This window comes from Shewanella sp. W3-18-1, from assembly GCF_000015185.1.
In the GTDB taxonomy this organism is placed as follows: Bacteria; Pseudomonadota; Gammaproteobacteria; order Enterobacterales; family Shewanellaceae; genus Shewanella; species Shewanella putrefaciens.
In genome coordinates this window covers 4,204,222-4,319,564 of record NC_008750.1, presented here as the reverse complement: position 1 = coordinate 4,319,564, position 115,343 = coordinate 4,204,222, and the positions used below count along the sequence as shown (strand labels likewise).

The following is a 115,343-nucleotide window of genomic DNA, read 5'->3' as shown; positions in this document are numbered from 1 at the left end:
TGACCTGAAATTAATGGCTGACTGAGCGGGTAAGCTTGGCGATTCACGCGGGCTCCTACGCAAGTATTACCGACATCAGTGTGCACTTCGTAGGCAAAATCGACCGCGGTGGCATTGACGGGTAATTCCAAAATGCGACCTTCGGGGGTGAACACATAAATCTCTTCGGGGAAGAGTTCTGTTTTCACGTTCTCAACGAATTCGAATGAGGTACTGGCACTTTGTTGTAATTCCAACAAACTTTGCATCCACTTGCGGGCGCGTACTTGGGTGGTTGTACCTTGACCTGCTTCAGCACCGCCTTTGTAGGCCCAGTGTGCAGCGACCCCTTTGTCGGCCATTTGATCCATATCTTCGGTACGAATTTGGATCTCAACGGGGACGCCGTGTGGGCCAAACAAGGAGGTATGGAGTGACTGATAACCGTTGGCTTTAGGGATAGCGATATAATCTTTGAAACGACCGGGACGAGGCTTGTAAAGGCCATGCATAGCGCCGAGTACGCGGTAGCAAGTATCGATGGAATCGACTATCACCCTGAAGGCGTAGATATCCATGACTTCTTGGAATTGCAGCTCTTTACTCTGCATCTTGTTATAGATGGAATAAAGATTTTTTTCTCGACCTTTCACTTTGCCCGGAATACCTGCATCGTTTAAGCGGGTATATACAGCGGCTTCAATGCCTTGAATTAATTCTTTGCGATTGCCACGGGCGGCTTTAACCACTTCTTTAAGCACCCGATATCGCATTGGATAATAAGCTTGAAAACCTAAGTCTTCTAACTCGGTTTTGATATTGTGGATACCAAGACGATTGGCGATGGGCGCGTAGATTTCTAAGGTTTCGCGGGCGATACGGCGACGTTTGTCTGGACGTAGTGCGCCTAAGGTACGCATATTGTGGGTGCGATCGGCAAGCTTGATGAGGATAACGCGGATATCCTGCGTCATCGCCATCATCATTTTACGAAAGTTTTCGGCTTGCGCTTCTTTCTTATCGCGAAATTTAAGCTTATCGAGTTTTGACACACCTTCGACCAGCTCTGCCACAGACTCACCAAAGCGCTCTGCCAAGTCTTCTTTGGTGACATGCGTATCTTCGATAGTGTCGTGGAGCAGAGCCGCCATCAGCGTCTCGTGGTCGAGACGCATTTCGGCAAGGATGCGAGCAACCGCAACCGGGTGAGTAATATAAGGTTCGCCGCTAGTGCGCATTTGCCCTTCATGGGCATCACGCGCAATCTGGTACGCCTGCTTGAGTAATTCTACCTGTTCAGGTTCTAAGTAACCGGAAGCAGACTCCTTTAGACCTTCAAACAGATACAAGTGGCAGCTCTCCTTTTACCTACACAGGTGTTTACGCAATAATGCTTATAATGAACGGCCTTCAGCAATGGCTGCAACCGCTGCAATTTCAGCAGCTTCACGTTCACGCACCGTTTGACGCTCATCAGCATCTAGGGTGTGAGCGTTAACTAAGCCTAATTCGATTTCACGCAGGGCGATAACCGTTGGCTTATCGTTCATCTCTTCAACCATAGGGTCTTTACCCTGCACGGCGATTTGGCGAGCACGACGCGCCGCAACCAGGATCATATCAAAACGGTTGCCGATTTGTTCTACGGCGTCTTCTACAGTTACGCGAGCCATGTGTTGAAACTCCAGTTTATCTAGGGAAAAAATGACGCAAAATTGTACACTATGACAGCTATCCTGCCAACAGATCGTGAAGCATATCATTTTGTGCGTGGATCTGACTAGCACCTGTTAAGCGTTGGCTGCGAATGATGGCACGCAGATCGGCCAGTGCTGTATCAAAATCATCATTGATGATAATAAAATCATATTCTTTATAGTGGGACATTTCCGATACGGCTTGTGCCATTCGGCTGGCAATCACTTCCTGACTGTCTTGTCCTCGACCAGTCAGGCGTCGCTCTAGTTCAGCTTTCGAGGGCGGTAAAATAAATACCCCTACGGCTTCAGGCATAACCGCTTTAACCTGCTCGGCACCTTGCCAGTCGATATCGAGGAACACATCGATACCTTGGGTGAGCGTATGTTCGATCACATGGCGTGATGTACCATAGTAATTACCGAATACTTCAGCCCATTCGAAAAAGGCATTTTCAGCTATTAATGTTTTAAATTGTTCAACATTAACGAAGTGGTAGTGTTGGCCATCAACTTCACCTGGGCGCGGCGCGCGGGTAGTATGTGATACTGAAACCTGCATATCGGCAGGTTTGTCTTTTAACAATGCCGAAATTAGCGAGGATTTACCCGCACCACTTGGCGCTGACACAATAAATAAATTTCCGCGTGCGGTCATGAGCTAAATATCCAGTTGGTAAACGCAAGAAGGGCCCAGAAAGCCGTGCATTATACCGATTTTGACCACATAAAGGCTAGGGGCTGTTTGCCTTGAATTTAAGCCTATTTTAGTTTTATAAGGATATTATGGGCATTTTTATCCGACTAGAGTCTTAAGCACTGACAACAGCAACTAAATTCGGTACGCTCATGTTCAGATAATAGTGATAGTCGTGTTTGCGCTTGAATTATTCAACAATAAAGGAAGGGCCGTGCTGTTAAAATCTCTTTTTTGCCTTCGCGGGCGTGATTCTCGTCCCCGTTTTGTCGCTATTAGTGTATGCGTGTATACGTGTATTTCACTTGCTGCCGCAGTGTTTGGGCCTCACTTTTTAATGTATTTATTTGCGCTGGTAGGCTTACCTTTACTCGCGTTTGCGAGTTTGCGCCGTGTAGCCGATGCGAATAAACCTAAAGTATTGGCAGGCTTGTTGCTCTTACCATTACCCGTTTATCTCGCGTTATTGATTGTGGGTGCTCCGCCTTTTATTGCCATATTGGGTTTAGTGCTGGCGGGGGGCGCGACCTTTTGGGGTGGAAACTTAGCGTCCCCAACAATAGTGGATTATCGATTTGGCTACTATGGCCCAGCAATGGATGCGCCTATATCACAGGCTATGCCACGTCGTCGTGTTGAGCCTATGTTAACGCCTAAACCAGATATTGCACCGCCCGTTTTCGCGAGTACAAACCCACTCGACACCGATGTGCCTCACCATTCGCCCAATGCCGCTTCAACTCTGCAAGCAAGTCGGGGCAATGTACATTCAGAGCCTGTTATTACACCAAAAATTCCCGATATCGATTTAGATGTGCTTCGTCAAGATGAACTGCGTTTTGATGCATTAACTCGGATGACGCAAAATCCTGCTGATTTTGTCATGCAGGATGTGATGATGGATAAAAAATCAGATTTTCGGTCTGCCGATTCTAGCCGTGTCGAACAGGCCAATATCGCGTTTTCCGAGGTCGATATTGAGCGGGGTGATCTACAGCATACGAATTCTAATGCGGCATCTGTCTATACAAGGGATCAGAATGATGAGCCTGTATGGCGTTTTGACGCGGAAGATGAACACGAGGGTTTTAACAGTATTGAATATGCTGAAGAGGTGCGTCGCCGCCGTGCTGAGGATAAAGAATCAGGCTCTATGACGGAATTATTCCGTGGCGTGCTCGAGTTTATTTCACCTTATCGTCGCTACTTGGTGTTGCCTAAAATTCCGATGCCAGACCGTCGTTATTGGCGTCCTATGGGTATTGGTTGTGGGGCGATTTTATTCGTTGTACTGGTTTGGGGCTTGTGGCCCACTGGCGGCGATGAGCTAGATAGTGATACGCCGGTTGCCAATAATAATGGTAGCGCAGCCTTGGCTGCTGAGCGGATTATGCTTGATTTACCCGATGGTTTTTCAGTCGCTTTAGAAGCTGATGTGTTGATATTGCGCTGGTTAGGTGAAAAAGGTGCTGCTCAAAATATCTGGTCATTAGCAACGGCTAAGGGAGATAGAAGCTGCGGTGCTTTAGTTTTTAATAATGGAACAGAATATCGGCCAGTGACTGTTGATTTGAAAGCAGACTCAGCGACAGAGGCACGTTTTTCGCCCTTGGATACGGCGGCTATTATTGTTGATCTCGCTCGTCGCGGTAATATTGGTCTATGTGGATATAAGTTTAGCCTAAAGGGCAGCCAAGCTGTCTTGGAACAAAACCGCACATTTGGGCAGTATTTAGCCCGTTAATGACATCGTAGGGCATGTTGACGTGTTGAAGTTATGTTTTTGTTCGCTGCAAAAATAACCCTGAAACCTCAACATGCCCTAGCCACAATCAGAGGGGTAGATTACACTTTTGCTCTTCTTTTTCTCTAACGCCATTTTAAGTCTATTAGCGTATTGCGCCGTGGTTTAGAGAGATCCCTTTAATACGAATAGAAATCCAACATGAATACAGCATTGACCTTAGTCATTATGGCGGCTGGGTTAGGTAGTCGTTTCGGCGGAGACAAACAATTGGCAGCCCTAGGGCCAGCAGGTGAGCCGATGTTGGTTCTGTCGATTATGTCTGCCATTCGAAGTGGATTTAATCGCGCGGTCTTAGTGATCCGTCCTGAGTTAGCGCTTGAATTAACTGAGATATTGACGCGGTTTTTACCTGCCAATTTCGAGTATCATTTTTGCTATCAAGCTTTAACAGACCTGCCAGAAGAGGCGCTGCTAACGGATACAAGTCATCGGCTTAAACCTTGGGGGACAGCGCATGCGCTTTGGTGCGCCCGTCATTTAGTTAAAGGGCCAATGGCGGTCATCAATGCCGATGATTTTTATGGCGACAGCGCATTTGCTGCATTAGCGAAAGGCCTAAGCGTAAAACCTACGCAATGGATGATGGTGGCTTACCCCATAGCACTCACGTTGTCGGAACATGGCGGTGTTAACCGTGGTCTATGTCAAGTTGAGCGTGGGCAGCTTAAGTCCGTTGTCGAATGGCTGAATATCAAGGCTTGTGAAGGGGTATTGATGGGGGATGGGCCACAGGGATTGACGGTATTACCTGACCAGCCCTTAGTTTCAATGACATGTTGGGGCTTTTCTCCCAGCATTTTTGATGTTATTAAGCATGAATTAAGTCAATTTATTACGCTGGAAGGCCAGCAACCTAAGTCTGAATGTTATCTACCAGCCGTGGTACAAGCTGGGATTGAGCAAGGTGTTGCTGTTTGTGTTGATATTGCCTCAGAGCCTTGGCTCGGTGTCACCTATCCGCAGGATACTGTCTGGGTAAAGCAAAAATTAGTGGAGTTACTGAGTGATTAAACTCATCAGGCAGTTTGTATTGCCTCATTTTGGCATTGATGCAACGGAAGCAAAAATCTCAGCTTTGGGTAATGGGCATATTAACGAAACCCTATTAGTGCGTTGGCCGACAGGTGAGCTAGTGCTGCAGCGCATTAATACACAAGTATTTAAAACGCCACAGGCTTTAGTGAGTAATGCGGATAAAATCAGCCATCATTTATGCGCTAAGGCATTGCAACAACAGTATGGCTTAAAAGTCGTGAGTCCTTGCTTGACCAAAGAAGGTGAATTAGCACTCGATTTAGGTGAGCAAGGATTCTGGCGTGCAATTAGTTATTTGCCCCATAGCCATAGCATTGAAGTTGTTAAATCGGAAAAAGAAGCGGAAATGGCCGCCAAGGCCTTTGGACATTTTGCCTCGGCGTTAAGTGATTTTGATGCGACTCAGCTTGAAGATGTAATCCCTCAATTTCACCATTTGCCAGGACGTATGGCCTTGCTAAAACAAGCGGTTGAACTCGATAGCCAACATCGCCTAGCATTCTGCCGCCATTGGGTCGATTATGCTTTGTCCCAACAGGCCTTATTGGATGAATTAGCTGAAATATCCCCAAAACTACCGCTACGAATTTGCCATAACGACACAAAAATCAACAATATGCTATTTGATAAACGCGATATGTCCAGTATGGCAATTATCGACTTAGACACCTGCATGAAGGGTCATCTAATGTATGACTTTGGCGATATGGTGCGCACCTTCTGCTCGCCAGAGGCAGAGGATTCCACCGCCCTTGAAAATGTTAAAGTGCGCCAGTCGATCTTCGCCGCGATTTGTCGTGGGTATTTAAGTGAACTTGGCAATGTGTTGACCGAAGTTGAAAAACGCAGTCTATGGTTGGGTGCCAGAGTGATTTGTTTGATGATAGGTGTTCGTTTTTTAACGGATTATCTTAACGGTGATGTGTATTTCCATATCCATCGTGAAGGCCATAATCTCGATCGCGCTGCCAACCAGTTTACCTTATATCAAAGTCTACTCGACCAAGATGTGGCACTTAAAGCGTGTTTTGAGCTTAATCCCTTATCTGCAGTTGAGCATTCCTAGACTCTAGCTGCAAAAATCTAGACCTTGTAATCAAAGTATTTACGCTTTTCAGGCCCCGCTGTATTAGCACTGATCTTATTGGGATGTTTATATTCATCCCAACTGGCCACATTGCGGCCGACATTGAGCTTAGGAAAACTCAGATTGTGATTTTCGGCGTTGGTTAATTCCATAAACCCTAATAACTGGCCGAGGGCACCTTGCTGGCTGACATCGATACTTAGCAAGTCCTGTCTGCTCGCAAAGTAGTTAAACACCTCTGTTTTATGGTGTTGATAACAATCGATAAGATGTTGTTCATCCTGCGGGTTTTCGACTACACCTACGCCAAAGGTATGGCGAAAACTGCGCTTCATTATTGGGTGGAAACGTCCGATTTTTGCATCCAAATGTGGCAGCATTCGACTGAGTAACATCTGCATTGACGGCACCCAAGAATCTAACTCGCGGTCAAGATAGACAAACTTGGCTTTGGGGAATAACTCATCTAACTGCTTGAAATCACTAAAACAAGGTGCATCGGAAATCGCATCTGCCTGCATAAAGGCTTCTTTGGTAAAAGCCATATGCGCCACTTTAAGCCCTTGCTCCAATAGCGCCACGCTTACGCTCGTTGTCCCAGTTCTAGGCAAGCCGATAAAAATAACCTTCTGTTTTTGCTTGGCAATTACCGACTCATGCTTAATTGCATTCGGCTCGATTCTACTTTGCCTGATTTCATTTGGTTTAGTTGAATCGCACTGTGGCTGAGTAGGCTTGTCATCATAGCTACTGCCATGCGCCTGAGTATGAGAGGCGGCTATGTTTGCGTTATCAGGCATGTAATGGGCTCAGCATATTCTAGTTAGCGTGGTTGTCGCGATTAATGTGCAAAATTGGTTTTAATATGAGTGTTTATCAACGCCAGCAGTATATCGCAGCCCACAGGTTTTAGCAGTGCAAAGCTGTTGTCTGTGTGTCTGCATTGACCTGTAGGAGCATATCAACAGCACAAATTCTTTTACTCTATAAGCATTTGGGCTAGGTGAGGCGATTACTTTCATTATTTGCCTCATCATGTGAGGCGAATAGGTTTGTTAATCGACTCATTTTGTGAGTAGAATGGACTTATTATTCGACTCATGGGGTAAGATATGTGGATTTGGCAGCAAGCCGATTGGCCTAAATTTCATTGGAAGACCAGCAGCATTGATGCCTTGCTGCGTCAGGTTTATTTCAATCAGGGCCAACTGCTTGGCAAGCAAATGCTAAGTCACGACGACAGCCTGTTAACTTCAGATGCTGCACTCGACACCTTACTCGCTAACATTATCCATTCCAGTGCCATCGAAGGTGAAAAGCTCAATGCGGCCTCGGTGCGCTCATCCTTGGCTAAAAAACTCGGCGTGTCCGAAGACAAACCGTATCCGACCACGGCACAAACCGATGGTTTGGCAGACATTATGCTCGATGCCTTAAAAAATTTAGATACAGAGTTAACCCTTGAGCGGATATTAGATTGGCATAAACAGTTATTTCCCCAGGGTTATACGCTGTTTAACCCCGTTATTGGTGGAGCGCTACGTGGCGATACGCCTATGCAAGTTGTCTCAGGCCGGATTGATAAACCAAGGGTGCATTTTGAGGCCCCCTCTCGATCCACTTTGGACGCTGAACTATCGCAGTTTATTGAATGGTTTAATGCTTCACGGCAAGAGCCGGGCTTAGATCCGCTTATCCGTGCGGCGATAACTCACCTTTGGTTTGTGACTCTGCATCCGCTTGATGACGGTAATGGGCGCATTACGCGTTTATTGACCGATTTGGCTTTGGCGCAAGCGGAAAAACGCTCAATTCGTTTTTACGCTATGTCGGTCAGTATTCTTGCTCGTCGCCAAGCTTACTATGACATTTTAGAGTCTACCCAAAGGGGCCGTGTCGATATTACTCCTTGGTTAGTATGGTTTTTTGAAACCCTCAATGATTGCTTACTCAATGCGATGGCAGATGTGAACAAGACTCTGCGGAAAACGCAGTATTGGCAAAATGTCGATCAATCCTTATTGAGTCAGGAGCAAGCCAAAATACTCAATCGGATGTTAGACGGCGATTTTGAACTAGGGATTAATAGTAGCCAATATCAAAAGGTCGCTAAGGTGAGTCGCGCCACCGCCACCCGTCATTTTGCGCAAATGGTCGAGCAAGGCTTTTTAGTAAAAGCCGACGCCGGCGGCCGAAGTACGAGGTACTTATTGCCGAGTGGGAAGTAGATGGATTCAACGGCAATAATCATTTTACATTTGTGAGTGATTACCGTGTGCAATGTTATGTCCAAACCTTTAAGTGCTAAGTATTGAGTGTGACTCATAGTCCGTAGACGTATTGTCGACAAGTAAAGATCATCATGAAAACTCTTCAAAGGATTATTCATGGAAGATCATTTGCTTACCTCATTTGGTGTTCATCTTAAACGCTTGCGACTCGAGAGGTCTTTTTCGCAGGAGCAGCTCGCATTAAAAGCTGACATGGATAGAACCTATGTGAGTGGCATTGAGCGTGGGCAACGCAACGTCAGTTTGATCAATATCTTTAAGCTCGCCAAGGCCTTAGATATCCCTGCGAAACAACTTTTAGATTTTACCGTTGAGGGTTCATGATGACTCAACGAGCATTTTATTCGGCGAGTTTTACAGATTTTTTATCGGCGGAGACCGATGCGATTACCGGGCAGATATTAGGTTCCCATACTCAGCATTTACTGCATTCACAAACCCGTGCTTGGTTGATTGAAATTGAAGCTCTCAAGCGTTCCTTGGCCGAGAGTGTTGATCGTGAAGGATATATTTTCATTGAGTTTATGATCCCTCGAATGGGACGACGTGCCGATGTTGTGATGATATTTAAAGGGATTATTTTTGTTGTAGAGTTTAAAGTGGGCGCAAAAGTATTTACCGCTGCAGATATGAGACAAACTCATGGATATGCCTTAGATTTAAAGAATTTTCATCGTGGTAGTCATGATAAATATCTGGTTCCGCTACTTGTTGCTACAAAAGCTACTAGCCAACTGAAAGATCCGGTATTCGCAGGGGATAATGTTGCTTCGACCTTGTGTATTTCACCCCGTGAATTATTTTCAAGCATGCGTCAAATCGCTGAACAGTTGAATCAAGCTCCTTTTGATCCAATGTTGTGGGCTGATTCTGGTTATTTGCCGACGCCCACCATTATCGAAGCGGCACAAGCTCTGTATGCGTCGCACAATGTCGAAGATATTGCTCGTAGTGAAGCGGACACTCAAAATCTTGGGCAAACGAGTAGACAACTTATTTACCTCATTCATGAAGCTCGCGAGAAGCACAAAAAAGTCATTTGTTTTGTTACTGGTGTACCTGGTGCAGGTAAGACGTTAATCGGGCTAAATATTGCAAGTACTCACGCAAATAAGGAAGAGAACGAGTATTCGGTTTTCCTCAGTGGTAATGGCCCCTTGGTGGCGGTATTACAGGAAGCCTTAGCTAGGGATAGATCTTCTCGGTCTGGAGAGTCTATCAGTGCAACAAGGAAGGAGACAGAGTCCTTTATTCAAAATATTCATCGCTTTAGGGATGAATATCTGCATGGTGGCGTGCCGCCTGAAAAAGTGGCCATATTTGATGAGGCTCAACGAGCGTGGGATAAAGAGCAGGCAAGTGATTTTATGCGTCGTAAGCGAGGTGTTGTCAACTTCAATAAATCAGAGCCTGAGTTTCTCATCGAGGTGATGGATCGTCATGAAGACTGGGCGTTTATTATTGCGCTAGTCGGTGGTGGACAGGAGATTAATAAAGGTGAGGCAGGGCTAGCTGGTTGGTTGGATGCGCTTAAGGCCAAGTTCTTAGATTGGGATGTCTATTTTTCCACAGCTTTATTGTCAGGTGAGTATGTCTCGTTAGGGGTAGATCTGAATGCGGTTTCAAGGGCGAATGTCTTACCTAACTTACATCTTGCCACATCCATGCGATCTTTCCGTGCTGAAAAGTTGTCCAGTTTTATTCATTACTTGGTTGCTGGGCAATGCGGGCTTGCAGTTAGCATTTATAAAGATCTAGAGCATGCCTACCCAATCAAAGTCACTCGCGATTTAGCTAAGGCTAAAGCTTGGGTTAAGCAGCACAGAAGAGCCAATGAGTCGATGGGGCTGCTTGCTTCTTCTAACGGCATTAGGCTTAAAGCTGAAGGGATTTTCGTTAAGAATGAGATAGATCCTGCTAAGTGGTTTTTAAGTGGAGTTGAAGATATTCGTTCTGCCGAGTTTTTAGAGGATGTAGCCACTGAGTTTGATGTACAAGGACTAGAGCTAGACTGGTGTGTTGTGGCTTGGGATGCAGATTATCGTTTTAATGCTCAAGCATTTGAACATTGGCAGTTTGTTGGAACCAAATGGCAAAAGCGAAGTCAGTTAGTTCGGCAAAAATACCTTGAAAATGCGTATCGCGTATTGTTGACAAGGGCTCGTCAGGGCATGGTGATATTCGTGCCTATAGGCGATAAATCAGATGAGACTCGAGATCCCAAGTTTTATGATCACACTTATAAGTACTTGATAGATTGTGGGGTTGAGGTGATTTAGCAAAAGCAAGGGTCGGAATTGTTCGACCCTTTTGGTTATTTTGAAACGAAAAAACTAATAAACTCATCAAGGTCGCCAAAGACCTTGATTTGTTTGTCTTGAATATTACTCGCAGCCGTTTTTACCCAGTCAAAAGCTTTCTGTTTATAGCCTTTTCCTCCGAGTAAAATGATTAAATTTTTTTCTGGTGCGAGGCGAAGAGACTCCAGAAAAAAAGGAAATTTTTGATCGACAGAGCCGCTTTGCTCTTGCTTGTGAGCTTCAATTCGGACTGCGCCGAGTGCCTGATGTTGCACTAAGAAGGCTGCCTTTCGAATTCCACCATACATATCTGTATAAGGTGCACCTTTAAGGAACTCGTTTTGAGACGGAACACCTTGTGATTCACGAAAGCCTAGAGCCACAAGAGATTGTTCTACTTGATCACAGAACTTCTGATTGGATAACATGCTCGCTTCATATTTACTTGAGTCGACTTCAGGTAGTTCTTCAAAAAGTGATTCTTGGTTCATTCTCCATCCTTGGTTATTAAATAGTCCTTTAATGTAGCATTGAGAGTGGCTGATTTTCAATCAGTTAGAGCCACTACACAAAATTGTTCTATTACGTTAAAATTTACCCTAACTTGCTACTCGTCAAGTTCTCCATCAAAAACGCTATCAATACGCTCACCTTTGTCGGCAAATATTTCCGCTGCGGATAAACCGCATAAATACCGTGTTCTGGTAGCGGATAGTCAGTGAGTAATGCCTGTAAACGTCCGGTTTGTAGATCTGGCTCTACAATAAATCGCGGTAGGTTGGCGATACCTAAGCCATCGAGACAGGCTTGATGGATGGCGTCACTATTGTTGACCTGATAGTTGCCTTTGGGCTGAACGCGTTGCACGCCATTGGGACTTTGGAAGCTCCATTCCACACCATCTTGAAAATAAGAGTAAAACAAGCAGTTGTGCTGTGTTAATGCCGCAGGTGTGCTGGGTAAGCCATGTTGTGCGAGGTAATCTTTGGCGGCGCAAATGACGCTTAAACAAGGTGCGAGTTTACGGGCGATAAGGCTTGAGTCTGGTAATTCGCCGATACGAATGGCTAAATCAAAGCCGCCAGTAATTAAGTCAGTGGTCTTGTCATCCATGTGCATTTGTAGCTGGATATCAGGGTATCGTCTTAAAAATTCAGCTATTAATGGCGCAATATACACGCGACCAAACACCATAGGCACCGAAATTCGTAGATGACCTTGGGGTGCTTGTTGCAATTCGGATATCGCATCCAATCCTTCTTGGGCGAGCTGAACGGCGGGGCAAACATAGTTGTAATAGCGAGCGCCCGCTTCGGTAAGACTTAAGCTGCGAGTAGTACGGTGTAGGAGTTGAAGACCCAGACTTTGTTCTAATAGGGTAATACGTTTACTCACTGCCGATTTACTCAACCCAAGCTTTTGCCCTGCAGCGGAAAAACTACCGCATTCCACTACAGTGACAAAAATAGGTAATGCCGAAAAGTGCTCCATGGTGTCCTTAGATTATCTCGCCCCCAGCCATTATTGTTGATAATACCTCAACAGTCAGTTTTTATTATCGTGGTTATCATTGCCCTTGATGCAAGGTAGACTAATGCACTTGCTGATTGCGGGTGTTGACTGTGAAGCCTCGTTATTTTTGGATTCATCACTCATTGTTTATCACTTATCTTGATTACTGTTCGGCAACTCGCCGCAGCAGTGCCGCAATTGCCGATGTACCATTCTCTGATGCCTCTGAACGGCATAGGAATGGATCTTAGCTATTTTGTTAGAAAGAGAGTTCCTATGTCATTGCCATACCAATGGATTCTGTTCGATGCCGACGAAACCCTATTTTATTTCGATGCCTTAAAAGGGCTTAAGTTGATGTTTGGTGAGTTTGGGGTCGATTTTACTCAAGCGGATTTTGATGAGTATCAGTTAGTTAATAAACCGCTATGGGTTGACTATCAAGACGGTAAAATCACTGCTGCCGAATTGCAAACCACACGTTTCGAGCCTTGGGCTGTCAAACTTGCGGTAGCGCCGCAAGCGCTCAATAGTGCCTTTTTATCTGCTATGGCTGAAATTTGTGCGCCGCTACCTGGTGCGCGCGAGTTGTTAGCCGCGCTGCAAGGTAAGGCTAAATTAGGCATCATCACCAACGGTTTTACTGAGCTACAAACCGTGCGGTTAGAGCGCACAGGCTTACAGCATCATTTTGATATTTTAGTGATTTCAGAAAAAGTCGGCATGGCAAAACCCGATGTGGGTATCTTCGAACATGCCTTTGAATTGATGGGGCATCCTGAGCGTGAAACTGTGCTTATGGTCGGCGATAACCCGCATTCCGATATTCAAGGCGGTATCAATGCAGGGATTCATACTTGCTGGTATAACGTCCACGGCCACGATGTGCCCGCAGGGATTACTCCGCACTATCAAGTGCGCTCCCATCAAGAACTGCATAGTCTGTTGCTCGGGGTGTAAACGGCATAATTTTCAAATAGCTGCTTAATCAACCCGTTAGTGCTTCACGGATCTTTCTGGCTTTTTCCTTACCTATGCCTTCGACTCGGATTAATGCCTCTTCCGGAGCGGTAAAAATGGCCTCGATATTTTTGAAGTGGTACAGCAGTCGGCTAGCAAGCTTGGGGTCTACTTCTGGTAGGCTTTGCAAGATAAACAATTGCTGATTCTTCTTGCGTTTGGGCTTACGTCCCGTAAGGGTTAATTCATTTTCTCTACGGTTTAACTGAGAGGCGCAAAAATACAGTATTTTGGCCGTTTCCGTTTGCGATAAACTGCGGAGTATTGGGATATGGAAATTGATTGAAATGGAGCACAGCGTGCCGATAAGTGCCTCTCTGCGGATCTGGTAACCTGCGATATCTTGAGTGCAGCCTTCGAGGAGTTGGGCTGTGTGGCTTGGGCTCGCGGCTAGTCTGGCAATTTGAGAAAATAGTCGGCCATCGCATAAGGATTGCACTAGATCGGGCAAGGTTTTACGTTCAATCAGCCAATCATTGAGTTGATAATCACCCAATTTAGGCGTTTTTTGATGAGCGAAAGATCTTCGTGCAGTGACAATTCATAGAGGATTGTTTCTGCATGTTCTCTATCGTCATAAAAAAGGGGGATTATATCTGCAGCCAATGTTAGTGAGCTCTGCCGAGTGACACATTCAGGATTGCTTATGAGTGTAGTCAGGCCGAGTCACAGGTACCAAAGTTGCCTTCAGCTTTGTTAATCATCAACTTAAAATGAAGTGAGATGTATATGGCGTTTTTGCCTGCTATAATGCCCGCCCTTTATTTCCAACCTTTAGGTATTCAAGGTGTCAAAACGTGGCAAAAGCATAGTAAGCGCCGTTTCGATTTTTAATATCGATGATTTGTCCACGTGGCAAAAATATCGTAAAGGTCTGTGCGATACTTGCCATGCCACTTGTTGTACTCTGCCAGTAGAAGTTAGGGTGAGCGATTTAGTGCGGATGGCGCTAGTGGATGAATTTGAGGCCGAAGGCGATCTCAAAAGCATTGCTAAGCGTCTGCAAAAAGCCCGTTTAATCGATCATTTTAACCATAAGACTGCAATTTTTACCTTGGCGCGTATGGCGAATGATGATTGCCTATATTTAGATAGTCACACGCGTCGTTGCACTATTTATCATCAGCGGCCAGAGACTTGCCGCAATCATCCTCAAATTGGTCCTAAGCCTAATTTTTGCCCCTATTGCCCTCGCTAGTCCTTCGTCTACTTGCTCTCAGTTGTAGTCTTTTATGGCGGCAATCTTGTTGGGAATTGGCCTCGCTATCCATAGATTTTTATTTTCAAAAACGCTGACAACATATTGATATAAAAAGCATGAAATGCACTATCTGTTTGTGCTGACTAATAAAAATAGCTTGGGATGAGATCATAATAAGCAGCAAATAGGATATAATCTGTTACCCGTTGTAATTTAACGTAGCACTCATCGCTGTATCTGTGGTGCCATTCTGGGCTTCTTTCAAACAATATAGCTAAGTCGAAGCTTGCATATAATTGGCTCTCTGCGAGAGCAGAGTCACGCCCCGTTGGACGATAAGTCGATATAATCTTGGCTTGTATCTAGCGCAATTTAGATACCCATTTAAATGAGTCTTGCCATGTGTTTACAACGAGTTAGTCCAGTGAGTGGTTACATTTGTATGGTATAGCAGTGCCAATAATTTAACTGACACGCGAGCAATAAAGGTGCGGGTCAGTCCTAGTGAGTCCAGTGTTAAAAGAAAGGTGTTACATGAGTATCTTTGATAACGTGATGATTATATTGTGCTTAATTGGAGCAAGTTGCTTTTTCTCTATGTCAGAGATTGCACTCGCCGCATCGCGAAAAATCCGTTTACGCCAGTTAGCCGATGAAGGTGATGGGCGTGCTGAAAAAGTACTGCAATTGCAAGCTCATCCAGGAAGCTTTTTTACCGTAGTGCAGATAGGCCTAAATGGTGTTGCCATCATGGGAGGGATCGTGGGCGAGTCGGCATTTCGTCCTTATTTCTATGAATTACTCAGCCCTTGGTTAACAGGAACTTGGCTCAGCCAAGTGAGCTTTGTGCTTTCCTTCGTTTTAGTGACCAGTGCATTTATTTTAGTGGCAGATCTTATGCCTAAGCGTATTGCGATGGCGATGCCTGAGCCTGTTGCTTTGGCAGTTGTGGGGCCAATGAGCTTCTGTATTGCGCTTCTTCGTCCGCTGGTGTGGTTTTTTAATGGTCTGGCAACGGCGATTTTTAAGTTGTTGCAAATTCCGACTGTACGCAATGATGAAATCACATCCGATGATATTTACGCAGTTATGAATGCGGGTGCCGAAGCTGGCGTATTGGATCGTGGTGATCAACAGATGATGGAGAATGTGTTTGAAATGCAAACCGTTTCCGTTACTTCAGCTATGACTGCCCGCGAAAGTTTAGTGTACTTTTTACTGCAAGATAGCGAAGAGGATATTAAACGTAAGATCTCCGAAGATCCTCATACTAAGTTCCTCGTCTGTGATGGGCAGTTGGATATGGTGAAAGGCTTTGTGGATGCTAAAGAGCTACTGATACGAGTCATTAATGGTGAAGATATTACATTAAAAGACAGTAGCTTAGTGCATACCTCCCTAATTATTCCCGATACCTTGAGCCTGTCTGAGGCGATGGAATATTTTAAAAATAGTCGCGCCGATTTTGCCGTGGTGATGAACGAATATGCCTTAGTGGTGGGGATTGTGACTACCAACGATTTACAACGCGCGGTAATGGGGGCTTGGTCTTTGCACGAAAGCGAGGAGCAGATTATCGCCCGCGATGGTAACTCTTGGCTAGTCGATGGGGTCACGCCTATCACAGATGTGATGCGCGCCTTTGATATTGAGGAGTTCCCGCATAATCAAAACTACGAAACCATCGCCGGTTTTATGATGTATATGCTACGTAAAATCCCTAAGCGTACTGACTTTGTGAATTATGCGGGTTACAAGTTTGAGGTTGTGGATATCGATGCCTACAAGGTTGATCAATTGTTGGTGACGCGAATTGATTCTAGCGATAAACAGATATCACCCGATACCTAAATCACTTCTAAGAAAGCGCTCAGTATCGGGTCATCCAGCCGTTTTACCTTGCAGCAGCAACCGAGTTCAAATGGCGGTATTGTAACGGGTGAGGTGAGTAACTGGATGCGATCTCGCACAGGACTGTTATTGATCACCACTTCTGGGCTGATGCTCACGCCGCAGCCTAACGCTACCATAGAGGCGATCGCTTCTTGACCCGACACTTGAGCGTAAATATTAGGGCTGATGCCCATTTGTTTGAACCAGTTATCGGCGCGGCGCCGTCCTGGGCCGTGATCTGGGATGATAAAGGGCACGCTCGACCAATCGATGGGCGTTTGACTCACTTGTTGCTGTACTGCACAGCGGATCGTCGGTGCGATAATCGACAGTGGCACATCGTCGATTTTGGCAAAGTGTAAGCTGCTGGGGAAGGGATCGGGCAGGGCGGCGATGGCAATATCGGCTCGATTCTGTTGCACTTCTGCCAGCGCATTGGCCGCATCTCCCGTTGTCAAGGCGATTTCCACAAAGGGATGCTCTTGGCGGAATAAATCCAATAAATGCGGTAAATGGCTGTAGGCGGCAGTGACCGAGCAATACAGATTCAACCGACCGCGCAGCACATCTTGCTTAAGGTCGATACTGTGCCTGAGCGTGCTCCAATGGTGCAAGGTCTGCTCGGCGAACAGCTTAAATTCGCGCCCTGCATGGGTTAAGGTCACGCTGCGATTATCCCGCTCTAACAGCTTAGCGTTCACTTCTTCTTCTAATCTTTGCAGTGCTCGGCTTAAGGTCGATGGACTCACATGCATCTGCTCCGCCGTCTTGGCGAAGTGCAAACTGTCACATAAGTGCAGGTACAATTTGAGGGTACGAATATCCATGTGCTTATCCTGTTTAGCCTGAGCTTGAGTCTGCATATTGCCGCCGATGTAGCTGCCAATGTTACTGAGCGTTATTGCAGCTGACGTTGCGAATAATGCAATATGAAGTTTCGAATATATCATTTTAAGCAACGATAAGCATGGGGTATAGTGATTTCAATCACAACCATTCCTTAACATAGCGTTTAGTTTGGTTGAGTCCCCCATTCCTGACTTAAAGGTGGTATCTCAGATGGCTAACTATTTTAACTCTCTGAATTTACGTCAACAATTAGCACAGCTTGGCCAATGTCGTTTTATGGATCGCTCTGAATTTACCGACGGCTGCAATTACATTAAAGATTGGAATATTGTTATTTTAGGTTGTGGCGCCCAGGGTCTTAACCAAGGTTTGAATATGCGTGACTCAGGGCTGAATATTTCCTATGCCCTGCGCCATGAAGCGATTGAACAAAAACGAGCTTCGTGGCAGAAGGCGACCGATAACGGTTTCCGTGTTGGTACCTTTGAAGAATTAATTCCCACGGCGGATCTAGTGCTTAACTTGACGCCAGACAAACAGCATTCCAACGTGGTTAACGCGGTTATGCCACTGATGAAGCAAGGTGCAACCTTGTCTTATTCCCACGGCTTCAACATCGTTGAAGAGGGCATGCAAGTCCGTCCTGATATTACGGTTATTATGGTTGCGCCTAAGTGCCCAGGTACTGAAGTACGTGAAGAATACAAACGTGGTTTTGGTGTCCCTACTCTGATTGCAGTACATCCTGAAAACGATCCAAAGGGTGACGGCTTAGAGATTGCTAAAGCCTATGCTAGCGCAACCGGTGGTGACAGAGCGGGTGTGTTACTGTCCTCCTTTATCGCCGAAGTGAAGTCGGATCTGATGGGCGAGCAGACTATCCTCTGCGGTATGTTGCAGACGGGCGCCATCCTAGGTTATGAGAAAATGGTTGCCGATGGCGTTGAGCCAGGTTACGCGGCCAAGCTTATCCAGCAAGGTTGGGAAACGGTCACTGAAGCGCTGAAACACGGCGGCATCACTAACATGATGGACCGTTTGTCTAATCCAGCCAAGATTAAAGCCTTTGAAATTGCAGAAGATTTAAAAGAAATCCTCCAGCCATTATTTGAAAAACACATGGATGACATCATCAGCGGCGAATTCTCACGCACTATGATGGAAGATTGGGCGAACGATGATGCGAACTTACTGCGTTGGAGAGCGGAAACTGGCGAAACCGGTTTCGAAAATGCGCCCGTATCGAGCGAGCATATCGACGAACAAACCTATTTCGACAAAGGTATTTTCCTTGTTGCTATGATCAAAGCGGGTGTGGAACTGGCGTTCGATACCATGGTGTCTGCGGGTATCGTGGAAGAGTCGGCCTATTATGAGTCACTGCACGAAACCCCACTGATCGCCAACACTATTGCTCGTAAACGTTTGTACGAAATGAACGTGGTAATTTCAGACACCGCCGAATACGGTTGCTACCTGTTCAATCACGCCGCAGTACCTATGCTGCGCGACTATGTGAATGCCATGTCGCCAGAGTATTTAGGTGCGGGCCTGAAAGACAGTTCTAACAGCGTTGATAACCTGCAATTAATCGCGATTAACGATGCGATTCGTCACACCGCTGTGGAATATGTTGGTGCTGAACTTCGTGGTTATATGACTGATATGAAAAGTATTGTTGGGGCGTAACGATTAAGTAATCTCTTCAAATTACGGGCTAAGACTCGACGGATGCGAGTCTTAGCATAATACAAAATATTTACCTGCTTCGTGGGTTGTCGAGCGGGCAAAAACGACATGGGTTAGTAAGCGGTGCCGCTAGCTAACACTCGTTTATTAACGTTTTATGTTGTTGTTTTGCATTGTCTCGGCAGGGAAGCTGAATTTTTTTTGACAAAAGATATTTTTTATTGTGTTTGGCCGTCGCTTTATGGTAAAGCTAATAGCTCGCGCTAGGGCAAAGCCCAAAGCGAAACTAACTTTCAAGTCATTCTCGTTATTAAGAGAACAATTTTAGAAGCACCGATTAGGGATCCATATTGATGTTTAACCAAGCTGCCAAGCTCATTCTCGTGATTATTACCGTCGTGATTATTAAATCACAGCGGGGGCGGCGCATGGCGAACTGATAGACCTAAAAGGTTAAAAGTTTCGAAAGAACCCCCCGCTCCGAAAGGACCGGGGGGTTCTTCGTTTCAGGGCCTAGAGCAAGGTTCTAAGTTTCGAAAGAGTAACAGTTTCGAAAGCGTAAAAATCGAGTCGATTTTCGGCAATTCAGGACTAACGTAGCGAGAGAGAATATGGAACCAGGGCAGATGATCAGAGGCGCAGACGCGGTAATCAAAGTGTTAGCAGCACATGGAGTGACCACAGTGTTTGGTTATCCCGGTGGTGCCATTATGCCAATATACGATGCCCTCTATGGAAGCCCTGTTGAACATCTCTTAAGCCGTCACGAACAAGGCGCGGCCTTTGCTGCCGTAGGATACGCAAGAGCCAGCGGTAAAACCGGCGTGTGCTTTGCGACATCAGGCCCTGGCGCGACTAACCTTATCACCTCACTTGCCGATGCGTTGTTAGATTCAGTGCCTATCGTGGCTATCACAGGCCAAGTCTCTACCGCCGTTATTGGCACTGATGCGTTTCAAGAAATTGATGTGCTGGGCATGTCACTGAGCTGCACTAAGCACAGCTTTATGGTGACAGACGTCAACGACCTGATCCCAACCTTGTATCAAGCTTTTGAGATCGCCGCATCCGGCCGCCCTGGCCCTGTGTTGGTCGATATCCCGAAGGATATCCAACTTGCTCACCTCGAATACCGTACACCTTTGCTGGCCGTTATGAACGAACCACAAGCCGAGATGAGTGATATCGAGGCCGCCCGTGCGCTGTTGGCAGAAGCGAAACAACCTATGTTGTATGTCGGCGGCGGTGTGGGCATGGCGGGCGCGGTCGATCAACTGCGTGAGTTTATCAAAGTAACGGGTATACCTTCGGTCGCGACCTTGAAAGGGCTTGGCAGTATCGCCCACGGCACGCCCGGTTACTTAGGCATGTTAGGCATGCATGGTGGCAAAGCGGCTAACTTAGCGGTACAGGATTGTGATCTGCTGATCGTGGTGGGTGCCCGTTTCGATGACAGAGTCACCGGCCGTTTAGCGAGCTTTGCCGACAAGGCCAAAGTGATCCATTTAGACATAGACGCCGCTGAGCTGGGCAAGTTACGTATGCCAGAGGTGGCGATAGCCGGTGACTTACGCCAAATCCTCCCCGCCTTAGCCATGTCGATGAACATCACGCCTTGGCAGGCCGAGGTGGAGCATTTATCCCGTAAACACCAATGGGATTATCAACACCCCGGCAGTTTGATTTATGCGCCTGCGCTGCTGCGCCGTTTAGCCAATAAGTTACCCGAGGACAATGTTGTTTGTTGCGATGTGGGCCAGCACCAAATGTGGGTGGCCCAGCATATGTGGTTCCGCCGCCCTGAGGATCACCTGTCCAGCGCGGGCTTAGGCACTATGGGCTTTGGCTTGCCCGCCGCGATTGGTGCGCAAGTGGCCCGTCCCGATGCGACTGTGGTCACTGTGTCTGGCGATGGTTCTTTTATGATGAATGTGCAGGAACTGACCACCATCAAACGCCGCAAGCTACCAGTGAAAATCGTGCTGGTCGATAACCAAAAGCTTGGCATGGTGAAGCAGTGGCAACAGCTATTTTTTGAAGAGCGCTACAGTGAAACGGATTTATCCGATAACCCTGATTTTGTCTTATTGGCCTCCGCTTTTGATATTCCCGGCCGCACGATTTTTTCTTCCGACGAAGTGGAAGAAGCCTTAACCGAAATGTTAGCGGCTAAGGGCCCGTATTTGTTACACGTTGCAATCGACGATGCTTTTAACGTTTGGCCACTGGTGCCCCCCGGCGCATCAAATAGCGATATGATGGACGAAATGGAGAAACAAACATGATCCACTCTCTGGAATTAACGGTTCAACAACGCCCCGAAGTGCTTGAGCGTGTTTTGCGCGTGACTCGCCATCGTGGCTTTAGGATTACCCAAATGCAGATGCGCATGAACGACGATGCGAGTCTGTCGCTGGATATGGAGGTCGATAGCGAACGTGCCATCGAACTGTTAAGTAATCAGTTGAATAAACTGATTGATGTGACTCAATGTAAGGTATTGTTACCACTGAGCTTGCAACAAACGGCGAATGCGTAAGCCTGCGCCATATGAATTAAGAATACGATTTTCGATTTGAGATAAAGGATACAGTCAATGCCAAAGTTACGATCAGCTACCAGTACCGAAGGCCGCAATATGGCGGGTGCACGTGCGCTATGGCGCGCCACAGGGGTGAAAGACAATGATTTTGGTAAGCCGATTATTGCGATTGCTAACTCCTTTACTCAGTTTGTACCAGGCCATGTGCACTTAAAAGACATGGGCTCACTCGTCGCGAGCGCCATCGAGGAAGCGGGCGGTATCGCCAAGGAATTCAATACGATTGCCGTCGATGATGGTATCGCCATGGGCCACGGCGGCATGCTTTATAGCCTGCCATCGCGCGAGCTTATCGCCGACAGTGTGGAATACATGGTCAACGCCCACTGCGCCGATGCCTTAGTCTGTATCTCCAACTGCGACAAGATCACCCCCGGCATGTTGATGGCGGCGCTGCGCCTCAATATTCCCGTCGTATTTGTGTCTGGCGGGCCGATGGAAGCGGGTAAAACTAAGCTGTCGGATAAACTCATCAAGCTCGATTTAGTCGATGCTATGGTGGCGGGCGCCGATTCGAACGTGAGCGATGAAGACAGTGCCAAAATTGAGCGTAGCGCGTGCCCAACCTGCGGCTCTTGCTCGGGCATGTTTACCGCCAACTCGATGAACTGTTTAACCGAAGCACTAGGATTATCGCTGCCGGGTAACGGCTCTATGCTGGCAACCCATGCCGATCGCCGCGAGCTGTTTTTAGAAGCGGGTCGCCGCGTGATGGCGCTAGCAAAACGTTATTATCATCAAGATGATGAATCGGCATTGCCACGCAATATTGCGAACTTTAAAGCCTTTGAAAATGCCATGACCTTAGATATCGCCATGGGCGGTTCATCTAATACCGTATTGCATTTATTGGCCGCCGCGCAGGAAGCCGATGTCGATTTTACCATGGCGGATATTGACCGTATGTCGCGCTTGGTGCCGCACCTTTGTAAAGTTGCGCCATCGACGCCTAAATACCATATGGAAGACGTGCACCGTGCGGGCGGCGTGATGGGGATTTTAGGCGAGCTAGACAGAGCCGGATTACTGCATACCGATGTGTTCCATGTGGCGGCCGATGAAGGTGGCAATTTGAAGTCTGTATTGGCGAAATACGATGTGATGCAGACGCAAGATGAAAAAGTAAAACACTTCTTTATGGCGGGACCTGCGGGGATTCCGACCACTAAAGCCTTTAGCCAAGATTGTCGCTGGCCGTCATTGGATAATGACAGACAAGAAGGTTGTATCCGTAGCCGCGAGTTTGCCTTCAGCCAAGAGGGCGGTCTTGCCGTATTGTCGGGTAATGTGGCCGAGAACGGCTGTATCGTTAAAACGGCGGGTGTGGATGAATCGAACCTGACCTTCGTTGGTTCGGCGCGCGTCTATGAAAGCCAAGATGACGCAGTGGCGGGCATTTTAGGCGGCGAAGTGGTGGCGGGTGATGTGGTAGTTATCCGTTACGAAGGCCCGAAAGGCGGCCCGGGTATGCAAGAAATGTTGTACCCAACCAGTTACTTAAAATCACGTGGCTTAGGCAAAGCCTGTGCGCTGATAACCGACGGTCGTTTCTCCGGTGGCACTTCAGGTTTATCTATCGGCCACGTTTCACCCGAAGCGGCAGCGGGCGGCACGATCGCCTTGATTGAAAATGGCGATCGCATCGAGATTGATATTCCCAAGCGCAGTATCAAGCTGGCGTTAACTGATGCCGAATTGGCTGCTCGCCGCGAGGCCATGTTAGCGCGTGGCCCAATGGCGTGGAAACCTATAGGTCGAGAGCGTTTCGTGTCACTCGCGCTTAAGGCCTACGCCATGCTTGCTACCAGTGCCGACAAGGGCGCGGTGCGCGATCGCAGTAAACTGGAGGACTAATTATGTTTACTGCATCTATGTTGCCACTTGCGTCGCAAACTCAGGCGGATCTAGCCCATTTTCAGTTGGCACAAAGCTATCTGCAAAAAATCCTGTTGTCATCTGTGTATGACATAGCGAAAGTGACGCCGCTTTCCAGCATGAACAAGTTGTCGGCGCGTTTGGGTTGTCAGGTATTTTTGAAGCGCGAAGATATGCAGCCAGTGCATTCCTTCAAGTTACGCGGTGCCTATAACCGTATCGCCCAACTGACGAAAGAAGAATGCCAGCGCGGCGTGGTGTGTGCTTCGGCAGGCAATCATGCTCAGGGTGTAGCCATGTCGGCGGCGAGTCGCGGTGTGGATGCTGTGATTGTGATGCCTGAGACGACGCCCGATATCAAAATCGATGCGGTGCGCCGTTTAGGTGGCAACGTAGTATTGCACGGCCAAGCCTTCGATCAAGCCAATGGTTTTGCGATGACGATGGCTAAAGAAGAGGGCCGAGTCTATATTGCGCCCTTCGACGATGAAGCCGTGATCGCAGGCCAAGGCACTATCGCCCAAGAGATGTTGCAGCAGCAGCGCGATCTCGAAGTGGTATTTGTGCCCGTGGGCGGTGGCGGGCTCATCGCGGGGATCGCTGCCTATTACAAGGCGGTAATGCCGCAGGTGAAAATTGTCGGCGTCGAGCCAGAAGACGCGGCCTGTTTGAAAGCGGCGATGGAAGCGGGCGAGCCCGTGACACTGGCGCAAGTCGGTTTATTTGCCGATGGCGTGGCGGTTAAACGTATCGGCACTGAGCCGTTTCGAGTCGCGAAACTCTATGTCGATGAAGTGGTGACTGTCACCTCGGATGAAATCTGCGCCGCGGTGAAAGATATCTTCGAAGACACCCGTGCGATCGCCGAACCCGCAGGGGCCTTGTCCTTGGCTGGGCTTAAAAAATACGTCAGCACCAATGCCAGTGGAGATTGCGGCAATGGTGAAAAAGTCGCCGCGATTCTCAGTGGCGCGAATGTGAATTTCCACAGTCTGCGTTATGTGTCGGAACGCTGCGAACTCGGTGAGCAAAAAGAAGCGGTACTGGCGGTGAAAGTCCCTGAGCGTCCGGGAAGTTTCTTAACATTCTGTGAGTTGCTCGATAAGCGGGTGATGACAGAGTTTAACTATCGTTTCAGTAGTCGTGATCTTGCCGTGGTGTTTGCTGGCATTCGCTTAAGCCGAGGCCAAGGTGAGCTAGAACAAATTATCGCCACCTTAGAGGCTAATGGTTTTGAAGTTCAGGATTTATCCGGGGATGAAACTGCGAAATTGCATGTGCGTTATATGGTCGGTGGTCATCCACCAGAGCCTTTAGAGGAGCGTTTATTTAGCTTCGAGTTTCCCGAACATCCCGGTGCGCTGCTGAAGTTTTTGACCACATTGCAGAGTAAATGGAACATTAGCTTGTTCCATTATCGTAACCACGGTGCGGCTTTTGGCCGAGTGCTGGCGGGGTTTGAAGTGCCCGCGAGTGATGCCTTGCCGTTCCAACAGTTTTTAACTGAATTGGGTTTTGTCTATCAAGAGGAAACCCAAAGTCCTGCCTATCAGCTGTTTTTAAATGCGGGTAACGGTAACAAGGCGTTATAACCTTAGCGCACCATGCGCGTGATAGTTATGACTAACACAACTAAGGCTAAAGGAGGAGCGCACATGCGCTCCTTTTTGTGGTAGTTTTGTAGACTTAATACTCTAGCCGCCGATTAGCGCGCCACTGTTAAGTCGCTGACTTAATCCGCTGATGGTTAACTCGCTGGTTTTTAAAGCAGAATGGCTAACGAATAACGAATTAATATCTAGACCTCGACCTACACGCATTAAGGAGACATGATGTTACCAGCACCGCGTTTTACCGCTTTTAATCCTCCTCGCCGTATTTTAATGGGCCCTGGCCCGTCGGATGTTTATCCCGAAGTGCTTGCGGCGCAGTCCAGACCGACGGTCGGCCACTTAGACCCGCTGTTTGTGGGCATGATGGATGAGCTTAAGAGTCTGATCCAATACGCCTTCCAAACTAAAAACGAAATGACCATGGCGGTATCAGCGCCGGGCAGTGCGGGCATGGAAACCTGTTTCGTTAACTTAGTAGAGCCGGGTGAGAAGGTGATTGTCTGCCGTAACGGTGTGTTTGGTGAGCGTATGCGCCAAAACGTCGAGCGTATGGGCGCCATTGCTGTGCTGGTGGACAATGAGTGGGGCACTCCTGTCGATCCAGCCGCAGTAGAAGCGGCACTGAAAGCCAATCCCGATGCCAAATTTTTAGCCTTTGTGCACGCCGAAACCTCAACTGGCGCCTTGTCCGATGCTAAGACCTTGTGCGCATTAGCCAAAACCTATGGTTGCTTGAGCATAGTTGATGCGGTCACTTCCCTTGGCGGCGTCGAGTTAAGAGTCGATGAATGGGGCATAGATGCCATTTATTCCGGCAGTCAAAAATGCCTCTCCTGTGTACCGGGTTTATCACCCGTGTCTTTCTCGCCTGCTGCCGTCGAAAAACTCAAGAATCGCAAGACCCCAGTGCAAAGTTGGTTCCTCGATCAAAGCTTAGTGATGGCCTATTGGGCCAGCGCGGGCGGCAAACGTAGTTATCATCACACTGCGCCAGTGAATGCGCTGTATGCGCTGCATGAATCCCTGCGTATGTTAGCGGCCGAAGGTTTAGAAAATGCGTGGCAACGCCATCATGACATGCACTTAGTGCTGCGTGCTGGGCTGGAAAAATTAGGGCTAAACTTTGTGGTTGCCGAAGATTCGCGTCTGCCACAACTTAACGCAGTTTATATCCCCGCTGGCGTCGATGATGCCGCTGTGCGGGCTCGTTTGCTCAAAGATTACAATCTCGAAATCGGCGCCGGCCTTGGTGCCCTTGCGGGTAAAGCATGGCGCATCGGCCTTATGGGCTTCGGTGCTCGCCGCGAGAATGTCGCCTTATGCCTCAAGGCATTAGAAGAGGTCTTGAGCTAAGCGACTGAACCATCATCCCGGCAGTGTTTTTGAGCGGGGATCCAGTTTTTTGATAACTGAAGTTTGATTAAGCATCGTCATCCCCGCACTGCATTTGAGCGGGGATCCAGCTTTTTGGCAATCTAAGTTTGTGCTAATGCTTTCTCAGGGACATTAAAATTTTAACCTATTACAGGGTAGTTATTATGAGTATAAATCCACAGGCATTTTTTATTGTGCAATCAGATCCTGATGGTAAGGGAATACCGTATTTTATGGATAAAAATTGGACTCCTGAGTTACCTGACTATGAGATTTATGACTCACCACCTTGTGAGGGTGATTTTTTAACTGCTTATTCTCTTAAAGCAAAAGCATATCAACTGAATGGTGATTATTTGGTTGATGAAAATTTAGTTTCTAATGAAATGTTATGCTTGTGTGAAAAATTAAATGTTAAGTGTATTCGTATTCCTGTCGATATTAACCTGTATCGAGGAGTTAGGCCGCAGAAAAAGTATTTTTTATTTTTTCCATTAAGTTATTTATCTATCTTAGATAAGGATGAGTCCATTTATACTATCTCGATTGATTTAGATTCTGGAAAATTGAACACGCAAGAGGAACGTGGGTTAAAGAAGACATATTATGAGTCTATCGATAAATTTAAAATAAAGAATAATATTTGTGAACATTTATTCTTTTGTAACGAGATAGCGGCTTCAGTATGTTCTATTCAGTTTAAAAATGAGTACGAAGCTCTTGGTTTAACGGGTGTGAGTTTTAAGGAGATAAATGAACATTATCAGTATTCTGCATGGGACTGAGTGCCTCATAAAATGAAAATATTGAAGCTAAGTGCAAGGAGTGAATAATGGACTGGATTGAGTTAGAAGAAAAATGCTTTGAAACTACATACGATATAATCAAGATGTTATTGTTAGAAAACAAAGATGAGACATTCTATGCGGTATCTCTTTACACTGACAGTAGTGCTATGTCGGTATCATTAAGTGCTAGCTCTGAGGAGAAGCTTAAAAGTATTCTCGCTGATGAAGAAGAGCAGAGCATAGAGTGTGAAAGTTACTATAGATGGGCAGTATCTGAGTGGTTTTACGATGGATATAATGCGGGAGCCTTCTCCAAAATAAGTAAGATGCTTCGAGAGGACTCATCTCGAGAAATAAACTTTGCAAAGTTTAAGAGTGAACTCATTCAGACATTATCAAATGTACTGGTCAGAATAAAAAGAGAACTGCCTATTGAGCTACATTCGACAGTGTGTTTTGTTTCAGTTACTGACGACAATGAGTCTGAAGAAATAGAAAACTCTTCTGCAAAATTAATAAACGATGCACCACTTTCAATGGCATTTATTTCAAGATTTGACTAATTAATCGTACAGATTTATCTATAAGAATAGAAACATAATCATCTTTTCTTCATGGCGATTATTCTAAATCTTGATTCAAAAGATATGACTGCTGAGATGGTTTCCTCGGAAGAAATTGTAATAGTTGAATTTTATTGAAAAATTGTATTTTTACTCTGAGGATATTGATTAAGCACACTCATTTCAGTAACACACCGACTTTGGTTTAATAATAAGGCTCGACGGCAGCATCTGCTGTATATGGCTAGATTTATAACAAGGCTAGAATGTCGCGATCACATGGATGTGAATGAGTGATCATGCCGCCAATGGTCACTTCCATGACGGTGCTTAATCCAGTTAAGCTCTTGGTATGCTGAATCGTCAGCTTTTTACTTATACATCTGGATAATTTAACAATGGCTGGTCATATTCATGTTATCAACCACGGCTTGATGAACCCTTCCCTATTAGGAACTGTTATTAGTATGGTGTAAGAAGATAAAGAGATTTACTAGTTAAGTTATTGACTAACAAAGAATAATAGTCAATGCTTGACTGAGTGGAATGCAAACGAATTCCGATGAGGATCCTTACTTCTAAATGTAAACTTAGACGTATATTTCAGTCTAGACCATGCGTTAATTAAAAATTTTCCGTTTCAGAAAGCAATTGACCAATATATTTTCCTACACTTGTCAGCGAGAGCTGGCAAAATATACTAGAATGCCACAAAGGGAACAAGAGACCTATATCTGGACATTGTAGAATTATATATCCATTAGGGTCGTGAGATGTAAACTCCTGAGGGAATGCCTTTTGATAAATGTCAGCTAAGTGATTTTTTATCGATTCTTTATTGCAACAAGATGCATATAGAAGATGTTCTAAGTCAGTGGTTTCAATTTTGATTTTATTCGCTATAGGTAGGACATATTTAATTAAGTGTTCTTTTACATTTACAGCTAAATCAGACGGTTTTTGTACAGTTAATGTATATATTAGCTCTAGCGCAACTAGCTGGTTATTGGTGAGTTTTGATATTGAATTTATGGCTTCATTACAAATTACTATTTCTAATTTAGATGGAGTATTAATACGTTTGGTAAGTACATTTACAAGTAACTCTTTAATTTGAACATTTCCATTCCTTGCATACTGTTTTTGGGCTTCAAATAATACATATTGGAAATCAGGATCATTAATTGAACCAGATATTATAGGCGAATTAATGTGAAGATTGTGTAAAAAATCATTAACTAATTCTGAAGCACGATTCTCTGCTATTTCACGTGCAGTATTGCTCAGGCGATAGAAGTTTCTGTCAAAGACATCTTGCGCAACTTCTTTGGCCTCGGAATAAGATAATCCATTAGATATATTTAAATTTTGAGTTTGAACATTAACGGAGTTTGAACCACTTTTTTGTGTTTGATTAGTCTCCACTTTTTTTTCCAACTTTCAAGTTACCGCCAACTTGGATGTTGACTGAATTATGTCCAGATTTCTGTAATTGCTTTGTGGACTTACAGGCTTTAATCCAACCTATAACCGCTATTGGTATTGAAATTGCGGCACCGCTTAGTAGCCATTCTTTATTCTCTATAAACCAGCTCAATAGTGCTCTCCTAGGAAGTTATTAAATTTCAGTTACTTACAGTGCATAAATCACGTATTGGAATTGTCTTTTGTTGTATTTCTGTTATTCAGTATGTTTTATGCTATAGGAATTTTATTTTTTTGGTAGTTATTTTTTGTGCGGTTGTGATTATCAAACATTGACAATGTTTCAGCTCGTACATTCATTATTGCACTAGTTAGAAAAACAAGGCTGACATATCTTTCCTTTATGTACTTGTGCCAAATCTTGGTTCAAAAATATGCCTCTTTAGATGTTTACTTTTATCTTGGCATTGGACTTCGGGTAGTTCTGGCTATCAGGATACACGATAGTTAACGGAATTAAGCACTGGCATGTAAGTGACCGTCCGTGACAGGGATGTCACGGTCGAGCACACAGGGATGTGCTTGCTGCGCGTCACTGGAATGACAGTGCTTAATCTAAACCACTAAATATGCACAGGACTGCCAGCCTCCTCTTTTGCTAATTGACATATAATGTCATCCCGCTATTATGGCGGCACCTCAGATTACACGAACAAGATCCTATAAATGAAAAAGTTATTTATTATGCTGGCGATGATTTTTGCGGTTAGTTTAGTTACTAGCCCTGTCGTTGAAGCGAAAAAATTCGGCGGTAGTAAGTCTATCGGCAAAAGCCATCAAACCGCTCCGGCTCAACCGGCGGCGACTAATACACCCACGACTGCGCCTGCGGGAGCGCCGGGCAAAAAAGGTATGATGGGTGGCATGTTAGGCGGTTTATTAGCAGGTGGCTTATTGGCTGCGTTATTTATGGGTGAAGGTTTTGAAAATATTCAATTTATGGATATTTTGATTATCGGTTTGCTGGCATTCGTGCTATTCAAAATCGTTCGTACTGTGATGGCCTCAAAAGCGGGTGCGCAGCCAAGACCGGCCTATGCGGGGGCTGGCCAGCCAAATCCTAATTTTCAGCGCCAACAAGCAGAGCAAACAGGTTTTGCCAGCAATGCGACAAATAATGCCAACAGCGGCAGTCATGGTTTTGCCCAGGCGGCAAGCGATGTGCCCTTTAATTTACCCGCGGGTTTTGATTTACCCGGCTTTTTGGAAGGTGCTCGCAGTCATTACAAAACCCTACAATTGGCTTGGAATGAAAACGATCTAAGCAAAATCCAAGAGTATGTTTCCATTGAACTATTCAATGAACTCAGCAACCAACGCCGCGAATTAGTGGGCGACCAACACACAGAAGTGATGTTTTTGGATGCTGAACTGGTACGCGCCACGCACACTGCCAATCTTGCGGAAGTGAGTGTTAAATTTAGCGGCCGCTACCGCGATACCGTTGAAGGCGTAGAAGAGGACATTAAGGAAGTATGGCATTTGGAGCGTAACGTAGCGCAAGCCAACTCACCTTGGTTAATCGTGGGTATCGAACAGTAATCAGCCCAGTGTTCAAAGCAGCCTTAATCTCTTAAGGCTGCTGTTTATATCCCTTGAGTATCAGTCCTACCTTATCGCAACAGTTCAATTGTGTTGATAGGTTAAAAATCCAGCTGTTATTGCATTAACTCTTGGCTGTGGCAACTCTTTGATCATTCTTTGCCAAAAAACCTTCACCATGCTCTAGGCTTAGCTATTTGTGCGCATCTTTAATTACGTAGCTTGATAGAGGCCGTAATTTATCAACCAATAGTACACTGACCCAACTGATCACTGACGCTAACAGGGTAGAAAAGAGCACATCTTGCGGCCAGTGCATACCGAGCAACATCCGGCTTAATCCCATTAATAATCCCCAACCTAATAGCAGGATTGCAAACATGGGTAAGCCAGCACACAGCAAATAGTAACTGGCGGTAAGTACCAGTGTTGCAGCAAAGATAGTGTGTCCAGAAGGAAAAGAGTAACCGACTTCATCTTCCCAATGTTGATGGATACGCGAGTCGAGTTTCATCGTGGGGTCTGTGGCGATTAAGCCATCGAGTGCATTAGCGATTGTTTTAGATCGCGTCTGTTTATCCAATTGATAGAAGGCATCAAGTGAAAGCTGTTCATCTATAGGTAGTGCTTGCTCAGTGAGAAAAACCACATTAGGCCGAGGTTCTTTAAAAAAAGATTTGAGTGTATGGCTGAGGCTCAAGCTTATGACTTGGCTAATACTAATCGCTAAAAATAGACTGATAAAAAGTGGTTTAGGCATAAGACGATAGGCTATCGCCAGTACAAACAAGACCGTCGCCACGCCATAGGGGGCGGTGCCCGTGGTGGTAATCCAATATAACATTCTGGCAAATGTAGAATGCAGATCGATCAGCGGAAACAGTTGGTTTTGCGTCAGTAATAATAAGCTAGGAATCGTTGCCAGCAATAACCAAGCAAGGCCTAAACGGCAGAAAAGATTGGCGCGATGAGTCAAAATAAAAGCCTCTTTATAAAACACCATAGGCTACAAGGTGAGCATGGCTTTGCCAATAAAAAAATCCCGACAGCAAAAGGTGGCGCTGTCGGGGGTCTTCAAGGGTGGATCTGTGATGCGTTATTGCGCCGTATTTTTAGCTTGATGTCTGGTCACGAACATTAAAATGAGCAGAATGACTAACAGCAAACCTGTACCCATCAATAGGGCGTAATCTTCTAATTGCAGTATCGAATAGAGCACGGCGTACAAACTCACTAGCATTAAGCCAACGATAGAGCCGCGCTTCATGCTCGTAGTAGCGCTGCCCACATAGGCGGATACCGATAGCACAGGAATACAGGCGGCAATGAGATAAGCATGTAAGAAGGCTAAATGTTCAGATAACGATAGCAATAACAAGTAGAACAAGGCCATGGCACTGCCGACTAAAACATATTGAATCGTACTTAGGCTAGTTTTTTGACCGAGTTCGAAAATAAACAACATGATAAAAGTCAGCACGATAAACAGTAGGCCATATTTTACTGAGCGTTCTATCTTGCCGTAATGAGTCACAGGTTCAAATAACATGGCATTGGCCACGACTTCCGTGAGCGTCGATTGACTGCTCTTAATAAACTCTTGTGGATAGTTACGGGTTAAGTGGCTGATATTCCAACTAGCAGTAAATCCGTTGGCGCTGATCTTGCGCTCTGCAGGGAGCAAGCCTTTAAAACTCGGGTGTGGCCAATCCGCTTGGATATTGATCAGGGTTTGTTCACCTAATGGTAGGGCGCTAATCGATTGTGAGCCGCGCAGTGTCATCGCAAAGTTCACACTAAAATCACTTGCTTCACCGACTTGAAGCCTTTGATTAAAGCCTTTTTCTAAGCCCCCTGTGGTTAAGCCTGTACCCGACATCAGTGAGCCAGAGAGTAAAGTGGAGTCGCCTGTAATTTCTATTTTCTCCACTTTATCAATTGCTTGGTTAGATGATACTCCAAAAACTAAACGGGCATTTTTATTATCGAAGGCGATAAGGTTAGGAATGTCATAACGGTTAAGGCTGAAGTCGGCCTGACCTTGTAGTGCTGCGTTATACACAAGGGATTGGTAAATGCCGCGGGTACGGAAATCATGTTTTAGGTCTAAATCGAGGGTGAGCTTTTTCGGTAGGATCACTAGCTCATCTTGATAGGTACGCTTCACTTCATGGCGAGTTTTGCCGTCGTTACTGACTTCTTCTTGCAGCACAAAATAGCTGTAAGGGATCACCAGCACAGGACCAGAGAGAGTTTGCTGCTCACCCCATGAGCGGCCAATTTCATCGACCACGCTATGGTATAGGGCTTGGCGATCTGAGGTCATATCCATAATGATCCCTAATGGGATCAAGGCAATAATTGATAATATGCCAATGGTTAAGGCTTTTAATAAGGTGGTGTTTTTTAATGCCGTTCCCTTTGCGGTAGCTGCTGCCCACGGATCTTGTGCTGACATATCGATTCCTTGATCTCTATTAAATTTTTTGAGGAGTGCGCGCACCACAAAATAGGCTGCGGCACCAAATAACGCCAAACTTAGTAGGGTGAGTACCCAGAAAATAATGCTGAACATTGAATTTCATTCCCTATGAAATGCGGTCGTTAGGTTGAATTGTGCTAGCGGCTGATATTAAAACAGATTTGCCCCCAGAAGTTGCGGGCAAGTTGCTGATCAATAGTGGCAAAATCATGGCAATGACCACTAACACTATCTCTACTGTTTAAATGATTAGGCCGAAAAAGAGGAGGCTTTGCCGACATTTAGGATGGTTGCCCTCGTCGTCATCTTCTTTTCTAATGTGAGTCGCAGTATTTTGAAACTTTACTTGAGGGTGACTGGCTCTTGAATAGATAACCGAGTGAGTAGATTGGTGTGGATATTTTAGCGGTTCATCTACAAAGTTAAAATCTGTAATCCCTCAAGTGACACTTGAGGGATTACCATTTTACCGACTTGCCAATATCCATTTCGCTTTAAGTGTCTTCCATGATGCGAAAGAATGACTAATTGACTTTATTGCAGTTTAATAACCGTATTTGGCAACAGGATGCCAGTTTTTATTGACTTCATCTTCAATAAATTTTTGTTTTTCTTTAATTAAATCAGCTTCAACCAATCCAATTGCTTGTTGAGCTTTCTCTTTGGTGCTGATATCTGGATAGCTGACTTGTATCACTTTGAAGTGTTTTAAAACACTCGCGAGTTGATTACGTGCATCGTTGGCTTGTTCAATCGCTTTATCCAATAGCTGCTTACCTTCCTCTGGATTATGGGCATAGAGGCCATGTGAAGACATGGCAAAATCCCAGCGCCATTGACTGTGCCGTATCGCCATTATGGGTTCATTCATTTGTTCCCATTTAGCGCCTGCATCCCATGCTGCTTTGGCTTCGTAGTGAGCCTTGACGAGTAAAGATTCCACTTCGCGGGCTTTGGTTTCAATGGTTAACTTATTCGCCGCGAGTTTAGTTTCGATTTTGGTTTTACTGCTATGGCAGCCGCTGCAGCTACTATCAAAATGCGGTAAGGCTTTATCAACTTTATGGCTCGTAAATTCAACACCTTTTGCATCCTGCTGGGTTGGCATATGGCAAGTAATGCAAGTGACACCGACTTCGGCGTGTTTACTACGACTCCAGTGCTCAAACTCAGGATGACGTGCTTTGAGTATGGGCGTTTTTGAAATGGGGTGGATCCATTCAAAAAAGCGGCGAGTGTCGTAATATTTTTCAATATCATCGGCGGTACTACCAAAAATCCAAGGAATATTAACGACATTACTTTTTTCTGGACGGAAATAATAAGTCACATGACACTGACCGCACACCTGTGCGCCTTGCATATTTTTATCTTGTTTATCGAATGGCAAGTGAACTTTGGCCATTGCATCTTGAGCATGTGGGCGAGGTAAGGCTAATTTCTGTGTACCAGACTCATGGCAATCGCTGCAATAGACGACACTTTGGATCTCTTTGCCCAAATCGGTAAAGTTTTTGGCAGAGTACCCTTCAAATCCCAATTGTTCTATCAATCTGGGCGCATCAGGTGTTTTACAGGTCCAGCAACTGGCGGATAAGCCCTTCTCTCCTGCTTTAGGTGGTACGCCTGTACGTAAAGTCTGTGTCACATCGGCAACGGCGAAATGGTGTCCCCGTGGGCTATGGTACTCTTTTGCATAGGAAGATCCTGCCCAGAGTATGATACTGGCAGGATAATTTGCGAGCATATCCTCGCGCTCAACTTGTTCAGATGTGGCTTGCCAAGATTGATATTGATTAGGATATTTTTGTTGATTGCTGGTATCAGAAGCCGCTACAGATGTGCATGTAGCAATAACGAGAAAGCCAATCAGCTTGAGTAATATGACTGTTTTTAAATAAATTTTCACTTTGTATCCTTTTGTCAGAACATCAATATTAACCTGGGCGCCCATCAATACGGGGGCGGGTGAGAATAGGCAGGTAATGCCATACAAATAGTGCAAATGCGATAAACCAGCAACTGGCGGCCAACCATAACCAGACTTGTGTGTGAGCCGGAAACCAAATTGGCATTAGCGCCCTAAGCAGTGCCGCTAACGGTAGGCAGATAAATGCCAAAATCATTTTCGGGCCTTCATAAATATTTCGGCTCGTGTGTCCGAGTGACACTCTAGAAATCATTGAAAGACACAAGGTCGCCATACAACCAATGGCAAATAGGTGAAGCAAACTGCGATAGGCATATTCATTATCAAGATACCAACTCATGGCCAACAGGCTGATTGGTAGCATGAGGTAAGCAATATGTAAGGACCACAGCATGGGTTCTTTCAGTGTTTTATGGGGCAGCCAGCGTGCAAACCGAACAAGCTGCAGTAGTCCAGCGATGAGTAGCAAGCTTCGTTCAATTTCTTGTGGTATTAGATGAGTTAGTGCCTGAATAACCAGCAAGATCATCGCGAGGAGCAGGGGATATTCAATCCAAGGCAAGGGGTTTGCTTTAGTTGCTTTGATGCGCATCGCGGTAAAGAAGGGAATAACGCGTCCGGCCACTATGGTTATGAGTAAGGCTAACCACCACAACATCGCTTGCCAGATCTGATTAGCAAGAATAAAGTCTCGTTCAAACAGCGCATAGTAGCTGACATTATTAATCACGAGTGCTGCAAATAACATGATCGGAAAGCCAATATTACGCCATTGCTTCACCTTATAGATACAGCGCCAGAGGGTGAAACTTGCCATGCCAAGGAACAAAGAATCAAACAAGGCTGGCAAGATTAACGGAATTTGCATTGGGAGTAAGAGTAACAATCGCGCCAGTAACCAGCAGCTAAAGGTTAGCGCCAGTGGCCATCCCTTTAATGTGGGTTGATTGGTCCAGTTTTGGACGGCGGTCAGTAAAAACCCACATACAATTGCCATAGCAAAACCGAACAACATTTCATGTGGATGCCACCATAGTGGCAATATATTGGCCCAAAAGGAGGGGGCAAAAAAGCTATATTGGGGAGTAAACCAAGTCAACAGCCATAGTGGAATGTATAGCGCAGCAATGATAGCTCCTCCAAGAAAAAAAGGTCTAAAGCCTAAGCGCCACAGTGCATGAGTACGTTCGGTTTGTTTAGGATCATCAATATTTAGCATAGTCATTAACCTAGTGGCGGGGCTGCTCAATGGCAATACACTTAAGGTGTATTTGATATGCTTTTTATATTAGGCTGAAATTGTGTGTAATTCAAACCGTATCTTAGGTTTTGGAACCAAGGTCTCATCGCGGACATTCAGCAAAGGGACGAAGTTAAATCATCAAGGTTTTAATGGGGCATTCATATAGCGGAAGCAAACTGCGAGTAGTGCAAGGTAGGCAACAGGTAAAGCTGCATAGATAAGTGTTTGGTTTGACTGTAATTGAATCGCTATCTTATAGAGGGGAATATAGATAGCAGGATAGATGAAGCTCCCCCAAATAAAGCCTTGGTTCATGAGCCGATTAAATAGCGGTGGTTTATATGTGCTTTTATGGCCAGCGAGTAGCATCAGGTTTGCAAATACGACAAATGGGTAGATCAGTAAGGGAAGCCCGCCCAGCAGTAGCAATACCCAACTCGCTATATTTTCCCATGTACTCATATCATATGTTGTCATTTCCATTGAGAGTACCATCTTCCTTGTATTGAGGATTTAGCCCAAGTGATTTAGAACTCATCCGTTAAATTGTGCTGCAATTCAGTTACCTTGAATAGCAAGGATATAATTGGCAAGTTGCTGCATTAATCCCCCAACATGACCGAGCAGACTCAGCATTAAACTAAAAAGCACAGTCGCATTTGGCTATCTGTGCTTTTTTAATAAATGTTATAACGGTTGTTAATCAGTGGCGTTGAGTTTTTTTTCTAACTCATTCACTTGCGCTTGCAGGGCTTCTAACTTTTCACGGGTCTTTAATAGCACATGCTGCTGTACATCAAATTCTTCGCGGGACACCATATCCAACTTGAGCAGTTGATTTTGCAGTACTTGCTTGCTGCGTTCTTCAAATTCACCAGCAAATTGCTTTAGACCACTGGGTAAACTGTCACTCAGCTGTTTCGCCATTTCTTCGATTTTCTTTGGATTGATCATCATCTTGTCCGCCTTTTCACTGAATGGCTCGATTGTAACTCAGTATGTTAGGTTTCAAAAGTAAAGTAGACACGTGGGCACTTTAGCTGGTCGATGTTGGGATATAGATTAGGTCTGGCCTTAGTCCAAGACGGGGATTTGTTAGCCTTAAAACGGCTGATTCTGCTATGATCCCATCCCTTTAAGTAGACTTGTTTGGATGTTGCGCAAAGATGAAACTCAATCCTGCCCAAAATGATGCTGTTCATTATGTTTCTGGCCCGTGCCTTGTGTTGGCGGGTGCGGGCAGTGGTAAAACGCGCGTAATTATCAATAAAATCGCTTATTTGGTCGAAAAGTGTGGTTATAAGGCGCGCAATATTGCGGCGGTGACCTTCACCAATAAAGCCGCACGCGAGATGAAAGAGCGAATTGCTCAGTCGATGGGGCGTAAGGAAGCGAGAGGATTATGGATTTCGACGTTTCATACCCTTGGACTTGAGATCATTAAGCGTGAGCATAAGGTATTGGGTTTAAAGCCTGGATTTTCGTTGTTTGATGATCAAGATACCTTGGCCTTACTCAAAGAGTTAACCCAAGACGAGTTAGATGAAGATAAAGATTTACTTAAGTCGCTTGCGAGTACCATTTCAAACTGGAAGGGCGGCTTAATTATCCCGGAGCAGGCGTGCAAAATCGCTCAAGATGAGCAGCAGCATTTATTTGCCATGCTTTACCAGCGCTATGCTCAACATATGAAAGCTTATAATGCTTTGGATTTCGATGATTTAATTCTATTGCCTACCCTGTTATTGAGGCACAACGAAGAGGTTCGGACTCGTTGGCAAACTAAGATCCAATACTTGCTGGTGGATGAATACCAAGATACCAACACTAGCCAATATGAGATGGTGAAACTGCTTGTCGGCGAGCGTGCTCGTTTTACTGTAGTGGGGGATGATGATCAATCTATCTACTCATGGCGTGGCGCTAAACCACAAAACCTTGTATTGTTAGGTACTGATTTTCCTAAACTTAAGTTAATTAAGTTAGAACAAAACTACCGTTCTAGTCAGCGGATTTTACGGGCTGCCAACATTCTGATTGCGAATAATCCCCACGTTTATGATAAAGCGCTATTTAGCGAACTTGCCTATGGCGAGCCGCTACGAGTGTTATTTGCTGCTAATGAAGAGCAGGAGGCTGAACGTGTCGTTGCAGAAATAGTGCGACATAAGTTTGTTGGCCGTACTCAGTTTGGCGATTATGCGATTTTGTATCGGGGCAATCATCAGTCACGCTTACTTGAGCGAGCACTGATGACGAACCGTATTCCTTATAAATTGAGTGGTGGTACTTCATTTTTCGCTCGCGCTGAAATTAAGGACATCATGGGCTATCTAAAGCTAGTGGTGAATCCTGACGACGATAATGCTTTCCTGCGTATTGTTAACTTACCCAAACGTGGCATAGGTCCGTCGACATTAGAGCGTCTAGGTCATTTTGCGAATGAAAAGCATATATCTATGTTTGCGGCGATTTTTGAGCCTGAACTCAATCACCATCTTCCGCCAGCGGCTATGTCATCTTTGTATCAGTTTGGGCGTTTTATCGTGGAAACAGGCGATCAAGCACAGCGCGGTGAGCCTGTAGAAGCGGTGAAGCAATTAATTCGTAAAATCAATTACGAAGATTATCTATACGAAACTAGCACCAGTGCTAAGGCCGCTGAAATGCGGATGAAAAATATCTCAGAGTTGTATCGTTGGGTCACAGAGATGCTTGCTGGTGATGAGCTTGATGAACCTATGACCTTACCCGATGTGGTTAATCGACTAACGCTTAGGGATATGATGGAGCGTAATAGTGAGGATGAGGGGGGGGATCAGGTTCAGTTGATGACTTTGCATGCTTCAAAGGGCTTAGAGTTTCCCTATGTATTTATGGTTGGCGTAGAGGAGCGGATCTTGCCCCATCAAACCAGCATAGATGAAGACAATATCGATGAGGAGCGTCGTTTGGCGTATGTGGGTATCACCCGAGCTCAACGTGAGCTTTGGTTTACGCTTTGCCGTGAAAGGCGCCAGTTTGGTGAAACTATGCGTTGCGAGCCGAGTCGCTTCTTGTTGGAATTACCACAAGATGACCTTGTGTGGGAAAATCGTAAACCACAGCAAACAGAGCAAGAGCGCATACATACGGGGCGAAGCCACATTGCTAATCTAAGGGATATGTTTAAAAAGTGAGCTCACGCTATATCGATTTGTTGTTATCGTACATGTTTAAGCACAATCTTGTTGCTGATTATCCGCCAGCGAAAAGGTTTCAGCTAAGGCTATTCCTTGGCCAAACTGATAACCCAATGAGCTAAATATACGGATTTGTTCTTGGCTTTTAATCCCATCTACAAAGGTTTGTAATCCTAATGTTGACGCCGCTTTTTGATAGGCAGATATCAACTTAATGTGTTGTTCATCCACTAGCTGTTGGGTGATATTGGCATCGAGTTTTAACCCTTTTATGGGTAAAAATAGCAGGTTGTTTAGTGCGCTATGACCACTGCCATAGTGGCTTATTCCAAGATTAACGCCAAGTTTATCAAGTAGTTCAAAACCATTAATATGGTTTTCAGTTTCCTGAACTAATGCCTTTTCACTAAAGAATAACCATAAACGACTTAGATTAAGTTGAGTTTGCTTGAGAACATTTTTTAGACTACGAAGTACATGCTTATGCTTTATATGTTGGCTAGATAGCATCACATGCAGATTAAGTTTATCTCCATAGCTTCTAAGTAATTGTGGATAGGTTCGATTCACGGCTGCTAAGGTGTATTTATCTAGCTCTACAATAAGATTCGTTTGCTCAGCAAGGGCATTAAGCTGCTCCTGTTGTACCGTACCTCGTAGGGGATGTTCCCAAAATAGGCGGCTTTCTAATGCATAAACTTCTTGAGTATTTAAGTCCACAATAGGGAGATAATTCAGTTGTAGCTCAGATTGCTGCAATGCTCGTCTAAAGTCATTTTCAAATGCCGCATCTTGCATAGCTTGTTGTGACGAACTATCGTCAAAAATAACATAGCAACCTTTGCCATTTGCTTTTGCTTGATACATAGCCATATCTGCATTGCGCAACATAGATTCACTGGTATCGAATTTATGATTACCACTGACAGTTATGCCAATACTGGCACCAGAGTTAAATTCTACTGAGCCTAGTTTGTAAGATTGAGAAATGGTTTGGATGACTCGTTCGGATATATCTTTGGCATCATTAATACTGTTAATGCTATCGAGTAGAATAACAAACTCGTCACCACCGAGTCTGGCTAAGGTATCGTTATCGCGAATACAGGATCTCAGGCGACTTGCGGTTTCGATTAAGAATCGGTCGCCTTCAAGATGGCCAAGAGTGTCGTTTATCTGTTTAAAGCGGTCGAGATCGATAAACAATAAGGCAAACTGTTCGAGGCTGTGGCGCCTAACATGCTTGATTGCTTGATTTAAGCGTTCCATAAACATGGCACGATTAGGGAGGCCCGTAAGCGCATCGTGCTTTGCATCGTGAACTAATTTTGCTTCCATACTACGACGTTGGAGGATCTCTTTCTCAAGGTCTTTATTCAGCTCGGCTAAATCTTTTGTTCTGGCGATGACTTTTTCTTCAAGTTCTTCATAACTGCGACGGAGTGATTCTGCTGAAAGCTTTTTCTCAATCGCCGCACCAATATGTTGTGAGACGAAAGTTAATAGCTCTAAATCCTTAATTTGATAATTCTGCGTCATGCTAAAGCTATAAATGGTTAGCGCGCCACGGACTTGATCATGGATAAAGAGTGGAATACCTATCCATTGATGCATCGTCTGTGTGTGGTTTAACGAGGGTGCTTTGGTATAGATCTCGCCACTGGTGATCAGGGTATTAATATCATTTTGGTCTAGTAATAGTGGGCGTTTATGTTTGAGCACATATTCAGTGAGTCCATCTTGTAGTGGACGAGTTCCTGGATGCTTATTACCTAGTTGTGATACATAAAAAGGGAAGGTGAGATGGGTTTCTTCTTCATTGAGTAAGGCAATATAGCAGTTATTCGCGGGTATTAAATGGCGAATAACATTATGTAGTTGAGAGTAAAAGTCAGGGTTGTCCGTGCCAGAACTGGCAAGTTCTGCTATTTCAAACAACGATTTTTGTAGACGTTCAGCTCTGCGCCTTTCATATACTTCTTGCTTGAGTTTATCGTAGGCTTGGCTAAGTTCTTTGGTGCGCTGTTGTATCGCTTGCTCTAACTGTTCTTGATGTTTAAGCCTTTCCATTACGCCGGCAATATGGTGGCAAATAAACGTCATTAATTCGACTTCAATATCACCATAATTTACATTTGTATCATAGGTTTGCACGACTAATACACCAGTCATTATACCATCGTGTTTAATGGGCACTCCGAGCCATAGGTGGCAGGGTGAACCTAGGTTCACTATCTCACCTGCCGCGATGAGCTCATCAACTTTATCATTGTCACACAGGAGTGCTCTACCCGTTCTGAATACGTACCCTGTTAATCCCTGCTGCAATAAAGTAGAGAGTGATTCCTCTGGATAAAGTTGTGCGGGATGAGCATCTTTTTCATCGGCAAAAAAAGGAACAGCGATTGTGCCTGAAGCGACATCGAGAGTAGCGATAAAAAAGTTGTCAGCGGAGATCAGTTGTTTTAAGTGTTGATGTACACCTACATAGAATTCTTCTAATGAGGAAACTTGAGTCGCGATATTCGATAACTCAAGTAGGGCATTCTGGATGATTTCGGCACGCTTATACTTATGCGCTAAATATTTTAAGCGGATAATTCTTTTTTTTAAGCGTTCAACCCTAAGAGTCGACGATTGCGTAGTTTCATCTTCATCCTTAAACATGATACTCACTTGTTAAATGTTTGTGTTTTTGCCAAACGCTATAATTAGCATGAAATACCGTAACATCCAAGTCATATTTATGAAGAGCGTCAGATGGAAAAGCGCACTAATGTATCAAAACTTGAGCAGTCAGTAAAAAAAGTGCGAAACAGCTATAGACTCAAAGGCTATTTGTCCATACTATATGCGGCGCTAACCAAGGCGAGCGCCCATAGCTCAGCTGGATAGAGCGCACCCCTCCGGAGGGTGAGGCCGAAGGTTCGAATCCTTTTGGGCGCACCACTTCCGTACAGCGTTGTGAGCTTTTAGGTTAGCATGATAAGTAAAATCAGTGGTGATTGTAGCTCAGTTGGTAGAGTCCCGGATTGTGATTCCGGTTGTCGTGGGTTCGAGCCCCATCAGTCACCCCATTTTATCTACAGATTCATTTTACGGTGATTAGCGCAGTCCGGTAGCGCATCCTGATATTTAGGATGAAAGTGGACCAGAGGAAACCCTCTGAGCTGATTACAAAGGTAATACAGATTGACGGTGATTAGCGCAGTCCGGTAGCGCATCCTGATATTTAGGATGAAAGCGGACCAGAGGAAACCCTCTGAGCTGATTACAAAGGTAATACAGATTGACGGTGATTAGCGCAGTCCGGTAGCGCATCTGGTTTGGGACCAGAGGGTCAGAGGTTCGAATCCTCTATCACCGACCAAATTCTTCGCATAACTAGCGAGCTTAATGTAGATTAAGCAAATAGTTTACAATTTACGGTGATTAGCGCAGTCCGGTAGCGCATCCTGATGTTTAGGATGAAAGTGGACCAGAGGAACCCTCTGAGCTGATTACAAAGGTAATACAGATTGACGGTGATTAGCGCAGTCCGGTAGCGCATCTGGTTTGGGACCAGAGGGTCAGAGGTTCGAATCCTCTATCACCGACCAAATATAAAAAAGCCTCAGTATCCAATACTGAGGCTTTTTTATATTTTCTCTCTTATCTTACTTGAGCAGTTAACAAGCCTTCTTATTGAGGATAAGGGCATGAAAGCGTGCGCTCAGTTATATAGATAGGGTGGAGAGTCGTAAAGCTCCCGAAGGAGCTTCACGACTGATTTATTCTAGATTTTCTGGTGGCGCAATAAATCCTTGATAGGCATCCGTTCTTAGTTCATTAAAGCGTTCAAGTTGTGCTTTTTCTTGAATGCCAGTCACTATCACTTGAATATCTAATCCTTTAGCGACATTAATAATAGCGCGGCAAAGCTCACTGTTATGCTGTGCTTCATCGTAATAAGAGAAAGACTGATCGAGCTTAACGTAACTCGGTCTAAGCTCTTGCAAATAGGACATAGAGCCAAATTGACGTCCAAAGTGGTCAATACCAAATTTAGCACCATTATCGCGAATAATTTCACACAAGTGTAAACATGACGCTAAATCGCTATATACACCAGCTTCTGGTATTTCAAAGCAAATGCGTTCAACATGTTGGGCATTGCGAAGGAAATGATTAAGCCACTCATGAAATTGGGGATCGCTAATACTTTGGTGTGTTAAGTTAATTGCCACTGGCTCATAGCTACGCTCGAGGAGTTTTTGTTCATATACAGTTTCAATTAAACACTTATCGAGTAGCGCACCAAGCGATAATAATTCAATGTAAGGCATAAATTGCCCTGCATGTGCTAATTTATCGCCAAGTTCTAATTGGCAATATAATTCCCGTTGTGCAATACCATCTCCATTACAGAATTGAATAGGTTGCCATCTAAACTTAAACTTTTTATTACTGATAGCATGACTGAGATTATCTCGCCATTGTTCACGGGTAAAAAGCTGTTGTTCAGTCGTTTCAAACCAGTGGAAGGTTTTATTTTCTTTGAGTGCTTTTTGTAATGCGTTATCCGCTTGTGCCAAAATATCCGACACTTTCATTTGCCCTATTCGCTCAGCAACGCCTATTGCAAAGTTTTCATTAGGTTTACAGCCCGCTTTGGACATTTCTTGGTTAATTGTACGGATCAATGTTTGCAGATATTTGCTGATTTGATCGTGCTCAACATCTGTGACTAAAAACGCAAATTCAAAAGCCGCAATGCGTGCGATAACCGAAGGGGTAATTTCATTCAATTCCTTCTGAAATCTCTCCGCGAGAATACGTATGGTTTCATCTCTTACTTGATAACCATATTTGCTATGTACTTCTTCAAGCCAATCTAGTTTTGCTAGGAAGAGTGCGCCACTGCTAGGCTCACTTAACCAGCCGTTGAGTCGGTTTACCACATATTGCCTATTGGGTAAGCCTGATGCTGGATCCATAAGATTTTTCTTACGAAGTGCGCCGACTTCTTCATCTAAAGATTGGAATACTTGCTTTAGTTGCGTCGACATACTGTTAAAGGCGGTTACAAGATCCTTCAGTTCAGTGGTTCTAGGCAATGGCATATCTGGGCCAAATTGGCGAGCTGCGATACGCTTAGCGTGTTCTGATAGTGCATGTAGGGGCTTTAGGATCCAAGTGAGTCCTAATCTTGCGGTAATTATGGCAACCAAAAACAATAGGGAGAAAGCGATGATGGTATTTGACATGATCCGCCACAACTCATGATAACCAAACCCAGGATGAGCGGTAATTTCAAGTTGTGCAAGTTGTAACCAGCCTGATGTGATCGTGCTTTCTTTGCGTATAGTCTTAAAGAGATTGAGATTGATAAACCACTGAGGGACGCCTTCAATTTTTAGTGGATTTGTCCATTCCTGTTGTTTGCCATCTACCATCCATGTCAATTTCACTTTTTGGTAGTAACCACCTTCAAAAATAACATTGACTAACGTTTCTGCCGCGACTGTATCACCAGCCTCGAGTGCAGGGGTGAGCATTAAGCCGAGAGAGTTGCTGACGTTGTTTAGATCGGACTCCATTTGCTTAGTTAAAAAGCTTTGGGTCTCAGTAAATTGCACATAACCTAAGCTTGCGACTACTAACAAAAAGAGGCTAAACAGCAGCGAATAAATCTGTCTAAACAGTGTCATTTTGGGGGGCTACTCCAGTTTTAATTTAGGTTGCCTGAGACGGTCAACACCTAATCTGTGGTTGAGGTCATTCCATTTTTCGAGTCGCGTAGAGGAACCCGCTAACACACCTCGTCCTTGTTCTTTGTTAAGCCATAGTTGTTTACCGTTAAAGCTATAAACGGGTAATAAATCTTTCCGTTTTGTCGCTGGTTTTATCTCATGGTCGAGATTATCGAGTACTAAGGGTACGGCTGAGGGCGTTTCATAGTAAGCCAATACCATGTGGTATTGATTGACACTGGTTGCTTTTACCATAGTAATTCGCATCTTATCTTCTGGTACGCCTAACTGGAGTAAAGTGAAGTATTTTGCAATCGAGAAATCCTCACAATCCCCCCCATTGACACCAATAAATTCCATTGGAGTCGCCCAATAATTCGACTCTCCCCACAGTTTTATATCATCAACAAAACGAAATAAATTAAAAAAGTTATTCACTTTTAACAGTTTTTCTTTTTCATCTAACGTACTTGCTTCAGATAAAACCTTAAACCACGCTTTGGCACGCATGCCTGCACGTTCGCCATAATGTTTAACCAGAGTTGAGGTTATTTTAGTTTCATCAAGGGTTTGTGTTGGCGCAGCATAGAGACAACAGATCCCTAGGGCTGACGCTATTAGACTAAAGCGGCAGACTCGCAATAATGAATCTTTATAATCAAGTCTGCCGTTCATCACTTAATGTTTTAGTCCTTAATTTGGATTGTCATCGACAGAGTAAATTGTCCATTTCATATCCGTTGTTGTGTCATCACCAGTTACTTCGGCGACAACACGGCGGTTGCGCATTTCAGCTTCTGGAGTTTGTTCTAATACTATTGGGCGACTAGAGCCATATCCGATGGCGGTGAGTCGGCTTCGATCGATGTTAAAACGATCTGCTAGCGCTGCAGTAACGGCATCAGCCCGCTCTTGTGATAACACCGCATTGCGTTCATCAGTGCCAGTGCGACTTGTGTGGCCTTCGATAGTCACTTTAGTCGTTGGATATTGGCGTAAAAAAGCCGCGATATCTTCAATCTGAGAATAGTACTCAGGTGCGATAAAGGCAGAGTCGTTTGGAAATAAAATATTTATCTCCTTTCGTTCATTAATCGCTTTAATTCTGCCACAACCATAGTTATCTGTACTTGCACCCAGCATAGTGTCGTTGCAACGTTCACGGGCCTCGACAACACCATCCCTGTCTTTATCTGATAGATCATAGGCTTGAGTCGTTGTCATTTCCTCAATATTAACCGTATCTCGCATGGAACAGCCAGCTAAAAGTATGATACTGAGGAATAGGATTACGGTTTTCATTTGTTAGTTCCTCCTTCATAGTTACGTTCGCCACGCCATGCTTCAGGGCGAGTAACTTTGAGTGAGTCTAATAAACGACCAGTAGCGTTGAGTACACGATATTTTGCGATGATTTCATCATATTCGGTCTGTAAATAATCTTTACGAGCCTCAAATAGTTCATTCTCAGTATCGAGTAAATCGAGTAAGCTGCGCTGACCGAGGTTGAATTGTTGCGCATAGGCAGATTGAGTATCTTTTGCTGCAACGACGTGATCGCGAATATATTCTTTCTGTGGTGCTAACATTTCATAGGCGTTCCAAGCTAGATTCACGCCTTCAACCACTTCTCGTTGTGCACGTTGGCGAATTTCTTTTGCTTCACCGAGCTTATAGGCAGTTTCTTTTTCCCGAGCAAGATCTCTTCCTCCAGCGAAAAGGTTGTATTTCACTCGAACCATAGCAAGGAGATCGTTGTTATGTCCGCCCACATTTTGGCTCGCCAGATTACTTACGCCATCTTCACCGCCAATATCATTATTCCAATTACCACTGAGCTCTAATGAAACCTGTGGATAATAATTGGATTGAACGGATGAGCGCTCATTTTCAGCCGCACGAATATCATTAGCCGCGGATTTTAAAATAGGATGATTCTGCTGGGCATCATTTAAACTTGAGCTAAGATCTTTTGGTAACATGTCAGCATCTGGTACGGGCTGAATTAAATCAACTGGTTCAGATTCAACGACTTTGACGTATTGTGCTTTCGCATCAAGTAAATTATTGCGCGCTGACATTACATTGGCATTTGCACGAGCAAGACGGCCAGATATTTGGGATAAGTCAGCGGTTGAACCTAAACCAGAATCGGTGCGTTGTTTAATTTGGTCATAAATCTCTTTATGGCTATCGAGATTTTTTTCTGCCAGTTTTAGGACTTCAAGAGTACGCAGATAGTTGAGGTAGACTTTACTGACCTCTAGTGCCATATCTTCTGCCGCGGCGAGTAAGGCCCACTGATCTGCACTGGCTTCAAAGCTATAGCGATTGACTTCGCTGCTGGTATAAAAGCCATCGAATAGCATTTGTTTTAAGCTAACACCGAATTCTCCACGGTTTAGCTCTGCCACTCCTTTCCTATCAACATCACCCACATTTTTACGTCTGCGAGTTGATACACTGTCGGTTTGCTCATAACCATAACCGCCAGTGATATCAATGGTTGGCATATAACCAGCCATTGCTTGGTTAACTTGCTCTTCCCGCGCTTTAAAGCGATTAAAGGCGACGCGCAGATCTGGATTGGTATCGATCGTGTGCGCAACCGCCTGCTCTAAAGTCTGACTTTGAGCCGATAATGGTAATAGTATTAATGACAATACCATGGCTATTTTTGAACATTGAAATGGTCGTTTTACTAAAGTATTCATTGCAAACCTCCCGGTTTATAACAGGCTTAACGCTCTCTAAGCGCAGTGTCCTTAGCCCTTAAAATTGGATTTAAAATGTACTCAAGAATGGATCTTTGTCCCGTGATGACATCAACCGTAGTTAACATCCCCGGAATTATTGGCATCTGCGTGCCATCGTCTTTAACTAAACTCGATTCTTCTGTTCTCACCCTAATAAGATAGAAGCTATTGCCCTCTTCATCCTGCGATGTATCTGCACTGATATGTTCGACAGTACCTTTAAGGCCGCCATAACGAGTGAAATCATAGGCGGTGACTTTAACAATCGCAGGTAATCCTGGATGTAAAAAAGCAATGTCTTTTGGTAGTACTTTGGTTTCTATCAATAATTGGTCCTCGGAAGGAACAATTTCAATAATGTTTACACCAGGTTGTACAACGCCACCTAATGTATTGATATGTGTTGTTTTAATGGTGCCGTTAACAGGTGAGGTGATAATGGCTTTACTGACTTTATCTTGTGCGCCAACCTGAGCTTCATTCATACGAGATAAGCGAGTTTGGGTCTCGTTAAGCTGCGCCCGCAAATCGGCGGCATACACAAATACAGCTTCCCGACGTTTTAAAATGGCTTCGTCTAGGGCTGATTTCAATTTTGGTCTAAGTAATCGTAGTGAGTTGAGTTCACCTTGAGCATCGTTAACCGCACGCTCTAACTTGAGCAATTCGACTTCTGGCACAATCCCCTTTTTAGCGAGAGGTCGAGTCAGTTCTAGTTCTCTGGAGATTAACTGCATACTTGTGGTGAGCGTTGTCGTTTTTGAGGCAAGCTCATCGATTTCCTGCTGCCTTTGTTGAATTTGGCGCACTAATATCTCAAGTTGATTACTGAGATTATCTAAACGACCGTTGTATTCCTCTTGTTGCCTATGCACGAGTGCAGGCTCCGCCGCCACTATACTATCAGGGAAAACTAAGGCTTTTTTGGTGATTAAAACCTGTTCACGCCAATCAGAGGTCATATCTGAGATTAATATGCTATCTAGCTCGGCTCGCATACGAATAGTGTTGGTTTTTAAACCAAAAACTTCCTGCTCTTGTTGAGCGAAATCTGAGCGGAAACGAGTGTCATCAATTCGTACTAAGGGTTGCCCTTTGGTGACCAGTTCACCTTCCCGTACGTAGAGCTCTTGCATTATTCCGCCATCCAAGCTTTGAATAACCTGAACCTGTGAGGAGGGGATTACCTTGCCTGAGCCTGTGGTGACTTTGTCTAATTTGGCAAAAGCTGCCCACAACAAGAAACAGACAATCATTGCCGCCATTGCCCAAATAATTAATCTGTGGCCTGTGGGTGCATCGGTCATCATGGCACCATAGACATCATCTACCATGTCCAGATCATTAGCCGTTAAGTGTTTACTCATTTTTTACTGCCCCCATTGAACAGACCAAAATTGAGTTTTTCTAACACTTCAGCTTTAGGGCCATCAGCGACGACATGACCGCGTTCAAGCACGATAATGCGATCAACTAATTGTAATAAGTGCATTTTGTGCGTAATTAACAATAGGGTTCTGTCTTTGCTCACATTTTGCATTGAGCGAATAAACTGTTGCTCAGCACGCGCATCTAAGCTTGCTGTGGGCTCATCCATTAAGAGTACTGGCGGATCATTGAGCGTTGCTCTTGCAAGCGCCACTGTTTGCCTTTGTCCACGACTAAGCGACATACCGCCTTCACCAACCTGCTGATCTAAACCTTCAGCTTCAAGATTCGTAAATTGGCTTACGCCTGAGAGTTGTACCGCCCGTATCAGTTGGTGTTCAGTCACTTGGCGAGTACCAAAGAGAATATTATCCCTAATCGTCCCGTGAAATAGCGTGACATCTTGAGGCAAATAGCCGAAGTTACGGCGTAGATCGCTAGGGTGAATTTGTGCAGAATCAATACCGTCGTAACGTAGACTGCCAGTGGTCGGCTGGAAAAGACCGACTAAAAGTTTGGCGAGTGTACTTTTACCTGAACCATTGCGCCCAATAATTGCGATGCGCTCACCGGGATTAATGGTCAGAGACATGGGATATAACACGGGTTTTTCTGACCCTGGATAACTAAAACCGACATTATCGACATTAATCTTACCGAGTAATCTCTGTTTACTGACTAAATGACCTTTATTTTGAAACTCATCTTCTTGCACCATTAAGTCATTCAGTTGACGCAATGCACTTGCTGTATGGTTTGCTCTTGTCATCAGGCCTGCGAGTTGTGCCATCGGGGCTATGGCACGGCTAGATAACATGACCGCAGCAATGATTCCTCCCATTGAAATGACATTATCAGCAACCCGATAAACCCCCAAAATAACCACACTTACAACGGTAAACTGGACAATAAAGTTGGCAATATTTGACACTGAATTAGATAGGTTTTTAGATCTCAATTGCCAGTTTGCGCTATGGCCTATCATTTGCTGCCAACTTCGTTGCACTATACCTTCGGCACCGTTTGCTTTTATTGACTCAAGCGCAGAGAGGCTTTCAATTAAATGTCCATGTTTAAGGCTTGAAAACTTATTACCTTCTTCAATCGCAGCTTTTAATTTGGGTTGTGTGTAAAGCGTAAAACCTATAATGATAACGCCCCCGATAACGGGAATAATGGCAAGATCACCAGCAACGATGAAGATAATAATTAAGAAAAATAACGCAAAGGGTAAGTCAACTAATGTGGTTATTGTTGCAGAGGTTAATATCTCGCGAATATTGTCAAATTCACCGAGTTGTTTTGCCATACCGCCGATACTGGGTGAGCGTTTCTCAAGCGGAATACCAATGGCTTTAGCAAAAAGTTGTGATGAGACAATGATATCTACCTTTTTACCTGCAACATCAATTAAATAGCCTCGTAATTGTCGCATCACAAGATCAAAAAGATAAGCAATAGAAGCACCAATTGCGAGAACCCAAAGAGATTCAAAAGCGAGATTGGGAACCACTTTGTCATACACATTCATGATGAAGAGTGGTGAAACGAGCGCAAATAAATTTACTAAAACAGACGCAATAAGTGCATCTCGATAAATAGGTGCGGAATCTTTTAGGGTTTGGAGCAACCAATGGGTTTTATTATCGTGAAGATAAACATCAAAGCCCATGTCACCACGGTATTCTTGTTTTACTAAAAATAAATAACCTACATATAAGGCTTCTAGTGACTCAATATTGAGTGTCTCTTCACCACCCGTTTCAGGTAATTGAATAACAGCTTTATCTGACTCTAAATTAATCTCGCGTAATATACAGGCTTTCTGATCTTTTAATAATAAAATACAGGGAAGCAGTATTGGTGAGACTTCATTTAATCCCTTTCGAGACAATTTTGCAGCTAAACCCTGAAGAATCCCCTGATGATTTACAAATAAATCATCAAATTAGGGTGGAAGCGCATCTTGTTGCATGATCAAATGGTTTCGCCAAAAACTACACTTGGACAACAAGATGCGCGAAGCCAATATCCTACAACATTCTTTACACCAATACTGCCCAGAACTTCACCTAAAACGATTAAACAGCTTGATGCTGGCCTCTAAGGCACTGATTGAATGTAAGACACTGACCTTGACTGAGTTAGGTCGAAATTTACCAACCACGGCCCGAACCAAGCACAACATCAAGCGCATTGATCGTTTGCTCGGCAACACGCATCTGCATCAAGAACGGTTAGCTGTCTACCAATGGCATGCCAGCCTCATCTGTTCTGGTAACCCTATGCCGATTGTGCTCGTCGATTGGTCAGACATCCGAGAGCATAAACGCATCATGGCTCTGCGCGCCTCAATAGCCTTCAATGGCCGCTCTATTACCCTGTATGAGAAGTCCTATCCCCTATCAGAACAATGCTCTAAGGCCTCCCACAACGGTTTTTTAGCGGACTTAGCCAAGATTTTACCTTTGCATGTTACCCCTCTCATCGTGACTGACGCGGGGTTCAAAGTGCCTTGGTACAAAGAGGTTGAGGCGCATGGTTGGTTTTGGCTAAGCCGTATTCGCGGTACAGTTCAATTTGCAGATATTGGCGCTGAAAATTGGCGTGCAGTTCGCAGTACACATGACTTGGCCAACGGTCAAGCGAAGAGCCTGGGTTGTAAGACCTTGACCAAAACTAACCCTATCAATTGCCATCTCACGCTTTATCGTAGCAAACCTAAGGGGCGTACAAATCAGCGTTCAACGAGGACTAATTGCCACCATCCATCGGCAAAAACGTACTCAACATCGGCGAAAGAGCCTTGGGTGTTAGCCAGCAATTTACCACCAGAATCTCGGAGCCCAAAGCAGCTGGTAAACCTGTACGCCAAACGTATGCAAATAGAGGAAACCTTTCGTGACCTCAAAAGCCCGGCATACGGCTTTGGCTTACGCCAAAGTCGTACCAACAGTCCAGAGCGATTCGACATCATCCTACTGATAGCGTTGATGGTTCAATGCCTGTTGTGGCTAGTTGGTTTACACGCACAGCAACAGGGCTGGGATAAGCATTTTCAGGCCAATACCATTGGGCATCGAACGGTACTCTCAACGATTCGCTTGGGATTGGAGGTACTCAGGCGGCCTGATTATCAAATCACGGAGAAAGAATTGCTGGCGGCCTGGGTATTATTCGCCAATCAGTTGCTCAAATATGGCTATGCTATGGCTGATTTATGAGGGGATCCTTCAGAGCTAAACCCGCGCGCGATGCTGCTTGTGGAAGTAAATCTGGTGTTAAAAGAGCACCAGACAAGGGTAAACCTGCCGCAAGCGAATCGCTTGAGCATGGGTTTCCAAAATGTTCAGTGAGGAGCACTAAACAATCTAGCAATGGATCAACTATAACTCGCTGCGAAGCAGAAATAGTCCACTGCTCAATTCTTTCAGACGCTGTGACAGGCACCTAATTATCTATCCTTTGATTTTTATATGGTTATCCAAAGTATCGTCCATGATGGCCTATATTTCTATAGGCCATCAAAACGATTTTATTTAAGGGATCATAGTGCCATTGTTATGAGGATCATTAAGTGGTGTTACTCCCTGTGGTGTCTCTGGAGTGATAGGCTGAGTATCGATAATTAATGGACCATTACCATTGGTACCCAGTAGACCATTAATCACTCCGGCATCATTTGTTGCGCCATAAGTGGTGAATAAATTCACGCCATCAAGAATGATGTGCTGTTCATATACACCATCAAGATTGGCATCAATATCGATGACGGTAGAGCCAGTGCTGTCTAAGCTAAAGTTTAAGTAACTGTCCAAATTATTTGCCGATTCGCCTTGGAGTAAGTCACTCAGGTCTAACTTATCTTCTGTGACTTTAAAGTCCATAATGTGGTCAGTGCCAAACTCCGCATATCGCCAGACGAAGGTATCAGCGCCGCTATCACCACGAAGGACATCATCACCAAGGCCACCGATGAGAGTATCGTTGCCCTCTCCACCACGGAGTGCATCGTTGTGGCTACCACCATCAATATAATCATTACCTGTATGACCATAGAGAATGTCAGAGCCAGATTGACCATAAATTCGGTCATCACCGCTGCCACCATTTACAATATCCGCTTTATGCGAAGCGACATCATTAGCCAATAATAGGCCGTTACTATCAACCATTCTGTTAGCGCCAGTTAATTCACCCGTCATAATATGGTGATTTAGGAGCGTATTGACTGATAGCTCAAGTGCATCATCTGAACCATATCCAGTCGAGCCTGTTCTACCCGCATAGATAACATCGTTGCCTTTGCCTGTTTCAATATGATCATTACCATCGCCGCCATTAACGAATTGGGCATCCGTAGTGCTATAGCTCTTATTGTTAGCTCCTGAAGCAACAACCTCTTTTCCGTTACTGTTTGTGATGATACCGCTTTGGCCACCACCAAAACTGACGTTCAATATTTTTTGATTTGGGTTATTAGCACTTTCACCATTAACCACGACCATAGTGTCATTCAGGCTAGAACCTTGAGTGGTAATAAGGTTGGCGTCCGCAATATTAATACCATCGCTATTGACGGGATTAACGTTGATTTTCAAGGTTGCACTGGATACATCGCCATCACTATCACGGATGGTATAAGTAAAGGTTTCTATTGCTCCTGTTGTAGGCAATTGGCTTGCATTTGCTGTAAGTTGGTATTTATAGGTTCCATCGGCGTTTAGTATCAGAGTGCCATATAGGCCAGTTATGGTTGACCCTACTTGCCCAGATACACCGCCGGTATTGGTAAAATCGCCCTTAGCTACCCCAATAATGGTCAATGGACCATCAGCTCCAACGACATCATTTGTCAACACATTGCCTTCAGTGTTTGGTAAGGAATATCCATTACCAGCAACCATACGAACTACTAGTTCATAACTGGTCGCAGCATCCTCATTAGTGTAGATAGATGTGACAACGTTGCCATTAGTATCTTTAAATCCAATCACTTGCATTGTGTAGATTTGGCCTTCATAGTTGAAGGTGACACTGGTTTGGCCTACGGTGACAATGTCGCGAGAAGCTATTGGGTCATTTGTATTAGGTGTTTCGTTATGGCTAAAGTTGAGAGTTAACGTTACAGGTGTAGTTACTCCATATGCATCTGTGACGTTAAAGGTCACTTTCATTGTGGCGGCAGTAATAGATGTACCTGACGTAATTGAATAATTGTAGTGGGTAAATGTACCCAAAACGATATCTTGGTTAAGTGACAATGCTCCATTAAGTCCTGCATCGTTATCCATAAAACCATAACCTGATTGGTTTCCATACCAACTAGATGGATCTCCCCACCGAATTTGATCTAAACCTGTATCGTTATCTGGACCATCATATTTAGTGATATTTGTACCACCAATAGTACTTTGCCAATTAGCAACTACTCCAGAAAACTTAAATGAGTCGACAACAACATCGAGTTGTGCTGTATCATTTTTAGCGATATCAACATCATCGGCAACGGTAACCGTGACAGTTGACTGGGCTGTATTACCAGCACCATCAATAGCCACGACTTTAATGCCATTTATCGTAAGGCTATCCACATTAACGCTATGGGGTAAATTAGTCAGTAATTCGGCGGTAACCGTCACATCACCTTGTTCTCCTGCATTAATTCGATCCCAATCTAAGGTTAAGCGAAGAGCTTCACGGCCAAACACGGTACCTATTAATTGGCCCGCAGTATTAACGGCCCAATGAATGTGCGCATTAATACCTGTGACGGAAATATTACTAAAATCACCAAATTGGAAGCTACCAATCGAGTTACTACCAGATTTAAAGCTAAGTGTTTGTACACTCATATCAGGAGCGCCAGCCTGCAAGTCTGCTTCATTAAGGCTTGCAATGGCGTTAGTAGTGAGCGCAACAGGTGCGATTGGCGTTGTATTTGGTGCCTCAAGATGGATGTTAAATCCGCCTGTATTCGTATCACCATCACTATCGGTAACCGTTACATCAAAATGTAAGTCGACATTTTGAGTGGAGCTCACAATGGTTTGTGCCGTAGTGCCAGTAAATTGGAAACTGGTACCTGCTAAAGCAGATAATTCAATATAACCAATGGAACCTAAGTTCTGGATAATTTGACCGCTTGTTATATTTCCTTCACCAATTAAATTGCCTTGTTCATCATAGGCTTTAAAATAGATGGATGTAGCGCCTGTAAAATTAAAACTCGCAGTAGCAGCATCTTCAGAATAATTAACAATTAAAACTTCATTACCACTAACACTTGGATTATCGACGCCGAAGCCGTTGTTGGTGCCATTGACACGACCCATATTTCCATTTTGATCTCGGGCGGTTAGTGTGAATGCAATATTTTCCCCTGATGGAATTTTAGAAATATCGTTATAGACACTGTAGCCATTTGTAGAGCTATTGCTTGTGACATAGACCGCATCACCGATCCCACCTTGTCCTCCAACTAAACCTGCAATTTGGATAGTTGAAAGTTGATCAATGCTTTGATTGATATCGAAAGTGTATTGGTCGCTATGCGGATCGGTTGTCAACGTGAAGATTAATGCTTGGTTCGCCGCGCCAGTATAGGCTGAGGGGGTAGCATTGGTATCCGTATATGCAATAAGCACATTGGGATGAGCAGGGTCTACGTAGTAAAATATGGTTAGCCCTTCTGAGGTTATACCTGAGTTAGCAAACGTAGTGGTTGTTCCATTCCACCCTGTGATATTCGCTGTCAGACTTATGCTGTAATCATCATTAAGATCATGATCATTACCATCGGCTCCTAAAATATTAAGAGCACCTATGATATTGGCAGCGCTAGAGCTATTTACTCCAGAGGTACTTACAGGGTCGATAGAGATTAGATCGTCATTAATGACGATGCTTAAATTACCGGTCAAAACGCTACCATCGGCGCTAACAGCTTCAATAACAATACCATTGATCAGTGAATTTAGATTTGTGCCATCTAGAGCATTCATATGTTTGATATTATCAAGCAATTCAACATTCACAGTAATATTCGCAGTTGTACCTGCGGCAATCACTCCACCTGTTAAAGTGAGCTTGATGACATCAACCCCATCAATGGAACCTATTAGTGCTCCATTTGCGGCTATCGCCCAAACGATGCTCACTCCTGCTGCGAGATTTGTCGCAGCATTAATGGCTGACTCATTAAAGCGGAATTGCGTCAGTGCTTGGTTACCTGCGGTGAAACTAATTGTACTTGAGACAACATTAGGAATATTGTCACGCAGGTCACTTTCATTAACCGTTATCTGCTGATTGTTAGGTTGGTAAATCTCTGCTGTATCATATGCTTGTGTTGATGTATTACCAGTTGAGTCAGTTTGAGTTGCTGTAACGGTAATGTTTTGCCCTGCCACAGGTACGTCTTCTGTCCAACTGATTACACCATTGTTATAGCTGAAACCTGTTGCTGATGTGTTATCACTAAAGAGTAATGCACCATCGACGAGCTTAAGTGTATAGGTGCTTAAATCTCCGCCGTTATTGACGTTAATAGTGACTACACCTCCGATTAAAAGTTCCGCATGGCTCACTGTAACCTGAAGCTGAATGCCTACACCGTTACTGTTGATTTCACTTTGGGTGAGCAGACCATCTCCCGGTACACCATCATCCACGATCCAGACGGTTGGCGCTGGTGGGGGGGTAATATCCAAAACCGTCACATTGACCGTCGTCGTTTCGGTGACGCCGCCAGAGGTGACGGTGTAGGTAAAGCTGTCACTGCCATGGAAGTTTGCATTAGGCGTGTAAGTGACCGTGCCGTCGGCATTGATGATCACGGTGCCGTTGGCGCCATTGGTCACTGCAGTCACCGCAGCGTCGGCATTTTCAAAGCTGTCATTGGCCAGCAGGTTCAGCGTGACCGCGGTATCTTCGTTGGTGGTCATGGTGTCGGCGACGATATCGGCAACCGGAGTCACGGTCACATTGATGACCTGGGTGGTGGTGTTGCCGTCATCATCGGTGATGGTCACGGTAAAGCTGTCGGTGCCATTCCAGTCCGCCACAGGGGTGTAGCTCCACGCGCCGGTGACAGGGTCGATGCTGGCGGTGCCGTTGGCGGCAGCGCCTGTGATGCTAAAGACATTGCCATTGGTGAGGCCGTCAACATCGGTGGCACTGAGGGTGCCACTGATCACGCCAGCGTCCTCAGCGCCACTGCCTTGGGTGTCGCCTGTGATGGTGGTGGGGTCATCGACTTGACCTACCGTCACATTGACCGTCGTCGTTTCGGTGACGCCGCCAGAGGTGACGGTGTAGGTAAAGCTGTCACTGCCATGGAAGTTTGCATTAGGCGTGTAAGTGACCGTGCCGTCGGCATTGATGATCACGGTGCCGTTGGCGCCATTGGTCACTGCAGTCACCGCAGCGTCGGCATTTTCAAAGCTGTCATTGGCCAGCAGGTTCAGCGTGACCGCGGTATCTTCGTTGGTGGTCATGGTGTCGGCGACGATATCGGCAACCGGAGTCACGGTCACATTGATGACCTGGGTGGTGGTGTTGCCGTCATCATCGGTGATGGTCACGGTAAAGCTGTCGGTGCCATTCCAGTCCGCCACAGGGGTGTAGCTCCACGCGCCGGTGACAGGGTCGATGCTGGCGGTGCCGTTGGCGGCAGCGCCTGTGATGCTAAAGACATTGCCATTGGTGAGGCCGTCAACATCGGTGGCACTGAGGGTGCCACTGATCACGCCAGCGTCCTCAGCGCCACTGCCTTGGGTGTCGCCTGTGATGGTGGTGGGGTCATCGACTTGACCTACCGTCACATTGACCGTCGTCGTTTCGGTGACGCCGCCAGAGGTGACGGTGTAGGTAAAGCTGTCACTGCCATGGAAGTTTGCATTAGGCGTGTAAGTGACCGTGCCGTCGGCATTGATGATCACGGTGCCGTTGGCGCCATTGGTCACTGCAGTCACCGCAGCGTCGGCATTTTCAAAGCTGTCATTGGCCAGCAGGTTCAGCGTGACCGCGGTATCTTCGTTGGTGGTCATGGTGTCGGCGACGATATCGGCAACCGGAGTCACGGTCACATTGATGACCTGGGTGGTGGTGTTGCCGTCATCATCGGTGATGGTCACGGTAAAGCTGTCGGTGCCATTCCAGTCCGCCACAGGGGTGTAGCTCCACGCGCCGGTGACAGGGTCGATGCTGGCGGTGCCGTTGGCGGCAGCGCCTGTGATGCTAAAGACATTGCCATTGGTGAGGCCGTCAACATCGGTGGCACTGAGGGTGCCACTGATCACGCCAGCGTCCTCAGCGCCACTGCCTTGGGTGTCGCCTGTGATGGTGGTGGGGTCATCGACTTGACCTACCGTCACATTGACCGTCGTCGTTTCGGTGACGCCGCCAGAGGTGACGGTGTAGGTAAAGCTGTCACTGCCATGGAAGTTTGCATTAGGCGTGTAAGTGACCGTGCCGTCGGCATTGATGATCACGGTGCCGTTGGCGCCATTGGTCACTGCAGTCACCGCGGCGTCGGCATTTTCAAAGCTGTCATTGGCCAGCAGGTTCAGCGTGACCGCGGTATCTTCGTTGGTGGTCATGGTGTCGGCGACGATATCGGCAACCGGAGTCACGGTCACATTGATGACCTGGGTGGTGGTGTTGCCGTCATCATCGGTGATGGTCACGGTAAAGCTGTCGGTGCCATTCCAGTCCGCCACAGGGGTGTAGCTCCACGCGCCGGTGACAGGGTCGATGCTGGCGGTGCCGTTGGCGGCAGCGCCTGTGATGCTAAAGACATTGCCATTGGTGAGGCCGTCAACATCGGTGGCACTGAGGGTGCCACTGATCACGCCAGCGTCCTCAGCGCCACTGCCTTGGGTGTCGCCTGTGATGGTGGTGGGGTCATCGACTTGACCTACCGTCACATTGACCGTCGTCGTTTCGGTGACGCCGCCAGAGGTGACGGTGTAGGTAAAGCTGTCACTGCCATGGAAGTTTGCATTAGGCGTGTAAGTGACCGTGCCGTCGGCATTGATGATCACGGTGCCGTTGGCGCCATTGGTCACTGCAGTCACCGCGGCGTCGGCATTTTCAAAGCTGTCATTGGCCAGCAGGTTCAGCGTGACCGCGGTATCTTCGTTGGTGGTCATGGTGTCGGCGACGATATCGGCAACCGGAGTCACGGTCACATTGATGACCTGGGTGGTGGTGTTGCCGTCATCATCGGTGATGGTCACGGTAAAGCTGTCGGTGCCATTCCAGTCCGCCACAGGGGTGTAGCTCCACGCGCCAGTGACAGGGTCGATGCTGGCGGTGCCGTTGGCGGCAGCGCCTGTGATGCTAAAGACATTGCCATTGGTGAGGCCGTCAACATCGGTGGCACTGAGGGTGCCACTGATCACGCCAGCGTCCTCAGCGCCACTGCCTTGGGTGTCGCCTGTGGCAATACTCGGGTCGTTGACTGGAGTGACATTTAGAGTCAGTGTTGCACTTGCGCCTGTATTGGTGGTGTAAGTAATAACTGGAACTTGACCATTCCAGTTTTCACTGGGTGTAAAAGTATAAGAGCCATCAGCGTTGATAATTAATACACCGCTTTCAAGAGTCACTTCAGTTCCTGCGGCATAACTTGTGCCTTCAACCTCAAAGCTGGCTACCGTTAATTCAGAATCTGCATCGCTGTCATTGTCGAGTACATTGCCTGTGGCAATTGTATCTTCATCAATAGTATTAGTGTCATTCGCGAGTATGGATGGCGAGTCAGTGGCAATGGTTTGGCTTAACTCATTGGGTGCGATGGTTGTTGGCGCTTGACCTGTTGTTGAGTAGCCTGAGGACGCAAGGGTTTCACTGCCGCTACGGGCTAATGTTACATAACCTGAGTTACCATCACTACCAGGGGTATTACCTGCTGCGGTTTCTGGCAGGCTTTGAGTTGGATCTTCTCCAGAAGCGATGAGATCTTGTAGTGCTTGGATTTCATCTAGCGTCGCTTCACTGGCGGTACTTGGCGGTGTCGCTGTAGCGGTATTCGGTACGTCTTCGTTCGATAATTTAGTGCCATCATCGAAGGTGATTTCATATGTTGCATTTTCGCCAATATGGAGGACTGCACCTTTCGGGAGTTGCTCGCCATCCTTAGCGGGTTGATTTGTACCATCAACTTCGATATTGATTTGCCCTTTAACTAACTTTAGCAAACCTTTTTTTGATGTAATGACCGATCCCATAATTAGCTCCCAACACCCAAGTGTTAATCCAAACAAAGGCCCACAAATCCAACAAATGTATGGAAGTGTGATACAAGTGGTGGAATTTTAGCTAATGAGCGAATGGAAGTCAATTTTTTGACGCGCCTCTATCGCTTGGTATTAAGGCTTTTTCTTGCGCATTACCTGTAAAATTGACGCTGGTTTTGTATAAAACTAGATGTTGTATGTTTATTTGTAAAAACAACTGCATTTAGTGTGTTTGTTTTATAAATGTAAGCTTTTATATAGCGAATAGATCTTTAACTGAGGATTAAATTTTTATGAATGCAAAATACTTGAGGCTTTAACTACGGATATGAGGAAGGGTAAGGAGCTAGGGAACGCCATAATTTGGGTATTATGGCGCTATCGATGTCGTTATTGGTATTACAGGTTGGCAGCTTGACGATAGCTTTGGTTGGCGTAACCCTGTTCACCTAATTGCTCTTGAATGCGTGCAAGTGCTAACCAAGCATCTTTCGTTGGCTCAAGTCGACAGACGTTTTGCCAGCAGGTTTTCGCTTCTTTCATTTCGCGCGTTTGCTGATACAGCTTGGCTAAGCAAATTTGATAATCAGCATTATTCTCGTGGGTCACTTCGTATTTTAGGAGTTGTTTACGGATATCCATATCTTGGGCAGTGGTTATATCAGGTATTACCTTTAATAGTGCCGTGTCTGGTGCTGAGCGGAGTTTTTTCAGCAACAACTTCATCGCTTCATCTTTACGATTAAAGCGGCATAGGGCAATCGCGTAGATAGCGAGGTATTCAGACTGATTTCGTTCACTGCGCGATAACCATTGCCAGCATTCTTCTAATGCTGCTTCACTTTTTGTCGCCGCTGCTTTAAGTAAAGCGCAATGGGTAACTATATTGAGTTCATTAAACTTTTCATCATCAATGAGTTGACGTTTCTTCAATATAGGCAATAACAGCTTTAACGCATCCCAATCTTGTTGTGCTTGATAGAGATCAAGGGCCAGCTTTAGTACTGGTGCTTTGCTCTTACTCGTGGGCGATAACTTATCTAGCTCAACGCGTGCTAAAGCTAATTCCCCTTGCTTTAATAAATAACGGGCACGAGTGGTTGTTACCGCATTGGCGGCTAGAGGTTGTGATGCTGCGCGGTCAAGATATTGATCACGCTCGGCTATTTTTTGTTGGTACTGAGCAGCCCTTGCCGCGGCAAGTAAATTTAGTGCGGGGAGTTCGCCGTTGTCAGCGCCTTTTATCATAGCGCGTTCAGCCGCTGGCCAATCTTCTTCTGCAAGTGCAAGCGCGCCCATTAATGTATGTTTTTTTGCGGATCGGCGGCGCCAATGGTAGGGGATAAAACGGCTACGTAGGATTAGATTAATAGCGGTAATCACCAACCATTCAAGTACTTGGAATACAGCATAAAATACAATTAAGGCGATAACCCCAAAGACCAAGCTGGTTTCAATTTGGTAATCACCGGCCGTAATGTATACATAACCTGTATTTCCGACTAGCCAAGGGCTAATACAGAGTCCTATTAGTACAATCCCTAGTAAAATTAATATCTTTATCATAGTGACGTATCCTCTAATGAGGTGAGTTCACCATAACTTGTGAGTTGTAATAGTAGAGGTTTAGCTGTAAAGGATTTCAGGGTGATAGGATCGAGTTCCAATGTGGCTAATTTATCGATTTCGGCAATGGCTTCGACAGTTTTATGATCTTGGGGATCAAAGTAAGTTTGGAGCCACTTGCGTGCCATCATTAATGATTGATGATATGCCGCTCTATCATAGCGATATAAAGCAAGTTGGCATTGCAGCAATTTATGACGGATATTTTCAACCAGATACCACTGCTGATCTGGCGCTAATAGCGCTGGAGCGTTGGCTGTTCTGTGACGAATAGTAATAAAATCTTGGGTTAAGGCTTTCCATGTCTTACTTAGATTTGTTTGCCAATCACTCAGATTGTCAGTGATAGCAGTATCTTCAGCGGGATTTACTTCTGCATCGTGGCGATTTAGTGATAGCTTGCTCAGTTGCTCAATTAAGGCATCAAGCGCTAATACATTCCCTTCAATATCTGTCACTTTTATGCTGGCCGTTGCGGCGATATCTTTGGCGAGTGCTTTGCGGATTGGCAGCAGTGCAGGGTTGTTCATCGCAGCAATGGTTTCATCCGCGGATTTTAACAAGTCGGTAGCAGTACGAGGATCTTTCTCTAACCAGAGTTTACGTCCTGCCATATTGACGAGGTATTCTGCCTCTGACGCCATCCAATGTGTGGGACTACGTTCGGCAAGTTTATTCACTCTATCTTGGAGCTGGCTTTGGTTTTCAACGAGTTTTGATAATTCTTGATAGGTTTTTGCGTCGTTAAGTTGTTGCTGTTCTAATTGTTCTATTCGTTGATTAGGCTGTAATAGCGCCTGTGCTAATTGGCTTTGCAGGGCATTGTTTTTTTCATCTTGTGCCAACTGTTGCTGCTGAATTTGTTGCTGGAGTTGCTGATACAGCACATAGCCACCGCCTATGGCACCAAGGGTTAATCCTAAAGCGAATAAAATACTAAAGCGAATTGCCCAAGAACTCTTGGTTAACGCAGGAGTGTTAATGGTTGTGTTTGTGGGTTTTACTGCGTCGGCTTTCGCTTGAGTTTCAGAGGATGACGTTGGCGGTAACGATGTTTCATCGGTTGTGACCGATGGTGCAATAATAGAGGTAGCCTCGGATTCTGGGCTCTTTGCGTCGTGCTTGTTGTTATCCATTTAACAGTCCTTGAAAACATGCTACTGCCGACATTCGAGTAAAATCGGGCTAAATAGCGCTTAAAGTTTAAGGGCGTTTAGCACGGCTTTGCTGTTGGCGGCACAGGCATTGGTGACGTGGTTTATACCAAAGGCGTGAGCTTGAGCTTCTACTCGGTTACTTGGGACTATGATATGACATGAGCGCAGCCATGCAAATAACTCTTTTGGCACTAGTTTAATCAGGTTATTGAGAACTTCGCCACTGGTGACCACAATGGTATCAATACCAAAGTGTTGCCATTGTTGTGTAATAGCATATCCGTCTAACGGTGGACACACTCGCTGATATACTTCCCAATAGCGTACATTTGCGCCACGGCTGGTTAATTGCTCAGCGAGAGCTTCGCGGCCACCAACACCACGTATAATCGTTACTTTTTTAGCTGGAATATGTTGTAGAGAAGTAAGGGTAAGTAAGCCTTCCGTTTGTTGGCAATCATCGGGGGCTTCAACTGCGCAAATGCCTAACTGATCTAATGCCTCCCATGTTGCATGGCCCACAGCAAAATATTGAACTTTAGGCCATGTTGCTATTTGTGCATTAATTTTGTTTAAGGCTTTATTCGCAAAAATAACAGCGTTAGCACTGATACAGATAATAATATCTGTCCCTGCCAATGGATGCGAAGCATCCGTTGTGATGTCGTTAGTTGGTTCAACACCCAATAATGGCGTGACATAGTGGGCAATGCCTCGTGCATTCAAGGCATCGACCATAGACTGATTGCGCCCCTCAGGGCGCGTCAGTAACACTTTCATTGACTTAGGCTTTAGCGTAAACGGCGTCAAGGATACTTTTTGCGCCTTTGCTTAAGAGTTCTTCGGCAAGAGCCACACCTAATTGTGTTGCTTCGGTCTTCGGACCTGTGATGATGCCTTCGATAATTTCGCTGCCGTCAGGATTGCCGACTAGACCGCGTAAGGTCATCTCATCGCCATTAATTTCAGCAAATGCACCAATAGGCACTTGGCATCCACCTTCTAAGCGAGTGTTCATGGCTCGCTCAGCGATAACACGGTAGCGGGTTTCTAAATGCTCTAATGGTGCTAGAAGTGCTTTAACTCGCTCATCGTTGGTTCTGCATTCAATGCCCACAGCGCCTTGACCGTTAGCGGGTAAGGACTGTTCGGCAGAAATAAAGCTGGCAATGCGTCCTGATAATTTAAGGCGAATTAAACCAGCAGCAGCAAGAATGATGGCATCGTATTCACCGTTATCCAGCTTAGCAAGGCGAGTGCCGACGTTGCCGCGTAAATCTTTAATAATCAGATCAGGGCGTGATGCGCGCAGTTGACATTGACGGCGCAAGCTTGAAGTACCAACGGTTGCACCAAGTGGTAATTCGCTGATCGTTTTATAGATATTTGATACAAATGCATCACGGGGATCTTCACGTTCGCAAATGACCTCGAGTCCGAGTCCTTCAGGAAAATCTACTGGCACGTCTTTCATTGAGTGCACAGCAATATCTGCTTGGTCTTCTAGTATCGCCACTTCAAGTTCTTTGACGAACAGACCTTTACCACCTACTTTTGCTAATGGCGTATCTAATATCACGTCGCCCTTGGTGCTCATTGGTAGCAATTCCACCACAATACCTGGGTGAATGCGTTCTAATTCGGCTTTAACAAATTCAGCTTGCCACATGGCTAGCGGACTCTTGCGGGTTGCGATACGTATGCGGTTTTCAGACATGCCTAGTTTCCAGTCAAAGATCTTAGTTGCGCCAATGCTAACATTGGCAATACGTTAATGTAAGGAAGCCGTATCGATTCTTTGAAGTCGGCAGCGTTCTAAATAGCATAAAAATGTGATGCAGATCTCATTTGGTTGCTCATGTTGTCAAAAGTGTTAACATAAGCACACTTCCCATAAGTGTTAGGTGTTTTGTTTTAGGATGGATCAGCAAGACCTATTTCCTGATATTGCAGAAAGACTTAATGAAGTGCGTATTGCGCGTGCTTTAGCTTTGCTATCTCCTCTGCAAAAACACTTATTCCATTTGATCCCTTTCTTGATCCACCAGAACAGCGTTCAGTATCCCGGCTATCACCATCCCAATACTCCTAGTGGTATTAGTGATTATAAAGAGGGGAAAAATGCGTCACTGGCATGTGATGTATTTAAGCTTCCCTTTATACCTCAAGAGATGGATACCTATGCTTTTGAAGGTGTTTATGCCATGGGCAGCACTGCAAGCTTTGGCCAAAATGCTAAGAGTGATGTTGATGTTTGGTTAGTTCATCATCCGCAGTTGTGCGATGAAGATTTGGCATTAATTCGTACCAAAGCGAATAGATTAACGGCATGGTTTGCAGATTATCATTTTGAAGTTAATTTTTACTTAGTGCATCCGCAGCAATTCAGTGGCGGCCAAAAAGGGCGTTCAGCATGTCAAGCATCTATGGCGCACGAGCACAGTGGTAGTACCCAACATTGGTTATTACTAGAAGAGTTTTATCGAAGTCAAATTCGCTTGGCGGGTAAAACCATTGCTTGGTGGCCAAATGCTAAGTTAAATCCTGACTTATTATACCTTGGTGATGTCCATGAGTTACCCGCGAGTGAGTATTTTGGTGCCTCCTTATGGCAACTCTACAAAGGCTTAAATAAGCCGCATAAAGCTTTGATAAAGGTTCTTCTGTTAGAAGCTTACGCTAGCGAATATCCTCATTCACATTTGCTGTGTGATCGTTTATGGCAGAAAACGCTTGAGGGAGATTTTTCAGCATCAAACGATGCGTATTACGCTATATATGAAGCGATTGAAATCTATTTATTGAAGCAAAATGACACACGACGACTTGAGATTGTTCGTCGCTGTTTTTACTTAAAATGTGGTGTGTATTTGAGTCGTGCCAAGCAAGGAAAAGATTGGCGCTACCCTAAAATGCAGCAACTGGTTCAGGATTGGCAATGGCCAGAGAGTTTAATCAATACACTCGACGATTGTGAGCATTGGCACAGTGGCCAGCTCAATTGGTTTAATGAACAACTCAATGAATTACTATTGGCGAGCTATCAAACGTTACTGCGATTTGCATCTACCCATGAGTTGAATGAAGGCTTACGGATAGAAGAGTTAGGGATGTTGACCCGTAAGTTGCACACCTATTTTACCCAAGATGAAGATCAAATCGCGAAGCTGAATTTATTATGGAGTAGCTCGGTTGCCGAATCTGAAGTGACTATGGTCTCCAGTTCTCGCGAAAGCCAATATTATCTTTATCGGCAAGGTCCTCAGCCGAAGAATCTACTGGGTGAATCTGCAATTTGCAAAGGTAAAACACCATCAGCATTAATGATTTGGGCCTGTTTAAATGGGGTGTCAACGCCTGATACAAAATGGTATGAATTTGGGCAGAGTAAGCTTAAGTCTAAGCGGCTTACCGATGCGGCAAAGCGTTTACTGCATTTTATCGATCATGACTGGCGGGTGTCTAAACGGGACTTATGTCAGCCGTGGCATTTCCGTAAACTCATTTTTGTGCTCAATTTAGACTGCGATCCCACCATTAACTGGCGTGGGCAAGAAATGATGGTTGATTTTATGAATGCCAACGTGTTCTCTCTCGGGCGTAAAAAAGAGAATATGCTCGGCGCCTTAGATGCGATTTGTCTTAACAGTTGGGGGGAATGGCAATGTCATCGTTTTGAAGGTGATACCGCAGTACTGCAGGCATTGGCGTTTGTCACGCCAGGGTTAAGGCGAGCAAGTTTACCTGTTGATATGGATGTGATCAGTTGCTCCCAAAAATTACGGCCACAACTTAAGCTCGCGGTGAAGAATTTACTCAAGCAAACAGCGCGACTATGCCAGCAGGCACAGCAATCCAGCATACTCGTACAACCCCTGCAAATAAGCCATATTCGCTATGGTATTTTTTTTAACCCATTGGGTATGGCCTATGAAGATTTGAGTGATGCTAAATCTTTTTATCAGCAACTTTCTCGTAGTCATCTCGTTCGATTGCCACGCCCAGCATTGGGAGATGATCCGTTTTCTAGTATGCCCAATATTATTCAAAACTTTGCGGCTAAGGGGGCGATTCAGTATTTCTTACGTCAAAGGGGTGATAATTTGGATGTATTTATTCTCGATGAAGAAAACCAACTCAGTCATTATGTTCAACATGGCTCTAATATGAGTGAGCTTGTCAATAAAGTGAGTCATCACTATGTGTTTGATGAGCATTATGCGGCGCGGGCGAGATTTAATATTCCGCAGTTTTTTCATTTGGTTAGAGTTGCAGGTGACCTGACTGTCGCCCCATTTGGAATTGATGTTACCGACCAAGATGCTGAGTTTTAATCGTACTAATTTGCACCATGGGAGCCTAAGCTCCTATGGTTATGTTGTCGTGTCTTAGAAGCTAAGTTTTATACCGCCTTGGCGCAGTATAGAGTCTTGAACGAATGGCATAAATTCACCGCCATTACGGCCATCTAGCCATTTACCCTCTACAAAGCCAAAGTGATAACCGCCAAACCGCGTTGCAACCCAAATCTCATGCAAAGGTTCTTGCTTGTTGATCACAATCTTAGAGCCATCTACAAATTCCAATTGCAATACGTTGCCGCTGGCATCGATATCGACATCGGCATCTTGCTCATCAATTGCCGTTTCAATCGCGCTCTCTATGGCTTGGAACATGTCATCGGCGAGCTGGTGAAATTCTGTATCTGTCATAGCCATGCATTTCTATCCTTTGCTTTCGTCAAGATGGGTGCGATTATAAGGCTATTAGCCACCAGATGCACAGATGTTGAGAAAAATGAGACTGTTTTTATTGTTATTGCTTGGTAGCCTATTCATTACGGCATGCGGTCAGAAAGGCCCTTTATATAAAACGCCAGCGCCCCAAGTGAGCCCGCCTAAAAAAGTCGTGGCACCCAAGCCAATGCTAACGCCTGAAGAGCAGGCTGAAGCCACAACAGAAACGCGAGTTAAAACTGAACAGATACGCTAATTAGCCTAACTAACATTATTCTCGCAGCTAAGCACAGTAAGGAATCGGATATTGGATCACTTTCTCTACCATAATAATGCCCTGCACGCCGAAGGCTGTCAGGTTGCTGATTTAGCCAAAACCTATGGCACACCACTATATATATATTCCCGTGCGACACTTGAGCGCCATTGGCATGCTTTTAATAATGCCGTTATGGATCATCCACACCTCATTTGTTATGCGGTCAAAGCCAACGCTAACTTGGCCGTACTGAATGTGCTGGCACGTTTAGGCAGTGGTTTTGATATTGTGTCTGGCGGTGAGTTGGCAAGGGTTATCGAAGCAGGAGGCTCCCCCGCTAAAGTGGTGTTTTCTGGTGTGGGAAAAACCGTTGCCGAGATGGAGCAAGCGCTTAATCTGGGTATTTACTGTTTTAACGTTGAATCAAGCGCCGAGCTTGAGCAGTTAAATCTGGTTGCGGGTCGTTTAGGTAAAGTAGCACCCGTTTCATTGCGGATTAATCCCGATGTGGATGCAGGAACCCATCCCTATATTTCGACCGGCCTTAAGGAAAACAAATTTGGCATTGCTATGGATGAGGCTGAAATTGTTTTCGCCCGTGCCCATGCGTTACCACATCTAAAAGTGAAAGGTGTCGATTGTCATATCGGGTCACAACTCACTGAGATCCAACCATTTCTTGATGCAATGGATCGTATGCTGGCGCTCATAGATCGTCTGGCTGAGCAAGGAATTGTTATCGAACATTTCGATGTAGGCGGTGGTTTAGGAGTGACCTATGATGATGAAACGCCACCACATCCCGATGTATATGCGGCTGCGTTACTCAAGCGTTTAGGCAACCGTAAACTTAAACTGATTTTCGAGCCTGGCCGTGCGATTGCAGCTAATGCGGGGATTTTTGTCACTCAGGTGCTTTATCTGAAAGAAAACAGCGACAAGCGTTTTGCGATTGTCGATGGCGCGATGAATGACCTAATTCGCCCCGCACTTTACAGTGCATGGCAAAATATTATCCCAGTAGTGCCAAGAGACTCTGAGGCCTATGAATTTGATATTGTAGGCCCTGTGTGTGAAACAGGCGATTTTCTAGGTAAAGAACGCAAGCTGGCTTTAGCTGCTGGCGATCTACTTGCGGTGCGTTCAAGTGGTGCCTATGGTTTTGCTATGGCATCCAATTACAATACTCGTCCCCGTGCGGCTGAAGTGATGGTCGATGGCGAGCACGCTTTCTTAGTGCGTGAGCGAGAAAAAATATCTCAACTCTGGCAAGGTGAGCAACTCCTGCCGTAAACTAGAAAAATTATATTGATTCAGGCGCTTGGTTTATCATTGAATAAACAGCGCCTCGGCTTAAAGGATAAGTATCTTGATCCAATTCACTAAGATGCACGGACTGGGCAACGATTTTATGGTGGTCGATGGTGTCACGCAGAACGTGTTCTTTTCGCCTGAGCAGATCCGCCGTTTAGCCGACCGTAACTTTGGTATAGGTTTTGACCAACTACTCTTGGTCGAGCCGCCCTATGATCCGGATTTAGATTTTCACTATCGCATCTTCAATGCCGATGGCAGTGAGGTTGAGCAGTGTGGTAATGGTGCTCGCTGTTTTGCCCGTTTTGTGCGCAATAAAGGACTAACAAATAAGAACAAAATTCGTGTTAGTACTTCATCTGGCAAAATGACATTGCGTTTGGAGCGCGATGGAACTGTGACGGTGAATATGGGTGTTCCGATACTTGAACCAAGCCTTATTCCCTTTAAAGCTAAAAAGCCTGAAAAAACATATTTACTGCAAACTGCGCAGCAAACTTTTTTATGTGGCGCCGCTTCTATGGGCAATCCCCATTGCGTGCTTGATGTGGAAGATGTGGCCAGTGCCGCCGTTGCCGAGATTGGTGCTTTGCTGACAAAACATGAACGCTTTCCGCGTGGGGTGAATGTCGGATTTATGCAGGTGATAAACTCTGGCCATATTAAACTGCGTGTTTATGAGCGCGGAGCTGCTGAAACCTTAGCTTGTGGCACAGGTGCCTGCGCTGCAGTGGTTGTGGGTCAAATACAAGGTAAACTTGATCAGCAAGTCCGTGTGGATTTACCGGGAGGCACGTTAACCATCAACTGGGAAGGCGAGGGTAAACCCCTGTGGATGACGGGGCCAGCACAACATGTTTATGATGGACAAATTCAGCTATGACAGAGCCCTTGATGCCACAGATGAATGTGCCCTTTGATGAGTTGATTATTCGCGAGTATCTGCTGGATAATCCTGATTTTTTCAATCGTTATCCTGAGCTATTGTTGGCAATGCGTTTGCCCCATACAGAACGTGGTGCGATTTCATTAGTAGAGCGACGCCAAGAAATACTGCGTCAACGAGTCACCTTGCTTGAGGAAGAAATTACGAGCTTGCTGACCATGGCAGCGCGTAATGAAAAAATTTACCTTTTCAATACTGAGCTATCTTTCAAATTATTGAATTGTGCGGATTTAATCTCTCTTAAGGAAGTGCTCGCTGATAATTTAAAGCAGCAGTTTAATTTTAGCCATGTACGTTTAATCAATGTTCTCGATGTGGATATCGAGATGAAAGCGATTTGGGAACAACGTCTACGCAAGGGACATTATTTTGGCCGTTTAACCCAGCAAGAAGCCAAGCGACTTTTTGGCGCCGAAGTGGGCTCTGTTGCTTTAGTGAAGCTAGCCGAAGATATTCCCGTTATTTTTGCTATCGCTAGCCAAGATGCGACTCATTTTCACCCTGATATGGATAATATGCTGCTTGAGCAGTTACGTCGTTTATTGGCGTATATGTTAGCTAAATTATGATTTTTAGACTGTTACTTAAACTTATGTTTAGGAATAACGTCTATCTGATAGAGACGGATAAGGAACCGATAGGAGTACGCGAATGGGCGATATGTCGGACCTCGAAGTGACATGCCTGCAGGACTATGAGCGTTATTTACATTCAGAGCGGCAGTTGTCGGCTCACACTGTGCATAACTATCTCTATGAACTAAATCGTGTTAGTACGCTATTACCTAAAGACGTTACCTTACTTAATGTGGGTCGAGAGCATTGGCAACAAGTGCTCGCAAAATTACACCGCAAAGGCTTGAGCCCTCGCTCGCTTTCCTTGTGTTTATCTGCGATCAAACAGTGGGGTGAGTTTTTATTACGAGAAGGGATGATTGCGGTTAATCCAGCCAAAGGACTCAGTGCACCTAAACAAGCCAAGCCACTGCCTAAAAATATGGATGTCGATTCCCTTACTCATTTACTTGAAATTGAAGGTACAGATCCCTTAACGCTGCGAGATAAAGCCATGATGGAATTGTTTTATTCCAGCGGATTACGTCTTGCCGAGTTAGCAGCACTCAATTTATCAAGTGTACAGTACGATCTGCGTGAAGTTAGAGTATTAGGTAAAGGCAATAAAGAGCGTATTGTGCCAGTAGGCAGTTATGCCATTAAGGCATTAGAGGCATGGCTTGTATGTCGTCAGCAAATTCCTTGCGAAGATTGTGCATTGTTTGTAACGGGAAAAGGTAGACGATTATCTCATCGGAGTATCCAGTCGCGGATGGCAAAGTGGGGGCAGGAACAAGCGTTATCAGTGCGAGTCCATCCCCATAAATTACGTCATTCTTTTGCGACTCATATGTTGGAGTCGAGTGCCGATCTGCGTGCTGTGCAGGAATTATTAGGCCATGCAAACCTCTCAACGACACAAATTTATACCAGTCTAGATTTCCAACATCTTGCGAAGGTGTATGATAGCGCCCATCCTAGAGCGAAAAAACAGCAGGATAAATAATGCGTTGTTATCTTAGACCTCAAAATATTCAAGCGATCAGTTTCGATCTCGATGATACTCTGTACGACAATCAACCTTATATTTTAAATGCCGAAGCCGAGTTAACTCAGTTTTTGCATCGGGCTTTTCCACTCACCAAGGCATGGCAAGCCTTCGACTGGCGAAGGTTGAAATTACAACTTCTGCAGCAAATTCCTGAGTTAGCACATGATACGTCTGCAGCAAGAGTTGCCACCCTTCGCCAAGGGTTATTACAACTGGGCTATTGTGAAAGCGAAGCCGAACGTGGCGCGAAAGAAGGTTTAGATTGCTTTTATTTCCACCGTAGTCATTTTAAGGTTTCTGACGCTGTGCTCTCTCTGCTCAAACAGTTATCAGGACATTTTAAGTTGGTTGGGATCACCAATGGCAATGTGGATCCTGAACGTATTGGGCTTGGAGATGCTTTTGAGTTTGTTTTGCGCCCAGGCCAAGGTGTGCATATGAAGCCTGCGAAGGATATGTTTTACCTTGCCTGTACTCGCTTAGATATTGGACCGCAACACCTTTTGCATGTGGGCGATAGTATGAATGCCGATGTGCGTGGTGCACGCTTAGCGGGGTGTCAGTCAGTTTGGCTTAACCCTAGTTTTGGACAAGTTGCATCCTTGCCAATTGCCGCGCTTTTGCCACACCTAGAGGTGGCTTCTTTAGATTCATTAGTTGAAATACTCGTGCCATAGTGTGGCTTTAATCTGGGCAACTAAGCCTCGATTTTTGCCCATCTAAGGGTGATTAGGATCAAAGTTTATATTCCTTTTTTACAGTAGAGTTTTGGTTATCATTTAACCTTATTAAAACAAAAACTTATTCACCAAGGATGCTGATATGGCACGTTTATGCTTATTAACCCTATTTACTCTATTGTTTATTGCTCCAGCATCCGCCCATGAAATTCATTCTGGTGGTGGTTTTATGTCTGGATTTAATCATCCAGTGTTGGGGTTTGATCATCTGCTGGCGATGTTAAGTGTGGGGATGCTCAGTACTCAACTGGGGGGGCGTGCGATTTGGACGGTCCCCTTAGCTTTTGTCACCTTTATGTTAGTCGGTGGTATTTTAGGGTTATACGCGATTCCAGTGCCTTTCGTGGAAATCGGTATTGCTCTATCGGTATTATTACTCGGCCTGGCTATTGCTTTTGACCGTCAGCTGCCTCTGTTATTTGCCATGGCTTTTGTTGGGGTCTTTGCCATATTCCATGGGCATGCCCATGGTGCAGAAATGCCAGAATTAGCCAGCCCAGTACTCTATGCCCTTGGTTTTTTATGTGGCACCGCGGTAATCCATTTAGGCGGTGTGATGATAGGACTCGGTATGCAACGTGTTACTGGTCAGCGTAAATTGATGCGCTTTTCTGGCGCGGCAATAGCTGCTATGGGTGGATATTTACTCGCTGGGTTTTAGCGTTGGATTAACGTGCCTTGATCTGTTTATTGCACAGATGGGCACGTCTTAATAATTGGTTTACCTGCCGGCGGCTGGCGTGCATGTCGGCATCTCCTATTCGAAAATACGTACCTGTGTAAGCGTTGCCGCCAATATAGATGGGCTTTAAGTGTTCAGAGGCGAGAGGTACTCGGATCCGGATAAGTTTTTTATTCATAATTTCAATGAGCTGAACATCTGAAATCTCAAGAATATTGTGGCTTGTGCGCTGTGGATCATCGAGGATTTCCCAAAACTCTTGTAATACTGGCAGAGGATTAGGAATACCTTCAATGGTGAACTGACCGCGTTCTTCTCGTACGCCGAGGATGATCTCACCACCTAAGGTGTTGGCAAAAGAACTATAAGTTGCCCAAATATCCTCGGGCAGTTGGCCTTGGCCGTCACGGCCACCCGCGAGTTTAAATTCCACCTGAGCCGATTCTTGTAAGTTGGCAATATCGTCGAGCGCAAATGATTGAAATGTCATGGCTGCTTGTCCATCAGCGGCACTTAAGTTTGTTGTAACATGCCTATGACTCAAAGGCCAGATCTGGGTCTAGCCTTTGGGACAGGATCGGACTAATGACTTAAGAGGATCGCGTCGTTAGTTATTGGGCTAAGTCCAAGCTCTTAGGAAATAATATATTGTTTTCTAAATGGATATGTTGGTGTAAATCGGCTTCAAATTCAGCGAGTGTGGCATAGCATACTCGCCATGTTGTGCAGGCATGTTCTGGTGGAGTGAAGTCATTGGTTAATTCGTGTAATTTCTGCAAAATTGCCCCTGCTTCTTCGTGCTCATGCTGCATAGCATTGATAGGATTACCAATATGACCAAAGCAACCCTCAACATGTTCACCCTGACTGAGAGCGCGAATGGCAGGAAAGAGTATTTTTTCTTCTTTCATTAAATGCGGCATTAAATCTTCAATTAGGGCACGAACCCAGCCTGCAAAGGGGATTATTTCCGCATAATGTTCGCCATGAGCCCGTACCATCTTTTCTGAATACTCTATGAGTAAAGGGGCTTTTTCGCGCACGTATTGATGGTGAGTTGATTCTATATATTCGATAAGTTGATCTAAGGGTAATTGATTTAATTGATCTTCTTTGCAACCGGTAAGTGTTGCGGCATTCAGCGCAGCAACCACTTTTGCGGGCTCTACATTTGCACGTTCACAGGCGACCGCAAGTGATTTACCGCCGCCACAACAAAAATCGATACCAAATTGACTAAATACATGTGCGCGGCGAAAGTCTTCTGCCACTAGTTCACCGACTTTTTTCGTTAGCCAAGGTGAAGAAGCGGATGGTTCTTGATGATCTAACCGTTCGGATGATAAATCGGCCGTTGCAAGAACAGCATTTGACTGATGGGTAGCTGACATAGAAACACTCCATAGCGGGCAATTAGTTACATTCATATTATTTGCAGCTTTATGTCGGAGCAAGTAAACCCGACTAAAACACTCAGGAATTGCAGGTGATGTCACAGTTCTTGGAATGAAATATTCCTTAGGGAGTAGATGCATTAGGGGCTGATATTATCGTCAAGGTGGGCAACATCTTTATTTACAACGGGTGTAATGCGCGTTAATCAACTTACTTTAAGGGGAATTACAATAAGATCTAGAATAAGATGTAGCCATCTATTCTAAATCAACAACATGATGCACTTTTGGTTTGCCTACAACCTGTACTGGCTAAAATTGCTTGAACGAGAGCCATCAAAAGTCGTAGGATTATATCTTAGGCAAAAAATCGAGTTAATTTATTCAAAAAGGACGTATTTCATACATGCTAACCCATCCACTATACGAATAGGTTGTAATTGGGTTAATTACACCAGATTGCAGTCAGTTAATGTGGAAGTGCTGACAGCTTGTCGCAAAATGTCATCGTCGCTTTTTAAGATGTTCGCAATAATCGGTTAGTTCTTGCAGCGTACTCACTGGACAATGAAATAATCGGCTAAACTCAGCGATGAGCTTGAGCCAGCCATCTTGTTGATTCGCTTGCCTTGCTATTGGTTCATTCAAACAGCGCGCTCTTTTGAAAACTTAGGCATGAAATATCACATAATCGGCTGCGATAAATTGCAATGGCATGCTTTAGCTTGAGCACTTAGTGAGGTTCAACTAACTCACCTTTGACGAATTTTTGCGTTAATTCATCATCTTTAAACAGCTTATGCCATTGCTCAAGTACCTTTCTGTCACTCCAGCGGTTTGCACTGTCGATATCAATCCACAGAACCACATGCAGATGATTCGACCCTCCCGTTTATTTACAAGAATGCAAAGGCTGTCACATCAATGGCAAAAACGGCTTCAAGTTCAAATAATAATGACTCAACCCAACCATGGTGATGGTCATAGTTTTTACCCGAATTAGCATCATCACCATCCACTTTTTTCAATAATGAAAGGCTCGCCGGACAACGCGGTTACAACAATGGTAATAGGGAGTGATTTTAAAGAGAGTTCGAGACTAATCTGAGTTCTGCGAGAACGAGGCATACAAACCTCCTTGTTTAATGCTTAACTCAAGCATAGATAGAGGTTAACTACCGCACTATTAAGAGTGGGTGGCTCGCCATTATGTTGTCATTCCCGCAACGCTTGTGAGCGGGAGTCCAGCTTTTAGGTAACTGAAGTTTAGTTATTTAGAGAATTGCATAATTTTAAATGGTTAATTTTGTTTGGATTAATCGCAGTTAACTTTGTGTGTCTGTTAATGAATGGATTAGCGTCAGCGTATTTGGGTCAATTGGCAGATCATTTAACTTTTGCTCAGCTAAGGGATTGAAAGATATATTAATGGACTCGTGACCCGTGGTAAAAAACGCGTGTAATTCATTCTGCCATGGTAGGGGGAAATCAAGGGGAGGTAATGGCGCATTGGTTGTATGGAACCGCCATAAATTGACTAAACCATGGGCATTAACACAGTAACATTTTTCCAGTGGCGAATATTCCTGCTGCGAGCGATTAGACTTGACCATAATGGCGATATTGTCGATAAACGAGCCCATGTCCTGATTGATGATGGCTGCGAGGCTATGCAGCATCGCCATACTGTATTTCGAATCTTTTAGGCTTGTGAGTTTATGTCGTAAATTATCTGTAATGGGTGTGGCACCTAAAATGGCATATACCGCATTGCAGGCCAAGACTGTCACCTTATGACCCGTTAAAAAGGGTGGCACAAATTGCTTTTTATAGGCGGCGATAGTGGGTAAATCATGAATGGCGAGTGCCGCCAGCAGCGGCCAAATATGTAGGCTGTCAGTCCCCGAGTAATCCCCACCCCGCACCAATCTCGTGAAACAACCAAAGCGCCCTGCTAACGTCAGGCTGTTTATAAACTCGGCGAAGTTGTTAAAGGCCACCCGCTGGATTATGGCGAATTGGGTTAATTCATTTTCTATATAGCTGATGCGATGAATTAAGTCATTAGCGGTGAGATCATCACTCTCTTTTAAACCCTGAGCTAGAATAGCGAGTTTGACTGCTTGAGGCTCGGTTAACTGCTCGTCATTTTCTGCCAGTCTCTGCAATACACTGAATGCTTGGTCTCTGTCTTTTTTAGGGTAGTTTTTCATCTTGTATCTCACTTATCGTTGCCACCGTTAAGGTCACTCCTCATTTCGCGATCACGAGCTTGCCAGAGCGAACAAAATTTAATCTCGAAACGTCAACACGCCCTAATCAAGTCCATTGGAGAAAGGTTGTTTTAAAACTTCCAACAGCAGGCATAGTTTTGATTTTATGCAATAAGAAAATTAAGCTCTTCATTTTGTAGGCATAAATCGCTATCAATTGAGGAGAGTAACACACCATAGGTATAACCGCAGTTGCCCACAAAAATCACTTGATTACCATTGAGTATCAACACTTCTACGCCATGATCGGTTTCCCAGTTGCAGGTGTAATGATAACGAATTGCCCGAGTCTCCATTGTGCTAGTGTCATCCAATATAATGTACAAAGGCTGGGTATTTGCGGCTATTTCATTGATGGTATTTAAAGAAATCTCTAAGTCACCGCAATAATCTTCAAAGTACTTATGCATTTTGAGCATAGCATTTAGGATTTTATGCTTTGTCTCTTGTGTCATCAAAGAAACGTCTTCGAGCATTTTTATGCGTAACTTATCGTTGCACTGAAGCTCACCTTCAATAATCAGTTCACTAGGTTTGTTGAGTAATGGGTCGTTCATTTTCGTTATCCTTAATCCTCAATTAACTCATCTGGATATAGCGCGATTTGCGCCAAGGATTGTGCAAAAAATTGGCTTAGATCTGGGCAGATAAAGTCCATCATATCGGGGTCATGGGTGTATGCTATCACTTGTCCAATTTGGCCTAATGCCGAGGGCGAATGATCTGCAATCAAGAGTAATGTACCGCCCCCAAATTGGGCAAAGGGCAGCCATCCTTCTTGATACCATCCCGATTGGATTTTGGGATCCCGCACTTCTGGCTCTTGGTAATCAGCGTAGTACTGAGCCTGTTTTTTCATTCGATCACGAAATTTAAGCGATGAGGCTAATGACAAAAAATCATACCGACAAAAGTAATCTTTCCGGGCAAATACTGTGCTCCACTCATTGCCGCCATTGGCATATCCCCAAAGCTCCCTTAACGGGGAGATAAGTGTAAAACCTAATTGTTTTTCGGCTTCATCTAAGGCCGAGTTTGATAAGCCATCATGCAGTTCTAATGTTTGATTTAGGCTGGCGTAGAGAGCACTCAATGCTTGTAGATAGGTCTTAACGTCCATTGTATATATTCCTCCATCTTGGAATCTGGCCGCAGTGTAAATCCGTTTTCTTTATACCGCTAGCATATGCACTTAGGGAACTTATTTAATCGAATTAATCACATAAATGCCATGGTTTGCGTCAGCCCTATAAAAATGGCACCGATCAATATTGAGTCAGTGCCATTTTTTTACAGGCTTTAAATTAAATGCTTAGGCGTTTATGCTTTTGGGCCTGCGTGTCGGATTGCGTCTGACACTTGATACTTAGCGAAGTTTTTAGTGAAAGCTTCGGCCAGCTTCTGGGCATATTCGGCATATAGCGCTTTATCGCCCCAAGTGTTGATTGGGTTGAGTAAATTGCTGTCTACGCCTGTCACTGCAACAGGAACGGCGAGGTTCAAGGTGTCTAAGTGGATGGTTTCAACATCTTTCAATTCACCGCTGACAATTGCATCGACTATGGCGCGAGTGGTGGGGATGTCAAAACGTTTACCCAGACCATGTGGACCGCCAGTCCAGCCAGTGTTGACTAAGTAGACTTGGCTACCGAATGACTCAATGCGTTTCATTAACAGTTCAGCGTACACGCCAGCAGGGCGTGGGAAGAAAGGTGCGCCGAAGCACGTTGAGAAGGTCGATTGAATCGCTGAGGTTGAGCCGATTTCAGTCGAACCCACTTTGGCGGTATAGCCAGATAAGAAGTGGTATGCCGCTTGTTCTTTAGTCAGGATAGAAACTGGTGGCAATACGCCAGATACGTCGCAGGTTAAGAACACAACGGCATGTGGCTCTGCGCCGCAGTTGTCTTCTTTACGTTGGGCGATGTGCTCCAGCGGATAGGCTGCGCGGGTGTTCTCCGTCAGGCTGCTGTCTTTGTAGTTAGGGACGCGGTGTTCGTCCATGACCACGTTTTCAAGCACAGTGCCGAAACGAATCGCATCCCAAATCACGGGCTCATTCTTCTGGCTTAAATCGATACATTTGGCGTAGCAACCGCCTTCGATATTAAATACGCCGCCCGGTGCCCAGCCGTGTTCATCGTCACCGATCAGGAAGCGTTTTGGATCGGCAGATAATGTGGTTTTACCTGTGCCAGATAAACCGAAAAATAGCGTAGTGTCGCCATCTTTACCTACGTTGGCTGAGCAGTGCATCGGGAGCACGCCTTGGGCTGGCAGTAGGAAGTTCTGTACTGAGAACATAGATTTTTTCATTTCGCCAGCGTATTTCAGGCCTGCAAGCAGCACTTTACGTTCGGCGAAGTTTAAAATCACGGCTGCATCTGAGTTAGTGCCATCACGCGCGGGATCGCAAACAAAGTCTGGGGCATTGATGATCTGCCATACTGGTTTGTCTTTACGATTAAATTCTTCAGGAATGATGAATAGATTGCGGGCAAACAGTTGATGCCAAGCGTATTGCGTAGTAACGCGTACGGGTTGGTAATGTTCTGTATCGGCACCGACTTCGAGATCAGATACAAACAGTTCTTTATCGGCAAGGTATGCCTCAACCCGTGCCCATAAACCTTCAAAAGCACCGGGTTCGAAAGCTTGGTTGACAGGGCCCCATTCAATATCGGCCTCTGAACTGGGCTCTTTGACGATAAAACGATCACCGGGTGAGCGACCGCTGCGAGCGCCAGTTTTCGCAACTAACGCGCCATTGGCTGTCAATTCACCTTCGCCGCGTAGCAGGGCAAATTCGACAAGTTGTGCTGTTGAGGGGTTGTAATGAACGCGGTGTAATCCATCCGCCATAGCGAGGTCTCCATTTATTGTATTTGTAAGGTTATTTTTATGATCGATCGTCTGCCGATTTATTTGCTATTTATCGCCTAGGCCGTGCTAGGGACAAAGTGATGCCGATTGTAGCCTAAGCAGAGTACAAAGTGTGAACTGGATCATGGTGGAATAAAAAATGGGCACCTGACTGTGCCCATTTTTTTAATTAATTTATTGATTATTGAGGTATATTCGAGTTCTGACCATTGGCAAATATTGTTGTGATATCTATGCCATCAAACACGTAATTGGCATTGCAATACTCGCAGCCCATTTCAATCTTACCTTCTTCGGCCAGAATGGCTTCAACTTCAGCCTGCTCTAGAGTCTTAATCGCTGCAGCACTTCGCTCACGTGAACAGGTGCATTTAAAGCTAACTTCAATAGGATCGAATAGGCGGACTTCTTCCTGATGATATAAGCGGTGTAATACGTTTTCAGCATCTAAAGTGAATAATTCTTCGGCCTTAATGGTTGAGGTTAACTGGCTTAAATGCTCGAAGTCTTGATGGTGATCTTCTTGGCTTGGCAGAATTTGCAGGAACATACCTGCAGCCTGTTGTCCATTAGCAAATAACCATAATGCTGTTGGTAACTGTTCAGATTGATTGAAGTATTCCTCAACACAGGCGGCCAGCGTGGGCTTGTCTAATGCCACGACACCTTGGTAGCGTTCACCCTCATCCGGTGTTAGGGTGATCACCATATAACCTTGACCAAATAAGTCAGCAAGGCTGGCGTTATCGGTTAATTCGCCATTCCAACGCGCAACACCGCGCAGTTGTTGCAGGTTATTGCCGTTAATCACCGCCAGTGATACGGGGCCATTACCCTGTAACTGCACGCTGATATCACCGCTGAACTTTAAGGTTGCCGTTAACAGTGAGGTCGCCGCCATTAACTCACCGAGTAAAATTTGTAATACAGGCGGGTACGCTTGGGCGTCGAGCACTTGTTGGTAGCTCTCTTGTAATTGCACCAACTCACCACGCACATCGGCATTGTCAAACAGGTAACGGTGTAAAATATCTTGGTTCATTATTGAGTCTCACTATTAGAATTCTTTAAAGCGAATGAGCTGACGTCGTTGCTTTTTATCTGGTTTATGGTCTGGCGCAGGATTATTGAGTATGTTCAATCGCCTGGCTTCTGCGTTTACTGCGCGTTTTGCCACACTGTTAGCTGTTTCTTCGTACAATTCTTGTGCGATTGATGCACTTTGGCGCAATTCGGATAATTTTTTTATCACGATCTCTTTATCGTCATATCCCTGACGTATCTTAAGGACGGCACCTATCTCTGCATTCTTACTAGATTTGGTGCGCGCACCGTTGTAATGTACTTTGCCGCCATTGATCATTTCCTTGGCGATGGCGCGGGTTTTAAAGAAACGTGCGGCCCACAGCCATTTGTCGAGCCGAACGCTGGTATTGTCGCCAAAACTTTGCGTCATAGTGTCTCCAAGGCAAAAGATCGATGAGTTCACATGTTGAACAATAAAATGCGAGAGCTGCATTTCTATTATGTTAAAGGGTGGCGCGCTTCACACCCTTTTTAGGCGGGCAAAGTTAGCATAAATGGGCGATTTTCGCCAATGACAATACTGTTATGGGGTTGTTGCCAAATGCGGCCTAGGTTAGCATGTGGCTGGCATCATCAATTTATATAATCAGAACAGAGACCTGTATCGAGGGTCCACATAAATATGGATTTATTAGATAAAGTTATCGCAAAAGCTGCCAGCATTCCTCATAAGCCCTTAAGTCAGGTTACGTTCTGGTTTGGGTTTATTGTCAGTTTGTTATTAGCGGCACAAATTACTTGGAAGCTCGTACCTACTCACTCATCACCCAGTGCGTGGTCACCGACGGCCACCACGGTAGGCAGTGGTGCGGGCCAAATCGACCTTACGGGTTTACAACAACTTGGACTGTTTGGTAAAGCTGACGCTCAGTCCGAAAGACCTAAGGTTGAAGTGGTAGAAGCCATCACCGATGCCCCTAAAACAAGCCTATCTATCCTATTGACGGGGGTGGTTGCTTCAACGGCAGATCAAAAAGGGCTCGCGATTATTGAGTCCAGTGGCATTCAAGAAACCTACAGTCTTGGGGACAAGATTAAAGGTACTTCTGCTTCACTCAAGGAAGTGTATGCCGACCGTATCATCATCACTAACGCGGGGCGTTACGAAACATTAATGCTTGACGGGCTAGTGTATACAAGCCAAAGCGCAGTTAATCAGCAGTTACAGCAAGCCAAAACAAGCAAAGTAGAGCAAACTGTCAGCCGTGTTGATCAACGCCAAAATGCTGAAATCTCCCAAGAACTGGCTGAGTCGCGTAATGAGTTATTAGCCGACCCCAGCAAAATCACCGATTACATTGCCATCTCACCCGTAAGACAAGGGGACGCGGTTGTGGGTTATCGTCTAAATCCCGGTAAAGATGTCAATTTGTTTAGGCAGGCAGGGTTTAAAGCGAATGACTTAGCGAAATCGATAAATGGGTACGACCTGACTGTGATGACTCAGGCGTTAGAAATGATGAGCCAATTACCTGAATTAACTGAAGTTTCCATTATGGTTGAGCGGGAAGGGCAGTTGGTTGAAATCATGTTTAGTTTGCCGCAATAACACGCGTTAGAGGAAAGTAACATAATGAATAATAAAAGGATTCGACGCAAACTGATTGCTGGAGTTGTGGCGGGCGCTGCCATGTTTACCTCCCAATTTGTTTGGTCAGAACAGTATGCGGCCAACTTCAAGGGCACTGATATTCAAGAGTTTATCAACATTGTTGGTAAAAATTTGAATAAGACCATCATTGTTGACCCAACGATCCGTGGCAAAATTAACGTACGCAGTTATGACCTGCTGAATGACGAACAGTATTACCAGTTCTTCCTTAACGTGTTGCAAGTTTATGGTTATGCCATTGTCGAGATGGAAAATGGCGTGATTAAGGTTGTTAAAGACAAAAGCGCCCAGACGGGGGCAATCCGTGTCGCGAACGATAATGATCCCGGCATTGGCGATGAAATGGTTACCCGTATTGTGGCCTTGTATAACACTGAGGCTAAGCAACTCGCTCCCCTGTTACGCCAGCTAAATGATAACGCTGGTGGTGGCAACGTCGTCAACTACGATCCTTCCAACGTACTTATGCTGACGGGCCGAGCCTCTGTGGTTAACAAGCTGGTGGAAATTATCCGCCGTGTTGATAAACAAGGGGATACATCGGTACAAGTGGTGCCGCTAGAGTACGCATCAGCGGGTGAAATGGTGCGAATTATCGATACCCTTTACCGTGCAAGCGCAAACCAAGCGCAGTTACCCGGTCAAGCACCCAAAGTGGTGGCCGATGAGCGTATTAACGCTGTCATCGTTAGTGGTGATGAAAAGAGCCGTCAGCGGGTGGTTGAGCTCATTCATCGTCTCGATGCGGAGCAAGCCAGCACAGGAAACACTAAGGTACGTTATTTACGCTACGCCAAAGCGGAAGATTTGGTTGAAGTGTTAACGGGTTTTGCCCAAAAACTGGAAAGTGAAAAAGATCCAAGTGCGCAGGCGGGTGCGAAACGTCGTAATGAAATCAACATTATGGCTCACACAGATACAAACGCTTTAGTGATCAGCGCCGAGCCGGATCAAATGCGTACTATTGAGAGCGTGATTAACCAGCTCGATATTCGCCGTGCTCAAGTATTGGTCGAAGCCATTATCGTCGAAGTTGCTGAGGGCGATAATGTCGGTTTTGGCGTGCAATGGGCTGCTAAAGCGGGTGGTGGTACTCAGTTTAATAACTTAGGCCCAACCATAGGTGAGATTGGCGCAGGGATTTGGCAAGCACAGGATAAAGAAGGTGATACTGTTACTACCCTTGACGGTAATGGTAATCCTGTAACAACTAAAAATCCTGATACCAGAGGTGATGTCACCTTACTTGCCCAAGCTTTAGGTAAGGTCAATGGTATGGCTTGGGGTGTGGCCATGGGGGACTTTGGTGCCTTAATTCAAGCCGTGTCGAGTGATACTAATTCTAACGTATTGGCAACACCTTCGATTACCACCTTAGATAACCAAGAAGCCTCATTCATCGTGGGTGATGAAGTGCCTATTTTGACAGGGTCTACCGCCAGTTCAAATAACAGCAACCCATTCCAAACCGTTGAACGTAAAGAGGTTGGGGTTAAGTTGAAAGTGGTGCCACAAATCAACGAGGGCAATGCGGTTAAGCTGGCGATTGAACAAGAAGTGTCAGGCGTTAACGGTAACACGGGGGTGGATATTTCCTTTGCGACTCGCCGTCTAACCACCACTGTTATGGCTGACTCTGGGCAAATTGTGGTACTCGGGGGTTTGATTAACGAAGAAGTGCAGGAAAGTGTGCAAAAAGTACCTTTCCTTGGTGATATACCCGTGCTTGGGCATTTATTCAAATCTTCCTCCAGTAAAAAGACGAAGAAAAACCTGATGATCTTTATCAAGCCAACCATTATTCGTGATGGTATGACAATGGAAGGGATTGCTGGGCGTAAATACAACTATTTCAGAGCGTTACAACTTGAGCAACAAAAGCGTGGCGTTAACTTAATGCCGGATACTCAAGTCCCTGTATTGGATGAATGGAATCAATCTGAGTATCTACCGCCGGAAGTGAACGATATTTTAGAGCGTTACAAAGATGGCAGAGGCCTAGACACCCAGATGCGTAAAACTGATTCAACGCTCAAAACGCTGGATGAAAACAAAAATAAAGATAAAACCAATGAGTGAAATTCAATTATCCCAAGTCGATGACTTAAGCCTAGCGTCTAATGAACTAGGCTTAGATACCGAAGGTGATGAGGTCTTTCGCTCCAATAGCAAAGAGCGTTTACCCTTTGCCTTTGCCCACCGTCACGAGGTGATTTTGGCCTATGGTGATACAGACGAATTAAGCCTGTTTCATACCGCTAAAACACCACTTGCCGCCATGCTTGAAGCACGGCGTTATTCGGGAGTTGATTTGCCCTTAGTGCAACTTGAGGCGGGTAGATTTGAGGCCAAATTGACTCAGGTCTATCAGGCTAATTCCTCTGAGGCACAGCAACTGATGGAAGATATTGGCAACGAGATGGATTTATTCACTCTTGCTGAAGAGTTACCTCAGACCGAAGATTTGCTTGAAGGTGATGATGACGCACCTATCATCAAACTGATTAATGCCTTGTTATCCGAAGCGATTAAAGAAGAAGCCTCAGATATTCATATCGAAACCTATGAGAAGCAGTTAATCGTACGTTTTCGTGTTGATGGTGTGCTTAAAGAAGTGCTTAAACCCAACCGTAAATTGTCGTCACTGTTAGTGTCGCGGATTAAGGTGATGGCGCGCCTCGATATTGCTGAAAAGCGTGTACCACAAGATGGCCGTATCTCATTGCGTATTGCGGGACGTGCCGTTGATGTACGGGTGTCGACCATGCCATCGAGCCATGGTGAGCGTGTCGTGCTGCGTTTACTTGATAAAAATGCGGGTAATCTTGATTTAAAACAACTGGGGATGACAGACGGTATTCGCGTTAAATTTGAAGAGCTTATCCGTCGTCCACACGGTATTATCTTAGTGACGGGTCCTACTGGTTCAGGTAAAAGTACCACGCTGTACGCAGGTTTAACTGAGATTAACTCCAAAGACACCAACATTCTCACTGTTGAAGATCCTATCGAATATGAGTTAGAAGGCATAGGCCAGACCCAAGTTAACACTAAGGCAGATATGACTTTTGCCCGTGGTCTAAGGGCGATTTTACGTCAAGATCCAGACGTGGTGATGATTGGTGAGATCCGCGATCTCGAAACCGCCCAAATTGCGGTACAGGCGTCACTCACGGGTCATATGGTGATTTCAACCCTGCATACTAACACCGCCTCTGGCGCTATTACCCGTTTGCAAGATATGGGTGTCGAGCCTTTCCTCGTTTCATCGAGTTTGCTTGGTGTGTTAGCTCAGCGTTTGATCCGAACTCTGTGCCCTAAATGTAAGATTGAACATGTTCCCGATGAACGTGAACGTGAATTACTGGGCATCGCCGCAGATGATAACCGACACATCTTCCGTGCCAATGGCTGTAAGGCTTGTGGCGAAAGCGGTTATCGCGGTCGTACGGGGATCCACGAATTACTGCTGGTGGATGATAATGTGCGCGAGCTTATCCATGGTGGTCGAGGTGAGTTGGCGATTGAAAAATACATTCGCCAGTTCGTACCCAGTATTCGCCATGATGGCATGAGTAAGGTGCTCATGGGCATCACTACACTTGAAGAAGTGCTAAGGGTGACCCGCGAGGAGTAAGCAATGCCAGCATTTGAATATAAAGCACTGGATGCCAAGGGTAAGCAGCTTAAAGGCGTGATAGAGGCCGATACCGCCAGACATGCCCGTAGCCAACTGCGGGAACAGCGTATGATGCCGCTGGAAATTCTTCCCGTTACCGAAAAAGAAGCCAAAGCCAAAAGCAGTGGGTTTTCTGTTTTCAAACGTGGGATTTCAGTCGCTGAACTTGCCCTTATTACTCGCCAAATCGCGACGTTAGTGGCGGCGGGGTTACCTATTGAAGAATCCCTTAAAGCCGTCGGTCAACAATGTGAGAAGGATCGTCTCGCGAGTATGATTATGGCGGTGCGTTCACGGGTCGTCGAAGGTTATAGCTTTGCCGACTCCCTTGCTGAGTTTCCGCATATTTTCGATGACTTATACCGCGCTATGGTGGCCTCGGGGGAAAAGTCAGGGCACCTAGAAGTGGTCTTAAATCGTCTTGCCGATTACACCGAGCGCCGCCAACAGCTTAAGTCAAAACTGCAACAGGCAATGATTTATCCGATAGTGCTGACTGTGGTCGCGATTGGTGTGATTTCAGTATTGCTCGCGGCTGTGGTACCTAAGGTTGTTGGTCAATTTGAACATATGGGTGCAGAGTTACCCGCTACCACTCGTTTTTTGATCTCGGCGTCTGATTTTGTCCAAAACTACGGCCTCTTTGTGGTGTTGGCGATAGTATTGTTGGCAGTCGTGTTTCAACGGATGCTTAAGTCGCCAGCATTTAGAATGAAGTACGATAGTTTTTTACTGAAAATGCCTGTGATTGGTCGTGTCAGTAAAGGCCTTAATACGGCGCGTTTTGCGCGTACCTTAAGTATTCTTTCTGCCAGTTCTGTCCCCTTGCTTGATGGTATGCGTATTGCGAGCGAAGTACTGCAAAATATGCGAGTACGTGCCGCGGTTGATGATGCAACAGCACGTGTGCGAGAGGGAACCAGCCTTGGTGCTGCGTTGACTAACACTAAGCTGTTTCCGGCAATGATGTTATATATGATTGCCTCGGGCGAGAAAAGTGGTCAGCTCGAACAGATGCTAGAACGGGCTGCGGATAACCAAGATAGGGAGTTTGAAGGTAACGTCAATATTGCCCTTGGCGTATTTGAACCTATGTTGGTGGTGAGTATGGCGGGTATTGTGCTCTTTATCGTTATGGCGATTTTGCAGCCGATATTAGCATTGAACAACTTGATTAGTAGCTGATTGTTGAATTTATGGATTTATAGCCAAGCCAATTGGCGTAGGTTTTTTTAGGAGAAGTAGTTGATGCAAATAAACAACAGACAAAAAGGTTTTACCTTACTCGAAGTGATGGTAGTGATTGTTATTCTTGGTATTCTGGCCTCTATGGTCGTGCCTAATTTAATGGGTAACAAAGATAAAGCCGACCAACAAAAAGCCGTATCAGACATAGTGGCGCTCGAGAATGCGCTAGACATGTATAAGCTAGATAATGGCGTTTATCCAACGACTGAACAGGGTTTAGAAGCCTTAGTGCAAAAGCCAACCATTTCACCAGAGCCGCGCAATTATCGTGAAGAAGGCTATGTCAAACGCTTACCACAGGATCCATGGCGTAATAATTACTTACTGTTAAGCCCAGGCGAAAACAGCAAGCTCGATATTTTCAGCGCAGGCCCAGATGGTCAACCAGGTACCGAAGATGATATCGGTAACTGGAATTTACAGAATTTCCAATAAAATGATAAAGCTGCGCCAAACTGGTTTCACCTTAATGGAGGTGATGCTGGTGATTTTGCTGATGGGACTCACCGCTGCTGCAGTGACTATGTCTATTGGTAACTCGGGGCCACAGCAGGCCCTTGAAAGAACGGCGCAGCAGTTTATGGCCGCGACAGAATTAGTGCTCGATGAAACGGTTTTAAGCGGTCAATTTATTGGTATTGTGATTGAAAAAACCAGTTATCAGTTTGTTTTTTATAAAGATGGTAAATGGAATCCTCTGGAAAAAGACAGAATGCTGTCTGAAAAACAGATGGAGACTGGGGTGTCGTTAAACTTGGTGCTCGATGGTTTACCTTTAGTGCAAGAAGATGAAGAGGAAAAATCTTGGTTTGATGAGCCATTTATTGAAGCTAAAACCGAGGATAAAAAGAAACATCCAGAGCCTCAGATCATGTTATTCCCCAGTGGTGAAATGAGTGCTTTTGAACTGAGTTTTATCGCAAAAACCGATAAGGGACAGATTGATGTACTGGTGGTGGGTGATGCGCTTGGGCGTTTAACTCTAGGACGGCCAGATGAAATACGTTAAGGGCATGACCTTGCTTGAAGTGATTGTTGCGCTGGCGGTATTTTCTGTTGCCGCGGTTTCAATCACCAAGAGTTTGGGTGAACAAATGGCAAATATGCCCATTCTGGAGTCGCGTACTCTGGCGCAATGGGTTGCTGACAATCAGATGGTCGATGTCAGGCTTGAACCTCAGTTTCCTGAATTAGGTAAAAAAGAAGGCCGAGTTGAACTGGCAGGAAAGGACTGGTATTGGCGCCGAGAAGTTGTAAAAACGACGGATGATAATTTTAGAATGATCCGCATCAGCGTCAGTGAGGATGAGCGTTATCAGCGTATTGCAGCACAAGTGAGCAGTTATGTCCTTAAAACTAACTAAAGCTCACACAGGCTTTACGCTGCTTGAAATGTTAATCGCTATTGCGATTTTTGCCATGATAGGTGTAGCGGCCAATGCAGTGTTAAGTACGGTATTGACCAACGATGAAGTGACTAAAAACTTTTCGACTCGCCTAAAGGCATTGCAGCAAGGCTTTGGTGCGATTGAGCGTGATTTAAACCAAATGGTCGCGAGAACACCAAGGTTACTCGAGGGTGGACGTGGTACTACGGTATTCCAAACGGGTAATGAGCTTTTAGACTCAGAATCTGAGGCACTCGTCTTTTACCGTTTGGGTTGGTTAAATCCCGATGGCTTATTACCAAGAGGCAGCTTGCAGTCCGTCGCCTATGTGGTGCAAGAAGGGCGATTGGAACGCTGGTATTTTCCCTACCCAGAGCCTGAGTTTGGTGCTGAGCCGATTAAGACTGTGATCATCGATAACGTGTTGTCGGTAGAATATTCCTTCTTTATGGAAGATAAATGGGAGCGAAAAGTCGAAGCGACTAAGCTGCCTAAAGCCATCGCGATGGAAGTGGATATTGAAGGTTTAGGTAAAATTCAGCGTAAGTTCTTGTTGCCATTAGGGGCCTTAGCACCTGAAAAATCTAAGGACGATGACAACAAAGATAAGGATGATCCAAAAGACGACAATAAAGAGAATGAAGATACTGGTAGCGGTGATGGCTCTGGCGAAGTGGATCCTAATGACGATCCCGAAGACGAGGGTCGAGAATGAAAAACCGTATTCAGCTTCACTCTAAACAGCGCGGTGTCGCACTGATTGTTGTGCTTTTGATTGTGGCACTGGTGGTGATTATTGCCACGAATATTACCAGTCGTAATCAGTTATCAATGCGCCGAACATTGAACTTAGCCCAGTACGACCAAGCCTATTGGTATACGATTTCGGCAGAAGAGTTGGCGAAAAAAATTCTAAAACAAGATTTAGAGGATTCCGAAGGAAAGGTGCATCGGCAGCAGTATTGGGCCATGAGTGATGTAGTATTCCCGGCGGAATATGGTGAAATTGCTGGCAAGATCACCGATATGCGTTCCTGCTTTAATTTAAATGCTTTGTCTGCCACAACGAAAGAAGTCGAAAATGGGCAACCTAAGTTACCCTTGGCGGCAAGACAATATAAAGCGTTGTTGGTGAGTTTGGGGATGGATGATTTTTCGGCGGATCGTCTGACACAAACCCTAAAAGATTATATCGATGAAGATACAACAACCAGCCCCTTTGGCGCCGAAGATGCAGAGTATGAAGCGCGAAATGTGCCGTATCGTGCCGCAAATACCCTGATGAATCACCGTAGTGAATTGCGGGCAGTAATGGGATATACCCAAGATATTTATTTGAAATTATTACCCTATATTTGTGTTATTCCGGGAAATGATAGGCAATTGCTCAATGTAAACACCTTAGAGGTGGAGCAAGCTGCATTGCTTGCGGCCATGGTTGAGGGGCAAATTTCAGTTGGTGAGGCAGAGAGTGTCATTAATCAACGCCCTAGCGATGGTTTTGCCAAAATAGATGATTTTTATGAAACCTCTTCCATGCGGTCGATCAAATGGGAGGATGCAATGAAGTCGAGTTTTGTTATCGACAGTCAGTATTTCCTTCTCGCCTCCGGCGCTAAGGTCGACAATGCCATCTTTAGAATGGAGAGTGTGCTCAGAAAAGGCAGCGGTAACAAAATGGAAGTGCTCACCCGTCAGTTTGGTGGACAAAAATAATAGCAATCAAGCTCAATTCTTTTTTAGGTTGAAGCTGGTGGAGAAAAACTGTGAGTGAACGGCTATTTATTCGCTTAGGCAGAAACACAGAGCAGGCTTGCTCTTGGTTGGTATGGTCTGAGCAAGAACAAGAAATTATCGCCTCTGGCGAACTTGCAAATGCTCAAGGTTTAGCGACCCTAACTGAACGTGCGGGTAATCGTCCTATTGATGTGCTTGTGCCCGCATCAGCAATGACCCTAACCAGTGTTAATTTGCCTGAAAAAGGCCAACGTCAAGCCTTGAAAGCACTGCCTTTTATGTTAGAGGAAATGCTAGCAGATGATGTTGACGCTATGCATTTTACCGTTGGACCACGTAATGGTGATGCCTTAAGTGTGGTCGCCGTTGCCCATGAACAAATGCAAACTTGGCTGAATTGTTTAACAGAGGCAGGGTTAAAAGTTAAACGTATCGTTCCCGACTGTTTGGCTTTGCCATTGCAGGAATGCCAATGGGCAGCGATGCGTTTTGGCAACGAATTACTGCTAAGAACAGGCTCTGGTACAGGCCAAAGTTTGCCACTTTCTTGGCTGCCACTTGCGATGAAACAACTGGTCACTAAGGATGAAGATATTTCAGTAGCCAGTTATACCGATTTCGAGCTTGAAGGTGTTGAGCTTAAACAGCAACCTTTAGATTTACCAATGTTGGTGCTTGCCCGTGGTATTTTAAATGCGCCTATTAACTTACTCAGTGGTGTTTATACGCCTAAGCGCGAATACAGTAAGTACTTAATTTTATGGAAAAATTCCCTCATTATACTCGGGGTCGCCTGTGTGCTTGCCCTTGTGAATAAAGGGCTGACGATCCATCAAGTCAATAGTCAGATTGCCGATCTGAAAGCGCAGAGCGAGTCGATTTACCAACAGGTTGTGCCGGGTAATACTCGGATTGTGAATCTACGTTCGCAAATGGAAAGTCAGTTACGAGCCTTGCAGGGGCAGGGGAGTGGCGCCGAGTTTTTTGCAATGTTGGCTGGTTTACAGGATGCCTTTAAGCAAGTCCCTGAGCTTAAACCCAATACGTTAAGATTTGAAAGTGCTCGTAACGAGATCCGTATGCAGGTTACCGCTAAAAATTACGCACAGATTGAGAAATTTAAAGAAATTGTTGGACGTCGTTTCCAACTCGATGGTGGCACGATGAATAGCGCTGAAGATCAAGTGACTAGCACCTTAACCTTGAGGAGCAAATAAGATGAATAATTTGCGAACTTGGTGGCAGGGGCTGGCGTTACGCGAGCAACAGTTAGTGGGTTTTTGTGTCGTATTCTTGGTGATAGGAGTGTTCTATTGGGGTATTTGGACACCGATTGCGAATGCTGAAGCCGATGCATTACGTAACCTCACTGCCCAGCAACAGACTTTGAACTATGTAAAGCAAACGGCAAATAAAATTGCTGGACTGAAGCAAAGCGGTGCTAAACCTGCGATGTCTGACAGTTTAAGCTCGGTGGTTAACCAAACAGCGGGCAGCTATGGCTTAGTGATCACGCGCATGCAACCCCAAGGCGATAAGATCCAAGTGTGGATGGACGATGTGCCTTTTGATGCCTTATTAGGTTATTTGAGTGAGTTGGTTCAGAAAAAAGGTTTATCCCTCGAAAGTGTTGATTTGGCTGAGGCTGGTACGCCAGGCTATGTCAAAGTAAGACGTATCCAATTAGCGCAATAGAGGTGTCGTTGTGAGCTTGATAAAAAAAGTCATCATAGGTGTACTGATTTATTTAGTATTTTTAGTCGTTCTATTTCCCGCTAAGATTGCGATAGCTTTAGCGCCATTACCTGCGAACATCAGTATTTCGGGGGTGAATGGCAGTATTTGGTCTGGCAGTATTGAAACCTTAAGTGTGCCGCAACGCCAACTTGAGCAAATACGCTGGGAGCTGAGTCCTTGGGCGTTATTTTTAGGAAAAGTTAAGGTTGATTTTCAGATAGGTAGTCGCGCGACGCCAGTCAGTTCTAAAGGGCTGGTCACTTGGTCTTTAGGTGGCTTAAGTGCCAAAGGATTACGTTTTGAGGCGCCAGACAGTTTTCTTATTGGTAATGCTAAGTTGCCGTTTAGAACTGAAATAACGGGTGAAGTCAGCCTATTAGTCGAAACGCTTGAGCAGGGTAAGCCTTGGTGTGAGCAGTTATCAGGTAAACTGTTTCTAAATCAAACCCATGTGAAAAACCAGTTTGGTGAATATCCATTAGGCAATATTGAGCTAGGGTTAAGCTGCGTTGAAGGTAAAGCTCAGTTAATGACCGATGAAACTAAAAATCAGTTGGGCATTGTGGGCACTTTGCAATTAGTGGAGGACAACATGGTGAGTGTTACCGCTAAAATTAAAGAAACTGCTGAGCAACCTAAGGATATGCGTGAATCATTGGGAATACTGGGCAAACGTGGTACTGACGGTTATTTCCCTGTGGTGTATCAGGGGCGTATTCCGGGGCTGTAGTTACAGTATTCGGCTTAAAGAGGATAAAGGCACTCAGGTGCCTTTGTTTTTATTATCTTTTTGTTGTTTTAAATCATCAAGTAATAAGTGATAGTCAGTAATAGCTGGGAAGTCGTGAAAGATTTTTAGCGGTTTTTGGCTATCGGGGTTGGCTATCCCCAGTTGATGACCCACGCCTGCTAACCTTGCTGCATTGAGTATCGGCTCACTGTCATCGATAAAGAGGCAACGGCTAGGATCGAGGACAAATTTTTCAAACAAGGTTTGCCAAAATTGTGGATGTTCCTTGGGATAACCTGTTTCGTGGCTTGAAATCATCCCATCTAGCCCTGAGCCAAGTTCTGTATGCTCAAGCTTTAAAGCAAGACTTTTGGGGTGCGCATTGGTAACAAGAATACGTTTTTTACCCGCAGAGGCTAAGGCATCTAAAAAGGGCATACTATCTTGGCGTAGTTGAATGCGATCCACCAAAGTACGATGCAAGCCCATAATGTCGAGCTGAAGTGTTGCTTGCCAATAATCGAGGCAATACCAATCGAGTGTTCCTGCCACTTTTACATAGGCACTCACGACTAATTGTTGCGCGTCATCCGTGCTAATACCTCGCTGCTGACTCAATTCCTGTGGTACTAAACTCAGCCAGAAATGATTATCAAAGTGTAAATCTAATAATGTGCCATCCATGTCGAGTAGCACTGTGTCTATAGTGTTCCAGTTAAGCATGGGATATTCCATTTGTTTCAAATCATGGGTTAAAGTGTTGCTGACTTGTATGATTGTGACGTTGTGCTAGGCTTGGTTGACTGACCTAAAAACACAGCCGTTAGATATGGATATCGACTCTTTTGCTTTGCTTGCTCATATTTCAAATACCCACCAGATACTAGTAGAACTTAATGCATTGTTGCAACAAGACTGGTTGCCCCATGTTAATCAACGTGATTATCAGGGCGGTTGGGATGTTCTTGTCCTGCGCTGTGCCGCTGAGTATCAAGGGGCCCATCCTATCTTGCAAGCCTTCTCTATATCATCGGCCGAAGATTGGCGTAATTTGCCTTGTCTTGAGTCTAGTCCTGCGCTCTTAAGCTTTATTCAGTCCTTAGGTTGTCCTGTTAAATCGGTACGTTTGATGCGTTTGCATGCTGGGGCTGAAATTAAACCCCATAGCGATAAAGGGCTTTCTCTTGAGTATGGCGAGGCGAGATTGCACTTGCCGCTGCAAACGAATGCACAGTTAAATTTTTATGTGGATGATAAGCGCGTTCCAATGCAGGCGGGAGAGCTTTGGTATATCAATGCCGATCAAGTTCATTGGGTTGAAAATAAAGGGCAGGAAGCACGCATCAATTTAGTGATTGATTGCGAAGTGAATACTTGGCTAAAGGATTTAGTGAATGCAGCAGAAATTAGAGTGTGAAGCAGGATCATCTTTAAGTGTGGAAGCGTTAGCCACATTTGCTAACACCCTGTTGCAGAAATCCGTTTTAGTCTCGAGTGAGGATTTAGGGGGCGGTGGTATTTATCATTTACTGCGCCTATGGCAAAAAGTGCAGTTACAGAAAGGCGGCGAGTCTCTCCCTCTACTCGCCCATGAATGGCTTTTGGATAAAGCCTTGCTGGATCTCTGTGGTATTGGTCTAGAGCCGGGGCTAAAGGCCCTATACCAAAATGACGATCTACAGACATTTATCAAGCTGATACTGCAGACCACTAAGCTCACGGCGGAAGATATTGGCGTTATAAATCAACGCCTGCGAGATCTATCTTTAGGTATTGCGCGAACGGTTACGCCTGGGGTCTTACCCCCTAATATAGTGTTAAGCGATGCCCAACTCGACTTTTGGCACCGCGAAGGTTACTTAGTGATCCCGCAAGTGTTATCGGTAGAGCAATGCGCTGCGACTCGCGCCTTAATTTGGCAGCAGTTAGGGGCAAATGAAAAAGAACCCCAAACTTGGTATCAATCCCATGCATTGATGCAAAAAATTATGCTGCAACTGTTTCGCCATCCGCAACTGGACGCGAATCGACAAGCACCCAAAATCCGTCAAGTGTTTGAACAGCTTTGGCAGCGAACCGATCTGGTGATGACAACCGATAGAGTCAGCTTCAATCCTCCAGAAACACCAACATGGCATTTCCCAGGGCCTGATATGCACTGGGATATGCCGCTGCAATTACCCATAGTGTTTGCAACTCAAGGATTAATTTATTTAACCGATACCAGTGCCGAGCAAGGTGCGTTCTGTTGTGTCCCTGGATTTCATCTCAAAATAGAAAACTGGCTCCTTGAGCAGAACAAAACGGATATAGAGCTTCAGCAGCAGGATTGGCATGAATGGCCAGTTAAATCGATAGCAGCCAAAGCGGGCGATCTCATCATTTGGCACCATGCTTTGCCCCACGGAGCGAGTCCTAATCGGGGTAAATTACCCCGTATGGTGCAATACATTAACTTTTACCCTGTGGCTTCCTGATGGTTAATGATATGCAAGAGAGACAAAACCGTTATTGGCAGTTATTACATCAGCCTGACCGACTTTTGTTACTGCATCAAGCAAGCAGTGTTGAGCAATTTGTCACCTTAATGGGAGATTGGCTGGCTTGGCCTGAGCTTACTTTAGATCAAATGCTGGCTTTTATTCATATGCAGCGGTGGGAGGATTTTACACCAAAATTAGCACTATTTAGCCAAGCGTGGCTTCCCTATCGCTATTGCTCCCAAAGCAAAGAGGTGTATTGGATCCCTGCATTTAATCAATTATCTAAGCCCTTTCTTGAGGATGATATTAGCGATATCCGTCTAGGCTTATTGGCGATTTTTATCCAACCTAAAACATTACTCAAATCTCTTTTAACACAGTGCGACTCTGTGCCCGAGCTCCATCCTTGCCTCATGATCTTCCATTGGTCGCGTTGTGGTTCAACTTTAGTTTCAAGTAGTTTTTCTAAACTAAATGATTGCCTTGTAATTTCTGAATCTATGCTATGCAGCGATATTATGCGCGATGACTTTTGGTCACAGGAAGTAAAGGTAAAGCTGGTTGATTTATGTTTAAGGCTGCAAGGGCGATTTAGGCATGGTGAGCGGCATTTAGTGGTGAAATGGAATGCTTGGGATTTGGCTTACTGGCCGATGCTTTTAGCACTTTACCCGCAGAGCCGCGTGCTATGCCTGATACGTAATCCTAAGGATATTTTGGCTTCTCACCAACGTCTTGCGGGTCGTCATATGGTTGAAGGGCAAGGTTTACTTTCAACTGAGTGGCATATACAGCAGATAGAAACTGTGAGTACAACCTTTAGCTTAAATAAATTTCGTATCAGTGTATTACAGCATCTAGCGCAATTAACCCATGCCTTACTGAACTCAAATCGAGCGATTTTGTTAGATTATCAACAAGTAAAGGATTTTCATCCCACAACACTCTCTACCATCTTAGGCAGGCCATTATCTATGGATGAAATAGAGTGCTGGCAAGATCATTGGTGTTTTGATGCAAAACAGCAGGGGCAAGTATTTACGCCTGCTGTATCAAATGAACCAGTCCCTCTTCGTGAATTGCAAAGCCCATCGTGGCAGCAATTATTTATGACTTATAACCAACTGTTGCAGCGTTTATATTGGGATAAAAAGCATGATGCTAGATGAGTTCAATTCACTAATTGGCTTAAGTGCTAAAGCCGCTAATGCAAACGACAACCCATTTATGGCACAGCTTTTTTACTCTACAAAACCTTTCTTTTATGAACTGGGTTTACCCCGTGAAGTGGTTGACACTATGTTGGCGAAACAATATCAACTGCAGCAAGCCTCTTATCGGGAACAATATCCAAATGCGAACACTTATATCTTGTTTTATCACCAGCAAGCCGTCGGGAAAGTGATGCTCGATACCAGTGAACATAGAGTCCATATTATTGATTTGATTGTGATAAATAGCATGAGGGAACAGGGTTTTGGCTCGGCCATTTTAGCGTTCATTAAGCAAGAGGCGGCAATACGTAATTTACCCGTTGGTTTATCCGTGGAGAAGGAAAATGCGCGAGCTAAAAAGCTTTATCTACAACATGGATTTAAGCTTGAAAGTTGTTCTGACACCCACGAGTTGATGTTATGGGGTGAAGTGACGTGAAAGCATTTACCTTGATTTTTTGGGGGCTCGATTGTGTTTATCAATTTTTAATGTATGTTTAATTGTAATAATTTTGTTTTATTTTTGTTTTCATATTATCTAGATAGTCTCTCATCGCGTGATGTGGATGATGTTGCAATCAGCTAAAGGAACTCGCTGTCGATTAAATGTCGAGAGTAATTAAATCGTTAACTAGACAAAATCGTTATTTTAAGGAGAAAAACAATGTCAGATCCATTTATTGGTGAAATCACTATGTTTGCAGGTAATTTTGCTCCCCGTGGCTGGGCTTTTTGTAATGGACAATTACTGTCTATCTCGCAACATACCGCACTTTTTTCAATTCTAGGCACCACCTATGGTGGCAATGGCCAAACGACTTTTGCACTGCCTAACCTACAAGGGCGTGTGCCTGTGCATCAAGGCCAAAGCCCTGGCACCAGTCAATATACCCTGGGACAAACGGGTGGAACTGAAAATGTGACCTTGACAGCCAATGAATTACCCGCGCACGTTCATTCCGTAGCACTAAATGGAACAGGAAATACGAGCGTTGCATTGGGAGCTTCCTCCGCGAATGGTAATACCGCTACTCCTGGGCCAACCACGGTGCCCGCCAAAGTGGTGAGTGGCTTAGCTGCTCTTAATGCGTTTAGCACTACTGCACCAGACACCACACTATCGCCTGTGACTGCCACCACAACTGTTAACGTAAATGGAAATACAGGTATTTCTGGTAACAATATGCCTGTTTCTGTCGTTCAACCTTATCAAGTTGTTAATTTTATTATTGCTCTTGAAGGCATTTTCCCTTCACGTAATTGATGCTCTGCCGCTGACGCCAGGGACGAGCACTACTTAAAATAAGCTTTTAACGGAGAAGTAAAATGTTGCGAGCCACTCACAATATAATTTACGCACTAAAAAATCTTGTTACAGAGTATCGGTGTCTATCTTGGTGCAGGTTATTTTTAGGTGGCTTTTTGGCTCTGGCATCTTTTGGTGCAATGGCGGTAACTCCCTCGGACCAAAACTTTAATTCTGAACAGGAGCGGTTTCTGAATCCCAATGGTGAAACTATTGCCGGAGCAACCTACAGGTTAGTTTCACCTGCAGGTGTTTTGGGGTTAACTCAAGTGCCTTCCAGCATAAGTATTACACCAGACTCCAGCGACTTAGCAGTCATGTTTAATTTTGAAGGAGTCAACATTACTGCGGGTGCTCTGGATGCAAGAATTTCCTCAGCGGATGGCACGCAGTTTCGTATAGTCTCTATTGAAGTAGACACTGGGGCGGGTTTGGGGACTAGCCCTAACTTGACTGTGACGGGTTATCGAAATGGTGTTTCAGTTGCGTCAGACTCTGTAAATACTGGTATCTCAGATTCGTCAGGATCTGTTACTTATGCAAAAAATGGAGTAGGTGGAGGTTTTGGCGGTACCTTAACTTTCAATTCTGACTGGCAATATATCGATGAAATCCGTTTTACAGGAACTGACACTATTGTTGTAGTAGATGATCTGGATTTTGAAGACGGAATACCTCCATTTCCAACCATCACCTCTGCCACCTACAATGCCTCCACTGGCGTGTTAGTCGTTACCGGCACCAATTTCACCGCAACGGTTGGTGCGACCAATGATGTGGTCGCCAATAAATTTACTTTCACGGCCGAGGGCGGCAGTACCTACACTCTTACCGACAGCGCTAATGTGGAGATTGCCAGTGCCACCAGTTTTACCCTGACACTCAGCGCGACCGATCGCGCGGCAGTGAATTTAATTGCCAACAAAAACGGCACCAGTTCTACCGGTGGGACTACTTACAACCTTGCCGGTGCGGCAGGTTTTATTGCTGCTGAGCCAGCAACAGCCGACCTTACGGGCAACGGTATTACTGTTTCCAATACGGCTGAGCCCACAGTGACATCGGCTACCTACGATGCCAGTACTGGGGTTTTGGTGGTAACAGGCGCAAATCTGAAATCACGCAGTGGCGCCAGCAACGATATTGTCGCCAATCGTTTTACGCTGAGCGGTGAAGGTGGCAGTACCTGGACTTTAACGGATACAGCAAATGTGGAAGTGACGTCCGGTACCAGTTTTACAATGGTGCTGAGTGCGACGGATAGGGCGGGCGTTAACCTGATCCTGAATAAAAATGGCACCAACTCTACCGGGGCGACCACCTACAACCTGGCCGCTGCTGAAGATTGGAATGCCGGTGCTGATGCGGCAGTCACTATTGCCGATTTGACGGGTAATGGCATTACCGTTAGCTATGTGGCAGTACCGACCATTACCAGTGCCACCTACAACGCTAGCACTGGTGCGCTGGTGGTTACAGGAACCGGCTTTCTGAGTCGTGCAGGTGCAACCAACGATATAGTTGCTAACAGGTTCACCTTCACAGGTGAAGGCGGTAGCACCTATACACTGACCGACACAGCCAATGTAGAAATCACCTCCGGCACCTTCTTCACCCTAACGCTCAGCGCCACTGATCGGAACACGGTCAACTTGCTGTTGAATAAAAATGGTACCAGCTCGGTGGATGCAACTACTTATAATCTGGCTGCTGCTGAAGATTGGGCAGCAGGTGCAGATGCGGCTGTATCAGTAGCTGATTTAACAGGCAATGGCATTACGGTGAGCAATGCTATTTCAGTACCAGATGCACCAACAATAGGTTTGGCGATAGCGGGGGAAGGTCAGGTTTCTGTAGCTTTCACTCCACCCGGGAACAACGGTGGCTCAGCTATTACCGGCTATACCGTAACATCCAACCCCGGCGGCATTACCGGCATCGGTGCAGGATCTCCTATTACTGTTACAGGCTTAACCAACGGTATAGCCTATACCTTTACTGTAATTGCAACTAATGCCGTAGGTAACAGTATTGCTTCAGCGGCCTCTAACGCTGTGATCCCTAAAGGTAATCAAACCATTACTTTTAACAACCCGGGCGCACTGAACTTCGGTACCACGCCAACACTAACGGCAACATCATCTGCCGGAGCAGGTTACGCCGTAAGTTTCAGCTCAGCCACTGCCGGTGTTTGTACCATTACTACTGGCGGCACCCTGACCTTTGTTACATCAGGAAGCTGTACTATCGACGCTGATCAGCCGGGTGATGCAGCCGTGAATGCTGCGACAACGGTGTCGCAAACCTTTATGGTAAATGCGGTAGTGCCGGGTGCGCCAACTATTGGCACTGCCACTGCGGGTAATACTCAGGCAACGGTGGCCTTTACAGCACCAACTAATACCGGTGGTACGACGATTACCGGTTATACAGTAACATCTAACCCCGGAGGCTTAACCGGCAGCGGTGCTGGTGCGCCCATTACTGTCAATGGCTTAACCAATGGTGTTTCTTATACCTTTACGGTCACGGCCACTAACTCGGCGGCGTTAACGGGAGCTGCGTCTACAGCATCCAACTCCATTACTCCGGCAGCACCACAAACCATTACCTTTGCCAACCCCGGAGCCCAGACTTACGGTACGTCGCCGACACTGACAGCGACATCCGATTCCGGTTTGACGCCGACATTTAGCTCATCAACTACCGGAGTTTGTACAATTACCAGTGGCGGTGTGTTGACCTTTGTGACGGCAGGTACCTGTACTATCAATGCCGACCAGGCAGGCGACTTATCCTACTTGCCAGCTGGCCAAGTGAGTCAGTCTTTCACCGTTAATGCTGCAGTGCCCGGTGCGCCAACCATAGGGACTGCAATTGCCGGTGATACTCAAGCGAGTGTGACATTTACTGCGCCAGTCAACACCGGTGGTACAAGCATTACTGGCTATACAGTGACAACCAATCCGGCACATGTGCCTCCGGTAAACGGAGCCGCATCACCTATAGTGATAACGGGTTTAACCAATGGGCAGGGCTATACCTTTACTATCACTGCCGAAAACGTGGCGGGCTCAGGCCCTGCGTCGGTTGCATCCAATTCCGTTACACCTAAAACAATCCAGACAATTACCTTCAACCAGCCAGGTGCGCAGAACTTTGGTACTACATCAACGCTTATCGCCACTACCGATGCAATTGGCCTGATACCCACCTTTACCTCATCTACGCCCGGTGTCTGTACCATTACTTCTAGTGGCCTGTTAACCTTTGTGGCGGCGGGTAGCTGCACGATTAATGCGGATCAGGCAGGCAACGCCGGCTACCTTGCTGCAACTCAGGTGAGCCGAACATTTACGGTCAATCCAGTGGTTCCAGGTGTGCCCACCATAGGTACTGCGACCGCTGGTATTGCTCAGGCAACTATAGCGTTCACCGCACCCGCCTTCAGCGGTGGCTCAATGATTACCGGTTATAGCGTCACTGCCAACCCTGGCGGTGCAACGGCAACGGGTGCAGGCTCCCCCATTACTCTTTCTGGCTTAACCAATGGCGTGAGCTATACCTTTACCGTCAGCGCAACCAATATTGTAGGTACAGGAGCCTCCTCGTCGGTGTCCAATGCGGTCGTGCCGAATGGCGCACCCACCATTAGTGGTACGCCTGCGCTGAGTATCAATCAGGACACACTCTATAGTTTTATCCCAACGGCAACGGACACGGCTGGCGATACATTAACCTTCAGTATTACCAACAAACCGACATGGGCCACGTTTGAGCCAGCAACTGGCGCGTTAACGGGCACGCCAACCAATGCGGATATTGGGATAACGAATGGTATTGTTATCAGTGTCAGTGACGGTACTTTGAGTGCGAGTCTACCCGCGTTTAGCATAACGGTGGTTAACGTCAACGATGCACCGAGTATCACCTCTGTTGCTATCACGACAGCCACTCAGGATGTGGCCTACAGTTACACCTTAGTTGCCAGCGACGCAGACACGGGTGATGTCATTACCTTGAGCGCGGTGACGAAACCCAGCTGGTTAACCTTCAATGCTGCCTCTGGTGTGTTAAGTGGCACACCGAGCAATGCTGATGTGGGTATGCACCCGGTGATGTTACGGGTTACGGACACCGATGGGTTAACGGCAGAGCAAAGTTTTACCATCACAGTGACGAATGTGAATGATGCACCGGTTGCGATAAGTTCAACCGTGACGCTGGAGGAAGATAGCTCAGTGATGATCACCCTCATGGGTGAGGATGTGGATAATGATCCCCTGACCTATGAAGTTGTCAGTCAGCCTGAGTCGGGTACATTGGCGCAACATGGGACAGTATGGTTATACACACCGGAGAAAGATTTCAACGGCGCAGATCAGCTCAGTTTTATTGCAAAAGATGCTGAACTGAGCTCAGAGCCTGCGATTATCACGATTAATGTCACCCCCGTGAATGATGATCCACAAGCCGTCGATGATGCTTACACGCTGACACGTTCAGTCAACGATATCTATACTCTGGCGGTGCTTGAGAACGATACCGATGTGGATGGCGATACCTTAACGATTGATGGCGCCGCAGCAGATATCGGCAGTGTGCAAATCACTCCCGATGGGCTGACCTTTACCGCGCCAGAGGCATACGTCGGCCCAGTGGCGCTGCGCTATACCATCAGTGATGGCAACAAGGGACGCTCCACAGCCAAAGTCAATGTGCTTATTGATGGCGCCGAGTCAGATAATCAGCCTGTTATCACCTTACCCGATGATGTTGAGGTCAATGCAACAGGCTTATTTACCCGCGTCAAACTCGGGTTTGCTAAAGCGGTCGATCGCAATGGTAAGGCATTGCCGGTTTCCTTAGTCAATCAGAGTTTATTTTTTGCGCCGGGTAACTATTTGGCCTACTGGCAAGCCGTCGATAGCGAGGGTAACAAAGCGATTAAGGCCCAGAAAGTCAAAGTGCATCCCTTAATCTCTTTAAGTAAAGATCAGATAGTGGGTGAAGGAAATGAGGTCATTGTCACTGTGCACCTGAACGGTGTCGCCCCAGATTATCCTCTATCCATACCCTATACCGTTTCAGGCTCTGCTAGCAGCAGTGATCATGACCTAGTGAGCGGTGTGGTGGAGGTGACTTCCGGTCAGGAGGCCCAGATCACCTTTAGAACAGTAGAAGATGGTGAGGTTGAAGGGAACGAAGATGTGCTGATTAGCTTAGATCCTAGTTTGAATCTGGGCAGTAAAAATCAAACACAAGTCCTGATAACTGAAGCGAATATTGCACCTAAAGTGAGCTTAGAGGTCACCCAAGCGGGTGAGCGTCAACTGATTGTTGCGCAGAACGGCGGTGACGTACGTATTGATGCGCATATTAGTGATGCCAATATGCAGGACAGTTTAACCTCGGTATGGGAAAGTGGGGCATTGGACTTGCAATCTGATAACCAGGGCATGTTCTTCTCACCAGCTGCGGTATTACCAGGGATTTACCCTGTGAGTTTGACGGTCACAGATGATGGCTCCCCCGCACTCTCTACAACGGAAAAAGTCTATCTTGTGGTACGGCCAACCTTGCCTGTGCTCACGGGGGCGGACACTGATGGGGACTTAATTCCTGACGACCAAGAAGGCTTTGGTGACGCAGATCGTGATGGTATCCCTGATTATCTAGACGCCATTAGCGATTGTAATGTGATCCCTGAATCTGAATTACAACCCGTGTATTTCTTGGCAGAAGGGCAAGCAGGCGTGTGTTTACGCTTAGGGAATACAGCCCTTATCGAAGGGCTAAGTGGTGTACAACTGCAACCTAATCAAGTGGCTACAGACAGTATTGCGGCCAATGTAGGTGGTATTTTCGACTTTATCGCCACAGGATTGCCACAACAAGGGCAGAGTTACAGCCTAGTGTTACCACAGCGCTCACCTATACCCGCTAATGCGGTATACCGTAAGTATCAAGCACAACATGGCTGGAAGGATTTTGTTATAGATGCGCGTAACAGTATCGCCAGTAGTGAAGGTGAGCGAGGTTTCTGCCCGCCTCCTGGTGATAGTCGTTGGACTCCGGGCTTAACTGAAGGCCATTGGTGTGTGCAGTTAACCATAGAGGATGGTGGGCCGAACGATGATGATGGTGTCGCTAACCGCACGATTGTCGATCCAGGTGGGGTGGCGGTTGTGCTTAATGGCAACCATTTACCCGTTGCAAATCCTGACTCCGTCTCACTGTCTTGGAATCAGAGTATTGATGTCGATGTGCTTGCAAACGATACCGATAGCGATGGCGATACGTTAACCGTTACACAGGTCGTCAGTGAGTTTGGTACCGTGGCAATCTTAGCCAATCAGCATGTGAGTTATACCGCTGCGACTGATTTTGTCGGTACTGATGTGCTTATCTATAGCATCACTGATGGTAAGGGCGGCACCGCAAGCAGTGAGTTAACGGTGATAGTGAGTGGTAATGTGGCACCGATTGCCGTCAATGACAGTGCCACTACAGATGACCGAACAAGCTTATTAATCGATGTATTAAGTAACGATAGCGATCCCGATGGTAATAGCCTGACCTTAATCAGTGCGACAGCACAGCAAGGCGTGGTTTCGGTCGAATCGAACAAGCTACGTTATATACCTAAAACAGGGTTTGATGGAGTAGATACTGTGAGTTATCGGATTAGTGATGGTTTTGGGGGCGAAGCAACAGGGCAAGTATTCGTCACCGTTAAGGCCTATCAAGATGTGGTTATTGACAATAAATCGGGTGGAGGGAGTGTGTCTCTAGGGGCATTAATATTGCTTCTTGCAGGTGGTTTGATACGCCGCAGGGCATGGCATCTGTTGAGTGTGGTGTTGCTGCTTGTTGGTATGGTGAATCCGGTGAATGCAGCGAATGAGGGATATTGGTACGCAGAAGGATTTATCGGGCAAGCTCAGGTGGATAACGGCAAGCGAGTGTTACAACCCCAAGCAGGAGCGGGCGCGGTGACTTCCGTTGATACCACAGATACGGCGATTGGTGTCAGTGTGGGTTATCAATGGACGCCATTGGTGGCCGTGGAGTTAGGTTATGCCGACTTTGGTAATGGCAGCGCGCGGATTGAAGGCGCAAGTCTCACCCCTGAGCAATATCATGAGCAGGTCAAAGGGGTGACGCCCGTACTGGCCGACGGTGTTACGCTGGGATTACGTTTCACTTTACTCCAACATGAAGCGTGGCGATTTGAAGTCCCCATAGGCTTGTTTAGGTGGCAAGCCGATATCAGCAGCACTATGGGTAATAGCCGTTTAACGACAGCGCTTGATGGTACAGATTGGTATGCGGGTGTGCGTTTTAGCTATCAATTTACTGAGTCATGGTCTGTAGGCTTGGGGTATCAATATGTAGATATCGAGCCTAATGACTTCCTTAGTTACCAACTTAATCTACGATATCAATTTTAAGTTTCAACAACATTGAAAAGGGGCTTAGCCCCTTTTTTGTTATTCACAATTCGCGATGCATTGAATGTTTTTTTGAAGGAGTTCACTAGAGGGTATAAGTCATTCGTGATGTGGATGGCAAAAAATGACGACTTGTCTTTTGGTATTGTTATAAATTCAGGTTGTAGATTAAAGATAGGATAGTAAGATTGTCACTTACCTTGATTTGTTTATCGCTATCTTTATCCAGAGGCAGTTATGTCGCAGCGGCAGAAAAAGCCGGAAATATTACATACCGAAGTTGTCGCCAGAAGTCGATTATTTCAAATTGAACAAGTGCATCTGAAATTCTCTAATGGTGTTGAGCGCCAATATGAGCGGATGAAGGGCGGCAATCGTGGCGCTGTGATGATAGTGCCTATTCATCAAGGGAAAATGCTATTGGCACGTGAATATGCTGCCGGGACAGATAATTACGAGTTAGGTTTTCCTAAAGGTTTGATAGATCCCGGTGAATCAGCCATAGAAGCCGCTAACCGTGAATTACAAGAAGAAATTGGTTATGGTGCAAATAAGCTCACGTTATTGAAAGAACTCAGCCTCGCACCGGGTTATTTCTCCAGTAAAATGCAAATTTTTCTTGCAGAAGATCTGTATGAGAGTCGCCTTGAAGGTGATGAGCCTGAGCCAATTGATGTTATACCTTGGACGCTTACAGATTGGGAAACCTTGCTCGATGATGTGAATTTCTCCGAATCCCGTAGCGTAAGCGCGTTGTTTTTAGTGCAGAAACATCTACAACTTAAATAATCTTTTTCCTTTTAAGCGCTCAGAATGTGATCGCTTGCAAAACATTCGCGAGGTTTGCGATTGGAGTTGTTATGAAGCCAGAAGAGTTGATCGACGAAGTTATTGCGATTGCGACCGATGCAGGGATAACTATCCGTGACATTTATCTCAAAGGTAATTTTGAGCGAGAAATGAAGTCTGACAATACCCCTGTCACTTCCGCAGATTTAGCGGCGAACAAGATCATTTGTGACCGATTAACCGCCTTAACGCCTGATATTCCTGTGTTATCTGAAGAGGCGGCCGATATTGCGTTGAGTGTGCGTGAGTCTTGGAAGCGCTATTGGTTAGTTGATCCACTCGATGGTACGGGGGAGTTTATCGCCGGCAGTGGTGATTTTTCGGTAATTATTGCATTGGTGGAACACAATCGTCCCGTGATGGGTGTGGTTTATGTACCTATGACGCAAGTCTGTTATTACGCCATTGCAGGTTTAGGGGCTTATAAACGTACTGATAAACAGGAAGTTCGCATAAGTAGCCGCCAAATCGAGCACCGTGAAAAGGTATCCTTACGATTGGCGGTGAGCCGCCGCCAGGATCCGCAGTCAGTACTAACACTGTTCAATCACCCTAAATATTGTGAACTCGTGGTGATGGGGGGCGCTGCGCTAAAGAGTTGTCTCGTTGCCGAAGGTCGAGCCGATTGTTATGTACGCGTCGGACCTACGGGAGAGTGGGACACGGGCGCGGCGCAAATTATTGTCGAGGAAGCGGGCGGTCAGCTGATGGATACCGAGTTGCAACCGTTAACCTACAATGAGCGTGAGAGCTTAGAAAACCCTAACTTCATCGTCGTTGGTGCACCCAACTTAGAGTGGGATAAAATTTTAATTGGTGAATAATTTTTAAATGCAGTCTATACGTCCGGTATTAAAGTCAGAGTTATTTGCGGTTTATCAGCTCGAACAGGCCATTTTTGGCGAGCACAGCTATCCCGATTTTTTCTTCCGCCAAGGATTTGATTGCTGGCCAGAGCAATTTTTAGTGGCCGTGGATGCAGATAATCAGCTACAAGGCTATTTGCTCTGTGCCCAGAGTAGCGATCCTAACTGTGTGTGGATCTTATCTGTCGCAGTGAGTGAAAATGCTCGCGGGAAGGGATTCGGCAAACGTTTGATGCAACAATGTTTAGCCGAGTTGCCAGTGTCAGTTGAGCGGGTGTGTTTAACCGTTGATCCGAGTAACCCTGCCCATGGCTTATATCAGCATTTAGGTTTCATTGATTCAACTTTTGAGGCCGATTATTTTGGTGATGGCGCAGATAGAGTGGTGATGACTTATCGCAGGCCTTAAATTGCGCGCTTATCTTTGAACCAAAGATGATCCTCAAATAAAAATCACCTTTGAATTAAGAGTGATTTTTAAATCAAAATAATGGACGGTATGCTGACAGAGCGCGCCGTTTTTTTATGCTCTTTTAGACGATGTAATCCCACGGATCCCGTTCGGCTTGCTGAGGGAATCTAATTCGAGTACCTATCTTTATCTATCATCCTCAATAATATCCTTCATTATTTACCCTCTCCTGTACGTAAAATAAACTTATTTTGAACATTGTTTTTTATTTTGACTGCTGTTAGTCTCTTGCTATTCAACAGGGGATGAGACCTATGGCCAGACGAAAAGAACACAGCCATGATGAAATTCGCGCTATGGCAATACAAGCGGCAACTGAGTTACTGATAGATCAAGGTGTTGCGGGGCTTAGCTTGCGCAAAGTGGCCAGCCAAATTGGTTATGTCCCTAGTACCTTGATCAATATTTTCGGCAGCTACAACTATTTATTACTGGCCGTTTCAGAGGCAACTCTGCGGGCATTACACCTTCGATTAGCGGAGGTTTGCGCTGCCGATAGTTTAGGTAAAATCATTGCAATGGCGTGGGAGTATAGTCAATTTGCCCATGAGCAGCGTCAGGCTTTCAAATTAGTTTTTGAATTGCAATTACTCGATTCTGAACCCTTGCCTGAATCGCAAGGGCAATTGATTGCGGGACTATTTACTCTGATTGAATGTGAATTGGCGCAACTATTTCCCGAGGTTACGCAGGCGCAGCATCTCAGTATGAGCCGGGTATTATGGGGGGGAATTCATGGGCTGACCTCTCTGTCCCTCGATAATAAGCTCTTCGCTGAGTCCTTATCACTGCGGGATTTACTTGAGAGTCACGTACAAGCTTATTTACAAGGAATGGGTTACCAGAAGGAACTATCATGCTGCTAACAAAACGTTTTTTACCCTATTTTGCAACTCAGTGCTTAGGCGCATTGAATGACAACATCTATAAAAATGTGTTGCTGCTATTGGTGACCTTTAGCCAAGTGAAAGACCTACCCATAAGCGTCGATATGTTTGTGAACTTGGCTGCTGGGGTGTTTATTTTGCCGTTTTTCCTCTTTTCGGCCCATGCGGGTGTTGTCGCCGATAATATGGATAAGGCTAAACTCATTCGCCGATTGAAGTTACTCGAGGTCATTATCATGTTTAGCGCCGCGATTGCGATTCTGAGCGAGAGCTATATGATGATGTTATTATTGCTGTTTTTAACGGGTAGCCAGTCTGCTTACTTTGGCCCAGTTAAATATTCCTTATTACCTCAAGCCTTAAAAGAAGATGAGTTAGTCACAGGTAATGCTTGGGTTGAAATGGGCACTTTTCTCGCGATTCTGGTGGGCACTTTGAGTGCAGGGCTCTTGGTTTCTGAGGAAAACGGTACGCTTTGGTCGGCGATTACTGTTGCTGTATTAGCCTTTGCAGGGTATTTATCGAGCCGAGCGATTCCAGCATTACCGCCGCAGGGCGTCATCGAGACAATACGTTTCAGGCCGCTATCGGGCACTTGGCGTAGCATCAAGAAAGCCCGTCAAACGCCCTCAATCTGGATGGCTATCCTCGCTATCAGTTGGTTTTGGTTTTTAGGCGCGACCTATCTGACTCAATTTCCAAACTTTGCCAAATTATATTTGCACTCGGGCGCGACGGTTGTTTCGCTATTATTGGGAATGTTTTCCATCGGTATTGCTGTTGGTTCTTTTATCTGTGAGCGCTTTTCCTTTGGTCATGTTGAGTTGGGTTTACTGCCATTTGGGGTTTTGGGACTGACAGTATTTGGTGTGGACTTGCTTTGGGCAATTCCTCCTGCACCGATTGATGTAAGTGTTGTTTATGGATTTAAAACCTTTATCGCTCAGTCACAGCATTATCGGGTCATGCTAGATTTCTTTATGATTGGCGTTAGCGGTGGCTTGTTTATCGTCCCTCTGTATGCGTTTATTCAATCTCGGTCAGCTAAGGGCGAATGTGCTCAGGCGATTGCCGCCAATAACATTATGAATTCATTGTTTATGGTAGTTTCGGCACTGTTGTCTATGCTATTGCTGGGCGTTGCAGGTTGGACTATTCCACAGTTATTCCTGCTACTCGCTGTGATGAATGCTGTGGTCGCACTCTATGTTTATTCACAAGTACCAGAATTTACACAACGATTTATCAGTTACTTACTCAGTCATGTGATGTATCGAGTGACAGTGACAGGTCGCGATAAAATTCCGAAGGAAGGGGCTGGCATCATAGTCTGTAACCATGTGAGTTATGTGGATGCATTGATTATTATGGGGGCATCGACACGGCCTATTCGCTTTGTAATGGATAAATCGATCAGTGAAATCCCTCTGTTGAAGTATTTGTTCCGCCACGCTGGAGTGATCCCTATCTGTTCCCCTAGACAGAGTGAAACTACCTATAACCAAGCATTTGAATCTATCCATGCGGCATTAGCCAATGGCGAGTTAGTGTGTATCTTTCCCGAAGGTCGGTTAACGCCAAATGGGGAATTAGGGGAGTTCCGTCCCGGAATCGATAAGATACTCGCTCGCGATCCCGTGCCAGTTATCCCTATGGCACTGCACGGATTATGGGGTTCTTACTTTAGCCACAAGGGCGGGCATGCATTAACGACCATGCCAAAGCGTTTTTGGTCAAAGGTGTCGGTAAGCTTAACGGATGTGGTCGATGGACATGATGCGAATCGACACGCTTTAAGGGATGCTGTCGCCAATTTGCTCAACAAATCTTAATTTGCAGATTGAGATAAAGAAAACCGTGGCAACAGGTACACGGTTTTCTTGTTTTTATTGTGTTGATTTGAAGTTATTCAACCATTCGTGCATCGCTTGATGTGAGCCTTTAAAAAGAACACGTTCGGACTTTTTCTGTAATTGGTATTGATACATAGGATCGTAATACTTGTGCAATAACAGGTGTATCCAGACTAAGTGCAGCGAAGTGTCATTCTGACTGATTTGTTGATTGAGGGCTTGTTGCATCAAATCTTGCAGTTCTTGATGTTGTTTTCCGCCTAAACGTTTGCGAATACTCATTAAACTCTGTAATAGATATTCGCTGAAAGCTGCAAAACCTGCTTCCAGCCCTAAACGTTCACAGAAGCCGCTATACATTTTATGCACATACTCATTGCGTAAGCGTTTGAGCCTCGTATCGTCGGGTTCTTCTAATACCAAAATTTCGGCAGCTTGCATGGCGCTGTAAAATGATTGCGGTAGTGCCGAACGCCCAATCAGAAAGCTTTCATCCTCAAGCAATAAGCAGGAATGATTATCTTGCTGATGGCGGAGTAGTGCAATGGCGAGTTGATTTTCAAAGTTAATCTGCGTTGGCTGTGGGTCGATATTCTTTCCAAAACTAGAGCCTCTGTGATTAGCGATTCCTTCAAGATCAACCGCTTCTTTACGCTGTAGTAGAAAATCGGTTTTACCGCAGCCCGTCATCCCGCTCAAACTCAATAACGGCTGTTGAGTCGGTGCCGCTTCAATCACGCCAATCAGATATTGACGCATGGCCTTATAGCCACCCTGAATATAGGGGACTTCGATACCCGCTTCTTTAAGCCATTGCTGAGTGAGTTGCGAGCGCAGGCCGCCGCGAAAGCAATAAAGGTAAGCATTAGGATTGGCTTTAACATAGCTAGCCCAAGCCTCGATTCTCTGTTGCTTGATGGGACCATTCACCAGTGAGTGGCCTAGTGCAATCGCGGCTTGCTGACCAAATTGCTTATAACAAGTACCGACTTTTTCCCTTTCACTATCCAGCATCAAGGGTAAGTTGGTCGAGTTGGGAAACGCGCCCCGAGTGAACTCTATGGGCGCTCGCACATCCATCATCGGATGTTGATTGAGAAAGATCTCCCTATATTGCTCTGCGGCTACAATAGCGCTTGGCATCAACACAACACCACATTCGCTTGAGTGGTCGGTGTTTCCAGTGACCCAATGCAGATTGGGGTTATGTGGTTCGCATCGAGTAGGGCGATTAATTCCGCTTCAGCTGCGGCCGAGACGGCAACTAACAGGCCACCACTGGTTTGCGGATCGCACAGTATCGCTTTTTGATGCTCGCTGAGTTCAGGGAGATGCTCGCCATAACTGTCGTAATTACGGTGAGTTCCGCCAGGAACACAACCTAAGGCCAAATAATCTAAGGCGCGTGGTAACAATGGCACTGCATCAAATTTAAGCTTCGCAGTAAGGTTGGCGCCTTGGCACATTTCGAGTAAGTGTCCCGCCAGTCCAAAACCTGTGACATCGGTCAGGGCGTTTACACCGCTAATTTTTGCAATGGTCGCGCCTATAGTATTGAGTTGGCACATGGCATTGACCGCAATGAGACTATCTTCATCGTGGAGTTTTTTCTGTTTTTGCGCTGTGGTTAAAATACCAATGCCGATAGGTTTAGTGAGATATAAACGATCGCCCTTTTTAGCCGTATCATTCTGTTTTAAATCACTTAAGGCAATTTGCCCAGTAACCGCGAGACCAAAAATAGGTTCGGGTGCATCTATGCTATGACCTCCGGCTAGCATGATCCCTGCTTCCATGCAGGCTTGTCTGCCGCCATCGACTACTTGTTGTGCGATTTCGGCGGGTAGTTTATTGATTGGCCAACCTAAAATCGCAATCGCCATGATAGGCGTGCCGCCCATAGCATAAATATCACTGATCGCATTGGTCGCTGCGATACGACCGAAGGTGAATGGATCGTCAACAATTGGCATAAAAAAATCTGTGGTACTGATAATGCCAATCTCATCATTGAGTTTGTATACCGCGGCATCATCGCGGCTTTGGTTGCCGACCAGCAGATTTGGATCGGTAAATACGGGGAGCTGTGAGGCTAAGATAGTGCTTAATACTTTAGGGGAAATTTTACAGCCGCAACCAGCACCATGACTATATTCTGTTAGCTTGATTGATTCAGGGAGTGTAACTGGGGAATCTGACATGATCTCAACAGCCTATTTAAGTGATTAAGGCAACATCATAATCAGATACGGCCACCATGCAAGGTGGCCGTATGACTTTAAGGCAGAATTGTGGCTTAGCTATAAGTTGCGGTCAGGCTGCGCCAATGTTTTTGTTGGACTAAGAAACGTGCCTTTAGTTCTTCAACTTGTTGCAATAGTTGTTGATCGACAAGTTGCTTACGTTTTGCCTCAAGCAAGGTTTTTTGTGCTTGATAGTAATCCATTAAGTGCAGCTTTAATAACTCATACTCCGCTTGGATTTTTTCAATAATTTCATCGGCATTTGGCAGATGGGTTACTTTATTTTTGGTCTGTAGCAGTTGCATCTGCAAACGCGCACTCTCGATACGTTCTTGTGGGCTAGTGCGTAAATCTTTCGCTAATCCAAACCAAGACAATGATCTAATCAACCATTTAGTTGGATCGTAGTGCCACCATTTAATGCCATTACGATAGTCATTTTCAAAGATATGATGGAAATTATGGTAACCCTCGCCGTAGGTCAACATAGCCAGAAAGCCATTATCTCGTGCGGTATTTTTATCCGTATAGGGCTGGCTGCCCCATACATGGGCCAAAGAGTTGATAAAGAAAGTGCAGTGATGCACCACCACTAAACGCAGCAAACCAGCCATTAATAGCATTGAGATAACATCTCCATTGAGCCAACCTAAAAATGCAGGTAGACCAATGTTCATTAACAGTACAAGTGCCAAATAGTGTTTGTGTTGCCACATAACGATACGGTCATTCTGCAAATCGCGCACATTTTGATAATCGTGATAACGCTGCGCTTGGTATTCACGCAGCATCCAACCGATATGGCTGTACCAGAATCCCATTTTCGCGGAATAGGGGTCTTTATCGTTATCATCAACATGCTTATGGTGAACTCGGTGATCCGATGCCCAATGTAATGCACTGTTTTGTAAAGCTAAGGCGCCGCCAAGTGCATAAATAAAGCGCACCGCAGGATGTGCTTTATAGGCTTTATGGGACCATAGTCTGTGATACCCCGCCGTAATTGACAGCCCGCTTGCAAAGGCGAGGACAATAAAAGCTATCCATTCACTGGCACCATAGCCGTGAACTATGCCTCGCCATGGAACAAGAATGACCGCGCAGAGAAAGGTCACAGCAAACAAACTAACATTAAGCCAGATAATAGGGGGTTTTTTCATTATGGGTTTCCAAAATTCGCATTTGAGCGTACATCTGTAAGCTAATTTAACGTAGCGATATTGTTTGGTCAAGGTCAATAGGGCTGTGTTTAATGTCTAAAAGCGGTATTATCGCGTTATTACATTCAGTTAGCGGATTTAAGAATGGGTATTCGAGCGCAACAAAAAGAGAAAACTCGTCGAGCCTTAGTCGATGCGGCCTTTAATCAGCTAAGTGCCGAGCGCAGTTTCTCGAGCTTGAGTTTACGGGAAGTGGCACGCGAGGCTAATATCGCCCCGACATCTTTCTATCGTCATTTTAAGGATATGAACGAACTCGGCCTCACTATGGTGGACGAGGGCGGGTTAACGTTAAGACAAATGATGCGTAAAGGACGTCAGCGCGCAGAAGCGGGTGGCAGCGTTATCCGTATTTCTGTCGATACTTTTATGGAAGTGCTTGATTCTAATCCAAACGTATTCCGCATTCTGCTGCATGAACGCTCTGGTACGTCAGCGGCTTTTCGGGCTGCGGTTGCCCGTGAAATTGAACATTTTATTTCAGAACTAGCACATTACACCGAGGCTACTGCAGGTCGGACTCCGATATTGGCTAGAGCGCAAGCCGAAGCTTTAGTCACCTTAGTGTTTAATGCAGGTGCATCGGCACTCGATATGAAACGTGCAGACCGTAAAATACTCGCCGACCAACTTGTGATGCAATTGCGCATGGTTGCCAAAGGGGCTGAAGCATTACAACACAAGGTAGAGCATCGTTAGTTTGATATTTGTGAAAAGCAAAAGGAGCCTCGGGCTCCTTTTGCTTTTATTGGTTCGAGGTCAATGGTTA

General features: G+C 45.4%; 91 protein-coding genes, 4 tRNA genes and 5 pseudogenes (2 of these 100 only partly in view). 56 read left to right on the top strand and 44 right to left on the bottom strand.

From position 1 onward, the window contains the following. The 3 genes in view from spoT to gmk are tightly spaced (at most 58 nt apart) and all read right to left on the bottom strand, a layout consistent with a single transcriptional unit that may run on beyond the window. Positions 1 to 1,328: the 5' portion of a bifunctional GTP diphosphokinase/guanosine-3',5'-bis pyrophosphate 3'-pyrophosphohydrolase gene (spoT, locus tag SPUTW3181_RS19580; protein WP_011791006.1), read on the bottom strand. 778 nt of this gene lie to the left of the window's left edge; only the first 1,328 of its 2,106 coding nucleotides appear in the window; its start codon is at positions 1,326 to 1,328; the stop codon falls past the left edge of the window. 45 nt (positions 1,329 to 1,373) lie between these two features. Further along, positions 1,374 to 1,652 (bottom strand): DNA-directed RNA polymerase subunit omega, encoded by a 279-nt coding sequence (rpoZ, locus tag SPUTW3181_RS19575; RefSeq protein ID WP_007651394.1) that lies wholly within the window; start codon positions 1,650 to 1,652, stop codon positions 1,374 to 1,376. Positions 1,653 to 1,710: 58 nt separating this feature from the next. Continuing rightward, positions 1,711 to 2,334, bottom strand: coding sequence for a guanylate kinase (gene gmk, locus SPUTW3181_RS19570; protein ID WP_011791005.1), 624 nt, complete (start codon positions 2,332 to 2,334; stop codon positions 1,711 to 1,713). A gap of 253 nt (positions 2,335 to 2,587) precedes the next feature. Here gmk and SPUTW3181_RS19565 point away from each other — a divergent pair, with 253 nt between their 5' ends. The 3 genes from SPUTW3181_RS19565 to SPUTW3181_RS19555 all read left to right on the top strand — a co-directional run bounded on the left by SPUTW3181_RS19565 (position 2,588) and on the right by SPUTW3181_RS19555 (position 6,281). Next, positions 2,588 to 4,117 carry a hypothetical protein gene (locus SPUTW3181_RS19565; RefSeq protein WP_011791004.1) on the top strand — a complete coding sequence of 510 codons (1,530 nt, stop codon included), beginning with the start codon at positions 2,588 to 2,590 and terminating at the stop codon, positions 4,115 to 4,117. Between the two features lie 201 nt (positions 4,118 to 4,318). Beyond that, the gene (locus SPUTW3181_RS19560) at positions 4,319 to 5,191 is read left to right on the top strand and encodes a nucleotidyltransferase family protein (protein WP_011791003.1); all 873 of its coding nucleotides are present in this window, start codon (positions 4,319 to 4,321) and stop codon (positions 5,189 to 5,191) included. Further along, positions 5,184 to 6,281, top strand: a complete 1,098-nt coding sequence (locus tag SPUTW3181_RS19555; RefSeq protein WP_011791002.1) for a phosphotransferase enzyme family protein — start codon at positions 5,184 to 5,186, stop codon at positions 6,279 to 6,281. The genes SPUTW3181_RS19560 and SPUTW3181_RS19555 overlap by 8 nt, the downstream gene beginning before the upstream one ends. A gap of 17 nt (positions 6,282 to 6,298) precedes the next feature. Here SPUTW3181_RS19555 and SPUTW3181_RS19550 read toward each other — a convergent pair whose 3' ends face one another. Further along, positions 6,299 to 7,102, bottom strand: a complete 804-nt coding sequence (locus SPUTW3181_RS19550) for a sulfotransferase family protein (protein ID WP_011791001.1) — start codon at positions 7,100 to 7,102, stop codon at positions 6,299 to 6,301. A gap of 312 nt (positions 7,103 to 7,414) precedes the next feature. Between SPUTW3181_RS19550 and SPUTW3181_RS19545 the strand changes: the two genes are divergently transcribed. The 3 genes from SPUTW3181_RS19545 (at position 7,415) to SPUTW3181_RS19535 (ending at position 10,872) form a co-directional block, all read left to right on the top strand. After that, positions 7,415 to 8,530 carry a Fic family protein gene (locus tag SPUTW3181_RS19545; protein WP_011791000.1) on the top strand — a complete coding sequence of 372 codons (1,116 nt, stop codon included), beginning with the start codon at positions 7,415 to 7,417 and terminating at the stop codon, positions 8,528 to 8,530. Between the two features lie 159 nt (positions 8,531 to 8,689). Continuing rightward, positions 8,690 to 8,917: a helix-turn-helix domain-containing protein gene (locus SPUTW3181_RS19540; RefSeq protein ID WP_011790999.1), complete on the top strand. Its 228-nt coding sequence runs from the start codon at positions 8,690 to 8,692 to the stop codon at positions 8,915 to 8,917. Further along, entirely contained in the window at positions 8,914 to 10,872 is a 1,959-nt protein-coding gene (locus SPUTW3181_RS19535) for a DUF2075 domain-containing protein (RefSeq protein ID WP_227498125.1), read from the top strand. Before SPUTW3181_RS19540 ends, SPUTW3181_RS19535 begins: the two co-directional genes overlap by 4 nt. Before the next feature lie 35 nt (positions 10,873 to 10,907). Here SPUTW3181_RS19535 and SPUTW3181_RS19530 read toward each other — a convergent pair whose 3' ends face one another. Then, complete coding sequence (locus tag SPUTW3181_RS19530) at positions 10,908 to 11,384, bottom strand: PD-(D/E)XK nuclease superfamily protein (RefSeq protein ID WP_011790997.1); 477 nt, start codon at positions 11,382 to 11,384, stop codon at positions 10,908 to 10,910. A 103-nt stretch (positions 11,385 to 11,487) separates the two neighbouring features. After that, the gene (locus SPUTW3181_RS19525) at positions 11,488 to 12,384 is read right to left on the bottom strand and encodes a LysR family transcriptional regulator (RefSeq protein WP_011790996.1); all 897 of its coding nucleotides are present in this window, start codon (positions 12,382 to 12,384) and stop codon (positions 11,488 to 11,490) included. A gap of 240 nt (positions 12,385 to 12,624) precedes the next feature. On the opposite strand from SPUTW3181_RS19525, the gene yjjG reads away from it, so the two are divergent. Next, positions 12,625 to 13,365, top strand: coding sequence for a pyrimidine 5'-nucleotidase (gene yjjG / locus SPUTW3181_RS19520; RefSeq protein ID WP_041408476.1), 741 nt, complete (start codon positions 12,625 to 12,627; stop codon positions 13,363 to 13,365). A 28-nt stretch (positions 13,366 to 13,393) separates the two neighbouring features. On the opposite strand, the pseudogene SPUTW3181_RS19515 reads toward yjjG, so the two are convergent. After that, a pseudogene (locus tag SPUTW3181_RS19515) lies at positions 13,394 to 14,031 on the bottom strand (ERCC4 domain-containing protein). Between the two features lie 181 nt (positions 14,032 to 14,212). Here SPUTW3181_RS19515 and SPUTW3181_RS19510 point away from each other — a divergent pair. Next, on the top strand, positions 14,213 to 14,623 hold the full coding sequence (locus SPUTW3181_RS19510; RefSeq protein ID WP_011790993.1) for a YkgJ family cysteine cluster protein: 411 nt from the start codon (positions 14,213 to 14,215) through the stop codon (positions 14,621 to 14,623). A 537-nt stretch (positions 14,624 to 15,160) separates the two neighbouring features. Continuing rightward, on the top strand, positions 15,161 to 16,477 hold the full coding sequence (locus SPUTW3181_RS19505) for a hemolysin family protein (RefSeq protein WP_011790992.1): 1,317 nt from the start codon (positions 15,161 to 15,163) through the stop codon (positions 16,475 to 16,477). Here SPUTW3181_RS19505 and ilvY read toward each other — a convergent pair. After that, a complete protein-coding gene (ilvY, locus tag SPUTW3181_RS19500) occupies positions 16,474 to 17,346 on the bottom strand; it encodes an HTH-type transcriptional activator IlvY (protein ID WP_041408474.1) in 873 nt (290 codons plus the stop codon). The two genes, SPUTW3181_RS19505 and ilvY, sit on opposite strands and share 4 nt — an antisense overlap. Positions 17,347 to 17,578: 232 nt before the next feature. Between ilvY and ilvC the strand changes: the two genes are divergently transcribed. The 8 genes from ilvC to SPUTW3181_RS19455 all read left to right on the top strand — a co-directional run bounded on the left by ilvC (position 17,579) and on the right by SPUTW3181_RS19455 (position 27,872). Next, complete coding sequence (gene ilvC / locus SPUTW3181_RS19495; RefSeq protein ID WP_011790990.1) at positions 17,579 to 19,057, top strand: ketol-acid reductoisomerase; 1,479 nt, start codon at positions 17,579 to 17,581, stop codon at positions 19,055 to 19,057. A gap of 611 nt (positions 19,058 to 19,668) precedes the next feature. Further along, on the top strand, positions 19,669 to 21,342 hold the full coding sequence (gene ilvG / locus SPUTW3181_RS19485; RefSeq protein WP_011790989.1) for an acetolactate synthase 2 catalytic subunit: 1,674 nt from the start codon (positions 19,669 to 19,671) through the stop codon (positions 21,340 to 21,342). Then, a complete protein-coding gene (gene ilvM, locus SPUTW3181_RS19480) occupies positions 21,339 to 21,596 on the top strand; it encodes an acetolactate synthase 2 small subunit (RefSeq protein ID WP_007651625.1) in 258 nt (85 codons plus the stop codon). The genes ilvG and ilvM overlap by 4 nt, the downstream gene beginning before the upstream one ends. Positions 21,597 to 21,653: 57 nt before the next feature. Beyond that, positions 21,654 to 23,513: a dihydroxy-acid dehydratase gene (gene ilvD, locus SPUTW3181_RS19475; protein WP_011790988.1), complete on the top strand. Its 1,860-nt coding sequence runs from the start codon at positions 21,654 to 21,656 to the stop codon at positions 23,511 to 23,513. A gap of 17 nt (positions 23,514 to 23,530) precedes the next feature. Further along, positions 23,531 to 25,126, top strand: a complete 1,596-nt coding sequence (gene ilvA, locus SPUTW3181_RS19470) for a threonine ammonia-lyase, biosynthetic (RefSeq protein ID WP_041408472.1) — start codon at positions 23,531 to 23,533, stop codon at positions 25,124 to 25,126. Between the two features lie 240 nt (positions 25,127 to 25,366). Further along, on the top strand, positions 25,367 to 26,500 hold the full coding sequence (locus SPUTW3181_RS19465; RefSeq protein ID WP_011790986.1) for a pyridoxal-phosphate-dependent aminotransferase family protein: 1,134 nt from the start codon (positions 25,367 to 25,369) through the stop codon (positions 26,498 to 26,500). A gap of 185 nt (positions 26,501 to 26,685) precedes the next feature. Beyond that, on the top strand, positions 26,686 to 27,306 hold the full coding sequence (locus SPUTW3181_RS19460; RefSeq protein WP_011790985.1) for a hypothetical protein: 621 nt from the start codon (positions 26,686 to 26,688) through the stop codon (positions 27,304 to 27,306). Positions 27,307 to 27,353: 47 nt separating this feature from the next. Continuing rightward, positions 27,354 to 27,872 (top strand): DUF4303 domain-containing protein, encoded by a 519-nt coding sequence (locus SPUTW3181_RS19455; protein WP_011790984.1) that lies wholly within the window; start codon positions 27,354 to 27,356, stop codon positions 27,870 to 27,872. A 624-nt stretch (positions 27,873 to 28,496) separates the two neighbouring features. Here SPUTW3181_RS19455 and SPUTW3181_RS19450 read toward each other — a convergent pair. Further along, on the bottom strand, positions 28,497 to 29,297 hold the full coding sequence (locus SPUTW3181_RS19450) for an LPO_1073/Vpar_1526 family protein (protein ID WP_041408262.1): 801 nt from the start codon (positions 29,295 to 29,297) through the stop codon (positions 28,497 to 28,499). Beyond that, positions 29,287 to 29,469, bottom strand: coding sequence for a hypothetical protein (locus tag SPUTW3181_RS19445; protein WP_041408261.1), 183 nt, complete (start codon positions 29,467 to 29,469; stop codon positions 29,287 to 29,289). Before SPUTW3181_RS19445 ends, SPUTW3181_RS19450 begins: the two co-directional genes overlap by 11 nt. Before the next feature lie 554 nt (positions 29,470 to 30,023). Here SPUTW3181_RS19445 and SPUTW3181_RS19440 point away from each other — a divergent pair. Then, positions 30,024 to 30,899, top strand: coding sequence for a Tim44 domain-containing protein (locus tag SPUTW3181_RS19440; RefSeq protein ID WP_011790982.1), 876 nt, complete (start codon positions 30,024 to 30,026; stop codon positions 30,897 to 30,899). A gap of 193 nt (positions 30,900 to 31,092) precedes the next feature. Here SPUTW3181_RS19440 and SPUTW3181_RS19435 read toward each other — a convergent pair whose 3' ends face one another. The 6 genes from SPUTW3181_RS19435 to ubiK form a co-directional block, all read right to left on the bottom strand. Next, on the bottom strand, positions 31,093 to 31,902 hold the full coding sequence (locus SPUTW3181_RS19435; RefSeq protein ID WP_011790981.1) for a phosphatase PAP2 family protein: 810 nt from the start codon (positions 31,900 to 31,902) through the stop codon (positions 31,093 to 31,095). A gap of 93 nt (positions 31,903 to 31,995) precedes the next feature. Then, on the bottom strand, positions 31,996 to 33,474 hold the full coding sequence (gene creD, locus SPUTW3181_RS19430) for a cell envelope integrity protein CreD (RefSeq protein ID WP_011790980.1): 1,479 nt from the start codon (positions 33,472 to 33,474) through the stop codon (positions 31,996 to 31,998). Positions 33,475 to 33,925: 451 nt separating this feature from the next. Further along, complete coding sequence (locus SPUTW3181_RS19425; RefSeq protein WP_011790979.1) at positions 33,926 to 35,335, bottom strand: ammonia-forming cytochrome c nitrite reductase subunit c552; 1,410 nt, start codon at positions 35,333 to 35,335, stop codon at positions 33,926 to 33,928. Beyond that, positions 35,319 to 36,530, bottom strand: coding sequence for an NnrS family protein (locus SPUTW3181_RS19420; protein ID WP_011790978.1), 1,212 nt, complete (start codon positions 36,528 to 36,530; stop codon positions 35,319 to 35,321). The genes SPUTW3181_RS19425 and SPUTW3181_RS19420 overlap by 17 nt, the downstream gene beginning before the upstream one ends. A gap of 162 nt (positions 36,531 to 36,692) precedes the next feature. Beyond that, positions 36,693 to 37,049 carry a hypothetical protein gene (locus SPUTW3181_RS19415; protein WP_011790977.1) on the bottom strand — a complete coding sequence of 119 codons (357 nt, stop codon included), beginning with the start codon at positions 37,047 to 37,049 and terminating at the stop codon, positions 36,693 to 36,695. 204 nt (positions 37,050 to 37,253) lie between these two features. Further along, positions 37,254 to 37,508 carry a ubiquinone biosynthesis accessory factor UbiK gene (gene ubiK, locus SPUTW3181_RS19410; protein ID WP_014611466.1) on the bottom strand — a complete coding sequence of 85 codons (255 nt, stop codon included), beginning with the start codon at positions 37,506 to 37,508 and terminating at the stop codon, positions 37,254 to 37,256. 212 nt (positions 37,509 to 37,720) lie between these two features. Here ubiK and rep point away from each other — a divergent pair, with 212 nt between their 5' ends. Continuing rightward, positions 37,721 to 39,733 carry a DNA helicase Rep gene (gene rep, locus SPUTW3181_RS19405; protein WP_011790975.1) on the top strand — a complete coding sequence of 671 codons (2,013 nt, stop codon included), beginning with the start codon at positions 37,721 to 37,723 and terminating at the stop codon, positions 39,731 to 39,733. 36 nt (positions 39,734 to 39,769) lie between these two features. On the opposite strand, the gene SPUTW3181_RS19400 is transcribed toward rep, so the two are convergent. After that, on the bottom strand, positions 39,770 to 42,403 hold the full coding sequence (locus SPUTW3181_RS19400) for a diguanylate cyclase domain-containing protein (RefSeq protein WP_011790974.1): 2,634 nt from the start codon (positions 42,401 to 42,403) through the stop codon (positions 39,770 to 39,772). A gap of 205 nt (positions 42,404 to 42,608) precedes the next feature. Here SPUTW3181_RS19400 and SPUTW3181_RS19395 point away from each other — a divergent pair. The 4 genes from SPUTW3181_RS19395 to SPUTW3181_RS19380 all read left to right on the top strand — a co-directional run bounded on the left by SPUTW3181_RS19395 (position 42,609) and on the right by SPUTW3181_RS19380 (position 43,335). Continuing rightward, positions 42,609 to 42,685: transfer RNA gene (locus SPUTW3181_RS19395), tRNA-Arg, on the top strand. 52 nt (positions 42,686 to 42,737) lie between these two features. After that, positions 42,738 to 42,813 (top strand) — tRNA-His (locus tag SPUTW3181_RS19390). A 216-nt stretch (positions 42,814 to 43,029) separates the two neighbouring features. Continuing rightward, a tRNA-Pro gene (locus SPUTW3181_RS19385) sits at positions 43,030 to 43,106 on the top strand. Between the two features lie 152 nt (positions 43,107 to 43,258). Further along, a tRNA-Pro gene (locus SPUTW3181_RS19380) sits at positions 43,259 to 43,335 on the top strand. 171 nt (positions 43,336 to 43,506) lie between these two features. Here SPUTW3181_RS19380 and SPUTW3181_RS19375 read toward each other — a convergent pair. The 6 genes and pseudogenes from SPUTW3181_RS19375 to SPUTW3181_RS19350 all read right to left on the bottom strand — a co-directional run. Next, positions 43,507 to 45,426: an EAL domain-containing protein gene (locus SPUTW3181_RS19375; RefSeq protein ID WP_011790973.1), complete on the bottom strand. Its 1,920-nt coding sequence runs from the start codon at positions 45,424 to 45,426 to the stop codon at positions 43,507 to 43,509. A 9-nt stretch (positions 45,427 to 45,435) separates the two neighbouring features. Beyond that, a complete protein-coding gene (locus tag SPUTW3181_RS19370) occupies positions 45,436 to 46,143 on the bottom strand; it encodes a transglutaminase-like cysteine peptidase (protein WP_014611463.1) in 708 nt (235 codons plus the stop codon). 18 nt (positions 46,144 to 46,161) lie between these two features. Further along, entirely contained in the window at positions 46,162 to 46,770 is a 609-nt protein-coding gene (locus SPUTW3181_RS19365) for an OmpA family protein (RefSeq protein WP_011790971.1), read from the bottom strand. Next, the gene (locus tag SPUTW3181_RS19360; protein ID WP_011790970.1) at positions 46,767 to 48,182 is read right to left on the bottom strand and encodes a TolC family outer membrane protein; all 1,416 of its coding nucleotides are present in this window, start codon (positions 48,180 to 48,182) and stop codon (positions 46,767 to 46,769) included. The genes SPUTW3181_RS19365 and SPUTW3181_RS19360 overlap by 4 nt, the downstream gene beginning before the upstream one ends. Positions 48,183 to 48,208: 26 nt before the next feature. Continuing rightward, positions 48,209 to 49,591, bottom strand: a complete 1,383-nt coding sequence (locus SPUTW3181_RS19355) for an HlyD family type I secretion periplasmic adaptor subunit (RefSeq protein WP_011790969.1) — start codon at positions 49,589 to 49,591, stop codon at positions 48,209 to 48,211. Next, positions 49,588 to 51,561: pseudogene (locus SPUTW3181_RS19350) on the bottom strand (type I secretion system permease/ATPase); the annotation flags it as partial. The pseudogene SPUTW3181_RS19350 and the gene SPUTW3181_RS19355, both read right to left, overlap by 4 nt. 106 nt (positions 51,562 to 51,667) lie before the next feature. Here SPUTW3181_RS19350 and SPUTW3181_RS19345 point away from each other — a divergent pair. Continuing rightward, positions 51,668 to 52,876, top strand: coding sequence for an IS4-like element IS10A family transposase (locus SPUTW3181_RS19345; protein ID WP_001206290.1), 1,209 nt, complete (start codon positions 51,668 to 51,670; stop codon positions 52,874 to 52,876). A gap of 7 nt (positions 52,877 to 52,883) precedes the next feature. On the opposite strand, the pseudogene SPUTW3181_RS22295 reads toward SPUTW3181_RS19345, so the two are convergent. From SPUTW3181_RS22295 to hemC, 6 genes and pseudogenes are all read right to left on the bottom strand, one after another. Further along, positions 52,884 to 53,102 (bottom strand): annotated as a pseudogene (locus tag SPUTW3181_RS22295) (type I secretion system permease/ATPase); the annotation flags it as partial. 89 nt (positions 53,103 to 53,191) lie between these two features. Then, positions 53,192 to 60,886, bottom strand: a complete 7,695-nt coding sequence (locus SPUTW3181_RS19335) for a retention module-containing protein (RefSeq protein WP_011790967.1) — start codon at positions 60,884 to 60,886, stop codon at positions 53,192 to 53,194. Between the two features lie 408 nt (positions 60,887 to 61,294). Next, the gene (locus SPUTW3181_RS19330; protein ID WP_011790966.1) at positions 61,295 to 62,461 is read right to left on the bottom strand and encodes a heme biosynthesis HemY N-terminal domain-containing protein; all 1,167 of its coding nucleotides are present in this window, start codon (positions 62,459 to 62,461) and stop codon (positions 61,295 to 61,297) included. After that, on the bottom strand, positions 62,458 to 63,657 hold the full coding sequence (locus SPUTW3181_RS19325) for a uroporphyrinogen-III C-methyltransferase (RefSeq protein WP_011790965.1): 1,200 nt from the start codon (positions 63,655 to 63,657) through the stop codon (positions 62,458 to 62,460). The genes SPUTW3181_RS19330 and SPUTW3181_RS19325 overlap by 4 nt, the downstream gene beginning before the upstream one ends. 60 nt (positions 63,658 to 63,717) lie before the next feature. After that, positions 63,718 to 64,458, bottom strand: coding sequence for a uroporphyrinogen-III synthase (locus SPUTW3181_RS19320; RefSeq protein ID WP_011790964.1), 741 nt, complete (start codon positions 64,456 to 64,458; stop codon positions 63,718 to 63,720). A gap of 4 nt (positions 64,459 to 64,462) precedes the next feature. Beyond that, entirely contained in the window at positions 64,463 to 65,395 is a 933-nt protein-coding gene (gene hemC, locus SPUTW3181_RS19315; protein ID WP_011790963.1) for a hydroxymethylbilane synthase, read from the bottom strand. 202 nt (positions 65,396 to 65,597) lie between these two features. Here hemC and SPUTW3181_RS19310 point away from each other — a divergent pair, with 202 nt between their 5' ends. Further along, positions 65,598 to 68,012 carry a class I adenylate cyclase gene (locus SPUTW3181_RS19310; protein WP_011790962.1) on the top strand — a complete coding sequence of 805 codons (2,415 nt, stop codon included), beginning with the start codon at positions 65,598 to 65,600 and terminating at the stop codon, positions 68,010 to 68,012. A gap of 54 nt (positions 68,013 to 68,066) precedes the next feature. Here SPUTW3181_RS19310 and cyaY read toward each other — a convergent pair whose 3' ends face one another. Further along, positions 68,067 to 68,396, bottom strand: coding sequence for an iron donor protein CyaY (gene cyaY, locus SPUTW3181_RS19305; RefSeq protein WP_011790961.1), 330 nt, complete (start codon positions 68,394 to 68,396; stop codon positions 68,067 to 68,069). 67 nt (positions 68,397 to 68,463) lie between these two features. Between cyaY and lptM the strand changes: the two genes are divergently transcribed. From lptM to SPUTW3181_RS19270, 7 genes are all read left to right on the top strand, one after another. Continuing rightward, complete coding sequence (gene lptM, locus SPUTW3181_RS19300) at positions 68,464 to 68,670, top strand: LPS translocon maturation chaperone LptM (RefSeq protein WP_011790960.1); 207 nt, start codon at positions 68,464 to 68,466, stop codon at positions 68,668 to 68,670. 51 nt (positions 68,671 to 68,721) lie between these two features. Continuing rightward, the gene (lysA, locus tag SPUTW3181_RS19295) at positions 68,722 to 69,966 is read left to right on the top strand and encodes a diaminopimelate decarboxylase (protein ID WP_011790959.1); all 1,245 of its coding nucleotides are present in this window, start codon (positions 68,722 to 68,724) and stop codon (positions 69,964 to 69,966) included. Positions 69,967 to 70,042: 76 nt separating this feature from the next. Further along, the gene (gene dapF / locus SPUTW3181_RS19290; RefSeq protein WP_011790958.1) at positions 70,043 to 70,870 is read left to right on the top strand and encodes a diaminopimelate epimerase; all 828 of its coding nucleotides are present in this window, start codon (positions 70,043 to 70,045) and stop codon (positions 70,868 to 70,870) included. After that, complete coding sequence (locus tag SPUTW3181_RS19285; protein ID WP_011790957.1) at positions 70,867 to 71,502, top strand: DUF484 family protein; 636 nt, start codon at positions 70,867 to 70,869, stop codon at positions 71,500 to 71,502. The genes dapF and SPUTW3181_RS19285 overlap by 4 nt, the downstream gene beginning before the upstream one ends. 82 nt (positions 71,503 to 71,584) lie before the next feature. After that, the gene (gene xerC / locus SPUTW3181_RS19280) at positions 71,585 to 72,493 is read left to right on the top strand and encodes a tyrosine recombinase XerC (protein ID WP_011790956.1); all 909 of its coding nucleotides are present in this window, start codon (positions 71,585 to 71,587) and stop codon (positions 72,491 to 72,493) included. Continuing rightward, on the top strand, positions 72,493 to 73,215 hold the full coding sequence (locus SPUTW3181_RS19275; RefSeq protein ID WP_011790955.1) for an HAD-IA family hydrolase: 723 nt from the start codon (positions 72,493 to 72,495) through the stop codon (positions 73,213 to 73,215). Before xerC ends, SPUTW3181_RS19275 begins: the two co-directional genes overlap by 1 nt. A 145-nt stretch (positions 73,216 to 73,360) precedes the next feature. Continuing rightward, positions 73,361 to 73,939: a HupE/UreJ family protein gene (locus SPUTW3181_RS19270; protein WP_011790954.1), complete on the top strand. Its 579-nt coding sequence runs from the start codon at positions 73,361 to 73,363 to the stop codon at positions 73,937 to 73,939. A gap of 7 nt (positions 73,940 to 73,946) precedes the next feature. Here SPUTW3181_RS19270 and SPUTW3181_RS19265 read toward each other — a convergent pair whose 3' ends face one another. The 9 genes and pseudogenes from SPUTW3181_RS19265 to hslR all read right to left on the bottom strand — a co-directional run bounded on the left by SPUTW3181_RS19265 (position 73,947) and on the right by hslR (position 81,966). Continuing rightward, positions 73,947 to 74,450 (bottom strand): helix-turn-helix domain-containing protein, encoded by a 504-nt coding sequence (locus SPUTW3181_RS19265; RefSeq protein WP_011790953.1) that lies wholly within the window; start codon positions 74,448 to 74,450, stop codon positions 73,947 to 73,949. 121 nt (positions 74,451 to 74,571) lie between these two features. Continuing rightward, on the bottom strand, positions 74,572 to 75,351 hold the full coding sequence (gene ric / locus SPUTW3181_RS19260) for an iron-sulfur cluster repair di-iron protein (protein WP_011790952.1): 780 nt from the start codon (positions 75,349 to 75,351) through the stop codon (positions 74,572 to 74,574). 507 nt (positions 75,352 to 75,858) lie between these two features. Beyond that, positions 75,859 to 76,482, bottom strand: a pseudogene (locus SPUTW3181_RS22190) (hypothetical protein). 197 nt (positions 76,483 to 76,679) lie between these two features. Then, positions 76,680 to 77,567 (bottom strand): hypothetical protein, encoded by an 888-nt coding sequence (locus SPUTW3181_RS19250; RefSeq protein WP_011790951.1) that lies wholly within the window; start codon positions 77,565 to 77,567, stop codon positions 76,680 to 76,682. Between the two features lie 164 nt (positions 77,568 to 77,731). Next, a complete protein-coding gene (locus SPUTW3181_RS19245; RefSeq protein WP_011790950.1) occupies positions 77,732 to 78,184 on the bottom strand; it encodes a DUF6985 domain-containing protein in 453 nt (150 codons plus the stop codon). Between the two features lie 11 nt (positions 78,185 to 78,195). Next, positions 78,196 to 78,747, bottom strand: coding sequence for an SMI1/KNR4 family protein (locus tag SPUTW3181_RS19240; protein WP_011790949.1), 552 nt, complete (start codon positions 78,745 to 78,747; stop codon positions 78,196 to 78,198). A 200-nt stretch (positions 78,748 to 78,947) separates the two neighbouring features. Then, a complete protein-coding gene (locus tag SPUTW3181_RS19235) occupies positions 78,948 to 80,507 on the bottom strand; it encodes a phosphoenolpyruvate carboxykinase (RefSeq protein WP_227498167.1) in 1,560 nt (519 codons plus the stop codon). A 184-nt stretch (positions 80,508 to 80,691) separates the two neighbouring features. Next, positions 80,692 to 81,552, bottom strand: a complete 861-nt coding sequence (gene hslO / locus SPUTW3181_RS19230) for an Hsp33 family molecular chaperone HslO (RefSeq protein ID WP_011790947.1) — start codon at positions 81,550 to 81,552, stop codon at positions 80,692 to 80,694. Positions 81,553 to 81,567: 15 nt separating this feature from the next. Further along, on the bottom strand, positions 81,568 to 81,966 hold the full coding sequence (hslR, locus tag SPUTW3181_RS19225) for a ribosome-associated heat shock protein Hsp15 (RefSeq protein WP_011790946.1): 399 nt from the start codon (positions 81,964 to 81,966) through the stop codon (positions 81,568 to 81,570). Between the two features lie 252 nt (positions 81,967 to 82,218). Between hslR and gspC the strand changes: the two genes are divergently transcribed. From gspC to SPUTW3181_RS19165, 12 genes are all read left to right on the top strand, one after another. After that, on the top strand, positions 82,219 to 83,145 hold the full coding sequence (gene gspC / locus SPUTW3181_RS19220) for a type II secretion system protein GspC (protein ID WP_011790945.1): 927 nt from the start codon (positions 82,219 to 82,221) through the stop codon (positions 83,143 to 83,145). A 24-nt stretch (positions 83,146 to 83,169) separates the two neighbouring features. Next, positions 83,170 to 85,287, top strand: coding sequence for a type II secretion system secretin GspD (gene gspD, locus SPUTW3181_RS19215; protein ID WP_011790944.1), 2,118 nt, complete (start codon positions 83,170 to 83,172; stop codon positions 85,285 to 85,287). Next, positions 85,280 to 86,845, top strand: a complete 1,566-nt coding sequence (gene gspE / locus SPUTW3181_RS19210) for a type II secretion system ATPase GspE (RefSeq protein WP_011790943.1) — start codon at positions 85,280 to 85,282, stop codon at positions 86,843 to 86,845. Before gspD ends, gspE begins: the two co-directional genes overlap by 8 nt. A gap of 3 nt (positions 86,846 to 86,848) precedes the next feature. After that, positions 86,849 to 88,072, top strand: a complete 1,224-nt coding sequence (gene gspF, locus SPUTW3181_RS19205) for a type II secretion system inner membrane protein GspF (protein WP_011790942.1) — start codon at positions 86,849 to 86,851, stop codon at positions 88,070 to 88,072. Positions 88,073 to 88,135: 63 nt separating this feature from the next. Further along, entirely contained in the window at positions 88,136 to 88,570 is a 435-nt protein-coding gene (gspG, locus tag SPUTW3181_RS19200) for a type II secretion system major pseudopilin GspG (RefSeq protein WP_011790941.1), read from the top strand. 1 nt (position 88,571) lies between these two features. Then, the gene (gspH, locus tag SPUTW3181_RS19195) at positions 88,572 to 89,144 is read left to right on the top strand and encodes a type II secretion system minor pseudopilin GspH (protein WP_011790940.1); all 573 of its coding nucleotides are present in this window, start codon (positions 88,572 to 88,574) and stop codon (positions 89,142 to 89,144) included. Beyond that, positions 89,131 to 89,499 carry a type II secretion system minor pseudopilin GspI gene (gene gspI, locus SPUTW3181_RS19190; protein ID WP_011790939.1) on the top strand — a complete coding sequence of 123 codons (369 nt, stop codon included), beginning with the start codon at positions 89,131 to 89,133 and terminating at the stop codon, positions 89,497 to 89,499. The genes gspH and gspI overlap by 14 nt, the downstream gene beginning before the upstream one ends. Further along, positions 89,480 to 90,238: a type II secretion system minor pseudopilin GspJ gene (gene gspJ / locus SPUTW3181_RS19185; protein WP_011790938.1), complete on the top strand. Its 759-nt coding sequence runs from the start codon at positions 89,480 to 89,482 to the stop codon at positions 90,236 to 90,238. The genes gspI and gspJ overlap by 20 nt, the downstream gene beginning before the upstream one ends. Beyond that, positions 90,235 to 91,239 carry a type II secretion system minor pseudopilin GspK gene (gene gspK, locus SPUTW3181_RS19180; RefSeq protein ID WP_011790937.1) on the top strand — a complete coding sequence of 335 codons (1,005 nt, stop codon included), beginning with the start codon at positions 90,235 to 90,237 and terminating at the stop codon, positions 91,237 to 91,239. The genes gspJ and gspK overlap by 4 nt, the downstream gene beginning before the upstream one ends. A gap of 50 nt (positions 91,240 to 91,289) precedes the next feature. Then, positions 91,290 to 92,477: a type II secretion system protein GspL gene (gene gspL / locus SPUTW3181_RS19175; protein ID WP_011790936.1), complete on the top strand. Its 1,188-nt coding sequence runs from the start codon at positions 91,290 to 91,292 to the stop codon at positions 92,475 to 92,477. Position 92,478: 1 nt separating this feature from the next. Continuing rightward, positions 92,479 to 92,955 carry a type II secretion system protein M gene (locus SPUTW3181_RS19170; protein ID WP_011790935.1) on the top strand — a complete coding sequence of 159 codons (477 nt, stop codon included), beginning with the start codon at positions 92,479 to 92,481 and terminating at the stop codon, positions 92,953 to 92,955. Between the two features lie 10 nt (positions 92,956 to 92,965). Beyond that, positions 92,966 to 93,727, top strand: coding sequence for a type II secretion system protein N (locus tag SPUTW3181_RS19165; RefSeq protein ID WP_011790934.1), 762 nt, complete (start codon positions 92,966 to 92,968; stop codon positions 93,725 to 93,727). Positions 93,728 to 93,760: 33 nt separating this feature from the next. On the opposite strand, the gene yrfG is transcribed toward SPUTW3181_RS19165, so the two are convergent. Further along, positions 93,761 to 94,450 carry a GMP/IMP nucleotidase gene (yrfG, locus tag SPUTW3181_RS19160; protein WP_041408257.1) on the bottom strand — a complete coding sequence of 230 codons (690 nt, stop codon included), beginning with the start codon at positions 94,448 to 94,450 and terminating at the stop codon, positions 93,761 to 93,763. 106 nt (positions 94,451 to 94,556) lie between these two features. Here yrfG and SPUTW3181_RS19155 point away from each other — a divergent pair, with 106 nt between their 5' ends. The 11 genes and pseudogenes from SPUTW3181_RS19155 to SPUTW3181_RS19105 all read left to right on the top strand — a co-directional run bounded on the left by SPUTW3181_RS19155 (position 94,557) and on the right by SPUTW3181_RS19105 (position 111,090). Next, positions 94,557 to 95,144, top strand: coding sequence for an aspartyl/asparaginyl beta-hydroxylase domain-containing protein (locus tag SPUTW3181_RS19155; RefSeq protein WP_011790932.1), 588 nt, complete (start codon positions 94,557 to 94,559; stop codon positions 95,142 to 95,144). Between the two features lie 55 nt (positions 95,145 to 95,199). Then, a pseudogene (locus SPUTW3181_RS19150) lies at positions 95,200 to 96,204 on the top strand (phytanoyl-CoA dioxygenase family protein); the annotation flags it as partial. Between the two features lie 11 nt (positions 96,205 to 96,215). Further along, positions 96,216 to 97,379, top strand: coding sequence for a hypothetical protein (locus tag SPUTW3181_RS19145; protein ID WP_227498124.1), 1,164 nt, complete (start codon positions 96,216 to 96,218; stop codon positions 97,377 to 97,379). Further along, the gene (locus SPUTW3181_RS19140) at positions 97,366 to 97,863 is read left to right on the top strand and encodes a GNAT family N-acetyltransferase (RefSeq protein ID WP_011790929.1); all 498 of its coding nucleotides are present in this window, start codon (positions 97,366 to 97,368) and stop codon (positions 97,861 to 97,863) included. Before SPUTW3181_RS19145 ends, SPUTW3181_RS19140 begins: the two co-directional genes overlap by 14 nt. 225 nt (positions 97,864 to 98,088) lie before the next feature. After that, positions 98,089 to 98,688: a phage tail protein gene (locus tag SPUTW3181_RS19135; RefSeq protein WP_011790928.1), complete on the top strand. Its 600-nt coding sequence runs from the start codon at positions 98,089 to 98,091 to the stop codon at positions 98,686 to 98,688. A gap of 62 nt (positions 98,689 to 98,750) precedes the next feature. Next, positions 98,751 to 106,184: an Ig-like domain-containing protein gene (locus tag SPUTW3181_RS19130; protein WP_011790927.1), complete on the top strand. Its 7,434-nt coding sequence runs from the start codon at positions 98,751 to 98,753 to the stop codon at positions 106,182 to 106,184. A 237-nt stretch (positions 106,185 to 106,421) separates the two neighbouring features. Next, a complete protein-coding gene (gene nudE, locus SPUTW3181_RS19125; RefSeq protein WP_011790926.1) occupies positions 106,422 to 106,973 on the top strand; it encodes an ADP compounds hydrolase NudE in 552 nt (183 codons plus the stop codon). A gap of 71 nt (positions 106,974 to 107,044) precedes the next feature. Beyond that, positions 107,045 to 107,857: a 3'(2'),5'-bisphosphate nucleotidase CysQ gene (gene cysQ, locus SPUTW3181_RS19120; protein ID WP_011790925.1), complete on the top strand. Its 813-nt coding sequence runs from the start codon at positions 107,045 to 107,047 to the stop codon at positions 107,855 to 107,857. A 7-nt stretch (positions 107,858 to 107,864) separates the two neighbouring features. Then, positions 107,865 to 108,308, top strand: coding sequence for a GNAT family N-acetyltransferase (locus SPUTW3181_RS19115; RefSeq protein ID WP_011790924.1), 444 nt, complete (start codon positions 107,865 to 107,867; stop codon positions 108,306 to 108,308). Positions 108,309 to 108,625: 317 nt separating this feature from the next. Continuing rightward, positions 108,626 to 109,237 carry a TetR/AcrR family transcriptional regulator gene (locus SPUTW3181_RS19110; protein WP_011790923.1) on the top strand — a complete coding sequence of 204 codons (612 nt, stop codon included), beginning with the start codon at positions 108,626 to 108,628 and terminating at the stop codon, positions 109,235 to 109,237. Beyond that, complete coding sequence (locus tag SPUTW3181_RS19105) at positions 109,228 to 111,090, top strand: MFS transporter (protein ID WP_011790922.1); 1,863 nt, start codon at positions 109,228 to 109,230, stop codon at positions 111,088 to 111,090. Before SPUTW3181_RS19110 ends, SPUTW3181_RS19105 begins: the two co-directional genes overlap by 10 nt. Before the next feature lie 54 nt (positions 111,091 to 111,144). On the opposite strand, the gene mnmH is transcribed toward SPUTW3181_RS19105, so the two are convergent. The 3 genes from mnmH to SPUTW3181_RS19090 all read right to left on the bottom strand — a co-directional run bounded on the left by mnmH (position 111,145) and on the right by SPUTW3181_RS19090 (position 114,514). Next, complete coding sequence (gene mnmH / locus SPUTW3181_RS19100) at positions 111,145 to 112,254, bottom strand: tRNA 2-selenouridine(34) synthase MnmH (RefSeq protein WP_011790921.1); 1,110 nt, start codon at positions 112,252 to 112,254, stop codon at positions 111,145 to 111,147. Next, on the bottom strand, positions 112,254 to 113,312 hold the full coding sequence (gene selD, locus SPUTW3181_RS19095; protein WP_011790920.1) for a selenide, water dikinase SelD: 1,059 nt from the start codon (positions 113,310 to 113,312) through the stop codon (positions 112,254 to 112,256). The genes mnmH and selD overlap by 1 nt, the downstream gene beginning before the upstream one ends. A 95-nt stretch (positions 113,313 to 113,407) precedes the next feature. After that, positions 113,408 to 114,514 carry an acyl-CoA desaturase gene (locus SPUTW3181_RS19090; RefSeq protein ID WP_011790919.1) on the bottom strand — a complete coding sequence of 369 codons (1,107 nt, stop codon included), beginning with the start codon at positions 114,512 to 114,514 and terminating at the stop codon, positions 113,408 to 113,410. Positions 114,515 to 114,658: 144 nt separating this feature from the next. On the opposite strand from SPUTW3181_RS19090, the gene fabR reads away from it, so the two are divergent. Beyond that, positions 114,659 to 115,273: an HTH-type transcriptional repressor FabR gene (gene fabR / locus SPUTW3181_RS19085; RefSeq protein ID WP_011790918.1), complete on the top strand. Its 615-nt coding sequence runs from the start codon at positions 114,659 to 114,661 to the stop codon at positions 115,271 to 115,273. A gap of 67 nt (positions 115,274 to 115,340) precedes the next feature. On the opposite strand, the gene trmA is transcribed toward fabR, so the two are convergent. Continuing rightward, on the bottom strand, positions 115,341 to 115,343 hold the 3' end of the coding sequence (gene trmA / locus SPUTW3181_RS19080; protein ID WP_011790917.1) for a tRNA (uridine(54)-C5)-methyltransferase TrmA. The gene runs 1,095 nt beyond the window's last position; 3 of the gene's 1,098 nt are visible here — the last part of the coding sequence; its start codon lies off the right edge, out of view — the gene reads right to left on this strand; the stop codon is at positions 115,341 to 115,343.

What these genes read in the sequence shown, in the direction of transcription:
- gspC (WP_011790945.1), top strand. Translation starts at nt 82,219, where the DNA reads ATGGATTTATTAGATAAAGTTATCGCAAAAGCTGCCAGCATTCCTCAT.
- SPUTW3181_RS19465 (WP_011790986.1), top strand. Translation starts at nt 25,367, where the DNA reads ATGTTACCAGCACCGCGTTTTACCGCTTTTAATCCTCCTCGCCGTATT.
- nudE (WP_011790926.1), top strand. Translation starts at nt 106,422, where the DNA reads ATGTCGCAGCGGCAGAAAAAGCCGGAAATATTACATACCGAAGTTGTC.
- SPUTW3181_RS19370 (WP_014611463.1), bottom strand. Translation starts at nt 46,143, where the DNA reads ATGAACGGCAGACTTGATTATAAAGATTCATTATTGCGAGTCTGCCGC.
- SPUTW3181_RS19545 (WP_011791000.1), top strand. Translation starts at nt 7,415, where the DNA reads ATGTGGATTTGGCAGCAAGCCGATTGGCCTAAATTTCATTGGAAGACC.
- SPUTW3181_RS19140 (WP_011790929.1), top strand. Translation starts at nt 97,366, where the DNA reads ATGATGCTAGATGAGTTCAATTCACTAATTGGCTTAAGTGCTAAAGCC.
- ilvM (WP_007651625.1), top strand. Translation starts at nt 21,339, where the DNA reads ATGATCCACTCTCTGGAATTAACGGTTCAACAACGCCCCGAAGTGCTT.
- lptM (WP_011790960.1), top strand. Translation starts at nt 68,464, where the DNA reads ATGTTGAGAAAAATGAGACTGTTTTTATTGTTATTGCTTGGTAGCCTA.
- SPUTW3181_RS19250 (WP_011790951.1), bottom strand. Translation starts at nt 77,567, where the DNA reads ATGAAAAACTACCCTAAAAAAGACAGAGACCAAGCATTCAGTGTATTG.
- SPUTW3181_RS19375 (WP_011790973.1), bottom strand. Translation starts at nt 45,426, where the DNA reads ATGACACTGTTTAGACAGATTTATTCGCTGCTGTTTAGCCTCTTTTTG.
- SPUTW3181_RS19535 (WP_227498125.1), top strand. Translation starts at nt 8,914, where the DNA reads ATGATGACTCAACGAGCATTTTATTCGGCGAGTTTTACAGATTTTTTA.
- cyaY (WP_011790961.1), bottom strand. Translation starts at nt 68,396, where the DNA reads ATGGCTATGACAGATACAGAATTTCACCAGCTCGCCGATGACATGTTC.
- gspI (WP_011790939.1), top strand. Translation starts at nt 89,131, where the DNA reads ATGAAATACGTTAAGGGCATGACCTTGCTTGAAGTGATTGTTGCGCTG.
- SPUTW3181_RS19345 (WP_001206290.1), top strand. Translation starts at nt 51,668, where the DNA reads ATGCGCGAAGCCAATATCCTACAACATTCTTTACACCAATACTGCCCA.
- SPUTW3181_RS19360 (WP_011790970.1), bottom strand. Translation starts at nt 48,182, where the DNA reads ATGAATACTTTAGTAAAACGACCATTTCAATGTTCAAAAATAGCCATG.
- SPUTW3181_RS19355 (WP_011790969.1), bottom strand. Translation starts at nt 49,591, where the DNA reads ATGAGTAAACACTTAACGGCTAATGATCTGGACATGGTAGATGATGTC.
- SPUTW3181_RS19425 (WP_011790979.1), bottom strand. Translation starts at nt 35,335, where the DNA reads ATGGGCGCCCAGGTTAATATTGATGTTCTGACAAAAGGATACAAAGTG.
- SPUTW3181_RS19420 (WP_011790978.1), bottom strand. Translation starts at nt 36,530, where the DNA reads ATGCTAAATATTGATGATCCTAAACAAACCGAACGTACTCATGCACTG.
- SPUTW3181_RS19155 (WP_011790932.1), top strand. Translation starts at nt 94,557, where the DNA reads ATGGATATCGACTCTTTTGCTTTGCTTGCTCATATTTCAAATACCCAC.
- SPUTW3181_RS19455 (WP_011790984.1), top strand. Translation starts at nt 27,354, where the DNA reads ATGGACTGGATTGAGTTAGAAGAAAAATGCTTTGAAACTACATACGAT.
- SPUTW3181_RS19440 (WP_011790982.1), top strand. Translation starts at nt 30,024, where the DNA reads ATGAAAAAGTTATTTATTATGCTGGCGATGATTTTTGCGGTTAGTTTA.
- gspG (WP_011790941.1), top strand. Translation starts at nt 88,136, where the DNA reads ATGCAAATAAACAACAGACAAAAAGGTTTTACCTTACTCGAAGTGATG.
- xerC (WP_011790956.1), top strand. Translation starts at nt 71,585, where the DNA reads ATGGGCGATATGTCGGACCTCGAAGTGACATGCCTGCAGGACTATGAG.
- SPUTW3181_RS19460 (WP_011790985.1), top strand. Translation starts at nt 26,686, where the DNA reads ATGAGTATAAATCCACAGGCATTTTTTATTGTGCAATCAGATCCTGAT.
- SPUTW3181_RS19285 (WP_011790957.1), top strand. Translation starts at nt 70,867, where the DNA reads ATGACAGAGCCCTTGATGCCACAGATGAATGTGCCCTTTGATGAGTTG.
- cysQ (WP_011790925.1), top strand. Translation starts at nt 107,045, where the DNA reads ATGAAGCCAGAAGAGTTGATCGACGAAGTTATTGCGATTGCGACCGAT.
- SPUTW3181_RS19540 (WP_011790999.1), top strand. Translation starts at nt 8,690, where the DNA reads ATGGAAGATCATTTGCTTACCTCATTTGGTGTTCATCTTAAACGCTTG.
- ilvA (WP_041408472.1), top strand. Translation starts at nt 23,531, where the DNA reads ATGTTGCCACTTGCGTCGCAAACTCAGGCGGATCTAGCCCATTTTCAG.
- SPUTW3181_RS19505 (WP_011790992.1), top strand. Translation starts at nt 15,161, where the DNA reads ATGAGTATCTTTGATAACGTGATGATTATATTGTGCTTAATTGGAGCA.
- ilvY (WP_041408474.1), bottom strand. Translation starts at nt 17,346, where the DNA reads ATGGATATTCGTACCCTCAAATTGTACCTGCACTTATGTGACAGTTTG.
- SPUTW3181_RS19335 (WP_011790967.1), bottom strand. Translation starts at nt 60,886, where the DNA reads ATGGGATCGGTCATTACATCAAAAAAAGGTTTGCTAAAGTTAGTTAAA.
- SPUTW3181_RS19325 (WP_011790965.1), bottom strand. Translation starts at nt 63,657, where the DNA reads ATGGATAACAACAAGCACGACGCAAAGAGCCCAGAATCCGAGGCTACC.
- fabR (WP_011790918.1), top strand. Translation starts at nt 114,659, where the DNA reads ATGGGTATTCGAGCGCAACAAAAAGAGAAAACTCGTCGAGCCTTAGTC.
- SPUTW3181_RS19270 (WP_011790954.1), top strand. Translation starts at nt 73,361, where the DNA reads ATGGCACGTTTATGCTTATTAACCCTATTTACTCTATTGTTTATTGCT.
- ilvD (WP_011790988.1), top strand. Translation starts at nt 21,654, where the DNA reads ATGCCAAAGTTACGATCAGCTACCAGTACCGAAGGCCGCAATATGGCG.
- gspD (WP_011790944.1), top strand. Translation starts at nt 83,170, where the DNA reads ATGAATAATAAAAGGATTCGACGCAAACTGATTGCTGGAGTTGTGGCG.
- mnmH (WP_011790921.1), bottom strand. Translation starts at nt 112,254, where the DNA reads ATGCCAAGCGCTATTGTAGCCGCAGAGCAATATAGGGAGATCTTTCTC.
- gspH (WP_011790940.1), top strand. Translation starts at nt 88,572, where the DNA reads ATGATAAAGCTGCGCCAAACTGGTTTCACCTTAATGGAGGTGATGCTG.
- rep (WP_011790975.1), top strand. Translation starts at nt 37,721, where the DNA reads ATGAAACTCAATCCTGCCCAAAATGATGCTGTTCATTATGTTTCTGGC.
- SPUTW3181_RS19365 (WP_011790971.1), bottom strand. Translation starts at nt 46,770, where the DNA reads ATGAAAACCGTAATCCTATTCCTCAGTATCATACTTTTAGCTGGCTGT.
- SPUTW3181_RS19525 (WP_011790996.1), bottom strand. Translation starts at nt 12,384, where the DNA reads ATGGAGCACTTTTCGGCATTACCTATTTTTGTCACTGTAGTGGAATGC.
- SPUTW3181_RS19265 (WP_011790953.1), bottom strand. Translation starts at nt 74,450, where the DNA reads ATGACATTTCAATCATTTGCGCTCGACGATATTGCCAACTTACAAGAA.
- hemC (WP_011790963.1), bottom strand. Translation starts at nt 65,395, where the DNA reads ATGTCTGAAAACCGCATACGTATCGCAACCCGCAAGAGTCCGCTAGCC.
- ilvC (WP_011790990.1), top strand. Translation starts at nt 17,579, where the DNA reads ATGGCTAACTATTTTAACTCTCTGAATTTACGTCAACAATTAGCACAG.
- ric (WP_011790952.1), bottom strand. Translation starts at nt 75,351, where the DNA reads ATGTCAGCTACCCATCAGTCAAATGCTGTTCTTGCAACGGCCGATTTA.
- SPUTW3181_RS19560 (WP_011791003.1), top strand. Translation starts at nt 4,319, where the DNA reads ATGAATACAGCATTGACCTTAGTCATTATGGCGGCTGGGTTAGGTAGT.
- SPUTW3181_RS19135 (WP_011790928.1), top strand. Translation starts at nt 98,089, where the DNA reads ATGTCAGATCCATTTATTGGTGAAATCACTATGTTTGCAGGTAATTTT.
- SPUTW3181_RS19090 (WP_011790919.1), bottom strand. Translation starts at nt 114,514, where the DNA reads ATGAAAAAACCCCCTATTATCTGGCTTAATGTTAGTTTGTTTGCTGTG.
- SPUTW3181_RS19415 (WP_011790977.1), bottom strand. Translation starts at nt 37,049, where the DNA reads ATGGTACTCTCAATGGAAATGACAACATATGATATGAGTACATGGGAA.
- yrfG (WP_041408257.1), bottom strand. Translation starts at nt 94,450, where the DNA reads ATGCTTAACTGGAACACTATAGACACAGTGCTACTCGACATGGATGGC.
- ubiK (WP_014611466.1), bottom strand. Translation starts at nt 37,508, where the DNA reads ATGATCAATCCAAAGAAAATCGAAGAAATGGCGAAACAGCTGAGTGAC.
- SPUTW3181_RS19245 (WP_011790950.1), bottom strand. Translation starts at nt 78,184, where the DNA reads ATGAACGACCCATTACTCAACAAACCTAGTGAACTGATTATTGAAGGT.
- gspK (WP_011790937.1), top strand. Translation starts at nt 90,235, where the DNA reads ATGAAAAACCGTATTCAGCTTCACTCTAAACAGCGCGGTGTCGCACTG.
- creD (WP_011790980.1), bottom strand. Translation starts at nt 33,474, where the DNA reads ATGTTCAGCATTATTTTCTGGGTACTCACCCTACTAAGTTTGGCGTTA.
- SPUTW3181_RS19130 (WP_011790927.1), top strand. Translation starts at nt 98,751, where the DNA reads ATGTTGCGAGCCACTCACAATATAATTTACGCACTAAAAAATCTTGTT.
- hslR (WP_011790946.1), bottom strand. Translation starts at nt 81,966, where the DNA reads ATGACGCAAAGTTTTGGCGACAATACCAGCGTTCGGCTCGACAAATGG.
- SPUTW3181_RS19320 (WP_011790964.1), bottom strand. Translation starts at nt 64,458, where the DNA reads ATGAAAGTGTTACTGACGCGCCCTGAGGGGCGCAATCAGTCTATGGTC.
- gspE (WP_011790943.1), top strand. Translation starts at nt 85,280, where the DNA reads ATGAGTGAAATTCAATTATCCCAAGTCGATGACTTAAGCCTAGCGTCT.
- SPUTW3181_RS19400 (WP_011790974.1), bottom strand. Translation starts at nt 42,403, where the DNA reads ATGTTTAAGGATGAAGATGAAACTACGCAATCGTCGACTCTTAGGGTT.
- SPUTW3181_RS19110 (WP_011790923.1), top strand. Translation starts at nt 108,626, where the DNA reads ATGGCCAGACGAAAAGAACACAGCCATGATGAAATTCGCGCTATGGCA.
- SPUTW3181_RS19330 (WP_011790966.1), bottom strand. Translation starts at nt 62,461, where the DNA reads ATGATAAAGATATTAATTTTACTAGGGATTGTACTAATAGGACTCTGT.
- hslO (WP_011790947.1), bottom strand. Translation starts at nt 81,552, where the DNA reads ATGAACCAAGATATTTTACACCGTTACCTGTTTGACAATGCCGATGTG.
- SPUTW3181_RS19115 (WP_011790924.1), top strand. Translation starts at nt 107,865, where the DNA reads ATGCAGTCTATACGTCCGGTATTAAAGTCAGAGTTATTTGCGGTTTAT.
- SPUTW3181_RS19310 (WP_011790962.1), top strand. Translation starts at nt 65,598, where the DNA reads ATGGATCAGCAAGACCTATTTCCTGATATTGCAGAAAGACTTAATGAA.
- SPUTW3181_RS19550 (WP_011791001.1), bottom strand. Translation starts at nt 7,102, where the DNA reads ATGCCTGATAACGCAAACATAGCCGCCTCTCATACTCAGGCGCATGGC.
- SPUTW3181_RS19145 (WP_227498124.1), top strand. Translation starts at nt 96,216, where the DNA reads ATGCAAGAGAGACAAAACCGTTATTGGCAGTTATTACATCAGCCTGAC.
- SPUTW3181_RS19435 (WP_011790981.1), bottom strand. Translation starts at nt 31,902, where the DNA reads ATGGTGTTTTATAAAGAGGCTTTTATTTTGACTCATCGCGCCAATCTT.
- SPUTW3181_RS19240 (WP_011790949.1), bottom strand. Translation starts at nt 78,747, where the DNA reads ATGGACGTTAAGACCTATCTACAAGCATTGAGTGCTCTCTACGCCAGC.
- gspJ (WP_011790938.1), top strand. Translation starts at nt 89,480, where the DNA reads ATGTCCTTAAAACTAACTAAAGCTCACACAGGCTTTACGCTGCTTGAA.
- rpoZ (WP_007651394.1), bottom strand. Translation starts at nt 1,652, where the DNA reads ATGGCTCGCGTAACTGTAGAAGACGCCGTAGAACAAATCGGCAACCGT.
- gmk (WP_011791005.1), bottom strand. Translation starts at nt 2,334, where the DNA reads ATGACCGCACGCGGAAATTTATTTATTGTGTCAGCGCCAAGTGGTGCG.
- gspF (WP_011790942.1), top strand. Translation starts at nt 86,849, where the DNA reads ATGCCAGCATTTGAATATAAAGCACTGGATGCCAAGGGTAAGCAGCTT.
- selD (WP_011790920.1), bottom strand. Translation starts at nt 113,312, where the DNA reads ATGTCAGATTCCCCAGTTACACTCCCTGAATCAATCAAGCTAACAGAA.
- SPUTW3181_RS19105 (WP_011790922.1), top strand. Translation starts at nt 109,228, where the DNA reads ATGCTGCTAACAAAACGTTTTTTACCCTATTTTGCAACTCAGTGCTTA.
- SPUTW3181_RS19170 (WP_011790935.1), top strand. Translation starts at nt 92,479, where the DNA reads ATGAATAATTTGCGAACTTGGTGGCAGGGGCTGGCGTTACGCGAGCAA.
- ilvG (WP_011790989.1), top strand. Translation starts at nt 19,669, where the DNA reads ATGGAACCAGGGCAGATGATCAGAGGCGCAGACGCGGTAATCAAAGTG.
- SPUTW3181_RS19275 (WP_011790955.1), top strand. Translation starts at nt 72,493, where the DNA reads ATGCGTTGTTATCTTAGACCTCAAAATATTCAAGCGATCAGTTTCGAT.
- SPUTW3181_RS19530 (WP_011790997.1), bottom strand. Translation starts at nt 11,384, where the DNA reads ATGAACCAAGAATCACTTTTTGAAGAACTACCTGAAGTCGACTCAAGT.
- yjjG (WP_041408476.1), top strand. Translation starts at nt 12,625, where the DNA reads ATGCCTCTGAACGGCATAGGAATGGATCTTAGCTATTTTGTTAGAAAG.